Source organism: Paenibacillus terrisolis (assembly GCF_056171975.1).
Genome location: NZ_JBKFGG010000001.1, coordinates 401,920 through 517,262, shown reverse-complemented (window position 1 = coordinate 517,262; position 115,343 = coordinate 401,920). Strand labels below are relative to the sequence as shown.

At 51.9% G+C, this 115,343-nt stretch carries 91 protein-coding genes and 1 riboswitch (2 of these 92 only partly in view); of the genes, 65 read left to right on the top strand and 26 right to left on the bottom strand.

What is annotated here, in order from left to right:
- The 3 genes from ACI48K_RS02225 to ACI48K_RS02215 all read left to right on the top strand — a co-directional run.
- Positions 1–1,424, top strand: the 3' portion of a protein-coding gene (locus ACI48K_RS02225; protein ID WP_475025939.1) for a transglutaminase domain-containing protein. Its footprint begins 1,138 nt before the window's first position; the window shows 1,424 of its 2,562 coding nt (coding positions 1,139–2,562); its start codon lies off the left edge, out of view; the stop codon is at positions 1,422–1,424.
- 364 nt (positions 1,425–1,788) lie between these two features.
- Positions 1,789–2,346 carry a hypothetical protein gene (locus ACI48K_RS02220; RefSeq protein ID WP_475025938.1) on the top strand — a complete coding sequence of 186 codons (558 nt, stop codon included), beginning with the start codon at positions 1,789–1,791 and terminating at the stop codon, positions 2,344–2,346.
- Positions 2,347–2,380: 34 nt separating this feature from the next.
- Complete coding sequence (locus tag ACI48K_RS02215) at positions 2,381–3,310, top strand: RICIN domain-containing protein (protein ID WP_475025937.1); 930 nt, start codon at positions 2,381–2,383, stop codon at positions 3,308–3,310.
- 56 nt (positions 3,311–3,366) lie between these two features.
- Here the strand turns inward: ACI48K_RS02215 and ACI48K_RS02210 are convergent, their stop codons facing one another.
- Positions 3,367–4,893, bottom strand: coding sequence for a M14 family zinc carboxypeptidase (locus ACI48K_RS02210; RefSeq protein ID WP_475025936.1), 1,527 nt, complete (start codon positions 4,891–4,893; stop codon positions 3,367–3,369).
- 67 nt (positions 4,894–4,960) lie between these two features.
- Here ACI48K_RS02210 and ACI48K_RS02205 point away from each other — a divergent pair, with 67 nt between their 5' ends.
- From ACI48K_RS02205 to ACI48K_RS02180, 6 genes are all read left to right on the top strand, one after another.
- A complete protein-coding gene (locus ACI48K_RS02205; RefSeq protein ID WP_475025935.1) occupies positions 4,961–5,143 on the top strand; it encodes a hypothetical protein in 183 nt (60 codons plus the stop codon).
- Between the two features lie 115 nt (positions 5,144–5,258).
- Positions 5,259–6,521, top strand: a complete 1,263-nt coding sequence (locus ACI48K_RS02200) for an S-layer homology domain-containing protein (RefSeq protein WP_475025934.1) — start codon at positions 5,259–5,261, stop codon at positions 6,519–6,521.
- A 300-nt stretch (positions 6,522–6,821) separates the two neighbouring features.
- A complete protein-coding gene (locus ACI48K_RS02195) occupies positions 6,822–9,872 on the top strand; it encodes a DUF5704 domain-containing protein (RefSeq protein WP_475025933.1) in 3,051 nt (1,016 codons plus the stop codon).
- A 165-nt stretch (positions 9,873–10,037) separates the two neighbouring features.
- Entirely contained in the window at positions 10,038–11,294 is a 1,257-nt protein-coding gene (locus ACI48K_RS02190) for a DEAD/DEAH box helicase (protein ID WP_475025931.1), read from the top strand.
- A gap of 87 nt (positions 11,295–11,381) precedes the next feature.
- Entirely contained in the window at positions 11,382–11,567 is a 186-nt protein-coding gene (locus tag ACI48K_RS02185) for a DUF3934 family protein (RefSeq protein WP_475025930.1), read from the top strand.
- Between the two features lie 35 nt (positions 11,568–11,602).
- A complete protein-coding gene (locus tag ACI48K_RS02180) occupies positions 11,603–12,052 on the top strand; it encodes a HEAT repeat domain-containing protein (protein WP_475025929.1) in 450 nt (149 codons plus the stop codon).
- A 534-nt stretch (positions 12,053–12,586) separates the two neighbouring features.
- On the opposite strand, the gene ACI48K_RS02175 is transcribed toward ACI48K_RS02180, so the two are convergent.
- A complete protein-coding gene (locus ACI48K_RS02175; RefSeq protein ID WP_475025928.1) occupies positions 12,587–14,365 on the bottom strand; it encodes an ABC transporter ATP-binding protein in 1,779 nt (592 codons plus the stop codon).
- On the bottom strand, positions 14,352–16,127 hold the full coding sequence (locus ACI48K_RS02170) for an ABC transporter ATP-binding protein (RefSeq protein WP_475025927.1): 1,776 nt from the start codon (positions 16,125–16,127) through the stop codon (positions 14,352–14,354). The genes ACI48K_RS02175 and ACI48K_RS02170 overlap by 14 nt, the downstream gene beginning before the upstream one ends.
- A gap of 230 nt (positions 16,128–16,357) precedes the next feature.
- Here ACI48K_RS02170 and ACI48K_RS02165 point away from each other — a divergent pair, with 230 nt between their 5' ends.
- Positions 16,358–16,780 carry a GNAT family N-acetyltransferase gene (locus tag ACI48K_RS02165; RefSeq protein ID WP_475025926.1) on the top strand — a complete coding sequence of 141 codons (423 nt, stop codon included), beginning with the start codon at positions 16,358–16,360 and terminating at the stop codon, positions 16,778–16,780.
- Between the two features lie 69 nt (positions 16,781–16,849).
- Entirely contained in the window at positions 16,850–17,161 is a 312-nt protein-coding gene (locus ACI48K_RS02160; RefSeq protein WP_475025925.1) for a YciI family protein, read from the top strand.
- Positions 17,162–17,390: 229 nt separating this feature from the next.
- Here the strand turns inward: ACI48K_RS02160 and ACI48K_RS02155 are convergent, their stop codons facing one another.
- Together ACI48K_RS02155 and ACI48K_RS02150 are read right to left on the bottom strand one after the other, a co-directional pair.
- Complete coding sequence (locus ACI48K_RS02155) at positions 17,391–17,636, bottom strand: spore coat protein (protein ID WP_475025924.1); 246 nt, start codon at positions 17,634–17,636, stop codon at positions 17,391–17,393.
- A 14-nt stretch (positions 17,637–17,650) separates the two neighbouring features.
- Entirely contained in the window at positions 17,651–17,836 is a 186-nt protein-coding gene (locus ACI48K_RS02150; protein WP_475025923.1) for a hypothetical protein, read from the bottom strand.
- 196 nt (positions 17,837–18,032) lie between these two features.
- On the opposite strand from ACI48K_RS02150, the gene ACI48K_RS02145 reads away from it, so the two are divergent.
- From ACI48K_RS02145 to ACI48K_RS02135, 3 genes are all read left to right on the top strand, one after another.
- A complete protein-coding gene (locus tag ACI48K_RS02145) occupies positions 18,033–19,817 on the top strand; it encodes a glycoside hydrolase family 9 protein (protein ID WP_475025922.1) in 1,785 nt (594 codons plus the stop codon).
- Between the two features lie 358 nt (positions 19,818–20,175).
- The gene (locus ACI48K_RS02140; protein ID WP_475025921.1) at positions 20,176–21,372 is read left to right on the top strand and encodes an exonuclease SbcCD subunit D; all 1,197 of its coding nucleotides are present in this window, start codon (positions 20,176–20,178) and stop codon (positions 21,370–21,372) included.
- Positions 21,329–24,421, top strand: a complete 3,093-nt coding sequence (locus ACI48K_RS02135; RefSeq protein WP_475025920.1) for an AAA family ATPase — start codon at positions 21,329–21,331, stop codon at positions 24,419–24,421. Before ACI48K_RS02140 ends, ACI48K_RS02135 begins: the two co-directional genes overlap by 44 nt.
- A gap of 159 nt (positions 24,422–24,580) precedes the next feature.
- On the opposite strand, the gene ACI48K_RS02130 is transcribed toward ACI48K_RS02135, so the two are convergent.
- Positions 24,581–26,242 carry a response regulator transcription factor gene (locus ACI48K_RS02130; RefSeq protein ID WP_475025919.1) on the bottom strand — a complete coding sequence of 554 codons (1,662 nt, stop codon included), beginning with the start codon at positions 26,240–26,242 and terminating at the stop codon, positions 24,581–24,583.
- Between the two features lie 22 nt (positions 26,243–26,264).
- Complete coding sequence (locus ACI48K_RS02125; protein WP_475025917.1) at positions 26,265–28,004, bottom strand: sensor histidine kinase; 1,740 nt, start codon at positions 28,002–28,004, stop codon at positions 26,265–26,267.
- Positions 28,005–28,261: 257 nt separating this feature from the next.
- Between ACI48K_RS02125 and ACI48K_RS02120 the strand changes: the two genes are divergently transcribed.
- From ACI48K_RS02120 to ACI48K_RS02095, 6 genes are all read left to right on the top strand, one after another.
- On the top strand, positions 28,262–29,119 hold the full coding sequence (locus ACI48K_RS02120; protein WP_475026046.1) for an ABC transporter permease: 858 nt from the start codon (positions 28,262–28,264) through the stop codon (positions 29,117–29,119).
- 12 nt (positions 29,120–29,131) lie between these two features.
- Positions 29,132–30,010 carry a carbohydrate ABC transporter permease gene (locus tag ACI48K_RS02115; protein ID WP_475025916.1) on the top strand — a complete coding sequence of 293 codons (879 nt, stop codon included), beginning with the start codon at positions 29,132–29,134 and terminating at the stop codon, positions 30,008–30,010.
- Between the two features lie 130 nt (positions 30,011–30,140).
- Positions 30,141–31,919 carry an extracellular solute-binding protein gene (locus ACI48K_RS02110; protein ID WP_475025915.1) on the top strand — a complete coding sequence of 593 codons (1,779 nt, stop codon included), beginning with the start codon at positions 30,141–30,143 and terminating at the stop codon, positions 31,917–31,919.
- 127 nt (positions 31,920–32,046) lie between these two features.
- Complete coding sequence (locus ACI48K_RS02105; protein WP_475025914.1) at positions 32,047–38,079, top strand: hemoblobin-interacting domain-containing protein; 6,033 nt, start codon at positions 32,047–32,049, stop codon at positions 38,077–38,079.
- 317 nt (positions 38,080–38,396) lie between these two features.
- A complete protein-coding gene (locus tag ACI48K_RS02100) occupies positions 38,397–40,082 on the top strand; it encodes a methyl-accepting chemotaxis protein (RefSeq protein WP_475025913.1) in 1,686 nt (561 codons plus the stop codon).
- Positions 40,083–40,226: 144 nt separating this feature from the next.
- Positions 40,227–40,646, top strand: a complete 420-nt coding sequence (locus ACI48K_RS02095; RefSeq protein ID WP_475025912.1) for an NUDIX domain-containing protein — start codon at positions 40,227–40,229, stop codon at positions 40,644–40,646.
- Between the two features lie 33 nt (positions 40,647–40,679).
- Here the strand turns inward: ACI48K_RS02095 and ACI48K_RS02090 are convergent, their stop codons facing one another.
- Both ACI48K_RS02090 and ACI48K_RS02085 read right to left on the bottom strand, forming a co-directional pair.
- A complete protein-coding gene (locus tag ACI48K_RS02090; RefSeq protein WP_475025911.1) occupies positions 40,680–41,888 on the bottom strand; it encodes an MFS transporter in 1,209 nt (402 codons plus the stop codon).
- A gap of 183 nt (positions 41,889–42,071) precedes the next feature.
- Positions 42,072–42,995, bottom strand: coding sequence for an aldo/keto reductase (locus ACI48K_RS02085; RefSeq protein ID WP_475025910.1), 924 nt, complete (start codon positions 42,993–42,995; stop codon positions 42,072–42,074).
- A gap of 250 nt (positions 42,996–43,245) precedes the next feature.
- Here ACI48K_RS02085 and ACI48K_RS02080 point away from each other — a divergent pair, with 250 nt between their 5' ends.
- A complete protein-coding gene (locus ACI48K_RS02080; RefSeq protein ID WP_475025909.1) occupies positions 43,246–43,557 on the top strand; it encodes a DUF1806 family protein in 312 nt (103 codons plus the stop codon).
- Positions 43,554–44,276 (top strand): PIG-L family deacetylase, encoded by a 723-nt coding sequence (locus tag ACI48K_RS02075; RefSeq protein ID WP_475025908.1) that lies wholly within the window; start codon positions 43,554–43,556, stop codon positions 44,274–44,276. Before ACI48K_RS02080 ends, ACI48K_RS02075 begins: the two co-directional genes overlap by 4 nt.
- An 88-nt stretch (positions 44,277–44,364) precedes the next feature.
- Here ACI48K_RS02075 and ACI48K_RS02070 read toward each other — a convergent pair whose 3' ends face one another.
- The 4 genes from ACI48K_RS02070 to ACI48K_RS02055 all read right to left on the bottom strand — a co-directional run bounded on the left by ACI48K_RS02070 (position 44,365) and on the right by ACI48K_RS02055 (position 46,182).
- Positions 44,365–44,682 (bottom strand): iron-sulfur cluster biosynthesis family protein, encoded by a 318-nt coding sequence (locus ACI48K_RS02070; RefSeq protein WP_475025907.1) that lies wholly within the window; start codon positions 44,680–44,682, stop codon positions 44,365–44,367.
- Between the two features lie 28 nt (positions 44,683–44,710).
- Positions 44,711–45,229 carry a thiol peroxidase gene (gene tpx / locus ACI48K_RS02065; protein WP_475025906.1) on the bottom strand — a complete coding sequence of 173 codons (519 nt, stop codon included), beginning with the start codon at positions 45,227–45,229 and terminating at the stop codon, positions 44,711–44,713.
- A 95-nt stretch (positions 45,230–45,324) separates the two neighbouring features.
- Entirely contained in the window at positions 45,325–45,651 is a 327-nt protein-coding gene (gene trxA, locus ACI48K_RS02060; protein WP_475025905.1) for a thioredoxin, read from the bottom strand.
- A 99-nt stretch (positions 45,652–45,750) separates the two neighbouring features.
- A complete protein-coding gene (locus ACI48K_RS02055; protein WP_475025904.1) occupies positions 45,751–46,182 on the bottom strand; it encodes a MarR family winged helix-turn-helix transcriptional regulator in 432 nt (143 codons plus the stop codon).
- A 274-nt stretch (positions 46,183–46,456) separates the two neighbouring features.
- On the opposite strand from ACI48K_RS02055, the gene ACI48K_RS02050 reads away from it, so the two are divergent.
- From ACI48K_RS02050 to ACI48K_RS02010, 9 genes are all read left to right on the top strand, one after another.
- Positions 46,457–51,943 (top strand): S8 family serine peptidase, encoded by a 5,487-nt coding sequence (locus tag ACI48K_RS02050; protein WP_475025902.1) that lies wholly within the window; start codon positions 46,457–46,459, stop codon positions 51,941–51,943.
- Positions 51,944–52,060: 117 nt separating this feature from the next.
- Positions 52,061–52,408 carry a hypothetical protein gene (locus tag ACI48K_RS02045; protein WP_475025901.1) on the top strand — a complete coding sequence of 116 codons (348 nt, stop codon included), beginning with the start codon at positions 52,061–52,063 and terminating at the stop codon, positions 52,406–52,408.
- Between the two features lie 158 nt (positions 52,409–52,566).
- Positions 52,567–54,375, top strand: a complete 1,809-nt coding sequence (locus ACI48K_RS02040) for a cache domain-containing sensor histidine kinase (protein ID WP_475025900.1) — start codon at positions 52,567–52,569, stop codon at positions 54,373–54,375.
- Entirely contained in the window at positions 54,372–56,018 is a 1,647-nt protein-coding gene (locus ACI48K_RS02035) for a response regulator transcription factor (RefSeq protein WP_475025899.1), read from the top strand. Before ACI48K_RS02040 ends, ACI48K_RS02035 begins: the two co-directional genes overlap by 4 nt.
- A 240-nt stretch (positions 56,019–56,258) precedes the next feature.
- The gene (locus ACI48K_RS02030) at positions 56,259–57,563 is read left to right on the top strand and encodes an ABC transporter substrate-binding protein (protein WP_475025898.1); all 1,305 of its coding nucleotides are present in this window, start codon (positions 56,259–56,261) and stop codon (positions 57,561–57,563) included.
- A gap of 97 nt (positions 57,564–57,660) precedes the next feature.
- Positions 57,661–58,590 carry a carbohydrate ABC transporter permease gene (locus tag ACI48K_RS02025; RefSeq protein ID WP_475025897.1) on the top strand — a complete coding sequence of 310 codons (930 nt, stop codon included), beginning with the start codon at positions 57,661–57,663 and terminating at the stop codon, positions 58,588–58,590.
- A gap of 17 nt (positions 58,591–58,607) precedes the next feature.
- The gene (locus ACI48K_RS02020; protein ID WP_475025896.1) at positions 58,608–59,483 is read left to right on the top strand and encodes a carbohydrate ABC transporter permease; all 876 of its coding nucleotides are present in this window, start codon (positions 58,608–58,610) and stop codon (positions 59,481–59,483) included.
- A gap of 13 nt (positions 59,484–59,496) precedes the next feature.
- Positions 59,497–60,966 carry a sulfatase gene (locus ACI48K_RS02015; protein WP_475025895.1) on the top strand — a complete coding sequence of 490 codons (1,470 nt, stop codon included), beginning with the start codon at positions 59,497–59,499 and terminating at the stop codon, positions 60,964–60,966.
- A 114-nt stretch (positions 60,967–61,080) separates the two neighbouring features.
- Positions 61,081–62,343 carry an anaerobic sulfatase maturase gene (locus ACI48K_RS02010; protein WP_475025893.1) on the top strand — a complete coding sequence of 421 codons (1,263 nt, stop codon included), beginning with the start codon at positions 61,081–61,083 and terminating at the stop codon, positions 62,341–62,343.
- Here ACI48K_RS02010 and ACI48K_RS02005 read toward each other — a convergent pair.
- Both ACI48K_RS02005 and ACI48K_RS02000 read right to left on the bottom strand, forming a co-directional pair.
- Positions 62,340–62,873 carry a chromate transporter gene (locus ACI48K_RS02005; RefSeq protein WP_475025892.1) on the bottom strand — a complete coding sequence of 178 codons (534 nt, stop codon included), beginning with the start codon at positions 62,871–62,873 and terminating at the stop codon, positions 62,340–62,342. The genes ACI48K_RS02010 and ACI48K_RS02005 overlap by 4 nt on opposite strands.
- Positions 62,874–62,887: 14 nt before the next feature.
- A complete protein-coding gene (locus ACI48K_RS02000) occupies positions 62,888–63,523 on the bottom strand; it encodes a chromate transporter (protein WP_475025891.1) in 636 nt (211 codons plus the stop codon).
- A gap of 259 nt (positions 63,524–63,782) precedes the next feature.
- On the opposite strand from ACI48K_RS02000, the gene ACI48K_RS01995 reads away from it, so the two are divergent.
- From ACI48K_RS01995 to ACI48K_RS01960, 8 genes are all read left to right on the top strand, one after another.
- Positions 63,783–64,982: an ROK family protein gene (locus ACI48K_RS01995; RefSeq protein ID WP_475025890.1), complete on the top strand. Its 1,200-nt coding sequence runs from the start codon at positions 63,783–63,785 to the stop codon at positions 64,980–64,982.
- 160 nt (positions 64,983–65,142) lie between these two features.
- Positions 65,143–65,982, top strand: coding sequence for a GNAT family N-acetyltransferase (locus ACI48K_RS01990; RefSeq protein WP_475025889.1), 840 nt, complete (start codon positions 65,143–65,145; stop codon positions 65,980–65,982).
- Between the two features lie 80 nt (positions 65,983–66,062).
- Complete coding sequence (locus ACI48K_RS01985) at positions 66,063–67,889, top strand: cache domain-containing sensor histidine kinase (RefSeq protein ID WP_475025888.1); 1,827 nt, start codon at positions 66,063–66,065, stop codon at positions 67,887–67,889.
- Positions 67,864–68,961, top strand: a complete 1,098-nt coding sequence (locus ACI48K_RS01980) for a response regulator transcription factor (protein ID WP_475025887.1) — start codon at positions 67,864–67,866, stop codon at positions 68,959–68,961. Before ACI48K_RS01985 ends, ACI48K_RS01980 begins: the two co-directional genes overlap by 26 nt.
- 823 nt (positions 68,962–69,784) lie before the next feature.
- Entirely contained in the window at positions 69,785–71,119 is a 1,335-nt protein-coding gene (locus ACI48K_RS01975) for an ABC transporter substrate-binding protein (RefSeq protein ID WP_475025885.1), read from the top strand.
- A 100-nt stretch (positions 71,120–71,219) separates the two neighbouring features.
- Positions 71,220–72,098 carry a carbohydrate ABC transporter permease gene (locus ACI48K_RS01970; protein ID WP_475025884.1) on the top strand — a complete coding sequence of 293 codons (879 nt, stop codon included), beginning with the start codon at positions 71,220–71,222 and terminating at the stop codon, positions 72,096–72,098.
- 18 nt (positions 72,099–72,116) lie between these two features.
- On the top strand, positions 72,117–72,944 hold the full coding sequence (locus tag ACI48K_RS01965; RefSeq protein WP_475025883.1) for a carbohydrate ABC transporter permease: 828 nt from the start codon (positions 72,117–72,119) through the stop codon (positions 72,942–72,944).
- A gap of 135 nt (positions 72,945–73,079) precedes the next feature.
- Positions 73,080–73,508, top strand: coding sequence for a nuclear transport factor 2 family protein (locus tag ACI48K_RS01960; protein WP_475025882.1), 429 nt, complete (start codon positions 73,080–73,082; stop codon positions 73,506–73,508).
- Here ACI48K_RS01960 and ACI48K_RS01955 read toward each other — a convergent pair.
- On the bottom strand, positions 73,505–74,350 hold the full coding sequence (locus tag ACI48K_RS01955; RefSeq protein ID WP_475025881.1) for a helix-turn-helix domain-containing protein: 846 nt from the start codon (positions 74,348–74,350) through the stop codon (positions 73,505–73,507). The genes ACI48K_RS01960 and ACI48K_RS01955 overlap by 4 nt on opposite strands.
- 137 nt (positions 74,351–74,487) lie before the next feature.
- On the opposite strand from ACI48K_RS01955, the gene ACI48K_RS01950 reads away from it, so the two are divergent.
- The 17 genes from ACI48K_RS01950 to thiE all read left to right on the top strand — a co-directional run bounded on the left by ACI48K_RS01950 (position 74,488) and on the right by thiE (position 91,758).
- Entirely contained in the window at positions 74,488–76,953 is a 2,466-nt protein-coding gene (locus ACI48K_RS01950; protein WP_475025880.1) for a beta-mannosidase, read from the top strand.
- Between the two features lie 702 nt (positions 76,954–77,655).
- A complete protein-coding gene (locus tag ACI48K_RS01945) occupies positions 77,656–78,285 on the top strand; it encodes a TetR/AcrR family transcriptional regulator (RefSeq protein ID WP_475025879.1) in 630 nt (209 codons plus the stop codon).
- A 133-nt stretch (positions 78,286–78,418) separates the two neighbouring features.
- On the top strand, positions 78,419–78,673 hold the full coding sequence (locus tag ACI48K_RS01940) for a zinc ribbon domain-containing protein (RefSeq protein ID WP_475025878.1): 255 nt from the start codon (positions 78,419–78,421) through the stop codon (positions 78,671–78,673).
- Positions 78,674–78,678: 5 nt separating this feature from the next.
- Positions 78,679–78,933 carry a TfoX/Sxy family protein gene (locus tag ACI48K_RS01935; RefSeq protein ID WP_475025877.1) on the top strand — a complete coding sequence of 85 codons (255 nt, stop codon included), beginning with the start codon at positions 78,679–78,681 and terminating at the stop codon, positions 78,931–78,933.
- A gap of 15 nt (positions 78,934–78,948) precedes the next feature.
- Positions 78,949–79,254 carry a carboxymuconolactone decarboxylase family protein gene (locus ACI48K_RS01930; RefSeq protein ID WP_475025876.1) on the top strand — a complete coding sequence of 102 codons (306 nt, stop codon included), beginning with the start codon at positions 78,949–78,951 and terminating at the stop codon, positions 79,252–79,254.
- Positions 79,255–79,627: 373 nt separating this feature from the next.
- Positions 79,628–80,560: a bifunctional helix-turn-helix transcriptional regulator/GNAT family N-acetyltransferase gene (locus ACI48K_RS01925; RefSeq protein WP_475025875.1), complete on the top strand. Its 933-nt coding sequence runs from the start codon at positions 79,628–79,630 to the stop codon at positions 80,558–80,560.
- A gap of 49 nt (positions 80,561–80,609) precedes the next feature.
- A complete protein-coding gene (locus ACI48K_RS01920; protein ID WP_475025874.1) occupies positions 80,610–81,524 on the top strand; it encodes a ketopantoate reductase family protein in 915 nt (304 codons plus the stop codon).
- A gap of 265 nt (positions 81,525–81,789) precedes the next feature.
- On the top strand, positions 81,790–82,842 hold the full coding sequence (locus tag ACI48K_RS01915; RefSeq protein WP_475025873.1) for a LacI family DNA-binding transcriptional regulator: 1,053 nt from the start codon (positions 81,790–81,792) through the stop codon (positions 82,840–82,842).
- A 33-nt stretch (positions 82,843–82,875) separates the two neighbouring features.
- On the top strand, positions 82,876–84,321 hold the full coding sequence (locus ACI48K_RS01910; protein WP_475025872.1) for an extracellular solute-binding protein: 1,446 nt from the start codon (positions 82,876–82,878) through the stop codon (positions 84,319–84,321).
- Between the two features lie 32 nt (positions 84,322–84,353).
- A complete protein-coding gene (locus ACI48K_RS01905) occupies positions 84,354–85,232 on the top strand; it encodes an ABC transporter permease subunit (RefSeq protein WP_475025871.1) in 879 nt (292 codons plus the stop codon).
- Entirely contained in the window at positions 85,233–86,105 is an 873-nt protein-coding gene (locus tag ACI48K_RS01900; RefSeq protein ID WP_475025870.1) for a carbohydrate ABC transporter permease, read from the top strand.
- Positions 86,106–86,133: 28 nt separating this feature from the next.
- Positions 86,134–87,423: a CehA/McbA family metallohydrolase gene (locus ACI48K_RS01895; protein WP_475025869.1), complete on the top strand. Its 1,290-nt coding sequence runs from the start codon at positions 86,134–86,136 to the stop codon at positions 87,421–87,423.
- Between the two features lie 63 nt (positions 87,424–87,486).
- The gene (locus tag ACI48K_RS01890; RefSeq protein ID WP_475025868.1) at positions 87,487–88,317 is read left to right on the top strand and encodes a flavodoxin family protein; all 831 of its coding nucleotides are present in this window, start codon (positions 87,487–87,489) and stop codon (positions 88,315–88,317) included.
- 64 nt (positions 88,318–88,381) lie between these two features.
- Positions 88,382–88,484: riboswitch (TPP riboswitch) on the top strand.
- A 145-nt stretch (positions 88,485–88,629) separates the two neighbouring features.
- The gene (tenA, locus tag ACI48K_RS01885) at positions 88,630–89,328 is read left to right on the top strand and encodes a thiaminase II (RefSeq protein WP_475025867.1); all 699 of its coding nucleotides are present in this window, start codon (positions 88,630–88,632) and stop codon (positions 89,326–89,328) included.
- A 65-nt stretch (positions 89,329–89,393) separates the two neighbouring features.
- Positions 89,394–90,242, top strand: coding sequence for a hydroxyethylthiazole kinase (gene thiM / locus ACI48K_RS01880; RefSeq protein ID WP_475025866.1), 849 nt, complete (start codon positions 89,394–89,396; stop codon positions 90,240–90,242).
- Entirely contained in the window at positions 90,239–91,075 is an 837-nt protein-coding gene (gene thiD / locus ACI48K_RS01875) for a bifunctional hydroxymethylpyrimidine kinase/phosphomethylpyrimidine kinase (protein WP_475025865.1), read from the top strand. Before thiM ends, thiD begins: the two co-directional genes overlap by 4 nt.
- The gene (gene thiE, locus ACI48K_RS01870) at positions 91,072–91,758 is read left to right on the top strand and encodes a thiamine phosphate synthase (RefSeq protein ID WP_475025864.1); all 687 of its coding nucleotides are present in this window, start codon (positions 91,072–91,074) and stop codon (positions 91,756–91,758) included. Before thiD ends, thiE begins: the two co-directional genes overlap by 4 nt.
- 543 nt (positions 91,759–92,301) lie before the next feature.
- On the opposite strand, the gene ACI48K_RS01865 is transcribed toward thiE, so the two are convergent.
- The 3 genes from ACI48K_RS01865 to ACI48K_RS01855 form a co-directional block, all read right to left on the bottom strand.
- Positions 92,302–92,430, bottom strand: a complete 129-nt coding sequence (locus ACI48K_RS01865; RefSeq protein ID WP_475025863.1) for a hypothetical protein — start codon at positions 92,428–92,430, stop codon at positions 92,302–92,304.
- Between the two features lie 97 nt (positions 92,431–92,527).
- Positions 92,528–92,935: a hypothetical protein gene (locus ACI48K_RS01860; protein WP_475025862.1), complete on the bottom strand. Its 408-nt coding sequence runs from the start codon at positions 92,933–92,935 to the stop codon at positions 92,528–92,530.
- Positions 92,869–93,522 carry a YitT family protein gene (locus tag ACI48K_RS01855; protein WP_475026045.1) on the bottom strand — a complete coding sequence of 218 codons (654 nt, stop codon included), beginning with the start codon at positions 93,520–93,522 and terminating at the stop codon, positions 92,869–92,871. The genes ACI48K_RS01860 and ACI48K_RS01855 overlap by 67 nt, the downstream gene beginning before the upstream one ends.
- Before the next feature lie 231 nt (positions 93,523–93,753).
- Between ACI48K_RS01855 and ACI48K_RS01850 the strand changes: the two genes are divergently transcribed.
- From ACI48K_RS01850 to ACI48K_RS01825, 6 genes are all read left to right on the top strand, one after another.
- Entirely contained in the window at positions 93,754–95,061 is a 1,308-nt protein-coding gene (locus ACI48K_RS01850; RefSeq protein WP_475025861.1) for an ATP-binding protein, read from the top strand.
- The gene (locus ACI48K_RS01845) at positions 95,058–96,230 is read left to right on the top strand and encodes a PstS family phosphate ABC transporter substrate-binding protein (RefSeq protein WP_475025860.1); all 1,173 of its coding nucleotides are present in this window, start codon (positions 95,058–95,060) and stop codon (positions 96,228–96,230) included. Before ACI48K_RS01850 ends, ACI48K_RS01845 begins: the two co-directional genes overlap by 4 nt.
- Positions 96,231–96,332: 102 nt before the next feature.
- Positions 96,333–98,213, top strand: a complete 1,881-nt coding sequence (gene htpG, locus ACI48K_RS01840) for a molecular chaperone HtpG (RefSeq protein WP_475025859.1) — start codon at positions 96,333–96,335, stop codon at positions 98,211–98,213.
- Positions 98,214–98,346: 133 nt separating this feature from the next.
- A complete protein-coding gene (locus ACI48K_RS01835) occupies positions 98,347–99,804 on the top strand; it encodes an aminotransferase-like domain-containing protein (RefSeq protein ID WP_475025858.1) in 1,458 nt (485 codons plus the stop codon).
- 15 nt (positions 99,805–99,819) lie between these two features.
- Complete coding sequence (locus ACI48K_RS01830) at positions 99,820–100,749, top strand: D-alanine--D-alanine ligase (protein ID WP_475025857.1); 930 nt, start codon at positions 99,820–99,822, stop codon at positions 100,747–100,749.
- On the top strand, positions 100,746–101,951 hold the full coding sequence (locus ACI48K_RS01825; protein ID WP_475025856.1) for a pyridoxal phosphate-dependent aminotransferase: 1,206 nt from the start codon (positions 100,746–100,748) through the stop codon (positions 101,949–101,951). The genes ACI48K_RS01830 and ACI48K_RS01825 overlap by 4 nt, the downstream gene beginning before the upstream one ends.
- A 1,046-nt stretch (positions 101,952–102,997) precedes the next feature.
- On the opposite strand, the gene ald is transcribed toward ACI48K_RS01825, so the two are convergent.
- Together ald and ACI48K_RS01815 are read right to left on the bottom strand one after the other, a co-directional pair.
- A complete protein-coding gene (gene ald, locus ACI48K_RS01820; protein WP_475025855.1) occupies positions 102,998–104,131 on the bottom strand; it encodes an alanine dehydrogenase in 1,134 nt (377 codons plus the stop codon).
- Between the two features lie 174 nt (positions 104,132–104,305).
- Positions 104,306–105,541 carry a PucR family transcriptional regulator gene (locus ACI48K_RS01815; protein ID WP_475025854.1) on the bottom strand — a complete coding sequence of 412 codons (1,236 nt, stop codon included), beginning with the start codon at positions 105,539–105,541 and terminating at the stop codon, positions 104,306–104,308.
- A 132-nt stretch (positions 105,542–105,673) separates the two neighbouring features.
- On the opposite strand from ACI48K_RS01815, the gene alr reads away from it, so the two are divergent.
- Positions 105,674–106,819: an alanine racemase gene (alr, locus tag ACI48K_RS01810; protein ID WP_475025853.1), complete on the top strand. Its 1,146-nt coding sequence runs from the start codon at positions 105,674–105,676 to the stop codon at positions 106,817–106,819.
- 414 nt (positions 106,820–107,233) lie between these two features.
- On the opposite strand, the gene ACI48K_RS01805 is transcribed toward alr, so the two are convergent.
- From ACI48K_RS01805 to ACI48K_RS01785, 5 genes are all read right to left on the bottom strand, one after another.
- Complete coding sequence (locus ACI48K_RS01805; protein WP_475025852.1) at positions 107,234–107,983, bottom strand: alpha/beta fold hydrolase; 750 nt, start codon at positions 107,981–107,983, stop codon at positions 107,234–107,236.
- Positions 107,984–107,985: 2 nt separating this feature from the next.
- On the bottom strand, positions 107,986–108,420 hold the full coding sequence (locus tag ACI48K_RS01800) for a pyridoxamine 5'-phosphate oxidase family protein (RefSeq protein ID WP_475025851.1): 435 nt from the start codon (positions 108,418–108,420) through the stop codon (positions 107,986–107,988).
- Between the two features lie 18 nt (positions 108,421–108,438).
- A complete protein-coding gene (locus ACI48K_RS01795) occupies positions 108,439–108,798 on the bottom strand; it encodes a MarR family transcriptional regulator (RefSeq protein ID WP_475025850.1) in 360 nt (119 codons plus the stop codon).
- 805 nt (positions 108,799–109,603) lie between these two features.
- Positions 109,604–111,304: an oleate hydratase gene (locus ACI48K_RS01790; RefSeq protein ID WP_475025849.1), complete on the bottom strand. Its 1,701-nt coding sequence runs from the start codon at positions 111,302–111,304 to the stop codon at positions 109,604–109,606.
- Positions 111,305–112,012: 708 nt separating this feature from the next.
- Positions 112,013–112,576: a TetR-like C-terminal domain-containing protein gene (locus ACI48K_RS01785; protein ID WP_475025848.1), complete on the bottom strand. Its 564-nt coding sequence runs from the start codon at positions 112,574–112,576 to the stop codon at positions 112,013–112,015.
- A 137-nt stretch (positions 112,577–112,713) separates the two neighbouring features.
- Here ACI48K_RS01785 and ACI48K_RS01780 point away from each other — a divergent pair, with 137 nt between their 5' ends.
- Complete coding sequence (locus ACI48K_RS01780; RefSeq protein ID WP_475025847.1) at positions 112,714–113,649, top strand: aldo/keto reductase; 936 nt, start codon at positions 112,714–112,716, stop codon at positions 113,647–113,649.
- A 162-nt stretch (positions 113,650–113,811) separates the two neighbouring features.
- Positions 113,812–115,343: the 5' portion of a response regulator gene (locus ACI48K_RS01775; RefSeq protein ID WP_475025846.1), read on the top strand. The gene runs 73 nt beyond the window's last position; only the first 1,532 of its 1,605 coding nucleotides appear in the window; the start codon lies at positions 113,812–113,814; its stop codon lies off the right edge, out of view.

Below are 115,343 nucleotides of genomic sequence, written 5' to 3'. Positions count from 1 at the left end.
GCCGGGTAATCGGCAGCGCGGATCAACAACGCAAAGAATATATGAAGGAATTTTACCGAAAGGAAGAAGCGGAGAAGCTGGCGGCGATGTTCAGCCGTCCTGAGGCGGTCATCGATATTCTGAAAGCGGCGGAGGGAAATTTCCGGGAAGTCGCCGATTTTCTGTCTCTGGATTTTGGCGAGGAGAACAAGGAACTGCAGTTGCGGATGCTGGAATCTTTGACGAGAAAGGATTACCGGGATTTGACCGGCAGCGTTCTTGCCGAACATTTCAAGGCAGCGCTGGAATACCGAAAGAACTATCCTTTGGATGTTTTTGTGCCGTATATTTTGTCGCCCCGTGCGCATTTTGAGCAGTTGACGCCTTACCGCGAAATGATCTCTTCGCTCTTCGACGAAGCGGCAAAGCAGGCCTTTCGGAGAGACCCGAAGCGAGTGTGGGACTATACGGAAGCCTTTGCCGCGGATTCCGGACGTCATCACGGCCAGTTGACCGGAACTCCGGGCGGCATGCTGCGCAGCGGGCTGGCGGGAGAGAAGGGGCGCAAGGTGCTTTTTACAGCGATTTGCAGAACGCTGGGTATTCCGGCCCGTATTCATCCGGTGGATCTGGCCGTGCAGTATTACGCGGACGGGAGCTTCATAAACGCGGAGGAAAGTGAGAATGAAGAACACAATCAAGCCGGACTGATCCTGGCGGGCGGCGATGAAAAATGGTTCTTTCTGAACAATTGGACGATTGCCGTTTTGAAGGAAGGCGCCTATCAGTCCTTGGAGCTGGCCGATCGGATCTGGGAGGGAGGGGAGCTTAAGCTTTCCCTTCAACCGGGCGTTTATCGGCTAATCACCTCGAACCGGACGCCGAACGGGAACCAGTTTGCGAGAAAATACATTTTTCGGCTTGCCGCCGGCGAAATCCGAACACTAGCCATCTCCCTGCGTGAAGTCGAAGTATCGGATATGGTGGCCGACATTGCTTACGCGCCTTTCACCCTGTTGGATGAAAACCGCCAAGCGATTTCGACGGAAACGATATGCGGAGACAAAAACGCCGTGCTGGTTTGGCTGGAAGAGGGACATGAACCGACGGAGCATGTTCTGAACGAATTTATTCAGGCGCAGGATGTGTTGAATCAAACGGATTGCGACATCGTTTTTATCATTCGCGATCGGCATGCGCTCGATAACGAAACCTTTAGAAAGGCTCGCCTGGCGCTGCCTCGTTCAAAGGTGTACTATTCCGATTTCTCCGACACGGCCGTAACCATGGCGCGCAGAATGTATGTTGACCCTGACAATCTGCCGCTTACGGTAGTGTCGCGGGACGGGCGCGGCATTTACGCTTGCAGCGGATATAACGTCGGTATCGTCGGTCTGATGATGAAAATCATAAATTTTACAGCAGAACCTCATTCCGTCAATTAGACATAACAAATGGTTGATGTATAGACTGTTGCAAACGGAAATCATGAATTAATAGAGGGGTTAAAGGCCAGAATTTCATATGGAGTGCCGGTATTTTATAAAATGCCGGCACTTTTTTTGTTGTGTTCACTCGCCAAAGGACGAGGGTTCAACCAATTCGACTAAAAATATCCTATAAATGCAAATTTTGTTGACACCCGAAATAATAGATTGCATAATGGAAGTGTAATTTACAAAATTTTACAGAAATATTATATTTAAATAATTTAAATATAATATTTTTCGGGGAAAGGAGGGGGGGAGAGTAACCGGAAAAAGGGTTTTGGGAACCGCCGCATGTATTCTAGCAATCATAGGTTTTATCGTGTTTCGTTTTCTATCGGCCGGCGGACCTGCCGAAAGCAAGGCCATTGCTCATGACGCGGCTTCCACGGGTGAGCTTTCGCTGATTGCTGCGTATAACCTTGCCCTGCAGAGCGCCAGAGAGTGGCGGCCGGAGGCGCAACTGCTTTTGATCACCAGCGTGGATGACGATCTAAAGGAAATGGCCGGAACTGCGGGGAAGCGAAAAAAATGGAATCTGCTGTTTGCCGACGTCTCCGCAGAAGAAACGCTTCGTGTTTCTATTGAAAACGAAACAATTATAGGGACGGCGGAGACTAAGGAAAAAACCTTGGAGAAAACTTTAATCCATCCGGACAGCATCAAAGTCGATTCTACCGATCTCATCGAAAAGGCGATCACGGATTTTAAACTTAAACCCGGCGCGGATTGGGCCAACGGATATCATTTTTCACTGATGAATAATGGTGAAAGAACCTATGTGATTGTTACGGGACTCACCGGAAACCGGCTGTTTACGCAGGTATATTTCGATTCCAAAACCGGAGCGTATATCGGCTCCAACGTGAAATCGCAGTGAGGCAGCACCAATCTTCCGAAAAGGATGTGTATTTATGATTAGCAAACCGTTTGCGAAAAAAGGATGGTCCGTTGCTCTGGCCGCAATCATTACAGTGGCGTCGGCGGGTATTTTTCACCCGGCCCAGGCTGCTGCTGACGCTATCGTCTCCGGGCAGGTGTACAAGCTGATCAACGTAAACAGCGGCAAAGCCTTGGACGTGGAAGGAGCCGGAACGGCCAATTATACGAACGTCGATATTTATACCGACAACGGCACTGCCGCGCAAAAATGGGCCATTTTCTCCAATGCGGACGGCTCTTATAAATTAATCAACACGAACAGCCAAAAGGCGCTTGATGTGTACGCCGCCGGAACGGCCGACTATACGGATGTCGACATTTACACCGACAACGGGACAGCGGCGCAGAAATGGAACATCGTAACGAACAATGACGGCAGTTATAAATTAATCAATACAAACAGCAAAAAAGCTCTGGACGTGTATGCCGCCGGAAAGGCCGATTACACAAACGTCGATATTTACACCGATAACGGCACGGCCGCGCAGAAATGGAATATCATTCGGGTGGACAACAGCACCCCGGGGAATCCTGGCAACCCTGGCGGACAGCTTTATTCCAATCAGGATTTTACGGCGTATACTTCTCCGGTAGGCGGACTTACGGCTTCGGGAGTGCCGCCTGTTCCATACACCACAGCGGCCGTGCATCCTTCGGACCGCAACAATCCTTATTCGGCCCCCATTATCCCGTTCGGCTCGATCATTACTACCACCAAACCGCTGTATCTTCCCGGCTACGGAAATAAAAGCACCTTTGTCGTGCAGGATAAAGGCGATATGTCATTTGCCAAATCCCAGTATTGGGTAGACATCTTCTTCGATTACGAGAACAATCCGAACGCGGTGCCGAACGCCATCAATTTTGGCAACCAGATCATCAGCTACACGGTAAGCCGATAGGTAATAAAACCCACCCGTTTAAGCACGGGTGGGTTTTTTCGCAAACTTGAGGAAGGTTATAAATTAGCTGCTTCATCCGCAGGAATCGTTTCAACGGGTCCCGATCCAACTGGTTCTTGCGGCTCGTTTGATTGAATCGGTTTCAGGTTCAACTGCTGTCCGTCGATCCATGCACTACCGCCGCCCTCGGTCACTATTTGCAGCCAGTTGTTCCACTTCCCGGTGACCTGAACGGTTTGCGCAGGCAGGGACGCCGCCTTTGGCGAAAAAGCGTCGGGATATGCGTAGGCGACATTGTTTCCTTGCAGATCAACCGTTGCCGCCGTCATTTCCACCGCAGCCAGCATCCCCGGAGAAGGATGAATCCAGCCGGTTCCCGAGGCCGAGGTTACTTGAGTCCAATCGCCTTTGCGCCCAGTGATTTGAAGGGGCTGCTCCATCAAACGGGCAATGCGGCTTTTCGCTCCGGGGTATGAGTATAAATCGGTTTCCGACAACAGGCTCGCGGAGTCTATCGCATACTGAAGCTTTTGCTTTTGCAGCCAAAGATCATAGGATTTTTTGGCCGAGTATGCGCCCACCGTTTTGTTTTGGGACCACACCCGATTGAATTCGTATAAAGGCACGCTTCCCTCGCCGGCATACCTGCCGACTTCAATGGTAAAGCCGGGCCGGCCGTAAGTTTGGACGAACCAATCCTTAAACCCGCCTCCCGACGGGTTTTTCTCCGGCTTTACGAGAGAATAGCCCGTCAGATTTCCGAGATCCGTCGCGATGGCTTTGTCGCGGGCCAGATTACTGGCTAACGTGTGGAAATTCCAGAAGATGATTTCTCCCGAGGTGTGGTAGGAAATCGTCAACTCCGGGTCGATCTTGTTCGTAAAGTCCATCATCGTTTGAACTTCCACCGCTTGCACCGGCTTGCTTCCTTTGTAGTTCTGGTACCACGGATAACCTACCTGGTCTCTGATCGTACTCCAGGCGGCGGGATACTGACGGTTCAGGTCGATCCCTTCCATATTTGCTTTCCAGCGGTTGAAGTTCGCGCTGTTCCCGTTGTATTTGCGCAGCAGCGAAGCAATACTGGGAGGCAATCCGGCCGTACCCTGCTGGGATAACGTAACTCCGTCCGGGTTCACCATCGGTACGACCCAGATGCTGACTTGATCCAACAAACCGCGTATGTCATAACTTGAAATTTGCGAATGGCTTGAATATGCCATGGCATATGTATCGATCATTTCCATCAGAAGCGATGTGGTCATCCACTCTCTGGCATGGTGGGAACCATTGAGAAACAGCGCCGCCTCGCCTCTGCCCAGCTTCACGGCCCATAATTCCCGGCCATACTTGGTTTGTCCGAGAGATTCATAGGATACCAGATCGGGATAAGCTTCCGCCAGTCGCTCAATATCCCTGGTCATAACTTTGTAGGAATAGATTTGGTTCGGATCGACGATGCCCGGATTGGGCGAAGATGCCGCTTTAGCGGTATGGGGAATTGCCAAATACGAGGAAAAAAACAGAAAACTTAAGAGAAATGCGACAAGCCTGAACGTCCGCCTTTTCATAGATGGTATCATGATGTCTCCCACTCCGTTTCTTGGATGTCTAATATAAACTATTTATTTAGTGGGAGTATAAGGGGAATTGATAGAGCATGTCTATGATTTTATTCGACAGCGTATAAAGAATGCGAATGTTGCAACTGTTGAAATATTAAAAGAATTTTATTCTGATGTTTATAGAAAAGAATGGGCTACCCTTGATCGTCTTTATGCCTTCAAGGTTTTTAGTTTTTTTGAAAGATTGCCTAAGAAAATTTCTCATTAAACTAAAGATCAACAAAATACGACAAAAGTTTCTTGAGACAAGTGGTATAATTTTACTAATTAGAGAGAGAAATGAAGCGGCACTATCCTATCACTAACTAAAGAGGATGAGCTAAATGAAGAAGAGACATGTCTTAACGAAGAGAATAGCTATAGGGATGGGGGCTTTTTCGCTTTTGCTGAATTTGTCTCCTGTTTTGGCGGAAGCTACAGGCTTTAAGGACGTATCCGACCAATACTGGGCGGGCGCCAGCATCCAGAGTGCGGTGGAACAGGGAATCGTAAGCGGGTATCCGGACGGATCGTTTCATCCCGAGGATAAGGTCGCTAGGTCGGAATTTATGAAAATGGCCGTTTTGGGGATGAAGGTGTCGGTGGAAGCTGCCGAGGCTTCTCAGCCATGGTACGTGCCTTATGTCAATGCTGCGAAAACCGCCGGGATATACCAGGACGGAGATTTTGCGTCAGCGGATTTAACCCAAGCGATGACACGCATGGAGATGGTGCATATTGCGGTCCGGGCTATTGGGGGAACCGCAAAAAACGATGATGAATTCATGTACATAGCTGCCCAAAAAGGGTTGATCTCCGGGGTATCGGGCGGCAATCTGGATCCAAAAGGCACGACGAGCAGAGCGCAGGCCGTGACCGTAATTCAGCGGGTTCAGCAGGTGAAGGCGGGCGTTACACTCCCGGTGGACGCGCTTGCCGTGGCCAAAGCGGAGAAAGTGATGAACGCCCCAAAAGACCCTTGGGGACGAGCCATACGAACGACAAACTTGCCGACCAATTATAAGGACTACCCCTACATCCTTGAGGATTTGCCGAATGAAATGTATGAGATGAAGCATGAGAATCATATCGGTACTCCCGAGTCTGCAGCGGAGCTTTTAAGCAACCCCCAAATTTCCAAAGAAATTATCGATGGCTGGATGTCCATAGTAGAGCAATTCGGTCAATTGTCATTAAATATCGATTATAAGACCATGGGCCCGAATTGGGTTAAAGATCACCTGCCGATAACAAATTACCAGTTGGATCCTTATAGTTACGTTGGAGACTATGTGAGTTGGGTAAAGAAAAATCATATACAAATAGAGGGAAAGCTTACTCCCGATCCTTCTTTAATTTTTAGCAGGGACGGTTATATTTACGTGCGTTCCCAAATCAATTTCCGAATTAAGAGTTTCGATAAAAACGAGGAAATTTTTGATGATAGATGGTTCCCTAAAAACACATATAAGAAAAATGTGTGGTATACAGGATACACGGATATAGAGTTAAACAATATAACCTTTAATGGGACTTTTAGACATTACAAAATGGCGGCCTCGGCATCCATTTTTCGCTATAGTAGCATAAAAACAGCCCAAAAATAGACTGAAAAGCAGTTTATTTTGAATAGGATGCGGGTGGTATGCATGTTTAGAGTGAAGCTTGTTTTTATGATACTTTTAGGGGCGGCGCTTATATTTAACTATTCGGCTCCATTTGTTTCTGCGGCTAACGATTCGGATATCTATTTTGACTCCGGGGACAATTTGCATATCAATATCACCTCAACAGCGGCAACAAGCGATATTAAATTTAGAACAGTTGGGTGGCAGGTAAGAAATGCCCCGTCTTGTGATTCCGGAAAAAATCATTGCGATCCCCGAAAAGCAGGTAGAGCCATTTTTATGATCGAAGGTCATCAGACGGGTCAGAATCCTGAACATCCCATTCCTGGAGAACCGGTAACCACTTACTTTCAATTTTCAAAAGAAGAAGTGGAAAAGGCATTTTTCCTAGTATTGAAAGATGCCTTTTCCCCAGGGCAGAAGCTTTACTTCAGCGCTATTATGGTCTCCATCGATGGAACACCCAATAATGTCAGAAAAGGGCCTTTCTATACGTTAAATGAACCGGACGATCGAAATGGTGGAGGGAGCGGCGGAATCCAGGGAGCAGAAAGCTGGGCTCACCCGGAGGATTTAAAAGACTATTTTGACATTGCTGTTCCATACGATCCGTTAGAGCCATTGAGCGTCATTTACCGGATTGTTTATCCGGACGGGACGCGCCAGGAGCTTGCTCCCGAGAATAATGGAAACTACCATTTATATGACAATGTTACGGTAAACCTTGACGAGACGTTAATCGGACCGGATGGGAAGAGCTATAAACTGTACAAGTCCTACCTCAGGCCGAAACTTGATTCAAATAAAGTAAAATACCCTCAGTTTACCGGCGATCCTGGACTCAGCATAAGGAAATTCACGATGGATATCGGCGGAACCGACGTGATTGGGGAGTATAAAGGGGAACTTCCGCCTCCGCCGGGGCCCACTTGCACGGAACCGACACCCGGTCAAACCAGAGATGCTGAAGATATGGCTCCGAATGTAAGTGCTGTAATTCAAGCGGATAACCGGGGGAGAGAGCTTTTTGACGCCGTCAAGGGTATTCCGACTTCCGAGAGCTTGTATGGTAACGTGTTGTCAAAAAGTTATTTATCCAAGAACAGGTTTGTGGAAATGTCCGGAACCTGCACCTTTACCATTAGGGTAAACAAAACCTATAACTTGTCCTGGGATCCGGGGCAGGAGGTTACCGAACCGGACGGAACAACGCATACCGAGCCGGATCCCCAAATAGACCGTGAAGATCGGTCATACGATTATGAGATCGAACGGCCGTATTCCTATTGGGTGATCGATGACTTGGAAGTTTATGAAATCAGCGAAGCGGAGTTATGGAATTATGCATTTAACAGTGGTGGAATCCAAATCGATCCGAGCGGATATTCGCCTCCCGATTATAGCGCTGAGCAGTCCGGCGGTTTCACTCCGCCTACTCCGCCGCAAACTGTCGATGCGCCTTCTGCTAATCTGACCGGCGGTAAAACCAGACCAACGGTACCAACAGAGGATTTCAAACCCGAAGCGGAAAAAGTGGTGGAGAAGGTCAAGGTGAGAAACGATTCCTTGACGTTTAACGGCGGCACGATCATGAATGGGACCGAAACCGAGGAGAAGGGAACGGCGCCCGGGCAAATCCCGTTGGCATCGCAGATTAACGAAAACGTGTTGTACAGTCCGGGGCATGTGATTCCGGTCAGCAAAACGAACAGAGCGAATCAGCCAAGCACAGGGACGATCTATTACGGCCTGATGAGCGGCAATATCAACGGCGGGGCGGATGTGGACTTCCCGATTTACGGGATTAACAGCGTGACGGTACATACCCCGGTCGTGAACTACTCGTCCATTTCCGACGATCAGGCGCATAACCAGAAGACCGTACCGGACTCCGAGCGGGCGGCGTTAATTCTGGAGCGTCCGTTTACGGTAAGAATTCCGACGGAAGGGCCGCATTTGGACAAAAACGACTATCCGGGATACGGCAATCATGATTACTCCAAATATTTTCGCAAGAAGCAGGTACGCTTCCCATTCGATGTGTACAACGAAAACCGGACGCAATTCATCCCGAAAAACACCTGGATCGATATTCCGGTGAATCAATTGGACACCACCTTTTTCCTGCCGGTCTGGGTAGATGAGGGAGATTACCAGGTATACTTCCGGAACATCGCGGAAAACGCGCCGAGCGATAATACGGACCAGTGGGAGCCCGATGCCAACCTGGATCTGATTCATCATATTGCTTCGGATGAGGTGTCGGTAGAGGTCATTGGGCGGTTGTATGATTTTGAAATTACGGATATTGCGGACTATAACTGGGAGACGGTATTCCGGACCCAAATCGGGAGCAGTGAACCGAGGGGCATCTCCTACTGGATTGGGCAAAGGGCGATCGACGGAGATCCGCGGGGAAACCGGGAGCCGTTCAGTTTGTCGATCCACCCGGGGAGCAACCCGCTGCCGGGTTACAAGAATGTAGCGATCAAGACAGGGTATCACTTCAAGTTCGACTTCAAGACGAAGGGCAATATGTTTGGTCCGCAGGACAAGATCCGGATTACGCCGTCGTTTACGTATGTACCGGAAACAGGCGGAACCGGGGAGCCTGTTGATTTGTATTACCGGACCAACAGCCGGCAGTTCGTAAAGATCGGGTCGAGTGAGGACAAAGTGCAGCGGTATGTGATCTTGAACGAGCGGCTTCGAAACGTGCCGACGGAGGAACTGGAAGACACGGCGTCCTATAAGTACGACAACTATCATCCGTTGCCGCAGCAGGGGAACATGAGGAAACCGGAGTATGAGGATTGGTACCGGCAAAAATTCACGAAAGAGAAGACGCCGGTTGGCGGGTACAGCCTGCTGCTGCTGCCGGAGCAGCTGCGGACGATGATCGGGCCGAAGACGAATCTGCCGGTTTCGGTTGATGTGCAGCGAGCAAATGCGGCGATTCAGAAATGGTACGGGGAATACAGCTTGCCGGCGGATCCTTATGTGGTGGAGGCGGGAACGAATATCGCGGAATACGGGCGCACGCATCAGGGGCTGGACGAAAAATCGCCGATTTTCCTAAAAGACGGATACATCATCGTGAACTTCAATATCGAAACCATTCAAAACGGAGATCTGACGAACCCGCATCTGCAGTACATCAAGGCGCCGTTGATGGAAAAGCTCGGACAAACGCAATGGCAGATGGAAGGCTTCCAATCTGAAGTTGTCGATCCGTTTGGCAATCACTTTCGATTGGAGCAGGGAGACGTCGTCTTCTACCATGCCGACAAATCGAGCCGGGATGACTTTAGCTCGCAGGTGCCCCAGTAATTAGATTATGACAAGTTTGAATCGGAGATCGTTCGAACAAGAACGATCTCCTTTTTTGCCAAACTCTTGGCAAGGAAAATGTTGTTCAGCCTTACATCCCGTGGTACACTACAATGATGTGAATAGATTAATGTAATATAAATAATTTAGCAGTTAGGAGCAAAGATGCAATTTAATGAATTAAACATAATTCCGTCTATTTTGAAGGCTTTGGACCATGAAAATTACAAGGAACCTACGCCCATTCAAGAAAAGGCCATTCCGCCCATTTTACAAGGCAGGGATTTGCTGGGATGCGCCCAAACCGGCACAGGGAAAACGGCTGCATTTGCCATTCCCACGCTGCAATTGCTTAGCGAAGAAAGTTTGATCCCAAAAAACCAGCGAAAAATTCGCGCGCTCGTGATTACGCCGACTCGAGAGCTGGCCCTGCAGATTTATGAAAATTTCAGCGCCTACGGGAAGTTCACTCCATTAAGATCTGCCGTTATCTTCGGAGGCGTATCTCAAAAGGCCCAAGAGGTGGCGTTACAAAGAGGAGTGGACATTCTCGTTGCAACTCCGGGCCGGCTGAACGACTTAATCAATCAGAAGCTCGTGGATTTAAAGCATTTAAATATACTGATCCTGGATGAAGCGGATCGAATGCTGGATATGGGGTTTATTCATGACGTCAAAAAGGTAATCGCTAAAACTCCGGCGAACAAGCAAACGCTTCTTTTCTCGGCCACGATGCCGGACGCCATTGCCAAGATGTCAAACACCATATTAAAAGATCCCGTGAAAGTAGAGATTACTCCGGTATCCTCTACGGTGAATACGATTCAGCAATATGTCTATTTTGTCGATAAGGAAAACAAAAGGGACATGCTGCTGCATGTCTTAAAAGATAAAACCATCGAATCCGTGATCGTGTTTACCCGAACCAAGCATGGAGCAGACCGATTGGTGCGCCACTTGGCAAAAGGACATATTCATGCGGGGGCTATTCACGGGGATAAGTCGCAAAATGCCCGTCAGCTTGCTCTAAGCAATTTCAAAAACCGGGTGCTGCGTGTGCTGGTTGCTACCGATATCGCGGCAAGAGGCATCGACATCGACGAGCTTTCCCATGTGATCAACTATGACCTGCCGAATATTCCGGAAACTTATGTACATCGCATCGGGCGGACAGGGAGGGCGGGGCTTAGCGGCGTGGCCATTTCTTTCTGCGATTTCGAAGAAAAGGCATATCTTGCCGATATTGAAAAATTGATCGGTAAACGGATCACGGAGGTTAAAGATCACCCTTACCCGTTGCTGAATACAAACCCTGCGCCCAAAAGCGAGCAGCCAGGTAAAAAAACGCAGCAGGCTAAAAAAGTTCAGCAAAGCAAAAAAGCGCCCCTGAATAAAAAAATGCCAAGTCCTTCCCAAAGGTAGCCTTTTGCAGAGTCGTGATTTGCCAGGTACAATAGGGTAAACTAAGCGAAACGAAGAGTCAGCATAAAAAAACCCGCAGTGGAGTGAGTGAATATGGCTAAAGGCAAGGGCGGAACGGGCAGAGGAACGGATAAAAAAGGCTGGAATCGCTGGCAGGCCAGTGCCAATAGAAAGAAGAACGCCCCTAAGCCTTATACCAGTAAAGGAACCAAGAAGCCGAATGATGCAGCGGTACCCAATCAGGCAGTTCAACCCAAACCGGAAACGAAATAACGAGAACTTAAGCTAAGGAGCTGGAACTTGTAAATATGGAAATGGATAAGGAACAACAAAATCAAGAATCGTTCTATAAGGAAATGAAAAAAACGGTGAACCGTACCTCAAATTGGAGAGAAAGACTTCAGGCCGTTGAAACGTTGGGCCAGTGGGATAGTGAGCAAAGCGTCGATATTTTAAAACACGTGATGAATAACGACCTGGTGTTTCCGGTTCAGAAAGCGGCTTTTCAGCAGCTTAAGCAATTGGGTCAAAGGGCAGAGCTTCCGCCGAAGAGAACGGGTGAGTTGTTTAAAGGACTGACGAAGCTTCTGCTTAGAATCAAGAAAAGCCTGCCGGCAGATCATACCTTCGAGCAATTCGAAGAAAAATTGAAAAAGATGAGAATCGACGTCTATGATACATACGAAGGCGATAAAGGCGAAGAGTTTCGTCCGTGGCTTCAAGATAAATGGGCTTCGCTAGCCATTTATCGGAAATAGAACTGTAAAGTCTTATTTGACGATCCACTCGCTTAACTGAAAAAGAAAGCATCCGACCCCGGGCTTGCCAGCGGGTGCTAAACGGGCCGTCCTGGCCGGAATAAACATTAAGCGAAGGAAGCAGCAAGCGACGATTTCTCGAATAGCGGCATAAAATGGCCTCATTTCGCTCCGAAACCTTATTTTTATGGAAATAGCGGTACAAAACGGCTCTATTTTCGGCAAAACGCCCAAAACCGAGGGGAAAAGGGACTCTTCTGAAGAAATAAGGCCATAAAACGGCGCTATTTATTCAAAATGAGACCCCACCGTGGAAATAGTGCCCAAAAAGGCCGCTATTTCCACAGTGGGGTAGGGTCGCCGTATCATTTCAAGAGCGGAATTTCTGTGCGCGCCAGGCCGATCAACCGATTGCTGAAAGCCGGCGGCTATCTGGCAGGAGGGACCGCCGTTATAATGTGACCGGTTTTTCTGCTCACTGCTGTTGCAACAAATTTTAGAGGGTGTCCCATACTTGGGACACCCTCTTCGCAATTAGATCGCTTCCATCTTCTGTGCCGAATACAGGCGGTAGTAAAGTCCGCGGCGAGCCATAAGCTCATCGTGCGAGCCGCTTTCGGCGACGCCTTTATCGGACACGTACATGATGCGGTCGCAGTTCTTCACGGTGGACAGCCGGTGAGCGATAATGAACGAGGTGCGTCCCTTAAGCAGCTCGTTCAAGCCCAATTGCAGCAGCCGTTCCGTTTTGGCGTCGATCGACGAAGTGGCTTCGTCCAGGATCAGAATGCGCGGATCGGCCAGAAGCGTACGGGCGAACGAGATAAGCTGGCGCTGTCCTTGCGACAGCTTCGAGCCGCGTTCGTTGACCTCCGTCATATAACCGTCCTCGAACTCGCGGATAAAATCGTCGGCGCATACCGTTTTGGCGGCGGCGATAACCTCTTCTTCGGTGGCGTCAAGCCGACCGTAGCGGATATTATCCATAATGGTGCCGGAGAAGATAAAGCTGTCCTGGAGCATAATCCCCATTTGACTGCGCAGCGATTTCAGCGTCACCTGCGAAATATCGTTGCCGTCGATGAGAATGCGCCCCCCGGTCAGGTTGTAAAACCGTGAAATCAGATTGACGACCGTCGTTTTGCCTGCTCCCGTCGGACCGACCAGAGCGATGCTCTCCCCGGCTCTGACGTCCAGGGAGAGGTTCTCCAGGATGTTGATCCCCGGGTCATAAGCGAAAGTGACGTTGTCGAAGGTGACGTTGCCCCAAACGGAAGGCAGCTCTTTGGCATCGGGAACGTCACTGACCGTCACCGGCTCATCCAGCGTTTCAAAGATCCGTTCGAGATAAGCTACGCCATTGATAAAGCTGTTGTAAAGGTTCGATAAGTTCAGAATCGGCTGCCAGAAGCGAGCCGCATAGCTGCTCATCGCCAAAATGACGCCGAAGGTAACATCCTTCGGATCCAGCGTGAGCAGGCCGACCAAATAAATCAGCGTCGTTACAATGGTGGCCAGGTTATCGACCGTAAACGGAATCAAGGCGTTGTAGCGCAAGGCCCGCATCCATTCCTTGCGATAGTTGCCGGCGAGACGGGTGAAAATGCCTTCATTATGTTTCTCGCGCGAAAAAATTTGCGTGACGCCGATCCCGGTGATGCTTTCTTGCAAATAAGCGTTCATGTTCGAGTTTTTATTGGACACCGCCTGCCAAGCCCGGCGCTGCCGGGTTTTGATCATCAGCATGACGCCAAGGAAGACAGGCAGTCCCGCAAGGATGACAAATGAGAGCCGGACATCGACGGCGAACATAAACGCGGCGATGAAGATCAGGTTCACGATTTCCAGAATAAAGTTGATGATCCCGTTGGACAGCACATCGGAAACCGCATTGACATAGTTGACGACCCGGATCAGGATTTTACCTTGCGGCCGGTCGTCGTAATATTTGAACGGCAGTTCCTGCAAATGCTTGAACAGATCGGTACGGATGTCGAAAATAATGTCCTGTCCGACGCTGGTCATGATCCGCGAGCGGATGGTCGCGAAGATAACGCTGACCACGATGGTTGCGAGCATCAGCACGGACCACCCGACAAGCGGAAGGACCGCCTTGTCGGGAATGGTGTCGTCCACGACATGTTGCAGGATAAGCGGTCCCGAGAGCGCGATGGCTGCCGAAAGGGCACTGAGTATAAAGGCGACAATCATCGGCTTTTGCTGACGCCTGATATAAACCATCGCACGCCGGAAATGCTTGATGTCAAAGGGGGATTCCAGATCTTCGTCGATGTCGAATTTATTTCTGGCCATTCGTGCTCACCTGCCTTCCGATGCCTTCGTTTTGCAGCATAAATACATCATAATAATAACCTCGTTTCGCCAGCAGTTCGGCGTGAGTACCTTCTTCGATCACACGGCCGTTATCCAAAATGAGGATACGGTCGGCCTCGGCGGTCGTAGATACCCGCTGCGCGATAATGATTTTTGTGCAGGGATGATCGAGCTCGCGCAGACTTTTTTGGATATGCTCTTCGGTTTCCAGATCAACGGCGGAGGTGGTGTCATCCAGAATGAGGATGGGCCGCCGTACCGCCATGGCGCGGGCGAGAGCAATCCGCTGCTTTTGCCCGCCGGACAAGCCGACGCCGCGTTCTCCGACAATCGTGTCATACCCTTCGGGCATCCGGGTAATGAAATCGTGCGCGGCGGCAAGCCGGGCGTATTCGATCGTATCCTCTTCAGAGAGGTCGGGATTGCCGTAAGCGACGTTCCCGTCGATCGTATCGGAGAACAGGAGGACGTCCTGGGTCGCCACGCCGATGTTGCCGCGAAGCTCGTCGAGCTCCAGTTTGCGGACATCCATGCCGTCTACAAGAACGCGTCCCTCCGTTACATCGTAAAAGCGCGGGATCAGATTGACGAGCGTTGTTTTGCCCGAACCCGTCGAACCCATAATGGCGACGGTTTCACCCGGTTTGATCGTGAAGCTGACATCGTCAAGTACCGTAGCGCTTTCATATTTGAAGCTCACATGGTCAAATTCGATCCGGCCTTCATAACGGCGTTTGTCCGCGGCTTCATGCTTGTTCACAATATTCGGCCGAGCGTAGTAAACATCGACAATTTTGCTAAGGCTTGCGAAAAAGCGCTGGATATCGTTGATGATGATACCGATGTTGCGCATCGGGTTGGACACGGCCCAGATCAGAGACGAGAAGGCGGCGAATTCACCGAAAGTGATCCGGCCCTTCATGACGAAATAACCGCCCCCGATCATCAGGATGACGTTGAAGGCTTGCGCGAAGGTTTCCAGATAAGGGAAATAATCAAGCCAGACGAGCGCCGCCGTTTTGTTCGCTTTGGAGTAATTAATGTTTTTGTCCGTGAATTTATCGATTTCATGCTCTTCACGGGCGAAAGCTTTGACAACGCGGTTACCTGCGATATTTTCCTGCGTGGTCGTGTTCAGTTGGGACAGCCGCTCCCGCAAATCGATGTACATCGGGCGGACGCGTTTCGCGAATATGTAGGCAACGACGAAAATCGGCGGCGACAGGATGAGCAGCCATAACGTCAGCACGGCGTCAATGGTGAAGAAATAGATCACCGCGGCCACAAAAATCGTTACCGACTCAATGATCGTCTTGATGATCCACGCCATCGAGTGCCGCACCATGTCGAGGTCGCCAGTCATCTTGGTCATGAGGTCGCCCGTGCGGTTATGGTCGTAATACTCCATATCCTGCCCTTGAATCTTGTTGTACAAATAAATGCGGATGCGATACATCATGTTTTGCGAGGATTGCTCGTACTCCATCGTTGTCAGATAAGCGAGCCCCGTTCGCAGTAAGGAGAAGCCAATCATGCCCATACATAGCATAACGAGTAACCCTCGCCTATCCGTCAAATTCTGCAGCGCGTTGTCGCCGGCAATGAACGTATCGACGATGCGCTGGCTGATGTAAGGATTGACGATCGTGAGCGACGAGCCCACCACCGATAGGCAGAGCGCAAAGATGTACCTCGCACGATTTCCCTCCAGGTTCTGCCAAAGCCACTTCAGTTCAAACATTTGATCACCTGTTCCTGTATGTTCTCGCACGCTGTTGAAAGGAATTTCAATCCCTCTCTTCAACAAATCAACGTGATTATACCACAATCGCAGAGTCGTGCAGATCAATGTTTTTTTCTTCTTTTTACAATTGCATTGAAAATTTTTGTTTTGATTTTAGTCATGTAAAATAGAGATTTGACGTGTCGCGAAGCTATGCCAAAATAGTGATTGAGAGGGGGAATCATCAAGTGGCTTTGGACCTATTTATCAGAAAACCGGCGCTGAACGATCGGGAGCAGGCTTACCGGGTATTCGAAAGCTCCATTCAAGATGCGTTCGGAAAAGAGGGCTTGGGCGATTTATTCGAAGACGTCCGCGGCGAGATCGAACACAAGAAAATGAAGCTCGACGCTTTCCTGAGCGGGGCGGAGTCCGGAGTTCATTTTTTGATCGCGGAAACGGGTGGGACCGTGATTGGAACGATATCTTTTGCTCCCTGCGGGGAGGACGTCAAACGATGTACGGATCATCGGCTGGACGATGTGGGCGAACTGGGCAGCTTGTACATATTGCCGGAGTTTCAGGGACAAGGTGTAGGTTCGGCTTTGATTCGGCGGATGATCGGCTGTTTGGACCGGGCGGGGATCATCTGGTTTGGCTGTGCGGCGTGAAGGATTACATCAACGGGTAGGAGAATACAACAACAATGTTTCCCAAAATCGAAAAAGGAGTGATCCTGTATGTACATAACCCGCGAAGAAGACATCCGTTACGCCATTCTATTATCTATTGTGCCCGGCCGGGAGTTCTCGGAGGAACTGATCCGCGAGCATGTCCGGCATTTAAAGGAGTTGGATCGTCAAGGCAAACTGGTATTATGCGGCCCGTTCAGCGATTATCGCGGCGGAATGGTGATTATCAAGGCCGCATCCTATGATGAAGCCAAGGCGGTGGCCGAAGCCGATCCATACGTCCGATCCGGAACGGAAACCTACGAGCTGCGCACCTGGGAATTGTCGAACGAAGCCAACAACCACATGGGGATGGGGTGAGCACTCGGAGGTTGCCCGTCCGTTTACGCCGGGAATAACGGACGGACATAAACATGGAACAGCCTGTCTTTAATTTCTTCCACCCAAAAAAATCGGAATCCTGAATGGAAAACGAGAGCAAGATATGGACAAAGAAGCCGTAAAAAACTAAAAACAAAGGTCAATGGGAGCCGATAAAAAGCTTCCATTGACCTTTTGACATACTTGGCTTATTACCGGAATTTTCCTGTTAGCCTCCGAGTTGGGTTTTTACCTGCTGAACCTCTTGCGGCTCCGCCATCATGGCCGGCTGGTAGTAACCTTTTGATTTAGCCAGCTGGAACAGCTCGTACTGGGAGGTTTCGCAATTGTTTCTGATTTGCTGGATGGTTGATCTGAGCATGGTATTTTCACATTCCGAGATCACGCTGGAATAGGTCGTCAAGCTGCTTTTAACCATGGACAGCGTGTCGTTTACCATAATTTTGTCATTCATTGGCAGAATCCCTCCTAGTTTAAAAACGACATAAGCTTTTGTTTGGTTTGCATCGCGTCCTGCGCCGATTTTTCAAAATAGGCTCTGACCTGCGGATCGGTACTTTCCTGCGCATAAGCCTGCATTTTCTGGTTAGCTGTTTCGTGCGCGCCGATCAGGTGGCGCAAGCTTTGAAGCTCCTGCTGATTTAACTGTGACATGAATGGATCATGCTCCTTTCGCGTTTTTTCATTGGTTATTGTTTTCTTTTTGAAGTCAAATATTCAGATTTTTGCCGAGTTTGGTTTATTGTAGAATATTGGCCCCGGAGTAGAAGATTTTGCACCTTTTTCCCGTTTGGAGACAGGGTTAGAGTTAGAAAGGGGAATCATCTTTTTTTGCAGGGAGGGCTTATATATGAAGATTTTAATTAACCATATCGGCTATGATCGCCTGGGAACGAAACATGCTGTGGTTCTTGGAGGGGACGGCGAGGAGGCCGGAGAATTCAGGGTGATCGCCGCGGGTAACGGAAATTCCGTGTTTCAAGGAACCGCCGCTTTTGCGGGTCAAGTGGATCGTTGGAGCGACTGGCGATTTTGGACGATCCATTTTGAGGAACTTCAAACTGCAGGAAGCTACTACATAGAATGTGAAACATCGGCGGGATGCCTACGCTCTCATGTGTTTACCATCGAAGACCATGTGCTTGGCAAGCAAAGCCTTTCGGATACCGTATTTTATTTCAAAGCCCAGCGATGCAGCGGCGATTTTGACCGGGCCGACCGCACTCTCGCGTTCGCGGGAAACCGAGCGGGCCGTCATGATCTGCATGGCGGCTGGTACGATGCCACCGGCGATTACGGCAAGCATTTGTCTCATTTGTCGCACGCAACCTTCTTTAATCCGCAGCAGGGCTCTTTTACGGCTTGGGTTTTGTTTAAAGCGCACGAGCGGCTCGAGCAATCGGGGAATTCCCATTATGACCAGATCAAACGCAGAATTTTGGACGAAGCGATGTACGGAGCGGATTATCTGTTCCGGATGCGGGCGCCGTCGGGGACTTTTTTCAGGTCGGTGCGGCGGATCGGGGAATTTACGAAAGCGGCCGACCGGCGGATCGACTTTTTATATAAGCGTTCGTCGTCGCAGTTCGGTGCGGCGGCGACAGCGGGAGACGAAACGATTACCGAAGAGTCATATGAAACGGGCTTCAGGCAGGGAGCGGGATTTGCCATCGCTGCCTTGGCTTCGGCGAGCCGCCATGCTTACCCGGGCGACTATGCCCGTGAGCAATATTTGCGGGCGGCCAGGGAAGCTTACGCTTATCTGGAGGAGAACAACCCGCGTTATCTGAATGACGGAAAACCGAACATTATTGACGAATATTGCGCGCTTACCGCTTTGACGGAGCTGTACCGTGCCACCCTTGAACCGGAGTACCGCCAGAAAGCGGGCGAAAAAGCCAAAACGCTCATGGGATATCTGAATGACGGGGATGCAACGGGAGATGAGCAAAATGGGCATTACTGGAGAACCAACGAGGCGGGGCGGCCGTTTTTTCATCCTTCGGACGCAGGTCTCCCGGCGATTTCGCTGTTGAACTATTTGGAGATTGAGAAAAATAAAGAGGTCAGAGCGGAAGTGCTGGATACGGTCGTAAAAGCGATGGAATTCGAGCTGCGGATTACGCGCGAAGTCGCTAATCCCTTTGGCCTTGCCCGCCAGTTTGTGGAACGAAGCGACGGGAAAAGATACACGGCATTTTTTATGCCGCATGAGACGGAGGCTTCCCCTTGGTGGCAAGGAGAAAACGCCAGACTTGCCTCCCTTGCGGCGGCGGCCCGGCTGCTGACGATGCATTTGCCGGCATCGGAGGCGCATCGGCCTCTTGGAAAGAAACTTCAAGCCTATGCCGACGACCAGCTCAACTGGATTTTGGGGCTCAACCCGTTCGACAGCTGCATGCAGCAGGGGGCGGGCCGCAACAATCCCCAATACCACTATAAATACGGGTTCGATTACATGAACTGTCCCGGCGGGATCTGCAACGGGGTGACCGGAGGGCTGGACGATGAGGCGGGCATCGAGCTGCTGCCGGCGTCAAAACCTGGACTCATCGATGATAACTGGCGCTGGGCTGAGCAATGGCTCCCCCATGCCTCGTGGTATTTGTATGCGGTGACGCTGGGGAACCCGTAAAACAGTGTGGAAGCTTTACCCTCCGAGGGGACGCCGCGAGGCGTCCTTTTCTTTTTCGATTCCCGGACTTGGCCTAAGGCGACGCCCCTTCTGCTATAATAGAATCCATAGAATGCAAAATTTTTGTAAACTATATAAGTTGAACCAATGAAAAAGTATCATAGCAAGAGTGTGAAATGTTCTGGCAGAAGCGAAGCGTTCGCCTTTGTGACCGGATTTCTACTCCATTTGAATGTACAGCGATCGAAAGAATATTTCACACGGCTGCCGTTATACGTATTCAATCTTTGGCTTAATTTATATAGAATTTTACTATAAATAGCAATTTGATCCGGATAGAGAGGATGGACGGCGGCTTATGAAAATTTTCCACACGGCCGATTGGCACTTGGGAAAACTGGTGCAGGGCGTTTATATGACGGAAGATCAGCAGTATGTCCTGGAACAATTGCTCCAGGGCATCGAAGCGGAACGGCCGGACGCAGTCGTCATTGCGGGAGACTTATACGACCGGGCGGTTCCGCCGACGGAGGCGGTGCAACTGCTCGACGAGACACTGGAAAAAATCGTGCTTCGCCTTAAAGTACCGGTGCTGGCGATTGCGGGTAACCATGACAGCCCGGCCCGGCTGGATTTCGGCAACGGCATCATGCGGGCCTCGGGCCTGCATATTGCCGGAGAGCTTACATATCCGATGGAGCCCGTGGTGCTTCATGATTCGTTTGGGGAGGTTCATTTTCATCTGGTTCCTTACGCCGAACCGGGCAAGGTGCGCCATTTGCTAGGCGATGAGTCGATTCGCACGCATGACGACGCGATGAAGGCGGTGACCGAGACGATCCGTGGAGCGATGGACCCGAAGGCCCGGCATGTGCTCGTGGGCCACGCGTTTGTGACGCCGGGCGGAGAGCCGGAGGAGAATACCAGCGATTCCGAGCGGCCGCTGGCGATTGGGGGAGCCGAGCATGTCAGCTCCCGGCATTTTGCCGGGTTCCATTACACGGCGCTTGGGCACTTGCATCAAGCGCACCATGTCGGGGACGAAACGATCCGCTATTCGGGTTCGCCGCTGAAGTATTCGATTTCAGAAGAGACGCACCGGAAAGGGTATTTGGTGGTGGAACTGGACGAAACGGGGCAAGCGGCCGTGGAAAAAAGATTGCTTCGGCCAAGACGCGACATGCGTACGGTAGAAGGACGAATTGCGGAATTAGAGCTGCAGCCGCTGAACGACGATTATGTGTTTGTCCGTCTGCTGGACGAGGTGCTGGTCGCGTCTCCGATGGAACGGGTGCGTTCCGTCTATCCGAATGCGATGCATGTTGAGCAGAAATTCGCCATGGCCGTGTTGACGGGAGAGAATTCGGAGGCGGAAGGCCGGGCGGAAATGGACCAATTTTCGCTGTTTCAGGCTTTTTATAAAGAAGTGAAAGGGACAGACCCTTCGACGGAAACGGAAAAGCTGTTTATGCAGACGCTGCACGAAATGATACTGAAGGAGGGGGAACGGGATGAGACCGCTCAAGCTGACGATGACGGCGTTCGGGCCGTATAAAGATACCGAAACCATCGATTTTTCCGAGCTGGCGGGCCACCGTTTGTTCGTGGTTTCGGGCAACACGGGAGCCGGGAAAACCTCCATTTTTGACGCGATTTGCTTCGCCTTGTACGGAAGCGCGAGCGGGGAAGACCGGAACGACAGCCGGATGCTGCGCAGCCATTTTGCCGACGATCAGACGTTTACCTCGGTTGAGTTCGAGTTTGAGCTGAAGGGCCGGAGTTATCGGGTGTTCCGGCAGCTGCCCCATGTGAAGGCGGGCAACAAGGTCGCCACGGGGGAACGGTACGAGTTGTACGAACTGGTGCAAGGAGAAGCCATGCCGTTGACGGACCGCTTTATCGTCTCCCAGGTCGACCAAAAAATCCGCGAGCTCATCGGCCTTACGAAGGAGCAGTTCAGCCAGATCGTGATGCTGCCGCAGGGAGAATTCCGGAAGCTGCTAACCTCCGAGACCGAGAACAAAGAAGAGATTCTGCGGCGGATTTTTAAAACCGGGCTGTTCAAATATGTGGCCGATCATCTGAACGAGAAACGCAAGGAGATGCAGCAGATTTGCCTCGGCTTGCAAAAGACGCGGGATCTGTACATCGAGCAGGTGAAAAGCTCTCTCGGGGATCGCGAAGGTTCGGAGCTGCAGCAGGTTTTTCGGCAGGAGTATTTCAATTCGCATCAGGTGATCGAAGCGCTGGACCGCGAAATTGCCTATTATGCGGAGCAGATGAACGGGGCCGAGGAACTTTTGCGGCAGGAGATGGTTTTGCAGCAGCAGCAGACAGCACGGTATTTGCAAGCGAAAGGGTTAAACGAACAATTCGATCTTCTGGAGCAGAAGCGGGCGATGAACGAACAGCTTGCGGAGCAGGCCCCGGAATTCGAAGGGATAGCCGCACGGCTAAAGCTCGCCGAACAAGCGGTTCATCTGGAGGTGCATGAGCGGCATTATTTGGATGCGGGCGAGGATTTGGCGCGGAAAACGAAAACGATGGAAGAAGCGGAGCGGCTTCATGAACAGGCCAAGCGGAAGCTGGAAGCTGCGGCGGTCCGTTTTACGGAAGAAGAGGGCAAACAGGAGGTCCGCGAACAAGCCTTGCGCGAGTTGGACCGTCTGCAGGGATTTTTGGAAATCGTGCGGGAGATGGATCAAAAAGAACGGCTCGTTGACGTGCTCGGCAAGGAGGCCCGCGTGCTGGCCGGGAAAGTGGAAGCGGCTCAGGAGCAATTGGACGCGCTGCAAACCAAACGGATGACCGATGGCGCGAAGGTCAAAGAGATGGAGGAGCGGACCTCCGGCCTAGCCGAGAAAACAGTAAGACTCGCGCATCTTAAACAGCAGGCATTGGTTGTGCAAGACTATCTGAAGCTTACCGCGAAAGCCGAAAAGGAACGGCAGAACGTGCAAGCGCTGAAAGCGGATTACGGCCATGCCGCCGAAGCGTACGGCGCGTTGGAAGAGCGCTGGATCGAAGGGCAGGCGGGCCTGCTCGCAAGCCATCTGCACGACGGCGAAGCTTGTCCGGTGTGCGGGAGCGTGGATCATCCCCATAAAGCGTTAGGTGCGGGGCAAGTTCCGGCGAAGGAAGAGTTGGACCACGCGCGGAAAAACAAATCGGACGTTGAAACGGAGTATTTGCAGGCGCAGGCAGACTTTGCGGCAACGGAGCGATTGATTGCCGACAGAGGACAACAGGCGGTGGAGCATGGCTTTCGTCTTGAGGGAATCCGGGATGCTTTCGATAAGCTGGTGGAGGAAGGGAAGGCGCTTGCTCAGGAGGAAAAAGCGCTTAAGGAAGAAGCAGACGGGCTATTGCAGCGCAAACGGGAGTTTGAAACGCTGGATCTTCAGCTTGAGGAGCTTCGCAAGCGGAAAGAGGAGGCGCAATTGCAGCACCACGAGAAGACAACGGCGCACGCTAGGGAGCAGGCGCTTTATGAGCAATCGCTGGGAGCGCTGCCTGAGGATGTGCGGAGCCTGACCCAGTTGGAAGAGCGAATCCGGCTCGCGGGCATACGAAAGAAGGAGCTGGATGCAGCCTGGAATGAAGCGCAGATGCGTTATCGGGAGGCCAGTGACGGACAAATCAAGTCGGCCGGAGATTGGAGTCATGCCGAACACCAATGGCAAGAAGCCCGGCTTAACCGGGATAAAGCGTATGAGAGCTTTGCCCAAGCGATGAAACAAGCCGGGTTTGCGGCGGAAGAAGCGTATCGGGCTGCCCAAATGCCCGAAGCGGAGCGCACGGAACTTAGGGGGCGAATCGACGCTTACCGGACCGCAGCCGCTTTGGTTCGCGAACAGATCGCAGAGCTGAGCGCCAAGCTGGAAGGGGAGACCCGGCAGGATTTGGCGCTGATGGAGCAGGGGATGCGGGAGACCGACGAAAGGATCGAAGCCTTGCGAAACGGGCAACTGCAAGCGGGTAGCCAGTATAAGCGGGCGGACGACGGGAAGCGGGATATTTTACAGGCGGAGAAGACCTGGCAGGAAGCGGAACGGGAGCACGGGCTCGTCAAGGAGCTGTATGACGTTGTCCGCGGGGAAAACAGCAAGAAGATTTCCTTCGAGCGGTACCTGCAGATCGAGTTTTTGGGTAAAATCATCCATCATGCCAACCAGCGGCTCTCGCGGATATCCGGCGGGCAGTTTTATCTCGTCCGGAGCGACCGGATGGAGAAGCGAGGGAAGCAAAGCGGGCTTGGACTGGACGTGTTCGACAATTATACGGGCCAGCTGCGCGACGTGAAAACCATGTCCGGCGGCGAAAAATTCAACGCCTCGTTATGCCTGGCGCTTGGCATGGCCGATGTCATACAGTCTTACGAGGGCGGGATTTCGCTCGAGACGATGTTTATCGACGAAGGCTTCGGGTCATTGGACGAGGAATCGCTGAACAAGGCCGTCGAGACCTTGGTTGATCTCCAGCAGTCCGGCCGTATGATCGGTATTATCTCCCATGTCCAGGAACTGAAGCAGGCCATCCCCGCGGTTCTTGAAGTGAAGAAGACCCGGGAAGGGTACAGTTATACTAAGTTTGTAGTGAGCTGAATTCCGGAGGAATTTCGGCTTGATATATAAGTGATGCGTATGCAAGCGGGCAATGAAATCAGTCGTTCTCATGCACCGTGCTTACGTTATGAAGGGCCGCTTGTCCGCGTGCTGAACGCCGATGGGCGGCCTTTGTTACGGCAGATGAGCATAACTATTTCACACGCCCAGCTTGTTGCGGTATTCCTGAGGAGTCAGACCGAAATGCTTGCGGAACAGCTGGATAAAATAACTGGGCTTATGGTAACCGAGCATCAAGGATATTTCATAGATTTTCTCCGGAGACTGGGCGAGCAAGTCCGCGGCTTTTTCCATACGGACGCGCAGAATGTATTCGCTGATGCCTTCCCCGGTTTCCAGCTTGTAGATTTTAGACAGATAGGACGGATTCAGGAACACGTTTTCCGAGATCGTTTGCAGCGAAGCGCTGTCGAGATGGCTTTCGATGAAATCCTGCACCTTCCGAATAATAGATGAGCGGGAGTCCTTTTCAACATGGCTCATCGACTGCCGGTAACTGGCGATAACCCGCTGCGTCCAACTGCGCAGCTCGCTGACGGTATTTAGCGAATGTCCGCCGGCAACGGCGTAAAAGTCGTCGCCGATTGTGTCGGCCAGCCATTTTTTCGAGCGGTGAATCAGACCGGCGATGGTCGATGCGATCGTAAAATAAGTTTCGAGCACATGCTCCGGCGAGCCGCGCCATTCTTCCTCCAGCTCCCGGAAAATCGTCTCCAGCTTTTCGTCCGCGGCACTCCACTGCTCCGTTTCGAGCAGGGTGGCAAGGTTCGGCGACCGGTAGAGCTCGCCGAGCAACCGCGGTTCTCCGCGGTCCGGTTCCTTCGCCAGCGAGACGAACAGCTCGGTATCGCTGCCGATGAAGTGGCGGAAGCTGGCCAGCGAAGACTGGTACATCGGGGCGACGTCCTCCGGAAAACGCCCGGATTTGCTCGTGAGCACCGAAATGCCCACGTGCAGGTATGTTCTTGCAGCATGCTGCAACTGAAAAGCCTGTGATTCGATCCAGTCGTCAAAACCGTCCGCCATTTCTTCAGACGGGGAAGAGACCGCCGCCAGAATCGGTGCGGCCGGCGCCGTTTTCGGCGTCAGGACGCAGACGATGTAACCCCCGGCATCCGTGCAGCTCCACAGCCGCATGCGGTCGCCGAACAGCTCGCCGGCCATATTCGTGAGAGCATACTCGATCAGCGCCTCTCCGGCGGTATCATACACGCTGGCCGTGTCGTCGATGCGGAGCAGCATCATATGGCAAGGCATTCCGGTTCGGGCAAATACCTCGTACATACTCAGCTTTTTGGACAGGGAGGGGTCGGCCGGCGCCATTTTGCCCGTGATCAGATCCACGAGCAAATATTCGCGCAGCTTTGGAAGCTGCTCCCTTAACGCGTACATCGCTTTTTGCGTCGAGGAAATTTCCTGCCACTCCCGCTCCAGCTCGTCCAGCGCCTTGCGAACGGCGTCCATCAGTTCCTCGTCTTCGACCGGCTTCAGCAAATAATCGTTGGATCTCAGTTGCAGCGCCTGTTTGGTATATTCAAAGTCGGCATAACCGGTCAGCAAAATGCATTTGGTGTGCTTCCAGTTCCGCTTAATTTCCTCGATAAGCTCCAGCCCCGACATTCCCGGCATTCGGATGTCCGTCACCACAACATCGATCGCATGCTCGAACATGAGCTCCAGGGCTTCCCGTCCGGAGTTCGCTTTATGAACCTTCTCGATTCCGATGTTCTGCCAAGGCAGCATGTCGGCGAGGTCGTCGACCAGAGCCGTCTGATCGTCAATGATAAGCAGTTGATGCATATTTTTTCTCCCTTCTCCCTTGTTACGATGCGTTGCCCATCTCTTCCGGCTGGCTTGCCGGCCAAAACAGCGAAACCTCCACGCCGCCTTCTTCACGTCTGCATATACGTAGGCCCGCTTTCGGCCCGAATTGCAGAAGCATGCGCTGCCGCGTGTTCCAAAGCGCGCAGCCCTTGTCCTCCTCAGGAGGCATCGTGATCTGCCGCTCCAGCGCGATGAGCTGCTGATCGGTCAGGCCAACGCCGTCATCCGAAACGGTAAGCACATAGCAGCCATCACGAATGTATGAGCTGACGCGGACGGTTCCGCTGCCTGCGGGCTCGACCCCATGCAGCACCGCGTTTTCCACCAGAGGCTGCAGGATGAGGCGGGGCAGCTCCAAATGGATAAACGGTTCCGGGATATCGATTTCATATTTCAAATCTTGCACCTTAATCGCCTGGATCGCAAGGTAGCTGTTTACCAGATCCAGCTCCTCCCGAAGCTCGGCCGTCGGCCGTTCGGATCGGGTTGTGTAGCGGTAATATTTGCTTAAATGCATGGATAGCTGCATAACCGTTTCTTTCTCGCCAAGCCTTGTCAGGCTGCGGATCAGGGTAAAACAGTTATAAAGAAAATGCGGGTTGATCTGGGACTGCAGCTGCTTCAGATTGGCATCGCGGGAGCGGATTTCCTCCCGGTAAATGTTCTGGATCAGCTGCTCGATCTGTTTGGCCATATCGTTAAAGCTGACGAGCAGGAAATAAAATTCGTTTCCCGGGTGGAACACGTTCAGTGTCGGATATTCGCCTCGGCGCAGCTTTCTGACGCCGCGTATGAGCTCGCGGATCGGCACCTGCACGTTTTTGTACAGAAAATGGGCCGCGATGGTACTGCTGACTAAGAGGAACAAAATGCAACCATAGAACAGATAGCTGTTCGCCGTGATCGGCCGAACGACGTCCTGGATCGGCAGATAATCCACCAGATAAAGCCCAAGCTCCGGCATAAACACACAGCTGACCGCGTACTCGCTTTCGGAAAAGGTGAAACGGGTAAACGGTTTTTGGGCCAGGGTCCTCATATCCAACTGTGAAATAAGCTCACTTTGCAGTTTTTGATTGGCGCTGTCTGAGGAAATGACCGAACCATCCTGTGTGATGAAAAAAGGATCTCCTTTTCCGCCGGCTTTGAAACGATCAAGAGCTTTGGTCAAATCCGAAGCGGGAAAGCTCATTTCCGCGATAAGCAGCGCTTTATTGAGCGGGGCGTCAAAAGGGTCGGTCATATATCGAACAAACCTCGGATGCTTGCGGTAGTAGTCCGGAACATCCTCCGTATACTTCCAAGTCCGGGAGAAATTGCGCTTAAGCTGCTCGCCATCGTTTGGAAGGGAAGCGTTGGAGGACACGAAGGTGTGCGTATCCGGAGCATAGACACTGATCGTCGTATCCCATGTGGACGAGGCAATCATAAGCCGAAGCTTTTCATCGATGCGGAGCTTTTCGTCCGTTTGCTCGTACAACGAAGAAATGTCAAAAAATTCAAGAGCGCGCACATTCATATCTTCGCTGATCATGAGACCGCTCTTCGTCAACTGCGCGGCGATATTGTCGGTCTGGGCGGCGAAATAAGAGAGGTCCTTGTACATGGATTTCTCCACCTCCTCCGATACGACCCGCACGCTGGTATAGTTGGAAAACCAGTACAGGAACAGGATGGGGATCAGCATCAGCAAAATTAATCCGAGGATTTTTGTAAACGTATTCATGCGAATATTCACAAAACTCCGGCCTCCTTCGGCTCAGGGTCCAGAAAACAAAAATTCGGGTATCGTTCCAAAATGTTCGGCGCAGACGGTAAAAAATGTGAATTATATACTTACTATTGCAGGATGATGACATAGATGTCAATCCGAAAAAAGAGCTTAGGAAAGGAATTTTGGGCATGGAGACACCAACAAAAACTGCACAGACGAGCGTTACACTTCAGCGGACGGGAATAAAAGGCTTGCTAAGGCGGACATGGCCGCTGCACCTGATGCTGCTTCCGGCTGTGGCGCTGCAGCTCATTTTCGGCTATTTGCCGCTGGGCGGTCTTGTAATCGCATTCAAAGACTACAAGCCGTATGACGGAATGTGGGGATCGGCCTGGGTCGGACTGAAGCATTTCAAATTCATGTTCGATTATCCGGACAGCAAGCAGGTTATATTCAATACCATGATCATTGCCGGGCTGAAAATCATCTTCAATATCGTAGTGCCGTTTGTATTCGCGCTGATGCTGAATGAGGTCAGACGCAACTTTTTCAAACGGTCAGTTCAAACGCTCGTGTATTTGCCCTATTTTATTTCCTGGGTTTTCCTGGGAGGCATTCTGAACGACATGCTGGCCAGCGACGGGATCATCAACTCGCTTCTGCACAGTTGGTTTGGCCTTGAGCCGATTTTGTTCCTGGGCGACGGCACCTGGTTCCGCATCGTTGTTGTCCTGACCGATGTATGGCAGCAGTTCGGATTCGGCACGATCGTATATCTGGCTGCGCTTGCGGGAGTAAACCCTTCGCTGTATGAAGCGGCGGAAGTGGACGGAGCGACCCGCTGGAAGCAAACGATCCACGTCACGATTCCTTCTCTCACCCCTATCGTCATCGTTGTGGGAACGCTGGCTCTGGGTAATATTTTGAACGCCGGCTTCGACCAAATTTTCAACCTGTATAACCCGCTCGTTTACGACAAAGGGGATATCATCGATACGTTCGTATACCGCACCGGTATTTTGAACGGCCAATACAGCTTTGGCACGGCCGTAGGCCTTTTCAAATCGCTTGTCGGATTTGTGCTTATCGTGCTTGGCTACCGGATCGCCTACAAGCTGGCGGATTACAAAATATTTTAAGGAGTGCGGGGTATGTACCACAAAACACGAGGATATAAGGTATTCACTTTTTTCAATTACTTGTTGCTGACCATTGCGGCGCTGACGTGCGTGCTGCCGATTATCCATATTCTGGCGATCAGTTTTAGCGCCAAAGCGCCGGCAAACGCCCATTTGGTAGGCCTGTGGCCGGTTGATTTCAATCTTGATTCGTATACGAAAACGATGAATAACCCGAATTTCCTGCGGGCGTTCCTCATTTCCATAGAGCGGACCCTACTGGGAACATTCATGACGATGAGCGTCATCACGCTGGCCGGCTATGTATTGTCCAAAGAGACTGCCGCTTTTCGGGCCAGAAACGTATATGCGTGGTATTTCGTTTTTACGATGCTGTTCACCGGAGGCGTAGTGCCAAGCTACATTCTCGTTCGTAATCTGGGTCTGATGGATTCGATGTGGGCGCTTGTATTGCCGGGCGCGGTACAGGTGTTTAATATGATATTACTGATGAATTTTTTCAGGGCGACTCCGAAGGAACTGGAGGAGGCGGCGCTGATCGACGGAGCCGGGCATTTTAAAATTCTGATGCAGGTTTATTTGCCGCTTGCTTTGCCGGCCATCGCGACATTGTCGCTGTTTTCCATCGTAGGCAACTGGAATGCCTGGTTCGACGGCCTTTTGTATATCAACGATTACCGCAATTATCCGCTGGCCACGTTCTTGCAGACGGTCATCGTCCAGCAGGACTTCAATAAGCTGAACCCGGATGTTAACGAGTTGAAAAATATTTCGCAGCGTACCGTAAAAGCGGCGCAGATTTTCATCGGGATTTTGCCGGTACTGGTGGTTTATCCGTTCCTGCAGCGTTTCTTCGTAAAGGGGATTGTGCTTGGAGCCGTCAAAGGATAATCGTGTAAGAAAGTCGATAAATTGGCATCTAAGATAAATTTAGGGCATTTTAACTGACGATGGAGGGATTTATAGTTTTTGTGAGAGATAGGTAAGCGCTCTCAATTATAGTCTGGGGGGATAAGACAATATGCAATTCACTTGGAGAAAAATGCTGAGCCTCACGTTGGCTGCCGTAATGGCATTCACTCTGGCCGCTTGCTCGGGAGGAGGGGGCAACAACAACGCTTCTTCGAATTCCGGGAACGACGGCGCGAAGAACGAAGGAACGGCAAACAACAGTGCCAGCACCAACACAACCAGCAATGTGGATGATACGGGATGGGACGGTAAGAAGTACGTGGAACCGATCACGCTGACCACGGTAAAAGGAATCGGGACCAACTTCTTCTTCAAAAACGGCGAAACAATGGAAAACAACGTTTTGCAGCGTTACGTGAAAGATAATCTCGGCATTGACGTGAAATACGATTGGATCGTAACGGATACAAACGAAGCCTATAAAACCAAGCTTCGCCTGATGTTGTCCTCCGGGGAAAAGATGCCGGACATCATCACGTACCGCGGCGACTTGGAAACGGTAAACATGCTGATCGACTCCGGGCAGTTTATGGACGTCGGAGAGCTGTTCGATAAATACGCAGGCGACAAATACAAGGAAGGCACCGCTCTGAACCCTGACACTTGGCTCCCGGTAACTCGGGACGGCAAACGCATGGCGCTGCCGGTTCTTGATTACGCCAATAATGACGACATGTTGCTCTGGCTGCGTCAAGATTGGATGGATAAATTGGGGCTGCAAGCTCCTAAAACCTTGGCAGACTTCGAAAATATTATGGACGCTTTTGTCAATAAAGATCCGGACGGCAACGGAAAGAAGGATACGATCGGTCTGGCTGCCGGCTTTAAAAATACGTTCCTGGGCTGGATGAGCGACGTCAGTTGGGTATTCGGCGACTATGGAACTCTTCCTTGGCAATGGAACAAGGGGGCGGACGGCCAGCTTTCTTACGGTTCGGTGGACCCTGCGGCCAAACCGGCGCTGGCTACGCTGAAGACATGGATGGACAAAGGATACATTTCCAAAGACTCCGGTTTGAAGGACGAAACCACCGCTTCCGAATTGTTCACGAAAGGCCAAGCGGGCGCAATCGTAGGGCGCAACTGGCTGCCTGACTGGCCGTTCGGCGACCTGATCAACAACGTACCGGGAGCGAAGTACAAAGGCTATCCGCTTCCTGCCGGACCTGACGGCAAGATTGGCGCACAAAGCGGCAATCCGTCCGTTAACGGCTGGATCCTGATCAATAAAAACGCGAAACATCCGGAAGCGCTGCTCCGTTATTACAACTTCTTCTTTGATAACTGGGCGAACCCGGAAGCCGGCTCCGAATTCGAAAACGGCTTTGCCGAAGGTTACGACTGGGCGAAACTGCCGGACGGAACGATTACGAAAGACCCGCAAAAATACCCGGATCTGTTCCCGGATTACGCGGACCGCACTCACTTGGTAGAACCGATCTACTATTCGCTGACCTTTGAAGGCGCACGTATTCCTTCGCTGTACGCGGATACGATGATCAAGCTTGCGAACGGTGAACAACCAGTAACACCTTACGAAAAATCAACGGCTGCCATTCGTAAGCCGGAAAACATTGAAGCGATGAAGATCGTGATGGATCAAAAGGATATTCGCATGAAGAACTACTTCCAAGGTCCTTTGACGGAAACGATGAAGCAAAAGAACGAACTGCTCAACAAGCTGGTAAGCCAAACGTACTCCAAAATCATTTACGGTCAATCTTCCATCGACGAATTCGACAAGATGGTGGATAACTGGAAGAAATCCGGCGGAGACCAAATTACGAAGGAAGTCAACGAATGGTATCAATCCGCTAGCTCCAAATAAAGGCTAGCCTGCCTGTCAGTCAGCCATGGTTTACGACGAGGAACGCTGCACGTTAGATATGTAGCGTTCCTTCTTTAATGAATAAAGATATCCATTATCTTACATTCTGAAGGGAGTAAATCGATATATGGCCAAAAAAAGCAGCATCTTGCGGCGTCGGTTCGCCGCGCTCCTGCTAAGCGCAGCACTCTTGGGCGGTCAGGCGGAACTTGGATTTGCGGCGGCAGGGGAACCGCCGGAATCCTCGAACACGGAGGCGCCGGCTTCACAACTTGCCCAGACAATTCAGCAAAGCGCCGAGTTATTTACGGATGTCCGGGGACACTGGGCGCAGCAGCAAATTGAGAAGTGGGCCGCGCTTGGATTAACGGAAGGCGCCGGCGGGAAATTCAGGCCGGGCGACGAGATCAGCCGGGCGGAACTTGTAAAGCTGATCAATACGCTGTTTGGGTTTAGCACAAAGTCGCAAGAGGGTTTTAGCGACGTTGGGGCGGGTAAGTGGTATGAAGAGCAGGTTAAAATCGCCAAAGCGGCGGGATATATCGACGGTTATCCTCAGGGGCTGTTCAAGCCGGAAGCGGCGGTAACCCGTCAGGAAGCGGCAAAGATAGCAGCGGCGTTGTTTTCGCTTGCGAAGGCGGATACATCCGTATTAGGCGGCTACGTTGACCGGCAACAAATTGCAGCATTTGCACAGGTACCGCTGGCCAGCCTGGTTGCAGGCGGCTATGTTAAGGGCTTTTCGGACGGCACGATTCGTCCGCAGCAGCCTATCTCGCGGGCCGAAGCGATTGTATTGCTGGATCGGCTGGCCGGGGAAATCATTCATGCATCCGGAACCTATGATAGCGTTAAATCTGCGGGGAGCATGTTGATTGCCAGTCCGAGCGTGACGGTCAAAGGGGCGGAAATCAAAGGCAACGTTCTTGTAACGGCTGGAGTTGGGGAAGGGGAAGTTACACTAACGGGCGCTAAGGTAGACGGTACGCTTTATATAAACGGCGGCGGCATTCATTCGGTGCATGTGAACGATTCCAAGATCGGGACGATGATCGTGAGCAAAACGTCCGGACCGGTCCGGGTCGCACTTGGCGGAAACACCGAGGTCGGGGAATTGAATGTGGCTAGCGGCGCCGTGATCGAGATAGGCGAACAGGCCGGTGTCAACAAACTGAAGGTAGAAGAGGCCGCGGGCGGCACGGCGCTTAATGTAAAGGGCAGCGTTGGCGAATTGCAGGTTATTTCTGATAATACAACGCTGAATGATAAAGCGGTCAGTGAAGGAGGGGTTTTTGAAGTTAAAGGAGGAACGGTCACCGACAAGAACGTTGACAATGGCGAGACCAAGAATGCACCAGTAGCTCCGGCGGGGGGACCTTCCGGCGGCAGCGGCGGATCAGGTGACGGAGGCAGCGGCCAAGCGCTGATTGCGCCGGCTTTAAAAGCCGATGCGGTCAATAATGTGCTGGGCAAGGATGTTACGATTACGTTTACCGACAATCCTGCCTGGAGAAGCGCCATAACGGAAGTATCGCTCAATGGGAAAAAGCTTGCGGCGAATACCGGATACACGATTGGCGCCGGATTTATTACGCTTAAATCCGCCGCCATCACTGCTGCCGGCGATGCCGTGATTACGGTTAAGGCTTCCGGTTACACGGATGCGCGAATCGTACAAACGATCGGTGAATGGAAGCTGGTCTGGAGCGACGAGTTCGACGGCAGCGGCACCAACGTGGATACGAACGGCGTCAATCTGGATAAATGGGGATATCAAAACGGAACGGGCGCGGAATACGGTCTGGACGGATGGGGCAACAACGAACAGGAGTACTATAGCAAGGACAATCTGAAGGTGCAGGACGGCAAACTGACGATTACGGCGAAAAAGCAGTCCCTCGGCGGCAAGCCGTATACATCCGGACGGTTGTGGACCTCGCCTACATTTACCAAGAAATATGGCAAGTTCGAAGCGAGCATTAAGCTTCCGGAAGGCCAAGGCATCTGGCCGGCGTTCTGGATGATGCCAAAGGACAGCGCCTACGGCGGCTGGGCCTCCTCCGGTGAAATCGACATCATGGAAGCCCGGGGACGGCAGCCGGAAAAGGTTGGCGGGACGATTCACTACGGCAAACCGTGGCCTAACAATAAATCGACCGGCGCGGATTACTTCTTCCCGGAAGGACAGTCGATCGACAGCGGTTTCCATACCTACGGTATCGAGTGGGAGCCGGGCGAACTTCGCTGGTACGTCGACGGCAACCTGTATCAAACCGTCAACGAATGGAACAGCGAGGGGGTGGGACAGCCGGATAAGTACGCATTCCCCGCGCCTTTTGATCAGCCTTTCTACATTATTCTAAACATGGCGATCGGGGGAACCTTTGACGGCAACCTGCTTCCGCCGGATTCGAAGCTGCCGGCCGCGATGGAAGTGGATTATGTTAGAGCATATGAGCTGGACGGCAAGCCTTACAAAACACCGGTTGAACCCGTGCTCGCAAAGGAACCGATCCCTGCGGAAGCCCGGCAGCCGGTGGACGGCAGCTATATCGCGGATACGGCTTTTGCGCAAGGACTTACCGACATTGCAGCCGGCGGTCAGCCGCTTGCGGCCGACAAGTGGAACTTCCTGCATACGCCGGACTTTGGCGGCGCCGGTTCGGCAAGCATTGATACGATTGCGGGCGTGAACTACGCCAGAATCGTTCCGACGAACGGGGGCAGTCAGACGTATTCCCTGCAGCTCATTCAGTATGCGCCGCTGGTCAAGGGTCATATTTACAAGCTGAGCTTTGACGCCAAAGCTTCGGCGAACCGGACGATGGCCGTCAAGATGGGCGGCGATGACGACAATGCCTGGGCGGCCTATTCGGACAATTTCGATGTTGCGTTAAAAACCGGCATGCAGCATTATGAATACCGTTTCACCATGAACAACGCCACCGATTTGACGGCCCGCCTTGAATTTAATATGGGGCTTAACACCAACACACTGTGGATCGGAAACGTTCGTCTGGAGGAAACCGACCAGGTCGTCGATCCGAACGGGCCAAAGATTCCGCTCGACGACGGCAACCATGTGTATAACGGTACCTTTGATCTCGGTACGATGGATCGAACGAAATATTGGAACTTCGCGGTGAATGGCGCTGCGGCAATTGCCGGCGTGGATCCGGAGATCCGAGAGCTCAACGTGACGATTCAAAACGGCGGCAGCAATCCTGCGAGCATAACGCTTGCGCAAAAAGGCGTAAATCTGCTGCAAACCGACGTTTACGAATTGACCTTTGACGCTAAGGCGTCGGCGAACCGGAGCATTGGAGTCCGATTCGTGAGCAAGGATGGCGGAACCCAATACGGGCAAATCCCGAATATTGCCGTCGGCACAGCCAAGGAGAACAAGAAAGTCACGTTTACGATGCCGGCTCAAATAAACGATCCTGAAGGTCAGCTTATTTTCGATCTGGGCGGTTCAAACGCTTCCGTGAATCTGGATAACGTCAAGCTGATCCGGACGACGAACAATAATGCGGATTACGGCAACGTCAGCCTGTACCCGCTGATCAACGGTGACTTTTCGGCCGGTTTGGCCGGCTGGGAACCGTTTACCCAAGGGGCGGCGGCCAACTTCAGCGCGGCTGACGGAGTAGCGAAGGTGTCCGTTGGCAATGTGGGCACCGAGGCCTGGAATGTGATGTTCAACCAATCCAATATGCAGTTCACCAAAGGTTTCACTTACGTGCTCGCCTTCGATGCCAAAGCGTCGATAGAGCGGGATACGCAGGCTACGCTGGAAAACGCGGCCTATACGAGACGGTTCGACTCAGGGGCTATTCAGCTCGGCACGGATTGGAAACGGTACGAATATACCTTCAAGCTGGCTGCCGACGACAACCTGGCGCTCAAATTCCTGCTGGGTAAAACGCCTGCCGCTCCGGCCGGTCCGCATGATGTCTTTTTCCGGAACGTCGTGCTGGAAGTGAAAGACGCGCCGCTTAAGCGGCCGCAGTCTCTTACGGCGGACAATACCGACAATCGCGTCGGTCAGCCTGTTGAACTGCAATTTGCGGATAATGAAGCATGGCGTGCCGCTATCCGGTCGGTGCTTGTCGACGGCCAGCCGCTGGCTGCCGAAAAATTCACCGTGCAGCCGGGGGCTGTCGTGCTGGGAACGAACGCGTTTGCTTCTCCGGGGACATACCAAATCACGGTGAAGGCTGAAGGATATGCAGACGCTAAAGTTAGCCAAACGCTGATTGCCAGCGACGGAAATCTCGTCGTGAACGGCAGCTTTGATCAAGGCACGAACGGATGGGATTTCTGGGTGGGAAATCCGGGAGACTCGTTATTCCAGGTGAAGGACGGAGCCGCCGATCTCGAAATCCATTATTACGGCGGTTATACGACGGAATGGGGCGATCCGGTAGCCGTAAGCTGGTACACCCAGTTGAACCAGTCCGGCATCAAGCTGGAGGCGGGCAAGACGTATGAGCTCTCTTTTCGCGCTTGGTCAACCGTCAATCGGCCGATACTCATCGAACTCACCGGATACAACAACAATCTGCAAGTGCCGTTTTCGCTCACGGGGGATCGGGATCGAGTGTATACGGCGGTGCTCAAGCCAACGGCGGCAACTACGCTGACGGTCAAGTATCTGCTCGGCAACGTGATCGTCGGGTCGGAAACAACGCCTGACATCCCGCTGCATTTCATCGGCATTGACGATGTGGCGGTGAAGGAAGTCAAAGGCGGTCCGCAATTAACCGCTGACAGTGCCGGCAATATTATCGGCAGCGACATAGATATTACCTTCCCGGATGATGTGGTCTGGCGCGAAGCCGTATCCGGCGTCAAAATCAATGGGGTGGACGCTCCCGCAGATAAGTTCACGGTTCAACCGGGCTTGATTTCGCTGGATTCATCGTTGTTTACGTCTCTTGGGAGCTTCACGGTTTCCGTGCTGGCGGACGGTTACGCCGCGAACTCGGTTACGCAGCAGATCCTGACGGCTTCGCACAACGTGGCGTTAGGTAAAACCGCGACCGCCTCCTCCGCCGTGCAGGCAGCGGGTCTCGCGATCGACGGCAATATCGGAACGCGCTGGGAATCGCAGTCCGCCGATCCGCAGTGGATCTCTGTCGATCTTGGCGGGACTTACAACATCGACACGGTTCTGCTCCGCTGGGAAGGCGCCTATGGCAAGACGTACAAAATTCAGGTTTCCACGGCGGATCATCCCGCCGAGTCGGATTGGTCGGATTTGTACTCGGAACCGGCGGGTAACGGCGGCATAGACATGATCGTACCGAATAGTCCGGCGGCAGCGCGGCATGTTCGCGTGCTTGGATCTTCCAGAGGCACGATCTATGGATATTCGCTATGGGAATTTGAAATTTACGGCACGCCGGCCGGTGGTCAAGTGCCTCCGGAAGAAGGCGGGGGGCAGGAGCCTGATCCTTTACTTGCTCCTCCGGAACTGGCGGTTGATACCTCGGATAATTATCCGGGCAGCGGCATCGGGCTGACTTTTACGGCAAACAGTGATTGGGAAAAGGCGATTACCGCTATTGACGCGGACGGGAAGGAACTGGTTTCGGGAACGGATTACACGGTGAACCCGGGAATTATCGCACTGGATGCTGGGATTTTTGCCGAGCCGGGCAATTATCCCATTACGATTCGGGCTGAAGGGTATGAAGACGCGGCGGTCACCCAGATCATTTTGCCGGGTGAACAGGAAATCAACCTTGCCTTGCGTAAGCCTGTCGTCGCTTCCAGTTCAAACGCCACTTTTAATCCAAACGTAATTACGGACGGGAATTTGGAGTCGCGTTGGGAAGCGGATTATAACTTAGGGAATGAAGCCGATTGGATTTATATTGACCTGGAGGCTGTACAGAACATTAATCGCCTGATCATTCACTGGGAACGGGCGTATCCGACACATGTAGACGTTCAGGTCGCAGATGTTTTGCCCGTTAACGAAGAAGGCTGGACAACAGTGGAGACTCTAGATCGCAATACGGAAGAGGGTTCCTGGACGGAAACCGTCGATTTAAGCGGCAAACAGGCTGCAGGCAGATATGTTCGGTTATATATGACAGGCAAGCACTTTAATATCTACGGTCCGTCAATTTTCGAGGTTTCCATCTCTTAAAGTAGCGACGCTCGCGGCTTGACCCAAGAATTGACCCGTGAGGCAAATTACGCTGAATGCGTTCTTTGCTTCCGGGTCATTTGTTGTTGAATGGACTTCCAGTATTTGAAAAAAATTTTCAGCTCGTTTTCAGAATGGTTAAAATAGTCACTGAAATTTCAGGGTTTATTGCTAAAATTTATATAGCGCCTTGAAAAAGTTCCAAATTAAAACGTTTTAAATAGATTTAATATCGAGGGACGTGATGAATTTCTGAAAATAATTTGCATCAAATAAAGATTACATAACGCGAATCAACTCAAAGGTGGAGTTTTCTAATGATAAGGTCATTAACCGGAAAGTTACTCACAGTCATTATTTTGCTGATTACTTTGTCCGCCGCCTCGTTTGCCCTGATCTCCTACTATGAGATCCAACAATCGGTAACCGTTCAGATGAAAAGCGACGGGACGACCTTGGTATCCAATATCAAACGGGAGATCGTGAAGAATGAAATCCTCAGCCTGCAAGAGCTGCAGGATGTGTTCAAAACGATCAAACAGGAGAGCGGAGAAAACATCGTTTACATTTCCTTGGCCGACGCAAATTCCAAGGTCCTCGTGTCGGATAACAGCAAGGTGCAGCAGGACGGAACGGAAAGCGAAACGGACGCAACTTCCTCCGCCTCGGCGTCTTCAGGCGGCGACGTATCCGATGTTGTGAAGAAGCAGGAGACGCAAGGCCAAATCCTGAAGACCGCTTCAGGCGAGAAAGTGTACAATATTTCGACCGATTTTACATATAATCCGGAACTGTCGGGCGCGCTCAATGTCGGGATTTCTTTGAAAGGGATGTACAGTAAAATTTGGCAATCGGTTATCGAAATGGTTGCTATTTCCCTTGTTATTTTGATCGTGGCTGTTGTTATCGGCGTTATCGTGGCCAGAAGAATGATTAAACCTATCATCATGATGTCCAAACGGCTCAAGGATTTTGCCAAAGGGGATTTTACGGCGGAATTCATGCACCGCAGCAAGGATGAGATCGGCGCCATGGCCACCGATTTGGCTAACATGCGAGAAACATTGGGCGGTATGGTGGGCAATATTCAGCATAATGCAGTTCAGGTCTCTTCCAGTTCCCAAAAGCTGACGTCGGTCATTTATGAAACATCGTACGCTACGCAAGAAATCGCCAAAGCGACGGACGCGCTTGCCGCAGGTTCCAGCGATTTGGCCAGCAACTCTCAGGAAGGGTTGGAACGCCTGAATCGGCTGGCTGATGAAATCAATTCGCTGTCTCACCGGGCCGATATGATGAAGCAAAGCATTGAACAAACCCGGGACGCCAATCAGACGAGCATGAGCAGTATTCAGCAGCTCCAGCAGGCGATTCACGAAAATGCCGAGGTTACCGCCAAAATCGAGGAGCAGGTGGGCGACCTCAGCTCCAAGTCGGAAGCGATCACACAGATTACGATGGTCATCAAGGCGATTGCGGAACAAACCAACCTGCTCGCATTGAACGCTATGATCGAAAGCGCCCGGGCGGGAGAGCATGGGAGCGGCTTTGCGGTGGTTGCGGGAGAAATCCGGAAATTGTCCGATCAGATCTCCCATTCGATTAAGGGGATTGAGGAGATCGTTCTCGAAGTGAGCGAGGCGATTGCCCAGACACAGGGCTACATGGAGCAAGGCACTCAGGTTATTGCCAGAACAACGGAAGTCTCGGCGGAGACGGGCAAGGCTTTCCAAATGATTGACCAAACCGTTGAAAATATCGTCGACGAAATCCGTGTGCTGATTAACGGAATTACGGAAGTGAATAGCGACAAAAACGTGGTGATTCAATCGATTGAAAGCATATCGTCTATCGCCCAGGAGTCGACGGCGTCCACGCAGGAAATTTCGGCTTCGATTGAAGAACAGTTGGCCAGCATGGAGAACATCTCCGACTCGGCCAATGATCTGAAATCCATAGCTGATGAGCTGGAGCGTTTGATTGCCCAGTTTAAATTCAAATAGCTTCAACACGACAAAGCGTCGATGGCCAAGTGTGCGCAAGCGCGTTTCGAATTTTTCGAAGCGCGCTTGTTGTTTGTATGTTAAACTGTGGTGAATGATTTTGACATATATAATGTAGAAACTCGATAAGGAAGGTGACCTAGGATGCCCATATCGGCCGCTCCGAGATTAGGCGTCGGAGCCGTAATCGTGAATAAGGATAACGAGATTTTAATGGTGCTGCGAAATCGTGATCCCGAAAAAGGGACCTGGAGCATCCCGGGAGGAAAAGTAGATCCGTACGAGACGCTGGAAAGCTGCGTCGTCCGCGAGATCAAGGAGGAAGTCGATCTTGAGATCGATGTAAAAGGGCTGCTGTGCACCGCGGAAACCATTCGTCCCGAACGGGAAGAGCATTGGGTTTCCGTCATCTATGAAGCTTCGGTTAAATCCGGCATAGCTCGTAATATGGAGCCGGACGGAGCCATCGGAGCGGTGGAATGGTTCCCGCTGGACCGCCTGCCCGGCAACCTGGCGTGTTTTACCGTCCCTGCTGTTGAACGGCTGAAAAGTAAAATCCGGTAGGGAGTAGTGCGCTTTTCCGGCCCTCAAAACATATTACCGCTGCTTTAACCGGTTTTCTCGTCTGCTTCCGTGAAGTTGAGCTATGATGGCCACTAATTGCGTCAAAAGACCGGCGATACAGACTCCGCTCCAGCCGAAATGCGTATAGCTGAAGGAACCGACGTAAGATCCGAGCGCGCCGCCGATAAAATAGGACACCATATAAACGGTATTGATGCGGTTGCGGGCTTCGTCGCTAATCGCGTGAATCCGCGCCTGATTGGAAATTTGGGCAGACTGAACGCCGAGATCAAGAAGAACGACGCCGACAATAAGCCCGATCAGCTCATAACCCAGCCACAACAGGCAGAGATAAGCCAAAATCACAGCCCCCATTCCGATGCCGATCGTGAACCGGGGGCTTCTTTTGTCAGCCATTCGCCCCGCTACAGGAGCAGCGAGCGCACCGGCTACGCCTACGAGTCCGAATAGACCGGCTGCATCGGCGCCAAGGCGGTAATGCGGACCGGCGAGCAGGAAGGAGAGCGTAGTCCAAAACACGCTGAAGGCGGCAAACATCATCCCGCCGTTCAGGGAGGCTTCCCGCAGCAAAGGCAGATCTTTGACTAACGAGGACATAGACCGAAATAAGGCGCCATATCCCATCGCCGATGAGGAAGGGGATTTAGGGAGCCTCAGTGTCAAAAAGATAGCAAGCAATATCATGAACCCGGAGGCAATGTAATAAACCGAGGGCCAACCCCAATTTTCGCCGATAAGTCCGCTGAAAGTTCTTGAAACGAGAATGCCGATGAGTACTCCGCTCATCACGGTTCCGATCGTTTTGCCTCGCTCTTTGGGATCTGCGAGCTGCGCGGCGAGCGGAACGATAAGCTGAGGCACGACGGAAGTAAAACCGACGGCGAAGGAGGCGGCGTACAGCATGGAGCTGTTTTGGGAAAAGGCCATGAACAGCAGGGCGCATGCCGAGCAGCCCAGCATAAGCAGGATCAGAGATTTCTTCTCCCGGATATCCGCGAGCGGAAGAATCATCAGCATGCCAAGTGCATAACCGATTTGCGTGAGGGTTGCCGCAAAACCGACATTCGATTGCGATACGTGAAATGAATCCGCAATTTCTGCCAGAAGAGGCTGAATATAATACAAATTGGCCACGGTGATGCCGGCCGTTACCGCCATGGTCAGGACCAGTAACCGGCTTAATCGGATTTGATGAAGTGTATTTGCATTTGGTTCCGGCATAATGCAGCCCCTTTCGAATTACTCCATAAATAATAATATAAAACAATTTGAGAAGTTTGTCCGATAAGAACGGAAAAATAACAAATCCCATTAAAACAAAAAACAACCCCGAGTCATAAAGACCAGAGGTTGCTTGTTTGAATTTGGCGTACAATAGGCAATTCGAAAGCATTGTTCATGAAGTCAAGGCAGGATGTTGCCCGCCGCGCGGTAAATTTCGTACCATTCTTCGCGGGTCAAATGCACATCGCCCGCTTTGATGCAATCTTTAAGGCGGTTGATGTTCATCGTACCGATGATCGGCTGCATTTGGGCCGGATGGCGAAGCAGCCAAGCGATCGCGATCGTTGTGTTGGTCACGTCGTATTTCTTCGCGACTTCGTCGATTTTTTGATTCAGCTCAGGGAACTTGTCATTTCCAAGGAACACGCCTTCGAAGAATCCGTATTGGAAAGGCGACCAAGGCTGAATGGTGATATCGTGCAGGCGGCAGTAATCCAGGATGCTTCCGTCGCGGTTGATAGCGGAGTTGTTCTCCATGTTTACGTTAACGCCATTGGAAATCATGGTTGCGTTGGTGATGCTTAATTGCAGCTGGTTAGCGATCAGCGGCTGTTTGACCGATTTTTTCAAAAGCTCGATTTGCATCGGATTTTGGTTGGAAACGCCGAAATGACGCACTTTGCCGGTGCTTTCCAATTGGTCGAACGCTGCGGCTACTTCTTCCGGCTCCACAAGTGCATCGGGGCGGTGCAGAAGCAGCACGTCGAGATAGTCGGTGTTCAGGCGTTTCAAAATGCCGTCGACGGACGAAAGAATATGTTCTTTAGAGAAATCGAATGTGCCGATGGCAGGCCGAATTCCGCATTTGGATTGAATGATGATTTTTTCGCGAACGTCGTCGTTCATGTGGATGGCTTCCGAGAAAATTTCCTCGCAACGGCCGCCGCCGTAAATATCCGCGTGGTCGAAGAAATTCGCGCCTTCCTCAAGCGCGGACTGCACGAAACGTTCGGCTCCGGCTTTGTCCAGGGAATCGATGCGCATACAGCCAACTGCGACAACTGGTACTTCAAGCGAGCTGCTTCCAAGTTTAATGGTTCTCATCTTTGTATGTCCTCCTTGTTCCAATGGGTTATGGACTTTTGCAAAGGGATTATGTAAGCGATAACAACATACAGCGACAGGTTAAAGCCTGCAACCCCCTGTATATTGTGACATGAAAAATTACAGTTTTCAAGCGGGATATCTTTATAATCCATGCGGTGTTTTTTAGGAAAATGCTCGCTTGTTGTGAATCGGGCCCAGAAGGTTATAATTAAACTGGGAAAATACATAAAAGGGGAATGCAAACACGATGGACAAAATCATCAGGACTCAAGTCGAGACTGAGCTTCATGCCTTTGCCGGATCGGAAGTATACCTTCACAGCGAGGCGACTTCCTATATGTTTGTCCGGAATTTTAAGGTCAAGGTTACTCACGCATTTATTGCCGGAGAAGGTCCTTTTCGCGTTGCGCTCCGTTTTGACGGCCACGGCTGGCTGCGAATGGAGGGGCTTACGCATGTTGAAAAAGACGGAAACGGGCGCCTTTTGCTGGCCGGTTTTGATGACAAGGGGCGCATGGACGTTGCCCTTCATCTGGGAAGGGAGGCTTTCCCCGAATGAACGAAGACACGCTGCTTAAAAAAGAAACTCCGGTTCGCAAGCTGCTTGCGGTATTCGCGCATCCCGACGACGAGACTTTTATTTGCGGAGGCACGCTGGCCAAATATGCCGGGGACGGCGTAGACATTACGCTTGTCAGCGCAACGCGGGGTGAAATGGGCCGCCGCATGGGCTATCCGCCATATCTGAACCGGGAGACGATTCCGGCCGCACGCGAAGTCGAATTGCGCCGGGCTTGCGACAGCCTGGGGATCCGTGATTTGATATTTTTCGATATTCGCGACAAAACGGTGGAATTTGTCGATGAAGAGCTGTTGATCGGGCGGATTGCCGATTTGATCCAGGAAGTGAAACCCGACGTGGTTTTGACGTTCCATGAGAAACTGGGGGGCCACCCGGACCACTGTGCGATCGGGAAAGCGGCAACTGCGGCATTCCACCGCGTAGGGCGGGGGGCTTTATATTTTATTACGTTCGGGGACATGCTGGCCCGGCCGCAAAAGCTAGGATTCGCTCCGGCGGATGTCGTGAAAATCGATGTGCAGGCTAATTTGAAGGCCAAGCTTGCGGCCTTCCGGGATCACCGCTGCCAGTCGGAAATCGATGAATGGGTATGGAGAAGCGACCAGGAGGCTTTGAGCAAATTCGGCAGGTACGAATATTTCCTGCGGGGGAGCTCCTTGCCGGGCACGCCGAAGAAGCCGGACGATTTGTTTTAAACAAGCGGAATAACGATAAGTTGGATAAGAAAAAGAAAGGCCGCCCCGGCAGATTCACATCTGCTTCGGGGCGGCCTATTGTCTTTTTTTACCGTTTGTCCTTGAGCGCCACATGGTCGCTGTATATCATCGAATCGCTGCTCAGTCTGAAGTCGGGGTAATTGTCATGGGCGAGAAGCCGCATTGTATCATCGAACAAAATGGCCTGCTCGCGATCGACCAGAAAGTCGAGTCCGTCGGATTCCAAGGAAACATCCGTCGGGAGCGGCTCGCTTACCAGATGAAGCGAATATACGCCGTTTAGGCTGCAGCCCTCCGAAACGTTGATCAGCTTAATGTATCCGGGTTTGTCGCCCAGGCTTTCCTGCAGCTTTTCTTTGGTTGATAAAGTGAAATCTATATTCATCGCCATTCACTCCCCTGAAGTTTTAGAATTATAACAGCTCTTTCAAAGCCTTCAGAGCGGCATCATAGTCGGGATGCTCGCCCATTTCACTCAAATATTCCACATAGCGAACTTTGTCGTTCTCATCCAAAATGAAAATCGAGCGCATATCGAGCTGCAGTTCTTTGATCAAAACGCCGTATGCTTCTCCAAAGGAGCGGGATTTGTAATCGGTCAGCACTTCGACCCGATCAATGCCGGCCACGGTGCAGAACCGGCTTTGGGCAAAGGGAAGGTCTACGGAAATGGTCAATACCGTTACCTGATCGCCAAGCTTAGCCGCCTCCTCGTTGAAACGACGAGTTTGCGCGTCGCACACGTCGGTGTCCAAAGAAGGAACCACGGAAATCAGTTTGATTTTCCCCTTATAATCGGACAGGCCGGCTTCGGTCAGCAAGTCTTTGTTAATCTTGAAATCGGGAGCCTGGTCTCCGACTTTGAGTTCAGGGCCGATCAAGGTGATCGGATTTCCGCCTATGGTTGCCACTCCGGTGCGTTCTTGTGTCATTTTATCTTCCTCCATTAATTTAAAATAAGTAATTTGGTTTTTAAGCTTGCATGTAATCAGTACGCATTTTCATATTGACGCAATTTTTGCCGGGGTTACCCCGCTTTGCGAACCAAAACCCAGTTCTTCAGTTGCTCCAGCGTTTGGAAGCCCGTCTTCTGCTCGATCAGGCGGCCGTCATGAAACAGCAGGAGCGCCGGAATTCCCATAATTCCAAGCTGTGCCGTAATCGCCGGATGTTCATCCACATTGACTTTGACGACCTTTAACCGATCTCCATACTCCGCCGCGAATTGCTCCAGCACGGGACCAAGCATTTTGCACGGTCCGCACCAGGGAGCCCAGAAATCAACGAGCACGAGCCCTTTGTGCTTCACGACTTCCGCTTCAAACGTGTCATCCGTTGCATGTGTAATTGCCATCAGAACCGTCTCCTTATAAATAAATATTTTATAAAATAATATTGCGGACAATATATATGAGCAAAAAAATTGTCGTACTTTGCGCCTTCGAGCCTCGTCTCAGGCGCGCACGATATTGTCCGCCAATCGTTTGACCGTTTCGTTTAATTCCTGAATTTGATCCGGAGAGATGCCGCTTGATTTCAGAAGCGCTGCAGGTATGCATTCGGCTTCTTTCTGAAGCGCGGATCCGGCTTCCGTCAGCCCGACATTGACGATTCGTTCATCGTCTTTCGAGCGCCGCCGGTAAATCAGGTTACCTGCTTCCATCCGTTTCAATAGCGGAGTCAAGGTGCCGGTATCCAGATCGAGAGCCTCACCAAGCTCCTTCACCGTGCTTTCCTGCTTCTCCCACAACACGACAAGAACCAAGTATTGCGGATAGGTGAGCCCCATATTTTCCAGAAGCGGTCTGTACATTCGTGAAATCGCCCGTGAACATGCGTAAAGAGAGAAGCATAGATGATCTTCCAAAGCCAAATTTTTCTCCACTGGCCTTCCTCCTGATCTAGATCATAACATCCGGATATTTATATTTTCAAAAATTATATTGTGTACAATTTATTTATATAAAATTCTTAGCGGTTTGTCAATAAAAATTTTCAAATGACGTTTCTCCCATGTGAAGTAAGGGTTTGAATGACTTTCAAAAAAAAATTTATTTTCATGAAATTTAAAAAGGAAATTTCTGAGAACGGTAGAATAGTTATTTAAAATCACCCTGTTTCCGCATAAAAAAACTAAATATCTTGAAGGAGATGAGAGTTTGAGCAGGAGAGTTGTTGCAGGAGTCTTAAGCTTTTTGCTGACATTTACGCTGCTCCTCCCCGCTGCTGGGGCCCAGGAAGACAGTTTGCAAAAGGCAGGCGGAGACAGGTCAGTCGTCTCTAGGTTGGACCATGAAGCCCTATCGCTGGATAAGCTGCAGGCGGGGCAGGACATTCACATTCAGGCCGATCAGAAGAAGGCAGCCATGAAATCCTCCAAGAAATCACTGACACGTCAGGGTTTTACACTCGAACAACAAGACTCCTCCGAAACAACATCGATCCAACCCGAAAATTTTGTACCCCTCTCAGATAGCGCAGAACTAACCACCGTGATCATCGAACTTCAGGAAGAACCCCTCAAAGTGTACGAAGCAGAGCAAAAGCAGCAGCGTTCCGGCTTAACGGCCGACTCCCACAAGCTTAAAGTCAATCTTGAACAGCAGAATTTTAAAAGTTTGGCCACAGCCAAGCTGAATGCGAAATTCAAACGTCAGTACTCCAACATATTCAACGGATTTTCACTATCGCTTCCCGCCAATCGGGTGCAGGATCTTCTTTCGATCCCGGGAGTTAAAGCGGTTTATCCTAACACCAAGGTGTATGCCACCGAGGATACTTCGGAAGAGGGCACTTCCGTAACTGAAGGAAGCGTTCCGTTTATCGGTAGCGCGGCGCTTTGGGATAAGGGAATCCATGGCGAGGGCGTTAAAGTCGGGGTTATCGATACCGGCGTTGCCAACGATCATCCGGATCTTCAAGGAGCCGTTCATAGCGGGTATTGGGGTTACGACTTCGTGAACGATGACAATGAGCCTTATGAAACGACGAGAGACGATTATCTCGCGGCATTGGCCAATGACCCCTCGCTTCCCGAATTCGATGAAGACGGAAGAGCTTACTATACCTCGCATGGAAGCCATGTTTCCGGCATTATAGCCGGCCAAGGGGATGGCTCCACCCCGGAAGAAGGCATCAAAGGCGTAGCGCCTGAAGCCGAAATCTATGCGTACAAAGTGCTTGGACCTTATGGAAGCGGCTCCTCCGAGGATGTCATAGCCGGGATAGAACAGGCTGTTATTGACGGAATGGATGTCATTAATCTTTCGCTTGGATCGGAGGGAAATAATGAAAACTCCCCTGATTCTATCGCCGTGAATAATGCGGTGGATGCCGGTGTCATTGCGGCCGTATCTGCAGGAAACTCGGGTCCTGGCGCCGAGACGGTAGGCGATCCGGGGACGGCAGAGAAGGCAATCACGGTAGCGGCGTCCAAACCTCCGCTTGATACGCCGGTTGTCCAAGTCAACGAAATGGATGACAAATCGTTTTTCATGGATCCGTTTGATACCTCGATTGGACTTGATGGTTTAACGGGCTCCTATCCGCTCGTTGATGTCGGATTGGGCAAACCTGAAGACTACGCAGGTAAAGATTTGACGGGAAAAGTAGCTTTGATTAAACGCGGTGAATTCGCATTTTCGGATAAAGCCCTAAATGCCGTTAACGCAGGCGCAACGGCAGCGATTATTTACAACAATCTGCCCGAGGCGCTGGAAAGCGGGACCTTTGGCGGTGTGGATATCACGATTCCGGTCTATGCGCTATCCGGTGCCGATGGGGACAAAATCAAGGCGGCGCTTGATCAGGAGCAGTTAACCGTGGAATTCGATTCAACCGTCGAACAGGACATCATCGCCGCGTTCAGTTCGCGGGGGCCTGCGAAACCTTCCTACAAGATCAAACCGGACATCTCCGCGCCTGGCGTACGCATTCTTTCCAGCGTGCCGGAGTATGCAAGCAGCGATCTGTACGAAGCCGAAAACGGCACCAGCATGGCCGCACCGCATATCGCAGGCGCCGCGGCACTGTTGAGACAGGAGTATCCTTTTCTCACTCCGGCTGAAATCAAAGCGCTGTTGATGAACAATTCGGTTGAACTTACCGATCGAAATGGCGACCGCTATACCCATATGGATCAAGGGGCGGGCCGCGTTGCTCTCGATCAAGTCGTCGATGCCAAAGTCGTAGCCATGACAGCATACGGGGGCGATATATCTTTCGGGTACTCAGGATTGGGGCATACCGTAGGTCTGGGAATATTTGTAACTGACATCGCGAACGAAAATTCGTCCTATACGGCGGAAGCTCACTGGTTTGGGGACCCCTTGGGCGATCTCACACTAAACAAAAATCAAGTTAACATCCAAGCGGGTGGTTATGATTCCGTAATTGTTTATGTTTCCATACCGGCTGATGCAGTGGAGAAACGTTACGAAGGCGACTTGGTACTGACCGAAACCACAACAGGGCATGTCATCCATATGCCGATCGCGGTGTATGCCGGCGAAGCTCCGGAGGTTCCGGATCTGCCTGTATTGACGGAGGTCGATTTGTCGGCGAATCCTTTCTCTCCGAACGGGGACGGATTATTGGATACGACGAACATAACCTTTAATATCAATCAGCCCACCAATTATTTTTCGCTCGATGTGTTCAGCGCGGACGGAGAAGATTGGCTGGGAACCATCCTTGAAAGCATAACGGGGATAGCTGCCCCGGGCGGCTACATCGTGCGCAATTGGGGAGGCGAAGTAATCGATCCTTTTGGCGAGGAAACGCTTCTGCCTGATGATATGTATTTGCTGGTTCCGTATATCGGCGATCCGGTTGAGGATTTTGTGCCGGTAGAAGACCAAATCGTTCCGTTCCTGGTTGATACAGGGGCGCCGGTCTCTGAATTAAACGTTCCGAACATTGAAGTCAATCAGGGCATCGGCACGATCTCCGGCCAAATTACCGATGATTTGGAGATCGACTGGCTGGTTAACGTTATCGGTTTGCCGATCAATGAAGTTCTCGGCGTTGCGGCGTTGGAGGATAACGACGGGGATGGAGAATGGACTCAATATGATGGTGTGATCGAGGATGATGGTCATTTTGCCATCGATGTGCCTGTAGCTTCGGGAGATAATTCCTTTGAAATTTATGCGTACGATTCAGCAGCAAATGGTGTTAGCCAACCGGCGCATATTGTTACCTACGCTTCGGAGCAGCAGCCTGAATTAACCGTTACCCCGCAATCGGTATCGGTGAATGTGGGAGAAACGGCTGACGTTACGGCAAGCTATACGGACGAAAATGGGGTAACATCGGATGTAACAGCGGAAGCCAGCTATACACCAGTGGATCCGACGGTAGCTGAAGCGGTAGCGGGCGTAGTCAACGGTCTTAAAGCCGGGGAAACGGATGTTACGGTAGGCCATGAGGGCTTAACCCAAACGGTTCATGTCACCGTAACGGAAGTGAATGAAAATGAACCGGCGTTAACCGTCACCCCGCAATCGGTATCGGTGAAAGTGGGAGAAACGGCTAGCATTACGGCAAGCTATACGGACGAAAATGGGGTAACATCGGATGTAACAGCGGAAGCCAGCTATACGGCGGTAGACCCGACGGTAGCTGAAGCGGTAGCGGGTGTAGTCACCGGACTGACAGCCGGAGAAACGGACGTTACGGTAAGCTACGGGAGCTTAACCCAAACGGTTCATGTCACCGTAACGGAAGTGAATGAAAATGAACCGGCGTTAACCGTCACCCCGCAATTGGTATCGGTGAAAGTGGGAGAAACGGCTAACGTTACGGCAAGCTACACGGACGAAAATGGGGTAACATCGGATGTAACAGCGGAAGCCAGCTATACGGCAGTAGATCCGACGGTAGCTGAAGCGGCAGCGGGCGTAATCACCGGTCTCAAAGCCGGGGAAACGGATGTTACAGTAGGCCATGAGGGCTTAACCCAAACGGTTCATGTCACCGTAACGGAAGTGAATGAAAATGAACCGGCGTTAACCGTCACCCCGCAATCGGTATCGGTGAAAGTGGGAGAAACGGCTGGCATTACGGCAAGCTATACGGACGAAAATGGGGTAACATCGGATGTAACAGCGGAAGCCAGCTATACGGCAGTAGATCCAGCGGTAGCTGAAGCGGCAGCGGGTGTAATCACCGGCCTTAAAGCCGGGGAAACGGATGTTACGGTAGGCCATGAGGGCTTGACCCAAACGGTTCATGTCACCGTAACGGAAGCAACGCATCCCGAACCTAAGCTTACCGTTACTCCGCAAAGCGTCAATTTGCAGCAAGGGGACAGCAGGGTGTTGACGGTCACCTACAAGGATGCCGAGGGCAAGGACAAAAACGCAGCAGCTCTCGCTCAATATACTGTTGCCAATCCGCTGGTCGCGAAAGTCGATAAAGGAACGGTAACCGGTCTTTCCGTCGGCGAAACGACGATCACGGTAGCCTATGAAGGACTCACTTCTACGGTTAACGTAAAAGTCACCGCGAAACCAACGCCTCCTAACAATGGCGGAGGTAACGGCGGAGGTGGAGGTGGCGGAAACGGTGGAGGAAGCACTCCGACAACAACACCATCCACACCGGCTACGCCGCCAGCACAACCTGCTAACGGCGGAGCAAAAGCCGAGTTTAAGCCAAATGAGCCTACAACGGTGACTCTAAAAAACGGCATGAACTTGACGATCCCGGCAGGGGCGTTTAGCTCGGATGCCGCGGCTGCGGTTGAAGCCAAACCGGCGACGGAAGCGGAAACGAAAAAGCTGCTGGACAGCTTGAACCTGGGCTCGGAAATCAAACCGCTTGGCGTATACTACGATTACAGCATTTTGGACAAAAACGGCAAACCGCTGGATAACGTAACGTTCAGCCAGCCGGTCGAAGTATCCATTCCACTCAGCGCTCTTGCTCCTGGAGGGGTGAACGGAGAAAAAATCAGCTTGTATAAGATCGACGACAAAGGACAATTCATTCAGCGTCCGACGCGTCTGGTCGACGGCAAAATCGTTGCCCGCCTCAGCGGATTCAGCCGGTATATTTACTTGGCGAAGGATATCAAATTCGCCGATGTGACTGCGGCCAATTATCCTTGGGCGGTTAACGCGATCGAAGTTCTGGCGTCGAAGGACATCCTTACCGGAACAAGCGCAAGCGCAAATTCTTTCGCTCCGCAGGCGCAAGTGACGCGTGCCGAGTTCATATCCATGCTGATTCGCGCGCTTGGCATTGAACCGGATCCGAAAGCCCCGGCTTCGGCGGTATTTAGCGATGTTCCGGCCGGAAGCTGGTACGAAGCTGCGGTGCAAACCGCGGTGGCAAAAGGGATCGTAAGCGGCTACGCCGATCAAACCTTTAAGCCGGATCAAAAGATCACTCGCGCCGAAATGGCGATCATCCTGTCCAAGGCTTTGACTTATTTGGGCCATGAGGGCGAAGGAAAAGGCAATTTGTCCGGTATAGCCGATCAAAGCAAAATTCAAGCTTGGGCGAAAGAAGCTGTAGCTCAAGTAACGGGACTTGGTATTATGCAAGGCAGAGCGGATGGCCGGTTTGACGCCGAAGCTTCCTCGACTCGCGCCGAAGCAGCCGTTGTCATTTACCGGATCTTCAAAGGTTATACGAAATAAGCCATTTACGTATCGGCAGTTGCCGGCTTTCATGCCGGCAGCTGCTTTTTTGCGTCGGAGTCTCGTCCTAAATGTTCCCTTCCCACATATATATGGGTTAAAGGGAGCGTGAGCGAAATGGATCAAAAAGTGAAGCGATTTTATTCGCTGAAGCAAAAGCAAAAAGAAATCGAGAAGGAACTTGCCGAATTGCGGGGCGAGATTTTGGATTATTGCGAAAGCCAGGGCGCGTCTGAACTGGAAATCGGGAGTTATCTGGTAAAAATGGTCCGTCAGGAGCGCAAGGAGTTCGACGACCGGAAGCTTTACGAGGCGCTTCCCGATCCGGAGGTGTGGCGGCTGCTTTCCAAGGCCGATACCCAAAAGGTGGCGGGACTGATCAAACTAAACGTCATCAGCGAGCAGGCGATTCAAGGGACGTTTTCGGTAAAAAACATCACTTTGCTTCAGGTTGACAAAAAGTAAATAGGAGCAGTTTCACTCTGAGCCCGCGGACTTCTTCGCGGGTTCTTTGCCGTCCGTTCAGAACGTCCGGAAGGTATTGCCAAGGCGATTGTTTATATCCCTGAAAGCGTTCTTTTGGTATAGTGTAAAATAATTCTGCATGTCTTCGGGGGATAAAGATGCGATTATTTCGGAAATGGTTTATTCGCAACAGCAGCGTGCAAAACAAATTTCTGATTTCAACCCTATGCCTGGTTCTTATCCCGCTCGGCTTGTTCGGGGTTATTACCTTTCAGGTGTCCAAGCAGTCGATCGAGTCCCAGGTCAACCAGCTCAATCTCAAGACGCTGGGCCAGATTTCCGAAAAAGCGGACATGCTGCTCGACGACATCATTTCGGTTTCGAACACGTTTTACCTGAACGGGGAAGTCACTCACGGCTTTACATCCGACTACTCTCCGAACAGTTATGAGGAAGCGCAAATCCGTTCGGCTTTTGACCGGCTTATCACCAATTCGATTTATTCGTTCGGAAATTTAAATTTCGACGTGATTTTGCTGGGGCAAAACGGACTCAAATTATCAACGAGCCCGCTGGATTCATCGGTCCGCCTGCAGGATCTCGCCCAGCAGGACTGGTATCGCCTGGCAGCCGAAGCCAAGGGGAAAATTCTTTGGATTACCCAGCCGATTCCGGGACTTTCCACGCCGGGAGGCGAAGGCTCCTCGGTATATGCGGTACGGGTAAGCAACCGGTTTGACAGCTGGGCCCCCATCGGGCTGGTCATCATTCGGATCGACGAGGCCACGCTTCGAAATCTGTACTCCGGGTCGCTGAACAAAAATCAGGAGATTATCATCGCGAACAACGGTACTGTCGTTTCTTCCAACGACCGTTTTCTGGAGAAAGAAGATTTGAGAAGCCGCTCCTATTATAAAAAAATCAACGATTACGACTCGGGTTATTTCGTGGATCGGGAGAAAGGCGCCGACCAATTGATTTCCTTTCAAACGATCGGCAAAACCGGATGGAAGCTGGTCTCCTATACGCCAACCCGCACCGTATTGTCCAGCATCAACCGGATTCAGACGATCGTGCTTATCGTTTTCGCGATCGTCGTGCTCCTTTCTTTTACCGCCTCCTATATCATGGCAAGGCGCCTGGCTATTCCGATCAAGCGGTTGTATAAAAATTTCGGCCGTGTGGAAGAAGGCGATTTATCGGTGAGGTCGCCAGTATACAGCGAGGACGAAATCGGCCTCTTGACGCAGAAATTCAACCAGATGGTCGGGAAACTGGACGAACTGATGAAGGATGTCACCCGGGAGCAGCAAAACAAGCGGCAGGCCGAGATTCAAGCGCTGCAATCCCAGATCAATCCTCATTTTTTGTACAATACGCTCGCTTCCATTCGCTTTATGCTGTACAAGCATGAACCGGAAACCGTCGATTCGGTCATCGTGGCGCTCGTCCGGCTGCTCAAACAGTCGATCTCCGCGCCCGACGAATGGATACCGATCGAAGAGGAGCTGGGCATTCTGAAAAACTATTTGTATATTCAGCAGATTCGCCAAGGCGACAGGCTGGAGGTCAAATACGAAATCGAAGATAGTATTCTCGCCTACAGGACGATCAAGCTGATTTTGCAGCCGCTGGTGGAAAATGCGATTTTTCACGGGATTGAGCCGAAACGGGAAAAGGGCACGATCCTGATCAAAGGTTATCTCAGGGAAAGCGATGTTGTGTTTGAGGTCATCGACGACGGCGTCGGCATGGATGCCGAGCGCATGGGAAGCGATTCGCCTAGGCAGTCTCTCGGAGGCAAAGGCAAGCTGTCCCACGGCGGCGGCTTTCATAACGTTCACGAGCGCATTCAGCTTCATTTTGGCGAAACGTACGGCTTGGCCCTGGAAAGCGAAAAGGGCATCGGAACCCGGGTCACGGTACGGATACCGGCATTTTACAATTGGGAGGACAAGCAGCCATGAACATTCTCATTGTTGACGATGAACTGATTATCCGGGAGTGGTTTCGCATGACCGTGGACAAGCTTGGCGATGAATACCGCATTGTCGGGGAAGCGGCCAACGGGGAGGAAGCCCTGGAGTTATGCCGGGCCGGCCAGGTTGAACTCGTGGTAACGGATGTGAAGATGCCCGGAATGAACGGGCTTGAATTGATCAAACGGCTCAAGGAGGAGCAGCCCGGAGTGCGGTCGGTGATCTTTAGCTCCTACAACGAGTTTCAGTTTGCGGCCGAAGCGCTCAAATTCGGAGCCAGCGACTATATTCTTAAAGCGGAGGTTACGCTGCCGGGCCTGTCCGAGATTTTGCAGAAAGTCAAAAGAGATATCGAACTTGACCAGCGAAAAGCGACCGAACTGAATTCGCTCAGGCATGTCTTGAATCAGAACGAGCAGGCGCTGCGATCGGTTTATTTCCGGGAACTGCTTAAGGGGAGCGCTGCGGCAGCCCAACAATTCGACTCCAAAATGACCTTTTTTCACATTGGATTAACGGAGAGAAATCTGACTCTGCTGGCGCTTGGCGTGATCCGTCATCCTGAAGAACAGGGGGAGCAGCTGAAAATCGGCGAGGATGGTCTGCTGCAGCAGGCGATGATTAATATCATCAATGAAACGCTGCTGAATGAGACGGGAGGCGGTTGTTCGTTCCATTACGCCGAAGGCGTATATATTCTGCTGGTCAACGCCGCGTCGTCGGGTATGAAGTCGCAGCGCGAATTGCTGCTGCTTACGGCCAGCCGGGTTGCGGAGAACTTAAAAAGATTCCTTGGCGTAGAATCGGCCATCGGGATAGGCTTGACGTACAGCGGGCTCTCCTTTTTGCCAAAACAGCAGGCCGAGGCGCTTGAGGCGCTGGAGCGAAACCGGTTTTACGGCGACCGGAGCATCGCCTATTTTCAGGCGGCGGACGCCGGGATTCATGGGGAAAATACGGATATTGCCCTGCTCAAATCGCAGGCGGAATCCTTTTATAAGCGGCTGGAAGAAAGAAACAACGAAGAGGCGCTTCGCGAATTCGACCTTCTGCTGAATTCGGCCGCTTCCGGCAAAACAGTGCCGCCCAAGCAGCTCAAAGCGTCCATTCTCGAATTGATTTACTTGACGATTAACCATGCGCGCAGTTTGCAGGTTCCGGAGGACAAGCTTGAAGCGGTGCTTAGCGATGCAGCCGGACAAGCGGCGAAGAAGGAGACCTTCCTCGAACTGCGGCATTGGGCATCGGGCGCCGTCCAGAAGCTGGTTCATTCGATGGAAGCCTGCCGCCGCCGCTACGCCGAACCCGTGGAACAAGCCTGCGAGTATATCCGCCGGCATTATGCCGAGGAAATCCCGCTCAGACAAATCGCCGGACATGTTCATCTCAGCCGGACTTATTTCAGCGAATTGTTTAAGAAAGAGACCGGACTGAACTTTAACGAATATTTGATGCAAGTCCGTATGGAGCAAGCGAAGGATATCCTCAAGCGGCGCCAAGTACGGATTTCCGACGTTGCCGTGCAGGTGGGGTACGCGAACGCAAGCTATTTTATCAAATTGTTCAAAAAATACACGGGGTTTTCTCCCTACGAGTACATGGAATCGTACGGTAATTCCCGGGTTTATTGAAATTTAGCCTTCGGTTTGTTGAAGAAGCATCTCGCTTTGACGGGATGCTTTTTTAATGGGAAACCTGAATATTGTGCTATTCGAGTGAAATATTTTGCTATGAGCGACCAAGCCCGGGAGATATGCAGTTATGCAAATACGATCTTTATCGCAAAAGAGCGGAATCGGCCGTCACCGGCGGCGGAACCCATCATCTATACTGAGTTTGCAGCACGGAATGATAAAAGGGAGGTCATGATGATGAACAAAAAATGGCTGGCGACTGTGCTTGGTGTGACGCTTCTGGCAGGAACCGCACTCAGCGGCTGCGGGGGCAGCACGGAGCAACTAAGCAAAAATGAAGAAACCGGAGGAAACAAGAAAGCGACGCTCACCTTCTGGAGAGCGGGTACGGATGCCCAGGAGAACGCCTATTGGAAACGGGTCATCAGCGAGTTCGAAGCAAGCCATCCGGGAGTAACGGTGCAGATGAGCGAAGCTCCGTTCGGCAATGACATGGAGACCAAGCTGAACGCGGCTTATGCCAGCGGCACGTCCCCCGACGTATTGTCCTATACGCTTGCTTCCGTGGCTCAACGGGCCAGCTTGGGCCAATATGAACCGCTGAACGACTATTTGTCCGATTGGGACGGGAAAAGCGACATGATGGAAAACATCGTGGAAACGGGAACATATAACGGCAAGCTGTACGGGCTTGGTTTTATACCGGATCCTCGCGTTCTGTTGTGGCGTAAGGATTTGTTCAAGGAAGCGGGTCTAGATCCGGAGAAACCGCCGGGAAGCTGGGAAGAGCTGTCCGATTACGCACAGAAGCTGACGAAGAAAGACGGCAATACGACGACGCTCGCCGGCTTTGCCATTCCGACTACCGGCGCGTGGACGCTCTGGCAATCGTTCGTCCTGCAAAACGGCGGACAGGTCATCGACGAGCAAAACAACAAGCCGCTGTTCGATTCTCCTGAGGCGATCGAAGCGACTCAATATCTGGCGGACCTTGTGTCCAAAGGCGTGACGATTCCTTTCGACGCCAACAAGTCGAATGAGAACCTGTTCCCGCTCGGCAAAGCGGCCATCGCTTATGACAGCCCGACGGCATACACGAATCTTCAGACCGATCATCCGGAGTTGAAGGGCCAAATCGGCGTATCCGGTCCGATTGAAAGAAAGGAAAAAGCGACCTTCTCCGGCATGCGTCTTCTGTTCATGAGTTCGCAGAGCAAAAACAAAGAATTGGCCGCCGAATTCATGAAGCAGGTCATGTCCAAGGAAGAAACCTGGAAACGTTATCAGGAACTGGGCGCTCCGGTCGTGCTGAATTCGCTTAAAGAAGACTATATCAAAGACAAACCCGATATTAACCAAGCGATTTTCGATGCCGTTTCGTACGGAAAAGGAGCCGCAAAGGTGACTTATGCGCCGAAACTGACCGAAATCATCAGCCAAAATCTGGAGGCCGCCTTTTACGGCAAAATTTCGGCCGCGGATGCGATGAAAAACGGGGTTGAGCAAATGAACCAGGAGCTTCCTAACCTGATCGGCAAGTAAACGGTTTTCACGAGCAAAACGCCTGTTTGCGAAAAGCGCCAAGCAGGCGTTTTGCCGATCAAGACGCAAACTTATGAATCTGCGAGGTGACATCACATTGAAACCGGCCCTTTCCGACTCATTGGAAATGCAAACGAAGAAAAAGCCCAGAAACCGGCTGAATATTGATTATATTGGTTATGCGATGATCGCACCGGGTTATTTGATCTATTTCTTGTTCGTTTTCATCCCGCTGCTGGTCGGCTTGTATTACAGCTTCACCAATTACAATTTTTACAGCACGCCCGAGTTTGTCGGGCTGCATAACTATATCCGGCTATTTCACGACGCCCTGTTCGGCAAAGCTATGTACAACACGTTTATTTACGCGCTGTTTACGATTATACCTCAGTTATTCCTTGGCTTGATTATCGCCACCTTGCTTAACGGAAAAATCATCGGGCGAGTGTTCTCACGCGCCAGCATCTACATTCCGAACGTTACCTCGATGGTTGCCGTTTCGATGATTTGGCTGTGGATTTACGACCCGTCGCTGGGGATTTTAAACCGGATGATCAAGGTGTTCGGCTTCGATCCGGTGCAGTGGCTGTATAATCCGAAAACGGCAATGATGGCCGTCGTGATCATGAGCATCTGGAAGTCGATCGGCTATACGATGATCGTATATCTGGCCGGTCTGCAATCGATTCCGTCGAGCTTATATGAGGCGGCCCATATGGACGGGGCCTCCAAGATCCGGCAATTTTTCTCCATTACGATTCCGATGCTGAAACCAACCACGTTTTTCATTCTGGTCATGTCCTGCATCAATTCGTTTATGGTGTTCGAGCAAGTGAACATCATGACGAGCGGCGGACCGTTAAACTCGACGACCACCATCGTTCATCAGATTTACCTCCGCGGTTTTCAGGATTTCCAAATGGGGTACGCTTCGGCGATGGCCGTCATTTTGTTTATCATTACGCTGGCGATCACCTTGATTAACTTCCGGTACGGCAATCAAGGCGATGATTTGGACGTCGATTAATACAGATTGAAGATGGGGTGGAGAACTTGAATAACAAACGAAGCGGACGAATTCTTCTGTCAGCGGCTTTGCTGGTTGCAGCCGTCTTGATGCTGCTGCCGTTCCTGATTATGATCCTGACCTCGTTCAAAACGATGGGCGAGATCCAATCGCCGACCTTCTCCCTGTTTCCGAAGGTATGGCATTTCGATAATTACTCCAAAGCTCTGTCGCAGGGCGATTGGGCGAGATATTTTTATAATTCCTTTGTGATTACCGCGGTTACGGTCGTGGTCAGCCTGGTGCTTAATTCCATGGCCGGTTACGCCTTTGCGCGGCTGCAGTTTCCCGGGCGGAACCTCCTGTTCTTCTCGGTGCTGATCGGCATCATGGTGCCGGCGCAGACGACGCTCATTCCGACGTTCCTGATGATGAAGCAATTCCCGCTGGCCGGGGGCAACAATTTATTCGGCAAGGAAGGCATCGGGTTCATCAACAGCTACATCGGCTTGATTTTGCCGTTTATCGCCGGGTCTTTTGGAATCTTTTTATGCCGTCAGTTTTTCCTTAACTTCCCGCGAGCACTGGACGAAGCGGCGCAAATTGACGGAGCCTCCAAATTCCGGGTGTTCTTTCAAATCTACTTGCCGCTCAGCAAGCCGATTCTCGCCACTTTGGCCATTTTTAAAACCACGTCCGCCTGGAACGATTACATATGGCCCCTGATCATGACCAACACGAATGAAATGCGAACGGTACAATTGGGGCTGACCATTTTCCGCGGAGAGACGAATGTGGAATGGAACCTGCTGATGGCGGCAACCACGCTGGTGGTTCTTCCGCTCATCGCATTGTTTCTGGTAGCGCAAAAATATTTCGTACAAGGTATTGTAACGACGGGTTTGAAAGCTTAAGGAGGGGATTAGCATGAAAACCGTTATGGTCATGATGGACACGCTCAATCGCCGCAGCCTTCCGGCCTACGGCGGCGAAGCTCATACGCCGAATATCGACCGGGCGGCGGAAAAATCGGTCGTATTCGACCAGCACTGGTCCGGATCGCTGCCGTGCATGCCCGCAAGGCGTGACCTGATGACGGGACGAACGGCTTTTTTGGAAAAAGGCTGGGGCGGCATCGAACCGTTCGACCGGACACTGCCGGAGGTATTGCGCGAGGCGGGCATTTTCAGCCATATTGTGACAGACCATTACCACTATTTCGCCAAAGGAGGAGAAAATTATTGCCAGGCGTTTACGACCTGGGATTTCCACCGGGGACAGGAGGGCGACCCGTGGAATTCGGTCGTCACCGAACCGGAGAAACCGGAGAAGTTCTACGGGCGGATTGCGGGTCAATACGAGCTTAACCGTCGCCGGTTTGTGGGCGAGGAGGATTTTTCCGGACCGAGAACGATGGCTGCGGCTTGCGAATGGCTGGAGCAGAACAAGGACGAGGACAACTATTTCCTGCTGGTTGAAGCGTTTGACCCCCATGAGCCGTTTGATTTTCCGCAGCATTATCTGGATTTGTATAAAGACGATTATAAAGGTCCCCGGTTTGAGTGGCCGTTTTACGGCGACGCCAATGTGCCGGAGGATGCGCTTCAGCACCTTAATAAACGGTATGCGGCTAACTTAAGCATGATCGACCATTGGTTCGGCAAGCTGCTGAATACGATGGACCGGCTTCAGCTATGGGAAGATACGTTGTTCATTTTTACGACGGATCATGGCTTTTTGCTGGGCGAACATCAGCTGCTGGGTAAAAACCAGATGCATGTCTACAACGAGCTTGCCCATATTCCGCTCATGATCCGGCCGCCGGGCGGTCAAGGGTCCGGAGCGCGTTTGGAAGCGCTGAGCCAGAACATTGATCTGATGCCGACGATTCTCGATTACATGGGCGTTCCGATCCCGGATTCGGTCAAGGGATTTTCGCTGAGAGGCCTGCTCGAGGGCAAAGAAGAGAAAGTGCGCGAAGCCGCGATTTACGGCTACCACGGCATGGCCGTCAACGTCACCGACGGGACTTATACGTACAAGCGGGCGCCGAAGTCGGCCGACAACCACCCATGCCACATTTACACGGCCCTGCCGACATCGTTCCGGTCGTTTCTCGGCGCGGGCGCGGAGGAGAAGATCGAGTTCGGACGGTTCCTTCCGTATACGAATTATCCGGTGCTGAAGTTTCCGCTTACCGTTCAAGGCGAGCCGTACGATAATAACCGCAAAGTGATGCGGACGCTGCTGTTCAACATCCGGGAGGATTACGCGGAGGAGCAGCCGCTGCAGGACGAAGCGGTGGAAGCGCGTATGACGGAGCTGCTGAAGATTGAGATGAAAAGAGCCGAGGCTCCGGCGGAGCAATATATCAGACTGGGACTCGATGATAAGTAAGCGGTGCGCATGTTTTGCATATGAAATGCCTGGAAACCGGTATAATGAATGCCCGGTTTCCGGGCCTGTTTTATATCGGGCGGATGGCGCTTGCCACAAAGGAGGAGACGAGACATGAGCAGTCCTTGTTCATTAAACGGGCATGGAGATATCGGCGTGATGTGGAAGACGGTCTCGGAGGACTGCAACCTGGCCTGCGATTATTGCTATTACAGCACTTGCGGGGGAAAGCCAGGTCCGAAGATCAATCGGATTGAGCCCGGTATTCTGGACAAGTTCATCAAAGAATACATGGGCACGGCCCGGGGCAGGGCTTCTTTTGCCTGGCAGGGCGGGGAGCCGCTGCTTGCCGGACTGCCTTTTTTCGAGGAAGTGGTCGCGCTTCAGGCGGAACATGCACTGACGAATACGGTGATCAGCAATTCCTTGCAGACGAATGCGACGCTGATTAACGATAAGTGGGCGGCTTTTTTCCGGAGTTACCGGTTTTTGATCGGAGTCAGCCTCGACGGGCCAAAGGAAATTCATGACGCCAGAAGGGTCGATTCCAGGGGGCAGGGAAGCTTTGAACGGGTAATGAAAGGAATCGGTTATTTAAGAAAACACGGGGTGGATTTCAATATTCTCACGGTTTTGCATAAGGGAAATATCGGCAGGGCCAAAGAACTGATGCGGTTTTACGAGGAAGAAGGGTTCGATTACGTGCAGTTTATTCCCTGCATGTCGTTCCGCTCGCAGGAAGTCGGCATGCCCGGCGTGTACGAAATCACCCCCGAGGAGTACGGCGATTTTCTGTGCGAGGCGTTTGACTATTGGTACGGAGACGGGACCCCACGAATCTCCATTCGTTTTTTTGATAATATGCTGAGCGTTTATCTTCATCGGGAAGCGGAGCTATGCGTGCACAGCTCAGGGTGCAGCACGATGCTGGTGCTGGAACAAAACGGGGATGCCTATCCTTGCGATTTTTATATCCATCCGGATTGGAAGATAGGGAATATAGCGACGCATACCCCCGAGGAAATGCTGTCGCACCCGGCGCGTAGCGCTTTTCTCGGGCTGAAGCCGGCGCTGCCGCCGGCATGCCTCGCATGCGAATACCGTCCGCTATGTCACGGAGGCTGTCCCCGCAACCGGAGGTGGGCCGAGGATTTTGGTTCTTCGGAGACCGATTATTTCTGCGTAAGCTACAAGAAAGTGTATGCTTATGCGGACGAACGGATGAAGAAACTGGGGACAAATCTGAGAGAGCAGTTGTTTCAAAGCAACCTGAAACGTTATTTGAATGGAAGGCTGCCGGGCAGGAATGAACCCTGCGCCTGCGGCAGCGGCAGAAAATACAAGCACTGCTGCGCTTCCGAAGGCATGCAGGCCTAAAACAGAATAATTCCCGCACAGGCCGACATGAAAATAACCATAAGCGGATGGAGTTTATATTTCACGACAGCCAGAAACGCAGCGGCGCCGATCACCAGAGGCACCAGCGTTGTCCAATTGAAGACGGCCCCGGAAGGGTCCGGGAATCCGAAATGAATGGCCGCGTACAGAATAAGACCCGTTATAATGGGCCGCAAGCCGTAAAATGACGATTTAACCCAAGGATTGGAATGGATTTTAAAGAAAAAGGCGGCAATCAAAACGACAATCATCAAGGAAGGCAAAATAATTCCGACCGTAGCGGTGATCGCTCCCGGCAAGCCGGCCGTATTGTAGCCGATCAGCGTCGCGCTGTTGGTGGCAATCGAGCCGGGAGACATGCCGGAAAGAGACACGATCCGCCGAAATTCCTCCGGGGACATCCAGCCGTGCCGGTCCGATTCGAATTGAATCATGGAAATGACGGCGTAACCGCCTCCGAAAGACATTAAACCGATTTTAAAAAAGGAAAAAAACAGCTGCCATAACACGGTTAGTCCCACCTCTAGATGTAATATTCGATGACGCCTTGGCCGGAGTTCCCGGTTTTGGCGTCTTTTTCCGTGACCGCTTTGAAGCCGAGCCATTTTTTGACCCGAATAATGGCAATGCCCAGAAAAAGACCGATCAGAATCATAAAGATCGGATTCCATCCGGTCAGCAGCAAAACGATAAGTGAACCGGCGGCGACCGCGACGGTGGCGACATCGAACAATGCCGTTTTGCCCATTTTGTAAGCCGCGACGGCAATCAAACCGATGACGGCTCCGTTGATTCCTTTAAAGGCGGCCTGGACTTTTGGTTCATACTGCAGACGCGAATAAAAAAAGCTGAGCGCGTACAGAATCAAAAAAGTTGGCAGGGTTATACCCAGTACAGCGGCAACCGCTCCCGGGATTTTGGCCAAACGGTATCCGATGAACGCCGAAGCGTTGACCCCGACCCCGCCCGGAGCGGAACCGGCGAGGGACATCAAATCGCTCATTTCCAGCTCATCCATCCAATGGCGCTTGCCGACGACTTCATGTTCGATAACGGCCATCATGGCATATCCTCCCCCAAAGGTGGAGGGGCCGATTTTGAAAAATACCCAGAATAATTTCCCCAACATAACCAGTTGATCTTTCAGCCTTTTTCCCATGATTTCGCTCTCCAAGCTGTACTTGAATTTGTTGTATTCAGTATAACATCTTTTTACCAATATGAAATTAACTATTATGAAAATTCGTTGAATTCGAGGAAAGTGAGTTGTTTATTCGGTACAATAGTGCTATCGGAGTATCGGAAATATTTAGTTTATATCATTATGATTAAAAGTACAGAGCTAGTCATTCCTAAATGAAACCGATATAATGAAATCAATATCCGACAAAATTAATATGAATAAATGGAGCGGTATTATGAGCAAACCGGAACTTTCGGCGCCGGCGGCGAAAAAGGCGGTCTACGAACGCATCGCGCGGCAGGACGATATCTCTAAAGCGGAGCTGTTGAATGAATTTGAGCTTACCGGCAGCACCATGACAAGGCTGCTGGAGGAATTGGCGGATGAAGGCTGGATCGCGGAAGCCGGGTTCGGGCAATCCACCGGGGGCAGGAAGCCGATCCTTTTTCGGATCAATCCTCTGCGGAGGGTCACCTTCGGGCTCGAGATTTCCCGTTTGTATTCTTCGCTGGGCCTTTACGATATGAAGATGAATACCTTGTCCTTTTGCCGGTGGAGCATGGATGAAACGATGACTCCCGAAAAGCTGGTTCAACATGTCGGCGTCAAAATCGATGCCATGCTGAAAGAGAATGGCTTGGACAAGAGCAAAGCCGAAGGAATCGGCGTCGGAGCCGTTGGGCCGTTGGACAGGCATAAGGGTTGTATTTTGAATCCGCTCTATTTTCCGGCCGAGGGATGGTCCGATGTTGCGATCTGCGACCTGCTGAAGCGGCAGTCCGGGATTCGTGCCATGCTGGAGAACGGCGCTAACACGGCCCTGATCGGAGAGCATTGGGCGCTGCGCAATGAAAAAATCCAGCATATGCTTTATGTCCATGCGGGAACGGGCCTGCGTTCGGCGATGATGTCAAACGGGCAGGTGGTGTACGGCGCGGTGGATATGGAGGGATCGATCGGGCAGATGATCATCCAGACGGACGGACCCAGACTGCACGATGCGGGAAACTATGGCGCGCTCGAGGCTTTTGCCTCCGTCCAGGCGCTGGAGAAGCAGGTGCGGGCCCAGCGCAAAATGGGGAGAGATGCTTTTAATGGAGCGGACGCACTTCTGCCGGACACGATTCATTTCGACATGCTGGTGGAGGCACTGAATCAGGGGGATCCGTTTGTCTCGGAAATTTTCAATCAGTCGGCGGTTTACATGGGGATCGGTCTGGCGAATCTGATCAATATCCTTCACCCGGAAACGGTCATTTTGGGCGGGGCGCTGATCAACGCTTATGCCGGCTATTATGATACCGCGATTGCCGTCGCGCAGAAAAACACTTATTATTATCCCGAGTATCGGCCTGTTTTCTCTAAAGGGATTCTTCAGGAAAACGCCGTATCTACCGGTGCAGCGGTAATGGTGTTTCGGCAAATGCGGATATAAATCATGGAATGAAACCAAGCGGCCCGGAGTGGGAATTAAACCCCTGCGGCCGCTTTTTTATTTGTGAATGCTGGCGCATATTTGGGGAATGTAGTACCGTATGGGTATTGGCAAGCCGTCAGGCGGCCAAAGCGAAGCATGTAGAAAAAGGAGGGGTCTCATGAAAGCACTGAATACTAAAGATTACGGTAAAGCGGCGGAATTGCTGCAAAAAGCGGGCATCAATACACTCTTTGCCGAATCGGTCGTCCAGCGGGAAATCCCTGGGGCCGTTTACGTAAACGATGTGCTGGAGCCGACTGTTTTTTATATCGTTCATCCGTACGGCATGTCTTTATTATTAGGAGATCCCGGCAATGAAGAGTTTGAGCGCGGACTGCATGATTACATGCTGAATGCGAATAAAATAAGAACGGGCCATGAATGGCTGCAGGCCTATCCTCCCGAACCATGGAACGAGCGGCTTCACGGGATAATGGGCTCAAGTCTGGAGGCCGGTTCGGCCGCTCCTGGAGCCATTGACGAATCCGCTCCCAAAGTGACCGAATTTACGCGGGTCAATTTCAAATTCGACACCGGGATCTATCTGAACCGCAGAGCGCTATTCCATTCCGGCCAATACGAAATCGTTCCGACGACGAAAGAAATATTCCGCGAAATGCCGGGAAGCGTGGCGCCAAAGTATTTTTGGCGGGATGAAGAGCATTTTGACCGGTCCGGTACCGGATTTAGCCTGATATGCGACGGGGAGATTGCGGCAACCGCTTTTTCCGCGTTTATCATCGGCGGAGAGCTGGAAATCGGCATAGAAACCTCGGGAAAACACCGGGGCAAAGGGTTTGCCTCCAGCGTCAGCGCCGCTCTGATCGATTATTGCCTGGAAAATGACCTTGAGCCGGTCTGGTCGTGCCGCGGGGAAAACGAGGGCTCGTACCGGCTGGCCCAAAAGCTGGGGTTCGTGCCTACGTTATCTTTTCCGTATTACCGGTTGCCTATATAAGCTGAACGAAAGGATTGCGTACAATTGAGGCTGGCGTGCGTGTTCATTTATTCAGTTACTCAAAAGGGAGTCTGCATCGCATGAATATCAAGCAAAAGATCTGGAAGTGGTTCAGCGGATTACCGTTTAAAAGCAAGCTGCTCACTGTGTTCATTCCTCTCATCCTCGTTTCGTTGGGCATTTTAGGCATTTTATCCAGCCAGATTTTCAGCCGTTCCATGATCACCCGCAGCATTAACGATGTAATTGACGAATCGGGACTCATCATCAACAAACTCGATTCGATCCGCAAAAATGTGGAAATCTGCTCGAATATGCTGGTTACCGACGTAAACCGGCTGTATGAGAACTTTCCCGTTCAGCGTAATGACCTGGAGGAAACCCGGTTCCGGGCAACGATGCAGAGCCGCCTCGCCATCGACCTGTCGCTTTTTTCGGAAACGGACGCCGCCGTGTTCATCGACAGCAACGGCAAGATCTATACTTCTTATTCCTCAGCAAACGACGAAAGCGCAGTGTTCCGCAGCGGAATTCCCGATAAGCTGCTGTCGCAAGGCAGTTATGGGGCAGCGTACTGGTTCCCTATGGAGAAACGAAGCTATATGACGCCCGATCCGAAGGTTCCCGTGTTGACCCTGGGAAAAGTCGTGATCAATATCAACACCGGAGAAAGATTGGGAACGCTGTACTTGATTATTGAAGAGCCTACGTTGTCGGCTTCCCTCGGCAGCAGCGACAAAATCGGGCAGAAAAATTATTTCCTGGTGGACGAGCGCCAGCGTGTCGTAGCCAGTCCCGATAAGGATCAGGTGCTCACCAAGATCACCAATGCTTCGGAGCTCAAACTGTTGCAGGATTCGGCCGGTAAACGGGAGACCATTACGAGAAACGAAAACGGAAAGCGGCTGATTACGGTCAGCGATTACCCCGGGATGAACTGGAAGCTGCTCAATGTGGTGGATTTGGGTATTTTGACGAAGGACGTCGGGAAAAATATCCGGCTGATCATCCTGATCGGCTTCTGTTGCCTGGTGTTGTCCTTGCTTGGAGCCAACTTGCTGTCCAAGGTTGTGCTCAATCCGCTTCAAGAGCTCACCAAAAAAATGCGCCGGGTGATGGATGGCAATTTGGACGTGGAAGCCCCTGTCCATACCAACGACGAAATCGGTCTGATTTCCCGGGTGTTCAACTCGATGATCCGTCAGCTCCAAGAGCTGCTCATAAGCATGGAGACCGAGCAGAAGCGGAAAAGAGAATATGAGCTGGCGTTGATCACGTCTCAGGTTAAACCGCATTTTTTGTACAATACGCTGGATACGATTTATATTCTGAACGATATGGAGCGGAATCTTGAGGCAAGGAACACGACCAAGGCGCTGGCCGATTTTTACCGGGTCGTGCTGAGCAAAGGTCGGGAGCTTATTATTTTGGAGCAGGAAATTAAGATGACGGCCGATTACCTGTCGATCATGCAGATGAGATACCCGGATATTTTCGATTATGAGATTCGGATTCCGGACGAACTCAGGGATACGCCAATCCCTAAGCTGTCGCTGCAGCCTTTGGTGGAGAACGCCATTTATCACGGCCTGAAAACCAAAGGGGAGCGGGGGCTTATTGTCATCTCCGCGATTGAAGAGTCCGATAAGATCGTCATTCGGGTCGAGGATAACGGAATCGGGATGGACGCCGAGCAGCTAAAGGCCGCTGCCGCTTTTCATAACGGGGAAAAAGAAGTCAAATCGATCGGCATTTACAGTGTTCAGGAGAGAGTTAAATTGTATTTTGGACCGGGCTACGGTATTCACATGTTTAGCGAAACTGGAAAAGGAACCCGGGTGGATATCTCGGTTCCGGGAAAAAAGACGGGAGGCGGAACCCATGTACCGAGTCATGATCGTGGATGATGAGCCCTTGTTCCGGGATTATTTGCGAATGAAAATGGACTGGAAGGAATACGGCTTCGAGGTATGCTGCGAGGCGCGCAACGGCAAAGAGGCGCTGGAAGAAGCCCAGAAGCATCATCCCCATCTGGCGCTGGTCGATATCAATATGCCTTTTATGAGCGGACTTGATCTGGCCGAGCAGCTCAAGCTGCGATTTTCGGGTATGACTATTGTTTTTGTGACGGGGCACAATGAATTTGAGTATGTTCGTCAGGCTATCCGGCTTGGCGTTAACGATTATTTGCTGAAGCCGTTTAACCGGGAAGAACTGGCCGCGATGCTGGAAAGAATTCGCCCCGGACTTCCAAAGCTAGCGGATGCCTCGCTGCAGCAGGAAGACCCTTCAAAGTCCGGGCTATCCGGCTTGGCCAAGCCATACAATGCCGCCGCGGTGCAGGAGAACCTTCTGGTTTCCCTGCGTCTGCGGGAGGAAGACACTCTGGTGGAAGTTAAACGCTCTCTGCAGCTGCTTCAGTCCCATGAGGTAACGAGCGATTATGTATATACGATGCTGATGGGCCTCGTATCGATCGGGCTGTCCTTTGCATTGGAACGGGGCATCGCCGCGGAAGAACTATGGGGGCATCAGGCGGATCAGTCACCGGACAGGAAGCTGCGCGGCTTCTTGACCTGGGTGGATGCGGAGGACTGGATGCTGTCCTTCTTCGCGCAGTTGATCAAGCTGGCGGAAAGTTCCAAGCAAACCAAATCGTATAAGCTGTACGTCGCTGCCAAAGACTACATCGAACAGCACTATACGGAGGAGGAATTGTCCGTTGAGGCCGTAGCTGCGGGGTTGTTCGTCGATCCCAGCTATTTGCGGCGAGTGTTCCGAAACGAGTCCGGCTATTCCGTACTGGACCATATCACGCATTACCGCATGAAAAAGGCCAAGGAGTTCATTCAGAGAGGAAACATGAAGCTGTCCACGATCGCTTATGCGGTTGGATACGGCGATCCCAACTACTTCAGCAAAAGCTTCAAGAAGAAATTCGGCTTGACGCCGACGGAATTCGAACAGCTTAAGCATTAGAATTCGTCCTGAATCAGGCGGGGAATTGCTCCCCGCTTTTTATTATGGCTTCAGCCCGTGGAGTAAACGAACCTTGGAAAACAGAGAACCCCCGCTGTACGAATGGATGAGCAGTAGTCCAGGCCCTGTCGGTATTTGCATTTCATAACTTCCAGCTTAAATGCAGTCTTTTTAAGCGGAATAGGCTCATTTAGTGAAAGTAACTGTAAGAGCCTCTGGCCCCTTGGAGGCCCCGAAAAACTGAAATCCACTTAAGAATTGTTGCACAATGTGCAAAATTTTGAGTGGGCCGGACGATTACGGCTAGCCTAAGTTGTAAAAAGTGCAACATTTTCTCGAAAAATAGTTGTGAAATGGGCGTAAAGGTCAGAAATGCTGCACAAAATACAACATATCAGCTATTTTGATCAAAACATGGTGCAATTGCTGCACGAAATACAACATTTTGCCCGTTCACGGGTTTTGAATTATGAAATTGACTCTTTCGTACAGTTATTTCTCGCAAAAACAACACTCATCGGGGAGATAATTGTATTTTCTTACAGCTAAGCGATCCGTTTCGCCAACTTCCATGGTTAAAGCTTCATTCAGCTGCAGGCTTTGCAATTAACTACAAGCAACTTGGAGTTTCTCTCCGAGCGGGATGTACTTCCTACAACAACCTGATGAGGCATTCGGCGGTCACGATTTTACGGGGGCAATTGTCCCGTTTTTTACCCATCCGGCCCGTTTTCGTCATTAAAAACAACGCGCTCCCCACCTATAATGAAAACGTAACCAAAGAAATAACAGTCATTCAAATTCAGCTCAAGGGGGAAAAGATATGAAGACAAGAGGGCACAAAACCTGGGCCGGCATACTCGCACTCGCGCTGGTTTTATCGCTGACCGCATGCGGAGGAGGAAACGCTTCGAACAACAACAAAGCAAACTCCGGAACGGCCAATGAAGGCGGAAACGCCGCAGCTGCTAACGAAAAAGTGAAGTTAAAAGTGTACGCCCAGCATTTTGACGATGACACCTCCAAACCATTCGATTATGCCGTACAAGAGCTCGCCAAAGAAATGCCAAACGTGGAAATCGAACTGGATCCTGCAGTACAGGACGGATATCAAAAATTGAAAACCTACGCGGCAACGGGAAATATGCCGGATATCTTCTTTACCGACTGGGGTACGCTGCAAACCTTCGCCAAATCGCAAAACGTGCTTGTTCTTGACGATTACGACGCGGCCAAAGATTACAAAGCCAACCTGAATCCCGGCGTAGAATCGAAACTGGTTGCTTCGGACGGCCATATTTACGCCTTCCCGGATACGGGCGTTGAATTCGAGCTTCTTTATTACAACAAGAAAATCTTCCAAGACGTAGGCATCCAAGTACCGATCAAAACGATCGACGAGCTTGCCGACGCTGCCAAGAAGCTGAAAGCCGCAGGTTATGTGCCGCTTTCGATCTTCGCCAAAGAAAAATGGATTTCCACCGCGCTGTATAACTCCCTGCTGACCCGTGAGGACGGTGCGGGAACCGGCGTATTCGAGAAAGACGGAACGACCGAAACGCCGCAAGCCGCCAAAACGGCTGCTGAACAAATGAAAAAACTGCAGGAAGCCGGATTGTTCGACGTCAATGCTACCAACACCAACTACGACCAAGCGTCTTCGATGTTCTACACCGGCAAAGCAGCTATGCTGATCAACGGACAATGGGAAATTTACAGTTCGCAGTCCAAAATGGGCGACAATGTCGACTTCATGCCTTGGCCTGCCAAGGATGAGCAAACCTACGAAAACATGAAACTGCAATTGGCCGGAGCAGGTTCGCCTATGGGCTATGCGGTTTCGCCGAAGAGCAAGAACGTTGACATTGCCGTGAAGGTAGCCGCCTTTATCGCGAAGAAATCGGCCGAGTACAAATACACGGTGCTTGGAAACCCGATCGTTTCTCCGAAGATCGACAAGCCGATTACGGCAACCGACGTGCCTGCCATGATGCAGCGTTTGGCTAAAGATGTACTTCCGAACGCCAAAGGTTACGCAACGGCAGTCAACAGCACGGCAATCAGTACCGCCATCGATGATAATGCTCAAAACCTGATGGTTAACGGCTTCTCGGTAGATGATTTCGTCAACAACATGAACCGCGCTTTGAAGAAATAGAGAAAAATTTTGGGGAACCCTGGACTTCAAGCTTGAAGCTTGGAGCTTCCGGGGTTCTTAAACCGAATTCATTTTATTTGGGAAGGAGCCGTGGAGAGCCATGAGAAAATATTTAAGCAACAAAACGGCCATTATCTTATTCCTGCTGCCCGCTATGCTGGTTTACACGGTCATCATTATCTACCCCGTGCTGCAAACCGTTTTCCGCAGCTTTTACAACTGGGATGGGCTCAGCGACGCCACATTTAACGGGCTGGGCAATTTCCGCGACTTGCTGACGGATCCGCTCCTTAAAACCTCGCTTAAAAACGGCGGGATTTTTGCTTTGGTGCTGGTCGTGTTTCAGATCGGGCTTGGCACGATTTTGGCTATGGTTTGCGCCGACGCCAAGGTCAAGGGACGCAAACTGCTGAAGACCGCTTACTTTATTCCGGTTGTGTTGTCCGTGACGGTCGTCTGCCAGCTCTGGATTGCTGCGTACGATCCGACCAACGGTCTCGTCAACCGTCTGTTTCAACTCCTGGGTATTTCCTATCAACAGCACTGGTTAACCTCATCGACGCAGTCGATTATCGCCATCGCGTTCGTTAACGCATGGCAGTTTATGGGTTATCAATTTGCGCTGCTGTATGCCGGCGTCAAGTCCGTTCCGGAGCAATACATGGAGGCGGCGACGATCGACGGCTGCAGCAAGTGGAAGGCACACTGGAAAGTCACGATGCCTTTAATGAAAGAAACGTACAAGTTCTGCTTTACGATTGCTATCACCGGCGGGATCAGCGCCTTTACGCAAATGTTGATCATGACCAACGGTGGACCGGGAACGAGCAACTACACGCTGACCTTTATGGTTTACCGTTATGCCTTCCTGGAAAGCAACTACGGCTATGCATGCGCCGTAGCGGTGGTTTTGGTGATCATATCGCTCCTGGCCACGCTGATTATCAATAAAGCGTTCGATCGCGGCGACGTGGCATAGACAGAAAGGAGAACGAACATGAAAAAAGCGTTAAGCGCCATTTACCAAATTCCGCTGTGGATTTATTTTATCGTTTCGGTGTATCCGCTCGTTTGGATGATTTCGTATTCGCTGAAAAACAACGACGAAATTTTCGTGACCAACCCGTTCGGATTGCCGACCCATTTTCGCTTTGAAAACTATGTAACGGCCTGGTCGCAATTCAATATTCCGCGGTATTTTACCAACAGTATTGTAGTTACGGCGGTGTCCACTGCATTTATTCTGATATTATCGCTGATGTTTTCGTTCGCGGTAACCCGGCTCACCTGGAAATTCAGCGGGGTCGCGCGCATATACATGCTGATCGGCATGTTCATTCCGCTTCAGGTTATTATGATCCCTCTGGCCATTCTCGTGCGGGATTTTCATTTGACCAATACGTGGGGAGCGCTGATTGTTCCGTATGTCGCCATGGGACTTCCTTTTTCGTCGATGATTTTTTACGGATATATGCGCGGGATTCCAAACGAGGTGGAGGAAGCCGCCTGCATGGACGGAGCCAACGTTTACCGGCTGTTCCTGCAGGTCGTGATGCCTATGGTGCTGCCGGCCATTGCCACGGTTGCCATCTTTGAATTTTTGAGCAATTGGAACGAGTTCACGCTCGCTTATATTTTGATTTCGGATGAAGCCATGAAGACGCTGCCGCTGGGCCTGCTGTTCTTCCAAGGGCAGTACAGCACCGACTGGGGCGGTATGGGAGCGGTCATGACAATTGCGTCGCTGCCGATGATTATCGTATATTTATTCTTCAGTGAACAGGTGGAAAGAGCCATGACGGTCGGATCGGCGGTTAAGGGCTAATTAGATAGTTTACGCAATAAGAAGATCGAGTTTCAGGGAAACGCGCGGTTTCCAGAAGCTCGATCTTTTTTGCTTATATATGGTAAATTGGAATTGGAATTTTTTGATCACATTAACGAAAGGGGAGACTCAGTGATGAATGAAAGCCGCCAAGCCGGTTCCATCAAAATCATTTGCGGCGAGGACTGCGGGAATGCGCCGAAAAAAGCGCTGCTCAAGGATTTCAATCTGGCGTTTGCCGCCAATAGCGCCGAGAGTGTCGAGTTAATCATGGAACACCTTGCGGAGGATATTCGCTGGGAAATGGCCGGCGGCGAGGTGTTCCTAGGGAAAGCCGAAGTGGCGGACATGCTTGAGGGAAGAAAGGGGGCAAAGGCGGAGGAGTTGGTCATCAGCAGCCTAATTACCCACGGCCCTTCGGGTTCGGCCGACGGCGCCCTTCGCTTTAAGGACGGCAAAACCATCGCTTTTAGCCATGTATACCGCTTTAACGGCTCCGCCAAAAACGCCAAAATCAAAGAAATTCGCTCATATGAAATAGAGGTGACCCGCTTTGCCCGTTAATCCCTCGTGTTTTTGTTTTTTCGCAGGTCCAAAGGAGCTTGATTATAAAATTTTTTGAACTGATGATAGAAATGGCTGACGTTATCGAACCCGGATTCAAGGGCGATCTCCACGACGCGAAGCTCGGTAGTGATCAGCAAATTGCGGGCGACGGCAAGCTTCAGCCGATTGATATATTCCGTAGGCGTCTGCTGCAGGTATTGGCGAAAGGCCCTGTTGACATGCCCGGGGCTTCTTCCGGATAGTTCGTAGAGTGCTTCCAGTCCGCGGAGCATATTGTCCTTGAGCTGCATTTTCGCCAGAGCATGCTCGAGCCAAAGCGGTATCTCCGGCTTCCGGATGTTTTCCGGGGTGAAGAAATACCGGGTGAGCAGATCGATCAGTACGCCTTTAACATAAATCCGGGCTTTCATTTTATCGATTGTGCCGAGCATTCTGACATGCTCGAAATGCCGGACGAATTCCGCAATATCCGTCTCCGACAGCATGGCGACTGGCGGGAGGGGCGAGGTCAGCAGCGCGGACATGTACTCTTCGTTTAGATAGGCAAAGGCTTCGCGAATGAAGCCGGAGCGGCAGGGCACGTTCAAAAAACGGCAGTCGGATTCCCCATTATGTTCGTATCTATGGATGTCGTCCGGACGCATGAACACAAGGCAGCCCGCTTTAAGCAGCTGGGTCTGTCCGTTAACGATGTGGATGCATTCCCCTTCGCTGATCGCGAAAAACTCATAAAAAAAATCATGGGTGTGCTCCGGAGAGACCTGGGACAGGGATTCGACCCAAAACGGATTGACCAGCAGCTCCGGATCGATGTGGTTTTCCTCGGCGTAAACGATCAAGATGATTCCCCTTTCCGATACTTGATGATGTTAAAATAGCACATGACTTGGGTGAACACAATACAAGAATGAAAGCGATTCCTTTGATACAATCAAGACATGCAGGCAAGAAAAAAGTACAATAGGAGGAATCAACCGTGCTGCTTATCGATTTGAATGGAGCTTGGCAAATGAAACGATTGGATCAGTCCGACTGGCTGGAGGCTACCGTACCTGGCTCCGTCTATAACGATCTGCTCCAGGCCGACAAAATGCCTGATCCGTTTTGGCGTGACCAAGAGTATGAAGTGCTGGAATTGACGAAGTACGATTACGAATATCAAAGAACCTTTGAAGTGGGCGGCGGCGTTTTGGATCATGACCGGGTCTTGCTGCTGTGCGAAGGGCTGGATACCCTGGCCGAGTTGTTCATCAATGGAAAAAATGTGCTGAACAGCGATAATATGCATAGAACCTATGAAGTTGACATCAAGCCATGGCTCGTAACCGGAGAAAATGAAATCCATGTCATTTTGCGTTCCCCGGTGGAATACGTGCTTCGCAAGCAAGCGGAACGTCCGCTGATCGGCTGCGCCGACGCGGTTCCGGGCATTTCCCATTTGCGCAAGGCGCATTCCATGTTCGGATGGGATTGGGGCCCTCAATTGCCGGACCTCGGAATCTGGAGAAACATTTCGATCCGGGGATACGACGAAGCCCGGATTGACGATGTTTATGTAACGCAAAATCACGAGCCGAATCAGGTCACTCTGGATGTCCGGGTTCGGACGGAATCGTGGTCCGACGCTCCCCGGGAAATTATCGTGAAGGTGCAGACCCCGGCCAAGGAAACGCTGGAAACCCGCACGTTTGAAATCAAGGGAGCCGATCATCATCTTACGCTTGAAATTAAGGATCCCGAGCTGTGGTGGCCGCATAATCTTGGCGAGCAGCCGCTGTATCTCCTTGAAGTGGAACTGGCCGAGGAAGGACATATTCTGAATCGCCGGGAGATGAAAATCGGGCTCAGAACGATCACCGTGCTGCAGGAAGAGGATAAATGGGGAGAATCGTTCCAGTTTGTAGTCAACGGAATTCCGTTCTTCTCCATGGGCGCCGACTATATCCCCGAGGACAACATTTTTCCGCGCCGCAGCCGGGAACGGACGGAGCGCCTGATCAAAAGCTGCGCCGACGCCAACTTCAACACGATTCGCGTATGGGGCGGCGGCCATTATCCCGAAGACTACTTCTACGATCTGTGCGATGAATACGGAATCGTCGTCTGGCAGGATCATCTGTATGCCTGCGGCGTGTATGAATTGACCGACGAATTCAAAGAGAACATTACGCACGAGACGATCGATAATATGAAACGGCTTCGCCACCATGCTTCCCTCGGCTTGTGGTGCGGGAACAACGAGCAGGAGCTGGCCTGGGACGAATGGAACTGGGCTGAACAGACTTCCCTGCAGCTGCAAGCCGATTACATTAAAATGTATGAAGTGCTTTTGCCCGAAATCGCCAAGGAAATCGATCCGAATACCTTTTACTGGCGCGCTTCGCCATCTTCGAAGGGCAGCTTCGACAAACCGAACGACGAGAATTACGGAGACATGCATTATTGGGACGTATGGCACGGGAAGAAGCCGTTTACCGAATACCGGACCCTTTTCCCGCGTTATATGTCGGAGTTTGGTCTCCAGTCCTTCCCTTCGCTGAAGACGATCGAGACCTTTACTTTGCCGGAGGATCGCAATATTTTCTCCTATGTGATGGAATCCCATCAAAAGAACGGCACCGGGAACGAAAAGATCCTGTATTACATTGGGGAAACTTACCGGTATCCCAAAAGCTTCTCTTCGCTGCTGTACGCTTCCCAGCTCATTCAGGCGGAAGGCATGCGGTGCGGCGTCGAGCATTGGCGCAGAAACCGCGGTCGCTGCATGGGGGCCTTGTACTGGCAGCTTAACGACTGCTGGCCGGTGGCTTCCTGGTCAAGCATCGATTATTTCGGGCGTTGGAAGGCTTTGCAGTATGAAGCCAAGCGGTTTTTTGCCCCGATTCTCGTATCGGCCTGCGACGAAGGAACGAAGGTTTCATTGCATGTCTCCAATGAAAGCAAGCAGCCGGTCCAAGGCCAGTTGATTTGGAAACTGCGCAATTCGCGGTCGGAAGTTCTGCAGCATTCCGAGAAAACGGTGGAAATCGCCGCCTTTACATCGGCGGAGCTGGAACAGCTGGACTTTGCCGAGACCCTGGATACCAAGGAAAAGAAACGGGAAACCTATTTCGAGTATGCTTTTGTCGTCGATGGAGAGGTCGTGGGCTCAGGCACCGTGCTGTTCGTGAAGCCGAAGCATTTCCGCTTCGTCGATCCCGAAATTACGGCCGTGGTCAAGGAAGAAGAAGACCGCTTCATCGTAACGCTTGGAGCTAAAGCTTACGCCCGGTTCGTGGAGCTGGATTTCCCAGGGCTTGATGCGATATTCAGCGACAACTACTTTGATCTGTCCGCCGGAACGCAGAAAAACGTTACCATCGCAAAATCGGATATGAGCAAGCCGTATTCGCTGAAAGAGTTGAGCCGGCAGCTGACGGTTCGCAGCGTATTTGATATTTAACGCATTCTTGGAAGAAGAGGTTGTCCCGGAAGCAAATTGGCTCATTTGCCGAACCGCTCAATTAACTGAAAAAGCTGATCGTGCTCAACTGAGTTCGAGCCTGGCATACTTTTCTTTTTGCTGAATGGGGCTGTCCTGGTTTTGGCCTGAAATCATCAATCAACGGCAAGCGGCTTTTCTCGAAGCGCTCTCGAATAGCGTTCTCAAATAACGGTACAAAATGGCCTTATTTCACCCCAAAATCGCGTTTTCCTAAAAATAGCGGTGCAAAATGGTCCTATTTTCGGCAAAACGTCCAGAGTCGAGGAGGAAAGGAACCCTTCTGAAGAAATAAGGCCATAAAAAGGCGCTATTCATTCAGAATGAGGCTTCTCCAGTGGAATAAGGCTTTAAAAGGTCGCTATTTTAAGAAGTGTCGGAGGAAAGCCGTGTTTGGGGACGGCGTTAACCGAACCAGATAATTAGCTTCTGCTCAAGAAGGGCAACAATAAACTAAAATGAAGAAATGGCGGTGCATAGGGATCTTTCCCGGCACCGCCATTTCCTCATTTTAGCCGATTCATTCATGAAATGAGTTGTCTCATCAACCAAGCGAAAGGAGTTGCGTTTGAGGCAGCTCCTTTTGGCGTTATTGGGGCGCTTGACTTTTTCGCTGGAGAAGAATATATTGAGTTTAAAGTCATTGAGTATGGAGTCAACGAAATGAACAATTCGGATTCGCACCCAAAACAGGTTAAAACGCGGCGACAGATGCAGAAAGAGCAAACCAGGCGAAAGATCATCGAAACGGCCATGGTTTTGTTCGCTCAAAATGGGCTAACCGCCACCCCAACCTCCGAGATCGCCAAATCGGCCGGCGTATCCCACGGGACGGTATTTGCGCATTTTCCCGCACAGGAGATCTTGTTGGAAGCCGTGATCGAAGAATTCGGTTTGCGGGTCTCCGCCAGACTGCATGAGCTGGCCGCAAAAGGCAGCAGTCTCCGCGATATGCTCAGCGCGCATCTTGCCGGACTGTCGGAGTTCGAGGAATTTTACACCAGATTGGTGATCGAAGGCCGTCTGCTGCCGGAAAGCGTAAGGTATACGTTAACCGCGATTCAGTCGTCGATGTCTTTGCACATCAGCCAGGCCGCGGAACGGGAGATGCAGGAGGGGCTGATTCAAAACATTCCGCAGCACCTGCTGTTCAATACATGGATCGGGCTGATCCATTATTATCTGGCCAACAACGATTTGTTCGCCCCGGGCGGCTCCGTCCTGAAGCGGTATGGGGACGAACTGCTGGAGCATTATCTCGGCTTGATCATGTGCAAAAGCGATAAAAGTTGAACTAAAGAAAAGCCAAATGGTAAGAGTGTGAAATTAAGTTGAACTAAAGAAAAGCACACGGCTGCCCTTGCAGCGAAACTTCTGGTTCAACTTATATAGACGCAATGACAAAACCAAAGGAGAGTGTATTCAAATGAAAACCTGCATTGCTTGCGGAATGCCGATGAGAGAAACATCCGATTTTGCCATGGGGGATCCCGAAAAGGATTACTGCGTGCATTGCGCACGTCCGGACGGATCGATGCAGTCTTATGAGGAGAAGCTGGAGTCCTTATCCGGGTTTATGGTAAGGACTCAGGGGTTGGACCCGCTGGCCGCCAAAACGGCCGCCCGCGCCATGATGTCCAAGCTGCCCGCCTGGCGGGAGATGGGCCGCGAAGGGGAATAAAGAAGATGGCGGCGCTAAGTGATCTTCATAATATCAGCACGGTGATGGAGAGAAAGCTGAAAGAGGCCGGTGTCGATACGCCGCAGCAACTGGCCGATCTCGGATGCAAGGAAGCTTTTTTGAGGCTAAGACTAAAGGACCCCGGCTGCTGTCTCAGTGCGCTGTATGCTCTTGAAGGAGCCATCGAAGGAGTCCGCTGGCATCACCTGCCGGATGATGTCAAGCGGGAATTGAAGGCTTTCCATAAAACACTTTCATAATCAGGAGGATAAGTTATGAATGTAAGTAATTCCTTTATGGCATTTGCCAAGGAAGCTCCGCGGCAGCAGGAAGCGTGGATGGCATTGGTCCGCGAGCTGGACGCCGCAAGCCGGCTGGACAAGAAAACCGAAGAGCTGGCTTATCTGGCGGTGTTGGCTTCGGCCCGTCTCACCGGCGGGATCCCGTTTCACGTCAAGCAGGCGAAAGCGCTGGGGGCGTCGCGGGAAGAAGTGATCGGCAGTGTTCTGGTGGGGCTGCCCGCAGTCGGAAATGCGGTGATCGAGGCCCTTCCGGTGGCATTAACCGCGTTTGACGAATAACTTGACACCATTTTCGGACTATTTTTGCAGAATAGGGAAGCCAATTAACATTTACATAGTTGCACTTTTGCAGGCATGTTCTTAATTTTGCCCAATAGCCAAAAGTTCGGTCCGTCCATTTTGTCCGAGCCGGATTTTTTGGGCCGATACTTGGGCGATTAGCCATTGTACTGTAAAAATCAGGCAGTTAAGAGAGTCGGTATTTTTTTCATTCAAAAAATTGAAGCGATTCTCTCAACAGCCTAGAAGCCATCCAGGGATGGCTTTTTCTTTTTGAAACACAACTTGACTCCGTCAAATTAATTATTTGACTAAGTCAACTAACTGGATTATGATAGGTTCACGCAATACCAGCGGAGAAGGAGGACTCCCCATGAATTCCGTCAATAATCCAACCGTCTACGCGGTTCGCAGGTTCAACCGCTTTTATACGAACGTTCTAGGGCTGCTCGATCAGCACATGTTAAACAGCGAGTTCTCGCTATCGGAAGCCCGCGTGCTGTATGAGATCGGGCATCGGGAGAACTGCACCGCCAAAATGCTGGCCACCGAGCTCGGGATGGACCCGGGTTATCTCAGCCGTATGATCAAGCGCTTCGACAAGCTTGGCTTGTCCTACAGGGAACAGTCCGGAGAGGATGGACGCCTGTATTATTTATATTTGACCGATAAAGGGAAAGAAACGCTTTCCCGGCTCGACGAGCTGTCGAACGGGCAAATCAACCGGATGGTGAGCCGATTGCCGGAAAATGAGCAGCGGGATCTGATCGCCGGAATGAATACAATCGAGCGGACGTTGTCGGATAAGCCGGTTATCCCGCCGGACAAAATCGAGATTCGCACCGAACTGAAGCCGGGGGATGCGGGTTATTTGATCTATCTGCATGGCATGCTTTATCGGGAGCTTGGCTATAATTACGAATTTGAAGGATATGTTTGCAAAACGTTTTATGACTTCTTCCAAAAGTACAACTCCGATAAAGACCGGTTCTGGCTAGCCGAAGCCAACGGAAATATCGTCGGCGCGATTGCGATCGTGGGTCACACGCCGGAAAGAGCCCAGCTTCGCTGGTTCCTCGTGCTTCCGCAGTATCGCGGCACCGGACTTGGCCGAAAGCTGCTGGAGGAGGCGATGCGCTACTGCCGGGAGCGGGGATTCCGGACGGTGTTTCTCGAAACGACGGAGGATCAGGAAACGGCAATCGGAATGTACACGAGGGCGGGGTTCCGCAGGGTCGCGGAGCAGCTCCGACAAATGTGGGGCAGACGGCTGTTGGAATTGACGTATGAGTTGAACTTGGAATAGCCTATAGGAGACAAGTATCCTAACACGGCTGGAAAGGGGAACTCATTTCATGAAATATTTGATTGTAGGAACGGGCGGTACCGGAGGATGCATCGGCGGGTATTTGGCGCAGAGCGGACAAGACGTGTCTCTCATCGCAAGAGGGGAGCATTTAAAAGCGATTCGGGAAAAGGGGCTGATTATCCGCTCGTCGGAACGCGGACTCGTCCGGGTGAATAACGCCAAGGCCTACGGCGCGGATGACAGTTTCGGCAAATACGACGTGATATTTGTATGCGTAAAGGGATATTCGCTGGATGAGGCGGTCTTGACCATTCAAAAGGCGGCCCACGATAAGACGGTTGTCATCCCTATTTTAAACGGACTCAGTGCGGGAGAGAGGCTGGGGCGGGCTCTGCCCGGCATCACGGTTTTGGACGGCTGCGTGTATATCAGCGCATTTATTACGGCGCCCGGTGAAATCACGCAGAGCGTGCAGCTTTTCCGCGTAGTTTTCGGACCGGATGAAAGTACGGCGGCCGATATGGACGTGTTGCTCCAAATCCGGTCCGATCTGGAGCAGGCGGGCATCGAAGCCGTTCTCTCGGACAACATCAAACGTGATATTTTCCGCAAGTTTACGTTTATTTCCGCTTTTGCGGCATGTGGAGCCTATTATGGCGTACCTGCGGGCAAGCTGCAGCAGATCGGCGAACCGCGCGACACGTTCATCTCGCTGCTGCAAGAACTCGGGCAGGTAGGAGAGGCGCTTGGCGTTTCGCCGAGCTCCGGTATGGTAGCGGAAAATCTGGATATATTGGCCGGCCTTAATGCCGATTCGACCGCTTCCATGCAAAAGGATCTCGATGCCGGCAAAAGCACCGAAGCGAACGAGCTGATTTTCGATGTGATCCGCCTGGCCGGACAGCACGGAGTAGAGGTCCCTCACTACCGGAAAGTTGCGGACAAGCTGAGCAGCCTATAATCGCTTTATGGAAATGAAAAAACGAAAAACTTCGATTTATGAAAAAGAGCTTCCAAGCGGGGGGCTCTTTTTATTTTGAGAATGATCAATTAAAGCGGTTTAACGCACATGCGTTCTTATATTTTACATTATTAAGCGAATGTAAGGCAAATTAATCGTCCGAATGCTTGTTTTTACACAATAAGACACTGTCATGAAAATGTATTTAACAAAACCGGTTTAATGTATTAGACGTACTAGTACGACTCGAAAGGAACGATTGATATTGGCAACTATTGACGATGTAGCCAAGGCGGCGGGGGTATCCAAAAGCACCGTCTCCAGCGTTTTCAGCAAGAAAAGACCGATCAGCAAAGAAGTTACCGAACATGTCATCCAGGTGGCGAAGGAACTGAATTATCGGCCGAATTATTGGGCCCGCAGCCTGGTAAACAAAACGACGCGCATTATCGGCCTCAATATGAGGGGGGAAAAAGCGGCGAAGCTGAACCAGTTTCAATACTCGCTGCTGAACGGAGTACTTCCCGTGTGCTATGAACGGGGGTATCGGCTTTTAATCAACACCTTGTCCTCGTCCTATTTAAACCAAGTAGAGCATCTTGTCTCCGATCCGGTTGACGGAGAAGTCATTCTCGACGCCGTTACCGGAGACCCTCGAATCAAGGATTGCCTGGAACGGGATTTGCCTATTGTCGTAGTCGGACGTCCTTCGGATGAGGATCGTTCCCGCGTTTGCTACGTGGACAACGACAATATCGGGATCGCGGCCAAAGCGACCGAGTACCTGATTGCTTTGGGGCACCGGAGTATTTTGTTCCTCAATGCGCCGGTCGACCGGACGGTGGCCGTCGATCGCGGGTTGGGATATCTGAATGCGTTCGCTCAAGCGGGATTGGACGCGCCGAAGCAAATGATCGTCCATAAGCCGGATGAGATCGATTTGGCGCAATCCTTCGGTTACGAAACGGCTCTGGCTTCGCTCCGGGAGAATCCCGAAATCACGGCGATCATCACCGATACGGATGCGATGGCGCTTGGCGTTTACCAGGCCGCGGAGGAGATGGGATTATCCATCCCTGAGCATTTGTCGGTGCTTTCCTTCAGTTATGACGGTCCTACCGCACATGAATTTGTTCCTGCGCTGACCGGGGTTCGCCTTCATGCCGAGCGGCTCGGGACGGAGTCGGTGCTCTTGCTGCTCGAGCAGCTTGAAGCGAACAAACGCTTGGCCAAAAGAACGCTCATCCCGGCGGAGCTTATTGTGCGCGACTCTTGCGCAAATCCGGCAAAGCTTAACCCGAAAACCCAAGAAACATGAACCTGAGGCCTATTTTAAGGAGGAAAAGTTACGGTGAAATATAAATTACGTGGATTATTTGCATTTATGGTGGCCGGCTCCATGCTGCTTTCGGCTTGCGGAAATTCGGCGACGAATACGGGGGCGCCGGCCGGAGAGACCCAAAACAACGCGTCGGCGGATGCCAATCAGGGAGCGGGAAGCGGCGAGATGAAACTCCGCATTCTATCGGCAAACGTTGGCGGCAAAACGCCGGAGGAAAACGCGAAATTCGAAGCGGAAATCAAACGGTTGACGGGAATTGACGTGACCCTCGAACGTCCAGCCAGCGATTACGACCAGAAGGTGTTGACCGTGCTGGGTTCCGGCGAAAAATACGACCTCATCGAAGGCAGCGACCTTGGGAAGCTGAACGGCTTCGTTAAACAGGGCGTGCTGACGGATTTGACCGATTTCGTACAAGGGTCGAGTCAACTCTCCGATCCATCGGTGATTCCGACCGATGAATGGGATCAATTGAAAGGCGACGACGGCAAAATTTACGCCGTGTTCTCCAAATTCCAGGGCGGAACGATGCCTATCGTACGTAAAGACTGGCTGGACAAGCTGCAACTGCAGGAGCCCAAAACGCTGGACGATTACTACAACGTCCTGAAAGCCTTCAAGGAGCGGGATCCGGACGGGAACGGAAAAGACGACACTTACGGGCTCAGCACTTCCGGACTTTACGATATCCAGGGCTTCATGAGCGCGGCCGGACTTAAATACCGCTATGTGATGAAGGATGGAAAACGCACGATTCCTTACGCTTCCGACGCCGCTGTTCCCATGTACGAATGGTTTGCCAAACTGGTGAAGGAAGGCATCATGGATCCGAACTTCGTGACCAACGATACGGGAAAAATGCGCAACCTGTTCCTGACCGACCGCGTCGGCATGGTCACATATTGGGACGCTTGGGTAGGCATGTTCAACAGCACGCGAAAAGAAGCGGATCCGAACACTACGTTCCTGGCTGAGGGGCTTGCAAGTGCGCCGGGTCCTGACGGTACGCTGCTCATGCGCCGCGGAGACCCCGATTATTGGATGATGCCGGCGAATGCGGAACATTCCGATGCGGCCAAGAAATTCCTTGAATTCTGGCATACGGAAGAAGGAATTACTTTGGGAAGCTTGGGGATAGAAGGCGAAGATTACACGAAAGACGGCGACAAGTATACCTTGACGGATGAAGGCAAGGAACACAACATGGACCATGGCGTTCCGTTTTGGTACAACGAAAACGTGAAGCCGAAATTCCCCAAACTGCCTGGGGTTCAAGAGGCTCAAGATTTGGCGAAGCAGTACGCAACGCTGGAGCTGTCGCTGCCGGAATGGAGCGACGCCGAAAAAATCGTTCAGAATTATGCGCTGAAGGCCATGTCCGGTCAAATGCCGGCCTCGGATGCCGTGAAACAAATGCAGAAGGAGCTTAAGGCGGCAAACCTCATCGACGAATAAACGGCTTGGCCCGGTCAGGATGTGATGAAGCAATGAATGCGCTTCGGAAGTATGGCGCTCTTTATTTGATGATGCTGCCTGTCGTCGTTTACTTTTTGATCTATGGATATTACCCGCTTATCAAAGGCCTGGAGCTCAGCTTTCAGGAATACCGGCTGATGGGTGACCGTCCATTTAACGGAATGGCCAATTACGCGCAGGTTTGGCACGACCCTTTTTTCTGGAAGTCGCTGGCCAACACGCTGGTTATCGGCGGAGGCATCCTGGTTTTTGGTTTTGCGGCGCCGCTGCTGATCGCGCTGTCTTTGAACGAAGTGCTGCACGCCCGCTTCAAAAAAACGGCGCAAATGCTGCTTTATATTCCTCATTTGCTGTCCTGGGTGGTTGTCGGGGGAATGTGGATCTTCCTGCTTTCCCCGGACACGGGTCTTGTGAATCTGCTGCTGCAGCGCTGGCTCCATCTGCCCCCGATCCACTATTTGGCGGACGCTTTTTGGGCCAGATGGGTCATGATTCTGGTGGCGACGTGGAAGGACATGGGATATAACTGCATTTTGTTCCTAGCCGGGATCGTGTCGATCAATCCTTCATTGTATGAAGCGGCGCGAATGGATGGAGCATCGCGCTTGCAGCAGGTCAAGTATGTCACGATTCCGCAGCTGTCAGGGACGATGAAAGTTGTTTTTTTGCTGAATACGCTGGGCGTGTTGAGAATTTTTGATCAAGTTTTTGTATTGAGGAACCCTTCGACTTCTCCGGATGTCGACGTACTGATGATGTACACGTTCCAAAAAGGGATCATGGATATGCAGATCGGCGTAGCGGCTGCGGCCAGCTTCATGGTGCTGGTATTCACTTTGGCGCTGACTTTGTTCGTCCGGAAAATAACCCGATTCGACGAGGTGGGCTAAATGACGGGAATGGAGCGGTTCGAACGCGCCGGCTGGAAGAACCGGCTGTTCGACGCCGTAAACGGATTGTTTTTGCTGCTGCTCATGCTGACCATGATCATTCCTTTTCTAAATGTTATATCGCTTTCGTTCTCTTCCGGCTTTGCATCGATGCAGCCGAATATCGTTTTGCTGCCGCAGGAATTCAGCACGGAAGGATACCGCACGATTTGGGAGAGCCTTGATCTGTGGCGGCCGTTCATGAACAGCGCCGTCGTGACGCTGTCCGGGACGCTGCTGCATGTGCTGCTGTCCTCGCTGGCCGGGTATGTGCTGGTTCAACCCCGGGTTCCGGGGAAGAAGCTGATGGTTACGTTCGTGCTGATTACGATGATGATTCCCCAGGAAGCGGTACTCATTCCGCTGTACGTCGTCAACAAGGACTTTCATCTTATTAATACCTTGGCGGTGCTTGTGCTGTCGGGACTCGTATCCGGTTTTTCGATTCTGCTGATGAGGAACTTCTTTATGAGCATCCCCTTTGAAATTGCCGAAGCGGCGAGAATCGACGGAGCCGGTGAATTCTGGATTTACACCATTTATATGAGGCTGGCCGCACCGGGACTCGCTACCATCTCGCTGTTCGAATTCGTGAACCGCTGGAACATGTTCACCGCACCGCTTATTTTTATTAACGACAGCATGAAATACACGCTGCAAGTCGCTTTGAAATCGCTGATCGTCGATACAAGCAGCGTTTCGAGCAATTATATCATTACGACCAACGTCAAAATGGCCGGCATCATCATTGCGATTCTTCCGCTGGTTGCGGTGTATCCGTTCGTGCAGCGCTTTTTTATGAAGGGAATCATGCTTGGCGCCAGCAAGGAGTAACGGTCAGGAAGGAAAGGAGCCGTGCTTCATGTCATTAAATATGGATTCGGGTCGCCCGTCTTCCGCCCGGTTTGGGCATACGCTGCATCTTCTCCGCGAACAGCAGCGGAGCTATCCCGAGCTTGCCTTTCAGGTGCCCGAGGGAGTCGAAAAAATCGATATCCGTTATCGCTACGACAAAAACGAGGCGACGGTGGTCGATATCGGCCTCCGCTCTCCGGCACGCATTGTGGGCTGGAGCGGAGGGGCGCGGGATCGTTTTTTCGTCGGAATGGAAAAAGCCACGCCGGGTTATCTGCCGGGAGCGATCATTCCCGGAACATGGTTCGTCCTGTTCGGCGCTTATCGGATTCCCGAGGAAGGCTGCACCGTTGAACTGCAAATTTCGTATACATTTAGTCATCCGCGGTGGCTTAAGGGCGACCTGCACACGCATACTGTCCACAGCGACGGCAGTTACGCCGTGGCCGAGGCAATGGCCCTATCGAAGGAAAAAGGGCTGGACTTCCTGGCGCTGACCGATCACAATACCGCTTCACAGAGCTTAGCCGCTCCGATGTATGACGAGGAGTTGCTGCTTATACCCGGAGTGGAATTGACCAGCTACAGCGGCCATGCCAATTTGCTCGGGCAGCCTGACGCACTGGATGACTTCCGTGTCCTAACGCCGGAAGCGGCGGCGGAAGAACTGGGCAAGGCGCAGGACAAAGGAGCGTTCGTGTCGCTCAATCACCCTTTTTGCGATGATTGTCCGTGGGAGCTTGGCTTCGATGTACCGTTTGACGCGATCGAGGTATGGAACGGCCCGTGGAGGGAGCTTAATGAGAGGGCAGTGGGGTGGTGGCAGCAACGGCTGGCGGAGGGCCGGAGAATCATTGCCTTAGGCGGCAGCGATACGCATCGGCCGCACCCGCTTGTGCAGCATGGATCGCCGACGACCTTCGTGCTTGCGGAGACGGAAACGACACCTGCCGTCATTGAGGGAATTCGGAAGGGGCGAGTTGTGCTGAGCATGGATCCGGACGAAACCTTCATGACATTGACCGCGGGCGGCGTCGGGATCGGCGGCGAATTGAAAGCGGCCGGACTTTCGGAGGTTGAGCTGGAAATTGCCGTCGACAAAGCCCGAAACGACCGAATCTGCTTGTGGTCCGACCATGGACTGGAATTGGAATGGGCAGAGGCGCACGGTCAACGGACCATCGCTTGCGTAATGCCTGCCGACCGGTTGTTTTACCGCGTAGAGGCACGCCGTTATTTGGAGGAATGGGACAGGGAGGTTATGACCTGCCTGACGAATCCCGTGTATCTGCTCTAAACCCGTCTCATTACTGCCAAGATTAGGAGAACATTGTATAATGGCGGCAGGAGGCGATTCCAGATGAATGTGGAGTTCTCGCAGCCGGTTCATGCCGTCAGAATAGTATCCGTCGTCAGCAGTTTTCGCGGCGGCGGAAATACGGAGCGTTTGGTCAAACGGGTGGAATCGGAAATACGGCAATTGGCCGAAAATAGGCAAATCCCCGTTGAATTTGAGCATGTTTCTTTGGCCCGTGCGGATATCCAAACGTGCCGGGGATGCCGCATTTGCTTTGAGCGGGGCGAGCAATTGTGTCCGATCCGCGATCAGGTGGCGGATATCAATGGCACAATCGTTCAGGCGGACGGCATCATTCTGGCTAGCCCGGTATACCTTGAGGATGTTAACGGGATCATGAAAAATTGGATGGACCGAATGGCTTACCAGTGTCATCGTCCCGCTTTTGCCGGAAAAGTTGCCGGAATTTTGACGACTTCGGGAGGGGGGACTTCGAACCGTGCCCTCCAAACGCTGAATATCGCTTTAAACTCCTGGGGTGTGCGCATCGCCTCCAAAGCAAACTTCAGAACCGGAGCTTTGATGGAAAACGAGGAAATTAGCCTCAAGTACGGCAAAGGAATAAAGCGATTTGCGCTGCAATTATTTGAAGGCATCCTGTATAAATCCCGCAAGCCTTCCTTTTATGCGCTAATGTCTTTCAAGGTTCAACAAAGCCACCGGAAAATTCAGGCCCGCACCGGCAAAACCGAAACGATCGATTACGGGTATTGGCTGAACCAAGGCTGGCTTGAGCCGCGTGCCAAGTATTACTTTGCCCCGGAGTGCGGTTGTCTTAAGCTTGCCTCCGCAAGGTTTCTTGGCAAGGTGATTTTCAGGCTGATGTTTCGCTGAACGCAAACCGCTTTGGTATTGACACCGCTGACAAGGATGGGTAAAGTTAGGGTTAGTTGAATAGCAAGTCCACTAGGGGCGCCGTTAACGGCTGAGACGAGAAGAATCTCGGACCCTTCGAACCTGATCTAGTTCATACTAGCGTAGGAAAGTGGAGCCGGCCTAATATATTTTCGCGTTTTCTATTTTTTGGATACGTGCAGCCGCTCCCTTTCCGGAGCGGCTTTTTTGCGTTCGCTTCACCGCTGGCGGATGGCGGATCAACCGGCTTGCAGATCGACAATCCCTTAACAAGTATCAGGAGGAGAATCCATGGAGACGACAAGCTTTACGCTGGGGCTTCGCTCGCAGGCGGACGCGATTTTCCGGGCAATTTACGATCATCCCTTCGTGCGCGGGATCGCAAGCGGACGTTTGCAAAAAGAGCAGCTGATTCATTATGTCAAGCAGGATTACGAATATTTGAACGCTTTTATGCGAGTCTACGGCATCGCTATCTCTAAATGCACGGAGCGCGAGGATATCGCCATGTTTAATGAGCATATCTCGTTTGTCCTGAACAGCGAAATCCATCCGCACCAAAACTTCTGCGCGGTCGCAGGCGTGGATTACGGCAAGCTGCGCGGATACCCGCTGGCCCCTTCGGCGCACCATTATATCCGCCATTTGCTGACTGTGGCCCACGAGGGCAGTCTGGGAGAAATTATGGCGGCGCTGCTTCCTTGCCCCTGGACGTACCAGGAGATCGGACAAAGGCTGATTGAAGAAGTGAAGCCGACCGAGTCGCATCCGTTTTATGAGTGGATTCATTTCTACGGGAATCCGTCCGGCGATATCCTGAGCGAGTTTGGAGACCGCCTGGACCAATGGGCCAGGGAGGCTACGGCGCGAGAGCGGGAGAAAATGACGGAACATTTTCTGCTCAGCTGCCAGTTGGAATACTTGTTCTGGGATATGGCCTATAAACAGGAGACGTGGCCGGTGGATATTCCGGTCGGAACCGTGGGGTAACGGCAAGCCCTTCGCGGATTTTGTAAACGATCCAACCATTCGAAAAGAAAGAGGGCGATTGAACAATGAGCATTCTTGAAAATGAATTAAGCGGACTATTAACCAAGGTTCAACGGGTCAAACCGCTGGTCCACAATATGACGAACGTTGTCGTGACAAACTTCACCGCCAACGGCTTGTATGCGCTGGGCGCTTCGCCGGTGATGGCGTATGCGCCGGAGGAAGTCGCCGATATGGCCGCCATCGCCGGGGCGCTTGTGCTGAATATCGGCACCTTGTCCACCCCGCAGGTCGATGCGATGATCGTTGCCGGCAAATCCGCGAACAAGCACGGCGTGCCGGTGCTGCTTGATCCGGTGGGCGCGGGGGCGACCCGTTTCCGGACCGAGTCGGCGCAGCGGATTTTGCGCGAGGTGAAGGTGTCGCTGCTGCGGGGCAATGCCGCCGAAATCGCCCATCTCGTCGGCGAAGTCCGCGAGATCAAAGGCGTCGACGCCGGTGACAGCGCCGTGGCGGAAAACGCCGAACTGGCGGTGCGGGCGGCGCGGAAGCTGGGCACGGTGGTGGCGATCACCGGGCGCGAGGATATCATCACCGACGGGAAGCTGTGCCGGGTCGTCAGCGGCGGTGATCCTCTGCTGACGCAGGTGACCGGCACAGGCTGCCTGCTGACGTCGGTGCTAGGCGCTTTTGCCGCGGTGGATAAGGACCTGCTGCTGGCCGGAACCGCCGGGCTGGCGTTCTATGGAGCCGCCGCGTCGCGCGCCGCGGAGCGGACGTCCGCCGCCGGGCCGGGCAGCTTCCAGATCGCCTTCCTGGACGAGCTCGCCAAGCTGCATCCGCATTCGCTGAAAGGCCACGCCGCCGTCCGGGAGATCGAAGCCGCCTCCGCGGGAGGATGGTGGGTGGGATGAGCGCCTTGCCGAACAAGCTGACGGCAGTTCCGAGGGCGCTGACCATCGCGGGCTCCGATAGCGGCGGGGGCGCCGGGATTCAGGCGGACCTGAAAACCTTCCAGGAGCTGGATGTATTCGGCATGTCGGCGATCACCGCCATCACCGTACAGAATACGTTTGGCGTGCGAGGCGTGTATCCGCTGCCGCCGGAAGCCGCGGCGGAGCAGATCGATGCGGTTGGCTCCGATCTGGGCGTTGACGCCCTCAAGACGGGCATGCTGTTCAGCGCGGAGATCATCCGGGCCATAGCGGAGCGCATCCGCGTCTTCGGCTGGACCCGGGTCGTGGTCGATCCGGTCATGATCGCCAAAGGCGGAGCGGAGCTGCTGCTGCCGGAAGCGGTGCAGGCGCTCAAGCGGGATTTGCTCCCGCTGGCCTTAATGGCGACGCCGAACATTCCCGAAGCCGAAGTGTTGTCCGGAATTGCTATCCGGACGATGGAGGACCGGCGGGAGGCAGCTCGGCGCATTCTGGACCTGGGAGCTAGGCAGGTAGTGATCAAAGGCGGGCATGACAACGAGGACGGCGAACGGGTCGTCGACCTGCTGTACGACGGTACGGGGTTCACCGAGTTGGCCGGCCGCCGCATCGATACCGCGCACACGCACGGTACCGGCTGCACCTTCTCCGCGGCGATCGCCGCCGGCCTGGCGAAGGGTTTGTCCGAGGAGCGCGCGGTGGAAGTAGCGCGCGATTTTATCCAGGCCGCCATCGAAGACGGCCTGGGGCTAGGGCACGGCCATGGCCCGACGAACCATTGGGCCTACGGCCGCCGGGAGGCCCGCCGATGAGCGGCGTTGGCGGCGGGCGGGTGGCTTCTGCGCAAATGCGCGAGCAGTTGCGCATGTACCTGGTCGTCGGCAGCGTCAACTGCCGGCGGCAGGGGCCGGTCGCCGTCGTGCGCGAAGCGATCGCCGGCGGTGCGACCTTGGTCCAGTTCCGCGAGAAGGGAACTGGCGCATTGACCGGCGAGCCGATGCGGGCGCTGGCTCGCGAGCTGCACGCCGTCTGCAGCGCCGCCGGCGTGCCGTTTATCGTCGACGACGATGTGGAACTGGCGCTCGCCATCGGCGCCGATGGCGTCCACGTCGGGCAGGACGACGAGTCGGCCGGGACGGTGCGCGAGCGGATCGGCAATCGGATCCTGGGCGTATCCGCGCATACGGCGGACGAGGCACGGATCGCCATCGGACACGGCGCCGACTATCTCGGCATCGGCCCGCTGTATCCGACCGCGTCAAAAGAAGACGCCCACGCGGTTCATGGTCTCGGAATCCTCCGGGAGCTGCGGCATCTGGACATCGACCTGCCGCTGGTAGGTATCGGCGGGATCACGGCCGAACGCGCGCCTGAGGTCATCCACGCCGGTGCTGACGGGGTAGCGGTCATTTCCGCGGTCACGTCGGCGGACAAGGTTCGGGAAGCCGCCGAAGGTTTGTCGAGAGCCGTGAGCCAGGCATTAATGGACCGTTAGGCAATAAACAAACCGTTCGGCAGCTATTCAATTCCTACATCATCAACTCATCGTAAGTTGTCCTGTCGGGTGCGCTCTGGCGGCGGGCAAGGGAGGCCGGTGGAATACCGGCATCATCAATTCATCGGCTTCTCCAACACTTTAACGGGAAAACCTCCATTTATTTTGGAAAAATTTCTCTTAAATCAGCAATTAGCAGGAAAATCTCCTGCTAATTCGGCATTAACTAAGTCAAAAGGGGAAGATTCAGTAAATTAATGGGGTTTTTTCCTGTTAATTACGCTGAATCGTTCCCCTTTTTGAAATTAACGGGAGTTTTTCCCGTTAAATCGACGTCCTCTCGTATTTCCTCTCAAGGAGTTCAGTTTAGAAGTTCAGTCTAGTGCTAAGTTCATGCGCCCTCCTCGAGCCAACCTTCCCTCCCGAACCAAACCAACTAGCGACTCCACGAACCGTCTCTCCCGGCAAACTAACTAGCGACTCCACAAACCGTCTCTCCCGGCAAACCAACTAGCGACTCCACGAACCGTCTCTCCCGGCAAACTAACTAGCGACTCCACAAACCGTCTCTCCGGCAAACCAACTAGCGACTCCACGAACCGTCTCTCCCGGCAAACCAACTAGCGACTCCACGAACCTTCCCTCCCGAACCAAACCAACTAGCGTCTCCACGAACCGTCTCTCCCGGCAAACCAACTAGCGTCTCCAACAAACCGTCTTTCCTCGCAAACCAGCTTTCATCACGAAACAATCTTCTGCTCGATCATTTTCACCATGGCATGCTTGTGCGAAATCCCGATGAATTGCAGTCGAATACGACTTCCTTGCTGTTCTGGGTCAGCCAGTTGCGATATTGGGCGAGCAAATCGCCGGAATGTCCTTTGTTGGCGGTAGGTTCTTTTTCCGGAGGGGGAGCGGTAACCGACTTGTCCACGACGCCCAGCAGGCTCGATAGCTGCGGCAGCAGGGAGATATCGAGCGGCGCCTGTGCATTTCCAAGCCTGTGCCTCCGCTTGGGAGGTATCGCTTGAAAGGTAAGACCGGGGCTTCCCGCGAGTTCATCCTGAGTTAGCTCGCGATCCGATGGCTCATTCGCGTTCTCCCCAAAGTTTATTTTTTTCGCCAGGCCAAGCGGTAAACGGGATTCCTTGGGGCGGTCAGAATAGGGTACAGCCATACGACGAGCCTGGTGGAGATCCACTGGCAGATGAGGGCTTGAATGACGATTTTCCAGTCAATGATATAGGCCGTGAGCAGAAAAATAACGCCGTTGAACCAGAACAGCGTAGTTCCCGGGTTCATCTTTTTATGCCTGGCTATGGCGAGCGCGACAAAACCGATACCGCCGTTGGTCAGTCTCTGCATGAGCAGGAGGCAGATCCCAAGGCCGAGAAAAAGGGAACCCGCAAGCAGGTTCATCCATTCATTCGAGAAAGGCGTGCTCCCATACACCTCGAAAAAGTTAACGGAAACGGCGGTCACGGTAATGACCATAATTGTTCCGACGGCGCTGAGGCTTCCAAGATAATGGACGGCGAACAGCAGAAACAGGATGTTCGTGCTCCATAGCCCAATGCTGAGCGGCAGGCCGATCCAATGCTTGAGCAGCACCGCAAGGCCTGCGCATCCCCCGGCGGGAACGGAATGGGGGAACAGGAACACGCCCATGCCAAACCCTTGAACGATGGAGCCGGCCAAAATATAGGATCCTTTTTTTACGGTGCGCCGAAGCAGAGAACGTCCGGGTACGGCGGCGAGTTTCATTTTCACAAAGCCATCATCCTTTGATTGGGGAATCAGACAGCAAGTCCTGCTTACATTAGCTAAGCTATGCGCCGAAAGAATGAGGAATGCCGGAAGAAATCGCCTACTTTCCGACACAAATGCAGGTATAAAAGTTTATAAAGTTTGCTGTCCTTGTTTAAAGGGATTATAGATTGCGATATGGAATTAAATTTATCGATCCCAATGTTTAATTAAGGAGGCGATTCCCCAGTGAACATTGTCAAAGAAATGATCCTGCAATTGTTTTTCGCCTTGATGCCTTTCGTTATGTTTATCGCCTTCTACCGGAATAAGGCTCAAAGCTACTCGCAAAGGTTTATGAATTCCGCAAGCGTAATCAGCCTGTTTTTTTCCATGACCTTTGGAGCGAACGTAGTTCATGGATTTTTTTATGATATTCGTTACATCATGATGTTTTTCGGCCTGATTTTTGGCGGGCTGCAGACCGGGTTTATCGTTCTGGGGGAGTTTTGTTTGTTTCGCGTTTATCTCGGGGGTGAAGGGACAACTTCTGCGCTTATCATCGTGGCTGCCACGTTCCCGTTATCGGTGTTTTTTTACAGGCTGTTTCAAAAAACGAACCGTAAATCGCTGGTGATTTTCTCGGCAGGGTTATCCTTTTCTATCATCCCGCTGATCATCGGCAATCTACTTCGCCCGGGTTATATCATGAATAACCTCACCTTGCAGATTTTGATCATCCCCATGCTCAATTTGATCGGGAGCTGGCTGCTGATTACTTTGTTTAAAAAAGCGGTGTCAGACAAAGAGCTGTTCATCAATTATACGCAGGACGAAAAAACACGGGCGATCAGCCATATGGCCGCTTCGCTCGTTCACGAAGTGCGAAATCCGCTGACGGCCGTCAAGGGATTTCTGACGCTGATCCGGGACAGCTCCCTGGATCGGGAGAAGCTGGAGCGATATATCGATATTTGCGTCAGCGAAGTGGAGCGGACGGAATATGTCCTTTCCGAATATTTGTCGATCACCAAGCCGATGACGGATAAACAGGAGCCTACGGACTTATTGGAACTGCTGAAAATCACCGTCGACGTAATGAAGCCTTACGCCAATATGAATAACGTGGAGCTCGACATGAATGATCCGATCGAGCCGGTGTGGATCCTGGCAAATCCCGATAAAATCAAACAGATTCTCATTAATTTCATGAAAAACGCGGTGGAGGCCTGTTCCGAAGTTTCCTATGGGAAGGGGAGAGTGTCCGTGGGTCTTCGACCAACTCCCAAAAAGGTGAGTTTGACCATCGCAGATAACGGGGTCGGGATGACCGAGGAACAGCTAAATCGGCTGGGCTCGATTTATTTCTCGACGAAAACCAGCGGTACGGGCCTCGGTCTAACCTTTTCCTATCAAGTGATCAATGCTTTGGGAGGGACGATTGCGGTCCGCAGCGAACCCCGGACGGGAACCGTGTTCACGATTGATTTGCCTCTATATCATCGTAAGGCGGAGCACGCCGGAGTTATCCGGTCGTTGGAGGAGGTAGGCTCATGAGCGGAAAATGGTGGGTGAAGCTTGGAGTAAGCTTTGTGCTGGTCTCCACCTTCATGTTATTTGGCTTTTTCGTATCGCTGTATGTGGCGCTTACGGGGGGAGAACAATTCTATGCTCCGCTTGTGTTGATTGCGGCTTTGGGAATTTCGGCGTTTGCCGTTGTCCGCGTTTTTGTGCCCGCCCGTCCTCTGATCCAATATCTTTCGCTGCTTGGATTTCTTCTGTTGTGCGGCTTGACGGCATTTGGATATGGAGCAAGGCAAGACTATCTGGACAGCATTACGATCAGGGAACGGGAGGTAAGGCTGTCTGATTATCAACCTTTCAAGGATGGGTCGAAGGTTGTGTCATTGGATAAGCCGGCGGGGCTTTCCCTTCGGTCGGAACTGCCGCGGCTTGACGGAGCGACCGCGCTGTATCCCTTGTATTCGGCTTTCGCTCAGGCGGTATACCCGGAGAAGGAGTATGGTCCCTACTCCAGCGAAGTGATGGGCAATTCCACGCCGGAGGCCTATAAGAACCTGATGGAAGGCCGCGTGGACATCATATTTGCCGCCGCTCCTTCGAGCTCGCAGTTGCTGGAAGCCGAGCGCAAGGACGTGAAGCTGAAGCTGACTCCAATCGGCCGCGAAGCGTTCGTATTTTTCGTGAATAAGCGGAATCCGGTAAGCGGACTTTCTACGGAACAGATTCGGGAAATATATTCCGGGGAAATAACCAACTGGCGGGAGATCGGCGGACCCGACGAGAACATTCGAGCTTTTCAGCGGCCGGACGACAGCGGCAGCCAAACGATGCTGCAGAAGCTGATGGCAGGCGAGGAACTGATGCCGCCTCCTAAGGAGGATGTCGCTGGAGGCATGGGCGAAATGATAGAACGGACGGCCGACTACCGGAATCATAAAAATGCGCTGGGCTATTCGTTTCTCTATTACGCCACCGAAATGGCCCAAAGCGGAAACATCAAGCTGCTGGACATCGACGGGGTGAAGCCGGACCCAACGACGATCGCAAACGGCAATTATCCGCTTGCCGCGGAGTTCTATGCGGTAACCGCCGGGAGCGGCAACCCCAATATCGAAAAATTCATAGCCTGGATCCGGTCCTCCGAGGGGCAGTCGCTCGTTGAGCAAACGGGATATACGCCGCTTGCCCCAGGATCGTATTGACAGCGAAAAACAGGATATATAATATAAAAATAGAATTAGCACTCTTGTTTATGGAGTGCTAACAATGTTGCTGCAGTGAAATGAAAGGGGACTTCCATCCAAATGGCTAAACATCAGTTTAAAGCGGAATCCAAAAGATTGCTGGAAATGATGATCAACTCGATTTATACGCAGCGGGAAATTTTTCTGCGGGAGCTGATTTCCAACGCCAGCGACGCCATCGACAAAATCTACTATCGGGCGTTGACCGACGACCGGCTTGTCTTTAACAAGGACGATTATTTTATCAAAATTGCCGCCGACAAAGAGACCCGGACCTTGACGATTACGGATACGGGGATCGGCATGACGAAGGAAGAGCTGGAGAACAATCTCGGGATCATCGCGAAAAGCGGTTCGCTGGCCTTTAAGAGCGAAAACGAGGCCAAGGACGGCCATAATATCATCGGCCAGTTCGGGGTAGGCTTTTACGCCGCGTTTATGGTGGCGGACGTCGTTACCGTCAACAGCCGGGCGCTTGACAGCGATGAAGCGTACCGCTGGGAATCCACGGGAGCGGACGGCTATTCGATCGAAGTTTGCGAGAAGGCCGAGGTGGGTACGGAAATTATTTTGAAAATCAAGGAAAACACGGAAGACGACCAATACGACGAGTATTTGGATGAATACCGCTTGAAGTCGATCATCAAGAAATATTCCGACTTTATCCGTTACCCGATCAAGATGGACGTGACCGGCAGCCGGCCGAAGGAAGGCAGCGAAGGCGAGTTCGAAGAATACAAGGAAGAGCAGACCGTCAACAGCATGGTGCCGATCTGGCGGAAGAACAAAAGCGAGCTGACCGAAGAAGACTACGAGAACTTCTATATGGAAAAGCGGTACGGCTTCGACAAGCCGGTATCGCATATCCATGTCAAAGCGGACGGAGCGGTCGTGTATAACGCGATTCTGTACATTCCCGAAACGACGCCGTTCGACTATTACACGAAAGAATACGAAAAAGGACTGGAGCTGTATTCAAACGGCGTGCTGATCATGAACAAATGCGCCGATCTGCTTCCCGACTACTTCGGTTTTGTCAAAGGAATGGTCGATTCGGAGGATCTGTCCTTGAATATTTCGCGGGAGCTGCTGCAGCATGACCGTCAGCTTAAGGCGATCGCGAAAAATATCCAAAGCAAAATCAAAGGCCAACTGCAAACCTTGCTTAAGGATGAACGCGACAAATACGAAAAGTTTTACGATGCGTTTGGCCGCCAGTTGAAATTCGGCGTGTACAGCGATTACGGCATGAACAAGGACGTGCTGCAGGATTTGCTGCTGTTCACCTCTTCCAAAGAGAAAAAGCCGGTTACGCTGGACGAATATGTCTCCCGGATGCCGGAGGACCAAAAATACATTTATTACGCCGCCGGCGAGTCCGTCGAACGTCTGGAGAAGCTTCCGCAAACCGAACTGGTGGCCGATAAAGGATACGAAATTTTGTATCTCACCGACGATATCGACGAATTTGCCCTGAAGGTGATTCTGAACTATAAAGGGAAAGACTTTAAATCGGTATCGAGCGGCGACCTCGGAATAGAAGCGGACGACAATGACGCCAAGGCGGATACGGAACAAGACGAGAATAAAGAATTGTTTGCAGCCATGAAGGAACTGCTGGCAGGCAAAGTGCTGGAGGTCAAAGCCTCCAAACGGTTGAAATCCCATCCGGTCTGCTTGTCCACGGAAGGCGAAATCTCCATCGAAATGGAGAAAGTGCTGAACGCGATGCCAAACGGTCAAGAGGTCAAAGCGGACAAGGTGCTGGAAATCAACGTTCATCACGACGTGTTCCGGTCCTTGAAGAACGCTTACGCGAGCGATAAAGAAAAACTGAACCTGTACACAAACCTGCTGTTCAATCAGGCGCTGCTGATCGAAGGCCTGCCGGTTACCGATCCGGTCGAGTTTACGAACAATATTTGCAAAGTGATGGTATAAGCAATAATAGCGGGACGGAATGGTTTTCCGTCCGCTTGGGGACATCGAACCACCCTCTGGCCAAAAATCCAGGGCGGTGGTTCTTTTATTTTCGACCCGGTTTGTGCCATCATGAGAAGGGGGTGATGCAAGAATGTTTCATGATTTCAAGCTGGACCTGGACCGGCCGGTTTATATTCAGGTGAAGGATTATATCAAATGGCTTATCACCCAGGGGGTTATGCAGACCGGTCAGCGGCTTCCGTCTACCCGGGAGCTGGCCGGTTTGATGGAGGTCAGCCGGGGCAGCGTGATTTCCGCTTACGAAGCGCTTGAGGAAGAGGGGCTGGTATATGTTTTGCAGGGTAAGGGCAGCTTTGTTTCCGCCGTGCCCGCGTCTCACCCGGACGCCGCTTCTCCTTGGCGGATGGACTGGGCGGACCGCTTGAACGGGCATGCGCGTCTGGCCGTGGAGCTCGATCGCATGAAGCACGGCATCCGCGCGGACAAAGACGCGATTTCTTTCACCAGCATTGCTCCCGACGAAAAGCTGTTTGATCTCGATAACGTCAAGCGGGCGTTTCTGGACCGGATGGCGGTGGAAGGCAACATTTTGCTGAACTATGGATATGCCAAGGGCTACAAGCCGTTAATTGATTATCTGCTGCAATATATGGAGCGTAAGGGCGTTAATTTGGAAGGCAAGGACATGCTGATCACGAACGGCTTCACGGAGGGGCTCGATATCGTGCTGACCGCCATTGGCGGGAAAACCGGCGGCGCTGTGCTATGCGAGAACCCAACGCATCAAACGGCGATCAAAAATCTCAAGCTGCATGGTTTTGAGGTCACGGGGATTCCGATGCAAGAGGACGGCATGGATATTGCCGCATTGGAGCGGGCCTTGTCGGAGAAACCTTTTGACTGCGCCTACCTGACCCCTTCGTATCACAATCCGACGGGAATCGTGACAACGGCCGAGAAAAGGCTGGCGATTCTCGGGCTGCTGAATGAACGCCAGATTCCCGTCATCGAAGACGGATTTAACGAGGAACTGCGTTATTCGGGTTCCCATGTAGCCCCTTTGATTGCCATGGCCGGGAAGGGAAACAGCGTGATTTACCTGGGGAGCTTCTCTAAGGTCCTGTTCCCGGGGCTGAGGGTGGGGTGGGTACTGGCGGACCGTGAATTGATCGATGTCCTGGAAAGTGTCAAACGGGCGCGCACCATCCACACCTCGACGCTGGACCAATCTTTGCTGTATCAATATCTCTATAACGGCAATCTGGAGAAGTATTTGAAAAAAGCCCGCGCGGAATATAAACGGAAATATGAATGGACGAAACAATGCTGCGAGGAGTTTATTCCCTACCGCCGAATGTCGGGCAGCGGCGGGCTGCATCTGTTCGTGGAATTCGATGAAAGCTTGGATACCCGCGAGCTGCTGGCGGCTTGCTCCCGGCAGGGCGTCATTTTCACGCCGGGAGAGATGTTTTTTACGGACGGCGGGGGACAAAATACGATGCGGATCGGTTTTTCAAGGGTGTCCGAAGATGATATACGCAAAGGCATCCGGATTATCGGGGAAACGGCCGCGGGAATGCTCGGATAAAGGAGAAATGAGGACATGAAAATCGGCGTAATTATGGGAGGCGTCTCTTCGGAACGGGAAGTTTCGCTGATGACCGGCAGGGAAATGGCCAATCATTTAGATCCGTCCAAATATCAGGTGGAACTGATCGATATCGCCAAACCGGAGGAAATCCTCGTCAAAGTGAAAGGCATCGATTTTGCCCTGCTGGCGCTGCACGGAAAGTTCGGAGAAGACGGAACGGTGCAGGGCGTCCTAGAAACGATGGGCATTCCTTATACGGGCAGCGGTGTTTTGGCCAGCAGCTTGTGCATGGATAAGGATCTGACCAAACGGTTGATCCGGGCCGAAGGGATCATGACGCCGGATTGGCGTCTATGCCTAAGCGACAGTTCGGAGGAGTGGGAGAAACAAAACGCCGGGCTGCGGTATCCTGCATTCGTTAAACCAAACGGCGGGGGATCAAGCATTGGCGTGCAGCGAGTCGGTGATGAAGCCGAATTGCGCCTGGCGCTGGCGGAGGCTTTCCGCTGGGATACCTCGGTGGTGGTAGAAGAAATGATCGCGGGCCAGGAGATTACCTGCCCTGTTCTGAACGGCGAACTGCTGCCGGTTTTGGGGATTCGGGCCAACGGGGCGGATTGGTTCGACTACTCGTCAAAATATGAGGAAGGCGGGGCCGAGGAGCTTCCGATCATGCTGCCGCCGGATGTGGAGACGCGGGTTCGGGCAGCGGCACTGACCTGCTATCGCGCTTTAAAATGCGCCGTTTATGCGCGCATCGACATGATTTTGCAAGCCGGCATTCCTTACGTGCTGGAAGTTAATACGCTGCCGGGCATGACGCGCGGCAGCCTGCTGCCGAGAAGCGCTATGGCGGCGGGAATGGCTTACGGACAGCTGTTGGATCGCCTGATTGAACTGTCCTTGCAGGAGCGGCTGAAGGGTCTGGTGATGGTTCCATGACGGGCCGGGAGTGGATTTCACCGCGAGTTAGGGAAATTCCGCCGTCGGGAATCCGGAAGTTTTTCGATCTCTGCCGGGACCTTGAGGGCGTCATTCCGCTGGGCGTTGGAGAACCGGATTTTACCGTGCCGGAGTCGGTTCGGGCCGCATGCATTCGTGCTCTGAACGATGGCAAAACAGGCTATACCGCGAATAGCGGACTTCCGGAGCTTCGAGAAGAAATTGCCGGTTACCTGAGGGGAAGCTTTAATATGGGTTATGACCCGGACCGGGAAATCCTGGTGACGGTTGGCAGCAGCGAGGCCCTGGACCTGGCGCTGCGCGCCTGCGTGATGCCCGGCGACGAGATTCTGATACCGGTTCCCGGCTACATCGCGTATCCTTCGATCGCTCATTTATGCGGCGGGACCGTCGTGGAGGTGCCGACGTCGGCCGAGGAGCAGTTCAAGCTCACTGCGGCGTCATTAGCCAAGCGAGTCACGCCAAGATCCAAGGTGCTGATCGTTAATTATCCGGGAAATCCGACGGGAGCGGTCATGACGGAGGAAGACTGGCGTCCGGTTGCCGAATTGGCGATTGCCCATGATCTGATCGTCATTTCGGATGAAGTGTATGCCGAGTTGACGTATGGACGACGGCATGTCAGCATCGCATCATTGCCCGGCATGAAAGAGCGGACGCTTGTGATCAGCGGTTTTTCCAAAGCTTTTGCCATGACGGGCTGGCGAATCGGATATGTTTGCGGCAGCCGCGAGCTGCTGGCGGAGATGCTTAAAATCCATCAATACACGGCGATGTGCGCACCCGCGCTTGGGCAAATCGCCGCGTTGGAATCTTTGCGCAGCGGTCTTCCGGCGATGCGGGCGATGAAGGAAACCTTCGGCTTCCGCCGGCGGCGGTTTGTCGAAGGTCTGCGGGAGATCGGGCTTCCCTGTCATGAGCCGCAGGGCGCGTTTTACGCGTTCCCTTCCATCACGCACACCGGCCTGAGCTCCGCCGAATTTGCTGCGCGCCTGCTGCAGGAAGCGGGCGTGGCCGCGGTCCCTGGCCATGTGTTTGGCGCTGGAGGCGAGGGGCATATCCGCTTCTCTTACGCCGCTTCAACCTCGGACCTCGACCGCGCGCTGGAGCGGATGCAACGTTTTTTAAAAGATTTGCGCCATGACTTCGAGAAAGATGCGGATATGCTTGGCGTGATGTGATGTAAACGGGAGATCGAGATCGGAAATGAGCGCTAATTTCAAGGAGTCATCTCGGGGGTGTCGGAAGCGGTCGGGGGAAGAGCTAGCTTGGGAGTTGCGACAATGATCAGTTGTCCATACTGTAGATATCCCTTGATGCGGAAATGAGTATATTTGCTGGATATTGCGGATTGTGTGGATATAGTTGTGGATTACTTGATGTAATATTGTGGAATAGAGTGCATTCATTGATGTAGATTCAAGTGTAGCTCATGGTATAGCGAGTATTGTAGATATTTTTGTGGATGACGGATAGCTTTTTGAAGGTATTGTGGATGCTCTCATGTGCCTCTGGCAAAGGTTAAGCTATAAAATCGGCGGTTAAGAAGCAGGGGAATCCCTAGGAGTAGAATGGGCCGGGGCGCGCCGTGTTCCGTACGCAAGCTCGCATTCGCACCGCCGTGCTCTATGTGCCTTGCTCCGTATGCAAGCTCGCATTCGCACCGCCGTGGCCCATGTGCCTTGCTCCGTACGCAAGCTCGCATTCGCACCGTGTGCACCATGTGCCATGTTCCGTACGCAAGCTCGCATTCGCACCGTGTGCACCATGTGCCGTGTTCCGTACGCAAGCTCGCATTCGCACCGCCGTGCTCTATGTGATATGCGTGTGCTTTGTGTCCCATCCTCCGTGCCCGAGGAAATAAAGGTACGAAATGGCCTTATTGCCGAGAAAATGGACTTTTTTGAGAAAATAGAGGTGTAAAATGGCGCTATTTTGTGAAAAGCGGGGAGAAAAGCTCATATTTTGCTCTTCGGCTTAGAAATAGCGCCCTAAGAGACCGCTATTCCGTAATTGAGAGGTCAGTTTGCCGGAATAACGCCCAATTTTACCGCTAAACTTCCGCAAAGAACCGCTCAAACGTTCTGAGTGCTGGAGCGGTCAAAGCTGCAAAAAAAGCCGAAATCCGCTCAGCCTCATAAATCCTCGGCCCCTGCGTGAAATCGGCACATTTTCACTCTGTTCGTTTTGCGATTCTTTGCATTGGATTCCCTGGCCCCTTTAGCCCCTAACGGGCAAGGCTTCCGCTAAGCTCCAGCGCCCGTTCGACCGGCACGTATTCGATGTGCAGATCGTTGGCGACGGAAGCGTAAGTCACTGCGCCGTTGGCGACGTTAACGCCGCTTCGCAGGGCGGGCCGATCGCTAAGCGCTTTGTAGAGCCCCTTCGAGGCGATTTCCAGCGCATACGGCAGCGTCGCGTTCACCAATGCAAGCGTCGATGTCCGCGGCACGGCCCCCGGCATGTTTGCTACCGCATAGTGGACGACGCCGTGCTTCACGTAAGTGGGGTTGGAATGCGTCGTGATCCGGTCGACGGTCTCGAAAATCCCGCCTTGGTCGATGGCGACGTCGACGATAACCGATCCGGGTTTCATGGCCTTTACCATGTTTTCCTGCACGAGCTTGGGCGCTTTGGCACCCGGGATCAGTACCGCGCCGATGACGAGGTCGGACTGCTCAACGGCTTCGGCAATGTGCTGCGGGTTGGACATTAACGTCTGCAGGCTGGCCCCAAAAATGTCATCGAGCTGGCGCAGCCGTTCGGGGTTCAAATCGATGATCGTCACGTCTGCGCCCAGGCCGATCGCGACTTTAGCCGCATTGGTTCCCACGACGCCTCCCCCGATGATCGTGACTTTCCCGCGTCTTACGCCGGGTACGCCGCCGAGCAAAATGCCTTTGCCGCCGTGCGGTTTTTCCAGAAGCTGCGCTCCAATCTGCACCGCCATCCGGCCGGCGACTTCGCTCATCGGCGTGAGAAGCGGCAGGGTTTTGTTGACTTCGACCGTTTCATAGGCAATGGCGGTTACGCCTTTTTCTTTTAAAGCCGCGGTGAGCTCAGGCTCCGGCGCCAAATGCAGGTAGGTAAACAAGATGAGCCCCTTACGGAAAAATTCGTATTCTCCCGGCTGAGGTTCTTTCACCTTCATGACCATATCCGCGCTCCATACTTCGGCGGCCTGCTGGATAATGGCGGCACCCGCCGCCGCGTATTCCGCATCCGTAAAGCCGCTTCCGGCCCCGGCATTTTTTTCGATCAGGACTTGGTGTCCTGCGTTTACCAGCGAATATACGCCGGAGGGCGTAATAGCTACCCGGTTTTCATTGTTTTTGATTTCTTTCGGTATTCCGACGATCATAGGTCTTCCTCCTTTGTTAGAAAAATTAACGCCGACATCATTCTCTACGGCAGCACATCTGCGAAACGGAATATGCTGTCAGTTTACTTGACATTAGTATAGGACAGGTGAGGCCGCTTTTGTTTGTGGAGAACCTACAAAAAAAACGGCCGGGTTTGTGAAAATCACCAAACCTCAGCCATTGCCGAATTTCGCTGCCTTTAGTTCTAAGTATATCGTAATTTTCTGATCCATATTCATAAGGTCGATGCTGCCGATTTCGCCGATCCGCTTCAGCCGGTAGTTCAGCGTATTCGCATGCACATGCAGCGTATCGGCTGCCGTTTTGACGTTGCCGTCATGGGATAAAAACACTTCCAGCGTGTGAAGCAGGTCGCTGTGGTGCTCAAGATCGTAAGCTTTCAGCTTGACAAGGCCTTCACTGCCGCCTTCGTGTCTGCCGGCCTCCTGCCAAATCAGCGGCAGATACCGGTAATACCCCAGATCCGAATAATAAACGGTGCCTTTCGTTTCTTCCCGGAAACGCCGCTTAATCTGCAGCAGAATCAGCGCTTCCCGGTAGCAGGCTTCCAGCCTGCCGTACTCCTCATATAAACTGCCGCTGGCGAGGCCCGCGTAATGCTCCTTGAAAAAGGCGCGCAGACTGCCGTCCATGAACTCGAGATAACTGACGACGTCTTCTTTGTTTCGGTGAACGAGCGGAGCGGCCAACAGGATCAGCTGGTTGTTGTCGGCAACCCGGAGTGTGATGCGGCAGGAGGAGGAAACGGCGGAAAATTTCTCGATCGTCTGCTGCTGCCAGCGCTCCGTGGCTTCGGAGGAGAAATCAATCACGATAATGTGAAATAGCGGCGGCAGGACGATTCCGATTTTGTGCGCCTTTTCCTGGATCACGGCCTCGGAATCGATATGGCCGGTCAACAGCTGCCAGAAAAAGTTTTTGTGCGATTCGTCTTCCTTGTGGCGCTGCATCTGCCAGCGGGCCATTTTGGCCCGAGCTGCCCCGGCCGCCTGCTTCAGAATGGTCATTTCCTGCGGAGAAAAGGCGTTCCCGTTTTCCACGACCCAAATGTAACCAAGCACTTCGGTGTTTGAACGGATGGCCACGGCTACGCGTCCGCTGAGTCCGACATCGTCGATGGCAGCGACCCGGATCGGGTCCTCGCTTTCCAGCAGCCGGCCGATGACGCCGTCATGCCACAAGCTGCTGATCACCTTGTCCGGAACGCGCCGTCCGACGATTGTGGCAAGCCTGGCCGCGTCCGTCTCGGGAACATGCGAGCTGTAGGCGACAAGCCGGTGGTTGACATCCTCGATCGTCACCGGGCGGCCGAGCACTTCGTTGATTTTTTCGGCGAGCATTTCCAAACTATCGGAATGAAATTCAAACAAATCCGGTTCCTGCCGCATGACCATGACCTCCGTAATTTGTGTGTCAGCACAAAAGCTTTTCGGAATTTTCGGGGTTTGGGACAAACCGCGATTTTTAAAGATGCTTTATACTGTTTTCTAATTTTATGAAAAGAAAAGAGGCGACGTTATATGATATCGGCCAATCAATTTACCGGATATCGGGATACGTGGGCGGAAATTTCGCTGGAAGCGATAGCGCATAACGCCGCTTTGTTTCGCGCCCAGACTGCGGCGGGCTGCCGGCTGATGGCCGTCGTAAAAGCGGACGGCTACGGCCACGGGGCCGTCGAAACGGCTCGCACCGCTCTGTCGGGCGGAGCGGAATATTTGGGCGTCGCCCTTGTGGACGAAGCGCTTCGTTTGCGTGAAGCCGGCATTGATGCGCCGATTCTTGTGCTGGGTTATACGCCTCCGTATGCCGTCGATGCCGCAATAAGTCACGGGATTACCATGACGGTGTACTCGGAAGAGGTGCTCGCCGAAGCGATCACCTGCGCAAGCCGCCGGCACAAAGAGGCGCGTATTCACCTCAAGCTCGATACCGGGATGAGCCGGATCGGGTTAACGTCGGCCAAGGCCGTCATACGGCTGGCTCGAAAGGTGCTGGCTTCTCCGCTTGTTCGCTTGGAGGGGGTGTTCACCCATTTTGCCGATGCCGATGGAGAGGATCCGGCGTTCACCGAGCGGCAATTCGAGCGATTTTGCAGCTGCATAGAGGCCCTGGAAGCCGAAGGGATATTTATTCCGATCAAACACTGCTGCAACAGTGCGGCAGCCATGCGCTTTCCGCAGATGCGCCTGGACATGATCCGAGTAGGCATCGCCATGTACGGCTTGTTTCCTTCCGAAGAGCTGCGGCAGCCGCAGTTTCCGCTCATGCCGGCGATGCAGCTCAAAACGTCTATCGCCGCCATCAGGCAGGTTTCCGAGGGGCAAACGGTTGGATATGGACGCACATACCGGGCTCCTTCGAATCGGCTTGTAGCCACGCTTCCGATCGGTTATGCCGACGGCTTGCCCCGAGCGCTGTCCAATAATGGATACGCGCTCGTCCTGGGCCGCCGAGTACCGATCATCGGGCGAATTTGTATGGACCAGACCATGTTGGATGTCACCTCGCTGGCAGGTGTGCAAGTCGGCGACATCGCAACTTTGATCGGCGGAGCAGCAGTGGTTGAACGGGTCACGGCGGAAGAAACCGCAGCGCTGGCAGGCACCGTGAATTACGAGATCGTTTGCGGAATCGGCGCACGGGTTCCCCGTACCTATCGATAAATGAACAAAGGCTTCATTTATACTATTTCAAAACCACGGGGAAGGGTGACGGACATGGTTAAACTTATAACCGAAAAAGTCTGTCATATAACCAAACTGTATGTGTCATGTTATATATCATGCTAGTCACATATTAATTCAAACCGGTTCTTAGGTAAAGTGATTTTTATGAGGTTTGACTCGTAATTGCCGATGAATACGGAAAAATTGAATTTCAGGAATGGAAAATGCCAAGTGTTCAATAGATGATGTCATGATTTCTCACAGGTAAGCTATATGCCGTTTCATGCTGAGGGATAGGGATACCGGAAAAATGAAACACATATTGATAGTTCTAAATAGCGCGAAAACAGCCAAACTCACCCGATCAAAGGATGAGCTTGGCTGTCCAAAGCTTATTGCCGGATTAAGTTTTCATTCCACGAACTGCAGAAATGCAAGGATTCGATCGTTTACCTCTTTCACATTCTGCGTCGGCATGTGCGGACGGTGATTGCCTCCGGGAACGACCCATATATCGGCCTGGGGGCATCTCGTTTGCATAACAAGCAATTTCTGCCGTGAGGTAAAGGGGTCGTTTTCTCCTCCAATCAACAGCATCGGCATGGTCAGCTTGGCCCATTCGCTATTCGTCAAGCTGGGGTACTTCCGCCAATCGGCGACGCTCTGGCGCATATGATGCTCCCAATCACCGCCGTGCGCCTCGGCATGCACCACCTTCAACCGCTCAATAAAGGCGGTTTGATGATTTCGGATCAGCGCTTCGGGCTCATATTCATCCGATCCCGCGGGATCGGGAACGCCGCCGCAGCCGATCGTCGTTAGGCTCCGCACCATTTCGGGATGCTTTGCGGCCAAGTGAAGCGCAACTCCGCCACCCAGGCTGTACCCGATTATATGTGCCTTTTCGATATGTAACGAAAGGAGAAATTCCGCCATATCTTCGGCAATTCGCGGCGTATCCCAATCTTTGCTTCTGCCGGTTGTGCGGCCATGTCCCCGGAAGTCGGGCAGCAGGCAGCGGTAGTCATGGAAAAAGGGCTGTATTTGACCGCCGAATGCGATGATGCCGCGGCTGTATGCGCTGTGCAGGAAGAGAATAGGGTCGCCGATTCCGATATCCTCATAAAAAACGGAACAATCGCTGACCTCCCGATATGGCATTGTTACCACTCCCGGGTTTGATCTACGCTGAACAAATGCTTTTGCAAGCCGTGATAGTAATTTCCCTTGTCCGCCGTGAAACGCAGAATGCAGTAATCCGGGTCAGTAGGGCCGAGCGGATAATACTGCTCGTCGCCTTCCTGCCAGAAGTCCAGCTTCGTTTCATTATCGAGGAATGCCTGCATTTGTCCTGTGAGCATCAGGCCGTGAAAATTCTCCGCGTCCGCGAAATAGATGCACGCCTGCGGACGTTTGAGCCATTGGGCCGTACGGATAGCGGAAGTATTCGTCGAGAACCAAAAGGTTTCTAATCCCTCGTGCCTCCGATTAAACATGGTTTTGGCATTCGGAAACCCCTCGTCATCGATGGAGCAGGTTATCGCATCGCGGCTGCTTTCGATTAAATTGATAATGTCGCTGATGGCTTGACGTTCCACTTCAAATCATCCTCCCGATCAAATCTCCAAATTTTCAATAATTCGATCCAGCCATTTTTCGAATTCCACGATTTCCGTTTCCGAAAATCCCTTATAAAATAAAACGTTCATCTGTTCGGATACCCGGTCGTATTCTTCGCGGTACTCTTTGGCTTTTTCCGTAATGGAAATGATGGTTTGCCTGCGGTTTTGAGGGTCGGGAATTCTTCGGATCAGGCCGCTTTCTTCCATTCGGTCAAGCATGCTCGTTAATGAGGTCTTCGCAAGCGAGGTCAACCGCCCGATTTCCGTAATCGTAAGCCTTTCGTGTTCCCAAAGCACGTACAAAATTCTGCCCTGCGCGCCGTTAAAAGCATCTACGCCGCTTTCCTTCAGCATTTTCTCGAATACCCGGCCCTGGAGCTGTTTGATCCTGGAGATTAAGAAACCGCCGTTGGTTTTCGTATGTTCCGACCTCCTTTTCTATATAGTATAGTCCTATATAGTACTTTGTAAAGAAGATTATAAAAGTTCAACGCGAAAAAAAATCATAATCCCCCGTCAAACGGGTGGTTTTTTCTAAGGCAATAAGCTGATATTGCCGGGTCGCGTCTAAAAGCGCCGGCTTTTACTTCGTCCGCGCTTCTATGCCAAGCCGAACTCAATTTTATTGGCGCTCGATGAACCGAAGAACTCCCATCTGGAGCTCGAAGCCAGCTTATTTGCGATCCAATAAAGGGAAAATCTCCCGCTAATTCAAGCAAATTGAGGATTTACGGCTAATTAACTGGAAATGCTCCCACTAATTTTGGCAAACGAGGTAGTCTACGGCCTAAATCAATGATTTAGCTGGAGAATTTCCAGTTATTGCTCAGCCAGTTTCAATAAGGGGCGAATTAACAGGAGAATTCCCAGTTAATGTGGTTCCATCGCTGAAAAGCGGTATGAAGAGCCTATATTGAGTTAACGAGGTGCTGACCATTAAATTACCTTTTCCTTTCGTTATACGTAGTAGCTTGGATCACTCCTATATATAACGTCTGCATCAGGTAGTTTTGCTTGCTATTAAGCCTCGGTTATACCACACACATAGCCGAGTGGTTTTCTGTTTCCCCACGCTTAACGTGCTCAAATGGCTGAAGCATTAATAAGAAAGGCGCGCCGATCGATCGGCGCGCCCTAGGTAGATCTACTTTAAAGTAACTTAACGAATCAGCAGCTTGGCGATTTCCGTCCCGGACAACAGCTGTCCGAGCGTTTTGTCGAGCGGCAGCGGCTTGTTGCCGAGACAGGTTCTTACGGCGTTCAGCAGGACGCGGACATCGTAGCGGCTCGGATAAACCGGGATCACCTCTTTTTCCAGATCAAGCAGCCGGTATGCCGCCGTCATGGCCGTTCTCACGGAATATTCGACCGTAAATACGCAGTCGTCCGGCACTTCGGCAAATTGGCCGAGGAAGGCGAGGTTTACGCTGCCTTGCGGAACGACCTGCGGGCGATCGCCCAGCACGCGCGGCATGAACTGAGAAGTGATGTAAGGCATCATGACAGGAATGACGTTGGTTGTATGCTCGAGAATTTCCGGGATACGGTCTTTCAGTCCCATGTGGTAAAGAAGCTCTTCAAACAGCTCGCGTCCGGTACAATCGGCCATGGTTTTGTTCACGTAATTGCCGACCGCATCCGGGAACAAACCGTAGGCCCAGAGGACTTTTACGTTTTCCGGCTGGTTGATGAAATGAGGCTGCTTCGGGGCAGTCCAGGACATCAGCCAGTTGGAATCCTTGATGGTTACAACGCCGCCCATGCCGGGCAAGTCGCCGGTCAAATCCAGCAAATATGGGAACACGATGTCGTCGTCGGTAAGAGTAATCGTAAACGAAAGCCATTTGGTTTTATCGATATCTCCGCAGAATACTTCCGGGTGTCCGAAATCAGGAGATTTGGCGGCCAGCTTTTCCCACAGGCTCCAGCAGCCCCGTTCGCTGACGGAACGGTTAAGGATCGCCGGATGATCCAGATCGCCGCGGGTCGAGTTTTCCGTCATGGAACCGTTAGTTACCATCACGAGATCGTCTTTGGTGGTAGCGATCTTTTTTGGGGAGCCGTTTACGAGCAGATGGATGCCCGTCACGGTTTTCGCGCCGCCCGTGAAGTCAACGTCCAAATCCACCACCTGGTGGCCGGCGTCAAAGTTGACGCCCTGTGCTTCAAGCCATTTCATCAGCGGCAGAATCAAGGAATCGAACTGGTTGTATTCGGTATGAAGAATACCTTTCAATTGATTCATTCCGCCGATCAGGTGCATGAAACGTTCCATATAACGTTTGACTTCCACGACGCTATGCCAGTTTTCGAAGGCGAACATGGAGCGCCAGAAATACCAGAAGTTCGTTTCCAGGAAGCTTGGGTCAAAAAACTGCTCAATCGTTGTCGCGCCGAGCTTTTCTTCCGTCAGCATGGCCAGCTTGCCAAGCTCGAGAGAGTGGGCGGTGGACAGTCCCAGCGAAGAGAAATCCGCCTTTTGTCCGGCCTTTTCCACGAGCCGGCAGTGGGACTCGATCGGTTCCGCCAGATTCAGTTCGCGGAATTCGTCGAGCACGGTCCGGTCCGGGTTGGTGAGCGAAGGGATGAAGCCAAACAGCTCCATAAAGGTCTCGAAATGCTCTTCGATTTCGCGGCCGCCGCGGGCGCTGTAACCGTCTTTGGCATTGCCGGCTCCATCCATGGAGCCGCCGTAAATGGCGGATTCTTCGAAAATGTGAATATTTTTGCCGGGCATATGACCGTCACGGATGAGGAATGCCGCGGCCGAAAGCGAACCGATTCCTCCACCGACCAAATACGCCTTTTTGGAAGCGATGCCTTCCGGAACCCGCGGATGAATTCTTTGATAAGTACCCATTGCAATCTTCCTTTCCCGTTTAAAGTAGGTTTGATCTGCCTTTAATATACCCACGGAAAAGAAAGAAAACCATGAACATCCAGCCGCAAATGTCCAGGGTTTGCACACTTGAATAACATTGTGTCATTTATGAAAAATATATGAATGCTAAAAGTTTAATCAAAGATTACGTATAGCAGGCAGTCGTGTAAAATGCTCTTTCGATCGCTGTTGTTCCCGGATTTCTTTGATTAAGTAAATGTTCCGCTCTATTGCAAAAATTAACGGGAAACGCCCTTGTTAATTAAGGAGTTGCTGAGTTCTAGTAAAATTAACGGGAAACCCTCCCGTTAATGTAACAGCTATCGAGTCGTAGCCAGAATTAGCTGGAAAGCTCCGGATAATTCCGGATATTTTCCCACTCAGAGTTCAAAAGCGTGAAATTAACAGGAGATTTTCCCGGTAATCCTCGCAAAACCGAAAATCCCGCCAAATTAGCGGGAATATTTCCAGTTAGTTGGAGGAATCAAGGAGAGCAGGCGGAACGAAGATGGGCCATGAGTATTGGTTAGTTGTATTGCACGCAGCGGAAATCAGCCCTGGAGAACATCAACCGCTCTAATGCAAAAATTAACGGGAAATCTTTAAGTTCCCTGTAGTTCTTGATTTGGGGAGGAACACTACATTCACTTTTGAAAGCCTATTTTACCGAAGGGCTCGAATTGGCTTTTAACCGGCAACGTAGTTCTGCAGGCTTCTGGCGATGTTGCCGTCCATGATTTTGGCCACCTTGTCGACGATTTCGATCGGGTCCGTTTTGGTGCCCGTTTTAAGCCATTCGATGACCTGCTGCAGGATTGCCATGGCAAAAAAATCGGCCACCTCCTGCTTGGATCTTGTGGTTACGGGAAGCCCGTCCGCCAACTCGTTTACGACTTCGATGATGACATCATAAATGACGCCGTACAAAAATTTCTCCAGATGCTCACGCCCCATAGAGTGGAAGGTGTTCAGGCAAATGGTTTTATTTTTCTCAGTATAACGCAGCACGCTTAGGAAGCCTTGCTTCCAGCCCGCATAATTGCGGAACTCCTCAAGGCCTTCAATGACTTCGATTTGATAAACCCAGCCGAGAAGCTCGTAAATATCCTGAAAATGATTGTAGAAGGTATGCCGCGTTACGCCGCAATCCGCCGTCAGCTGCTTGATCGTGATTTTATTGAGCGGTACGGTCAGCATCAGCTTTTTCAAGGAACGGGCCAGAGCGTTTTTGGTGATTTGTGAATATGACATTTGACATAAATCCCTCCAATATCCGCAAATGATTGGATTCGCCGACTTGATGACATGGGAAAATCGATTCATTTAGTATAACATTAGTGATAGGTACGGAACAAAAGGCTCTGGAGCCATCAATAGGAGTGAACAGGATGAATAAAAGACAATACGGCGTTACGGGCAAATCCGTTTCCGAAATCGGTTTCGGTGCGTGGCAGTTGGGCAATCGGCAGGATTGGGAAGCGATGGAGGACGCGGAGGCGATCGCTCTGGTTCACGAAGCCATGGATAAGGGCATCAACTTTTTCGATACCGCTCCGAACTATGGGCTTGGACGCAGCGAAGAACTGCTGGGACAAGCGCTTGAAGGAAGACGCGGCGAAGTGGTCATCAACAGCAAATTTGGACATTGGCCGGACGGCCATACCGATTATTCCGCAGATCAAATCAGAGCTTCGGTCGAGCAAAGCCTGAAGCGCCTGAAAACGGATTACCTCGACTCGGTTATCATCCACAATCCGCCGTTTGATCATCTGGACGGGAAATACGGTCATTACCGGGTGATGGAGGAACTGAAGCGGGACGGTAAAATTCTGGCTTACGGCGTGTCCGTCGATTCCAGTAAGGACATGCGCGAAGCGATGAAGGATCCCGGCGTCGGCGTGATGGAAGTCATGTTCAATATCTTTTATCAGGAAACCGCGGAGGCCTTCCGGGAAGCCAAAGACAGAAACATCGGATTAATTATCAAGGTGCCCCTTGATTCCGGCTGGCTTTCCGGTAAATACGGCAGCAACAGCACCTTTGAGGGAATCCGCAGCCGCTGGTCTCCGGAAATCATACAGGCTCGTTCGGAACTGCTTGAGAAGATCCGTTTCATCACCGATGCCGAAACTTCCATGACGATGGCCGCGCTCCGCTTTATTCTGGCTTATTCCGAAGTATCCACGGTCATTCCGGGGGTCAGAAGCCGTGCTCAACTCGCGGAAAATGTCTCGGCAAGCAAGGCTGTGATGCCGCTTGAGCATGTTGCCAAACTGCAGGCGCTGTGGAAAGACGAAATTCAGAGCAAAAATCTGGGCTGGTAAGGCGTAAAGTCATGCTGCAAAAGGGCCGGCAGTGATATAATTGATATGAAAAGCCTAAAGTTCGTGCGATAATAAGCTTTGTATCAGTCCGCTGTTTATGTAAGCGCGAACATGGCTTGAGGGACATCAATTACCCGAGTAATCAGGGGCAGGTGACGGAATGTGGCGAACGAAAAAATAAAGGTTCTGATCGTGGATGATGAATATCTGGTAAGGAACCTCCTCAAGAATTGCATCAATTGGGATTACCTCAATATGGATATCGTCGGCGAAGCCTCGAATGCCAATGAAGCGATTGATTTGGTCGATCAGTACTTGCCGGATATTATTTTCACGGATATTTATATGCCGATTATAGATGGTATCACCTTTAGCGAAATGGCCTTGAAAAAGCACCCGGAGACGAAGATTGTGATTCTTACGGGCTATGATGATTTCCAGTACGCGCAGCGAAGCATCCGCATCGGAATTTCCGATTATTTGCTGAAGCCGATCAACGACGAAGAAGTTCTGCAGACCGTGACCAATTTGAAATCGGTGATCGAGCAGGAGCGGCGAAGCAGCAGCGAGTATTCCAAGCTGAGAAGCCGTCTGTACGATAATCTTCCGTATTTGAAGGACCGTTTTTTCAACGAACTGCTGGAGGAAGTAGCCGATAAGAAGCTGACCACGGAGAAAATGTCGTTCCTTGGAGTCAATTTCAAGTATGACAGCTTTCAAATCGCGGCCATCGAGGTCAATCCTGCGGAGAATAAAGCGATCAGCGAAGAAAAGCGGCTCATGCACAGCATGGAAATCCTGGATATCGTGAATCAATTTTTCGGGGCGAACCGCTACTTAATCACGTTTTTTGATTCGATGAACCGTATTATTATCCTTAACAACGACGAAAACACGGATTTGTACGAAAAGTGCGAACATCTGAGGGAGCAGATCATCGGAAAAACGTCCTGTTCGATTTGCATCGGTCTCGGCAACGTCAAAAGAGACGTGAACGAAATCAATTATTCCTACAAAGAAGCGCTCGAAGCGATCAACTATCGGATTGCGGTCGGCAATAACGTCATTATTTTGTACAACCATATCGACCTGTATAATAAGCATAATTCATGCGATGTGAACAACAGCTACAACAAGCTTGGCTTTTATATTAAAGCCGGTCTGAAGGACAAGGTTCAGGAAACGATCGACGAGATCTACGAGAATCTGGACCTGAAGGATAAAACGGTCATCAATTATATCCGCAAAATTGCGATGAATATCCATATGATCTGCCTGCGCAAGCTGACGGAATACGGCCTTGACCCGGATGAAGTGCAAAGGTTCGAAGTGGAGCTGTACAATTATTTCGTGCTGGACACGATTCCGGACGTCAAAAAATACCTGAACGAGACTGCCGAGAAAACGATGGCGATCATCAGCGACCATCAGCTGCATAAAATCAGCAATTCGATTGACGACATCAAGAAATACGTCGATGAAAATTACGCCGACAGCACGTTGTCGCTGACCAGTCTGGCCAAAGTCTTTTTCCTGAACCCGAGTTATCTCAGCCGCACTTTCAAAAAAGAGGTCGGAACCAATTTCGTGGAGTACCTCACGACGATCCGGGTGGAAAAAGCGATTGCGCTGCTTCGCGAACAGGATTTGAAGGCGTTTGAGATCGCCAAAGCGGTAGGTATTTCCGACTCCAA

Coding starts and splice junctions, on each gene's coding strand:
- ACI48K_RS02215 (WP_475025937.1), top strand. CDS start 2,381: ATGATTAGCAAACCGTTTGCGAAAAAAGGATGGTCCGTTGCTCTGGCC.
- ACI48K_RS02210 (WP_475025936.1), bottom strand. CDS start 4,893: ATGATACCATCTATGAAAAGGCGGACGTTCAGGCTTGTCGCATTTCTC.
- ACI48K_RS02200 (WP_475025934.1), top strand. CDS start 5,259: ATGAAGAAGAGACATGTCTTAACGAAGAGAATAGCTATAGGGATGGGG.
- ACI48K_RS02195 (WP_475025933.1), top strand. CDS start 6,822: ATGATCGAAGGTCATCAGACGGGTCAGAATCCTGAACATCCCATTCCT.
- ACI48K_RS02190 (WP_475025931.1), top strand. CDS start 10,038: ATGCAATTTAATGAATTAAACATAATTCCGTCTATTTTGAAGGCTTTG.
- ACI48K_RS02180 (WP_475025929.1), top strand. CDS start 11,603: ATGGAAATGGATAAGGAACAACAAAATCAAGAATCGTTCTATAAGGAA.
- ACI48K_RS02175 (WP_475025928.1), bottom strand. CDS start 14,365: ATGGCCAGAAATAAATTCGACATCGACGAAGATCTGGAATCCCCCTTT.
- ACI48K_RS02170 (WP_475025927.1), bottom strand. CDS start 16,127: ATGTTTGAACTGAAGTGGCTTTGGCAGAACCTGGAGGGAAATCGTGCG.
- ACI48K_RS02160 (WP_475025925.1), top strand. CDS start 16,850: ATGTACATAACCCGCGAAGAAGACATCCGTTACGCCATTCTATTATCT.
- ACI48K_RS02155 (WP_475025924.1), bottom strand. CDS start 17,636: ATGAATGACAAAATTATGGTAAACGACACGCTGTCCATGGTTAAAAGC.
- ACI48K_RS02150 (WP_475025923.1), bottom strand. CDS start 17,836: ATGTCACAGTTAAATCAGCAGGAGCTTCAAAGCTTGCGCCACCTGATC.
- ACI48K_RS02145 (WP_475025922.1), top strand. CDS start 18,033: ATGAAGATTTTAATTAACCATATCGGCTATGATCGCCTGGGAACGAAA.
- ACI48K_RS02140 (WP_475025921.1), top strand. CDS start 20,176: ATGAAAATTTTCCACACGGCCGATTGGCACTTGGGAAAACTGGTGCAG.
- ACI48K_RS02135 (WP_475025920.1), top strand. CDS start 21,329: ATGAGACCGCTCAAGCTGACGATGACGGCGTTCGGGCCGTATAAAGAT.
- ACI48K_RS02130 (WP_475025919.1), bottom strand. CDS start 26,242: ATGCATCAACTGCTTATCATTGACGATCAGACGGCTCTGGTCGACGAC.
- ACI48K_RS02120 (WP_475026046.1), top strand. CDS start 28,262: ATGCTGCTTCCGGCTGTGGCGCTGCAGCTCATTTTCGGCTATTTGCCG.
- ACI48K_RS02115 (WP_475025916.1), top strand. CDS start 29,132: ATGTACCACAAAACACGAGGATATAAGGTATTCACTTTTTTCAATTAC.
- ACI48K_RS02110 (WP_475025915.1), top strand. CDS start 30,141: ATGCAATTCACTTGGAGAAAAATGCTGAGCCTCACGTTGGCTGCCGTA.
- ACI48K_RS02105 (WP_475025914.1), top strand. CDS start 32,047: ATGGCCAAAAAAAGCAGCATCTTGCGGCGTCGGTTCGCCGCGCTCCTG.
- ACI48K_RS02100 (WP_475025913.1), top strand. CDS start 38,397: ATGATAAGGTCATTAACCGGAAAGTTACTCACAGTCATTATTTTGCTG.
- ACI48K_RS02095 (WP_475025912.1), top strand. CDS start 40,227: ATGCCCATATCGGCCGCTCCGAGATTAGGCGTCGGAGCCGTAATCGTG.
- ACI48K_RS02090 (WP_475025911.1), bottom strand. CDS start 41,888: ATGCCGGAACCAAATGCAAATACACTTCATCAAATCCGATTAAGCCGG.
- ACI48K_RS02085 (WP_475025910.1), bottom strand. CDS start 42,995: ATGAGAACCATTAAACTTGGAAGCAGCTCGCTTGAAGTACCAGTTGTC.
- ACI48K_RS02080 (WP_475025909.1), top strand. CDS start 43,246: ATGGACAAAATCATCAGGACTCAAGTCGAGACTGAGCTTCATGCCTTT.
- ACI48K_RS02075 (WP_475025908.1), top strand. CDS start 43,554: ATGAACGAAGACACGCTGCTTAAAAAAGAAACTCCGGTTCGCAAGCTG.
- ACI48K_RS02070 (WP_475025907.1), bottom strand. CDS start 44,682: ATGAATATAGATTTCACTTTATCAACCAAAGAAAAGCTGCAGGAAAGC.
- tpx (WP_475025906.1), bottom strand. CDS start 45,229: ATGACACAAGAACGCACCGGAGTGGCAACCATAGGCGGAAATCCGATC.
- trxA (WP_475025905.1), bottom strand. CDS start 45,651: ATGGCAATTACACATGCAACGGATGACACGTTTGAAGCGGAAGTCGTG.
- ACI48K_RS02045 (WP_475025901.1), top strand. CDS start 52,061: ATGGATCAAAAAGTGAAGCGATTTTATTCGCTGAAGCAAAAGCAAAAA.
- ACI48K_RS02040 (WP_475025900.1), top strand. CDS start 52,567: ATGCGATTATTTCGGAAATGGTTTATTCGCAACAGCAGCGTGCAAAAC.
- ACI48K_RS02035 (WP_475025899.1), top strand. CDS start 54,372: ATGAACATTCTCATTGTTGACGATGAACTGATTATCCGGGAGTGGTTT.
- ACI48K_RS02030 (WP_475025898.1), top strand. CDS start 56,259: ATGAACAAAAAATGGCTGGCGACTGTGCTTGGTGTGACGCTTCTGGCA.
- ACI48K_RS02015 (WP_475025895.1), top strand. CDS start 59,497: ATGAAAACCGTTATGGTCATGATGGACACGCTCAATCGCCGCAGCCTT.
- ACI48K_RS02010 (WP_475025893.1), top strand. CDS start 61,081: ATGAGCAGTCCTTGTTCATTAAACGGGCATGGAGATATCGGCGTGATG.
- ACI48K_RS02000 (WP_475025891.1), bottom strand. CDS start 63,523: ATGGGAAAAAGGCTGAAAGATCAACTGGTTATGTTGGGGAAATTATTC.
- ACI48K_RS01995 (WP_475025890.1), top strand. CDS start 63,783: ATGAGCAAACCGGAACTTTCGGCGCCGGCGGCGAAAAAGGCGGTCTAC.
- ACI48K_RS01990 (WP_475025889.1), top strand. CDS start 65,143: ATGAAAGCACTGAATACTAAAGATTACGGTAAAGCGGCGGAATTGCTG.
- ACI48K_RS01985 (WP_475025888.1), top strand. CDS start 66,063: ATGAATATCAAGCAAAAGATCTGGAAGTGGTTCAGCGGATTACCGTTT.
- ACI48K_RS01980 (WP_475025887.1), top strand. CDS start 67,864: ATGTACCGAGTCATGATCGTGGATGATGAGCCCTTGTTCCGGGATTAT.
- ACI48K_RS01975 (WP_475025885.1), top strand. CDS start 69,785: ATGAAGACAAGAGGGCACAAAACCTGGGCCGGCATACTCGCACTCGCG.
- ACI48K_RS01970 (WP_475025884.1), top strand. CDS start 71,220: ATGAGAAAATATTTAAGCAACAAAACGGCCATTATCTTATTCCTGCTG.
- ACI48K_RS01965 (WP_475025883.1), top strand. CDS start 72,117: ATGAAAAAAGCGTTAAGCGCCATTTACCAAATTCCGCTGTGGATTTAT.
- ACI48K_RS01960 (WP_475025882.1), top strand. CDS start 73,080: ATGAATGAAAGCCGCCAAGCCGGTTCCATCAAAATCATTTGCGGCGAG.
- ACI48K_RS01945 (WP_475025879.1), top strand. CDS start 77,656: ATGAACAATTCGGATTCGCACCCAAAACAGGTTAAAACGCGGCGACAG.
- ACI48K_RS01940 (WP_475025878.1), top strand. CDS start 78,419: ATGAAAACCTGCATTGCTTGCGGAATGCCGATGAGAGAAACATCCGAT.
- ACI48K_RS01935 (WP_475025877.1), top strand. CDS start 78,679: ATGGCGGCGCTAAGTGATCTTCATAATATCAGCACGGTGATGGAGAGA.
- ACI48K_RS01930 (WP_475025876.1), top strand. CDS start 78,949: ATGAATGTAAGTAATTCCTTTATGGCATTTGCCAAGGAAGCTCCGCGG.
- ACI48K_RS01925 (WP_475025875.1), top strand. CDS start 79,628: ATGAATTCCGTCAATAATCCAACCGTCTACGCGGTTCGCAGGTTCAAC.
- ACI48K_RS01920 (WP_475025874.1), top strand. CDS start 80,610: ATGAAATATTTGATTGTAGGAACGGGCGGTACCGGAGGATGCATCGGC.
- ACI48K_RS01905 (WP_475025871.1), top strand. CDS start 84,354: ATGAATGCGCTTCGGAAGTATGGCGCTCTTTATTTGATGATGCTGCCT.
- ACI48K_RS01900 (WP_475025870.1), top strand. CDS start 85,233: ATGACGGGAATGGAGCGGTTCGAACGCGCCGGCTGGAAGAACCGGCTG.
- ACI48K_RS01895 (WP_475025869.1), top strand. CDS start 86,134: ATGTCATTAAATATGGATTCGGGTCGCCCGTCTTCCGCCCGGTTTGGG.
- ACI48K_RS01890 (WP_475025868.1), top strand. CDS start 87,487: ATGAATGTGGAGTTCTCGCAGCCGGTTCATGCCGTCAGAATAGTATCC.
- tenA (WP_475025867.1), top strand. CDS start 88,630: ATGGAGACGACAAGCTTTACGCTGGGGCTTCGCTCGCAGGCGGACGCG.
- thiM (WP_475025866.1), top strand. CDS start 89,394: ATGAGCATTCTTGAAAATGAATTAAGCGGACTATTAACCAAGGTTCAA.
- thiD (WP_475025865.1), top strand. CDS start 90,239: ATGAGCGCCTTGCCGAACAAGCTGACGGCAGTTCCGAGGGCGCTGACC.
- thiE (WP_475025864.1), top strand. CDS start 91,072: ATGAGCGGCGTTGGCGGCGGGCGGGTGGCTTCTGCGCAAATGCGCGAG.
- ACI48K_RS01860 (WP_475025862.1), bottom strand. CDS start 92,935: ATGGCTGTACCCTATTCTGACCGCCCCAAGGAATCCCGTTTACCGCTT.
- ACI48K_RS01855 (WP_475026045.1), bottom strand. CDS start 93,522: ATGAAACTCGCCGCCGTACCCGGACGTTCTCTGCTTCGGCGCACCGTA.
- ACI48K_RS01845 (WP_475025860.1), top strand. CDS start 95,058: ATGAGCGGAAAATGGTGGGTGAAGCTTGGAGTAAGCTTTGTGCTGGTC.
- htpG (WP_475025859.1), top strand. CDS start 96,333: ATGGCTAAACATCAGTTTAAAGCGGAATCCAAAAGATTGCTGGAAATG.
- ACI48K_RS01835 (WP_475025858.1), top strand. CDS start 98,347: ATGTTTCATGATTTCAAGCTGGACCTGGACCGGCCGGTTTATATTCAG.
- ACI48K_RS01830 (WP_475025857.1), top strand. CDS start 99,820: ATGAAAATCGGCGTAATTATGGGAGGCGTCTCTTCGGAACGGGAAGTT.
- ACI48K_RS01825 (WP_475025856.1), top strand. CDS start 100,746: ATGACGGGCCGGGAGTGGATTTCACCGCGAGTTAGGGAAATTCCGCCG.
- ald (WP_475025855.1), bottom strand. CDS start 104,131: ATGATCGTCGGAATACCGAAAGAAATCAAAAACAATGAAAACCGGGTA.
- ACI48K_RS01815 (WP_475025854.1), bottom strand. CDS start 105,541: ATGCGGCAGGAACCGGATTTGTTTGAATTTCATTCCGATAGTTTGGAA.
- alr (WP_475025853.1), top strand. CDS start 105,674: ATGATATCGGCCAATCAATTTACCGGATATCGGGATACGTGGGCGGAA.
- ACI48K_RS01805 (WP_475025852.1), bottom strand. CDS start 107,983: ATGCCATATCGGGAGGTCAGCGATTGTTCCGTTTTTTATGAGGATATC.
- ACI48K_RS01795 (WP_475025850.1), bottom strand. CDS start 108,798: ATGCTGAAGGAAAGCGGCGTAGATGCTTTTAACGGCGCGCAGGGCAGA.
- ACI48K_RS01790 (WP_475025849.1), bottom strand. CDS start 111,304: ATGGGTACTTATCAAAGAATTCATCCGCGGGTTCCGGAAGGCATCGCT.
- ACI48K_RS01785 (WP_475025848.1), bottom strand. CDS start 112,576: ATGTCATATTCACAAATCACCAAAAACGCTCTGGCCCGTTCCTTGAAA.
- ACI48K_RS01780 (WP_475025847.1), top strand. CDS start 112,714: ATGAATAAAAGACAATACGGCGTTACGGGCAAATCCGTTTCCGAAATC.